A 114,296-nucleotide genomic window follows, 5' to 3' on the forward strand; every position below is an offset into this window, starting at 1 on the left:
TACATCGCGCGACGTCGACGGAGGGTGGGATGAGGACGCGTGTCGAACGCGTCGACCGGGCCAGGGGGTCAGGTCGTGAGAACCCGCACGGGGTGCCCGTCGAAGCCGGAATAAATACCGGGCTATCGACGACAGGGCCGATGATCACGGGGCAAACGGGCGACTGTCGAGGTCGAACGGCACGGTAACCGGATGCGTTTCCGGGCCTTTCCGCTGTTGCGGATTGGATGCTGATTTCGGGGGAGGGACTCACTAGAGTCGCGGCCGTCAGCAGTACCGACGCACCCCCACCATGTTCCGATTCCCCTGGTCTTCCGCAGCCGTCACGGCTGCTGCCGCTGCCCTCAGCGCCTGCGGCGGCGGGGGAGGCGGCGGCGATTCGCCGGCCACCCCTTCCGGCGCGCCGAGCCCGGCGCCGGGTCCCGCGCCGGCTCCCGCTCCCGCTCCCGCTCCAACCCCAGGCCCGGCCCCCGCACCGGACCCGGCACCCGCGCCGGCCCCTGCGCCGATCCCGGACCCGGCGCCCGCTCCGTCGACGCTGCCCGCCGCGAGCCTGGTCCTGCCGCTCCCGAACGACGCCCAGGCTTCGCGCTTCCTCGCGCAGGCCGGCTTCGCCGCGAGCGAGGCCGACATCGCCACGCTCAAGTCCGTCGGCTACAACGCCTGGCTGGACCTGCAGTTCCTCGCGCCGCGCACCGAGTCGCACTGGGACTGGCTCACGCGCAACGGCTACGCGACCGACGCGAAGAAGACCGCCAACTTCGACGGCTTCCCCAACAGCGTGTGGTGCAAGTTCATCACCTCGCCGGACCAGCTGCGGCAGCGCATGGTGCTGGCGCTGTCGGAGATCTTCGTCGTCTCCGCCGTGGGCGCGACGCTGCCGTGGCGGACGATGATGCTGGCCGCCTACGCGGACGTGCTGGAGGACAACGCCTTCGGCACCTTCCGCGGCTTGCTGGAGGCGGTGGCGCTGTCGCCGGCCATGGGCACCTTCCTGGCCATGCGCGGCAGCAAGAACGACGACGGCAAGGGCCGCCAGCCCGACGAGAACTTCGCCCGCGAGGTGATGCAGCTGTTCACCATCGGCCTGGTGCAGCTGAACCTGGACGGCTCCGTCCAGACCTCCGGCGGTCGTCCGATCGAGACTTACGACCAGACGACGGTGACGCAGCTCGCGCGCGCCTTCACCGGCTGGGACTTCGACACCGCGAATGCGGCGGGCGCCGATCCCTCCTTCATGCGACGGCCGATGGTGAACACCGCGGCCAACTTCTCCAGCGGCGCGAAGTCGGTGCTCGGCAGCACCATCTCAGCGGGCGTCGATGGTCCCGCCGCGTTGCGCCAGGCGCTGGACACGCTGGCGAACCACCCGAACGTCGGGCCCTTCTTCGGCCGGCAGTTGATCCAGCGCTTCGTCTGCTCGAACCCCAGCGCTGCCTATGTGCAGCGCGTGGCGCAGGCCTTCAACGACAACGGCCAAGGCGTCCGCGGGGACCTCAAGGCGGTGCTGCGCGCCGTGCTGATGGATCCGGAAGCGCGCCTGATCGACGCCGGCGTGACGAGCTCCGGCAAGCTGCGCGAGCCCGTGCTGCGTTTCGTCCAGGTGGCGCGGTCTATCAAGCTGAGTTCGGCCGGCCAGTGGACCATCCCCGAGACCAGCGATCCCGAGACGCGTCTGGGTCAGAGCCCGTTCTTCAGCCCGTCGGTCTTCAACTTCTACCGGCCGGGCTACGTGCCGCCGAACTCGTCGATGACGGCGGGCGGCGTCACCGCGCCGGAGTTCCAGCTGCTCAATGAGGTGACCGTCACCGGCTACCTGAACTTCATGCAGACGCTGCTGACGACCGGGCAGGGCGACGCCAAGCCGGATCTGACGGACGACATGGCGCTGTCGACCGATGCGCGCGCGATGGTGGCGCGGCAGGCGCTGCTGCTCGGCGGCGGGAGCATTTCGGACGCGACCCAGCAGCGCATCGCCGCGGCGGTCACGACGATCGCCGCGAACACCGACGACGGGAAGATCAACCGCTCCCGTGCCGGTTGGATGCTGCTCCTCGCCTGCCCCGAATACCAGATCCAGAAATGACGACGTCGCCGCACGGCGACGTTCACCGGAGACTTTCCGTGGCCCATGTATCCAAGCTGTCCTCGCTGCATCGCCGCGAGTTCCTCAAGCGCGCTTCGGTCGCGTCCGCCGTAGGCGCCGCCGCGCCGTGGGCGCTGCAGCTCGCCGCCATCGGCGACGCCGCGGCCGCCACGACGGGCGGCGACTACAGGGCGCTGGTGTGCGTGTTCCTTTACGGCGGCAACGACCATGGCAACACGGTGATCCCGTACGACGCCGTCAGCCACCAGGCCTACACCGCCATCCGCCCGACGCTGGCGATCGGGCGCGACGCGCTCGCCGCGACCGCGCTGGCGCCGACGGTGGCGTTGCCGGACGGCCGGCAGATGGCCTTGGCGCCGGGGCTCTCGGCGGTCAAGCCGGTCTTCGACGCCGGCCGGCTCGCCGTGATGCTCAACATCGGCACGCTGACGGCGCCGATGACGCTGGCGCAGTTCAAGTCCGGCGCCGTGGCGGCGCCGCCCAAGCTGTTCTCCCACAACGACCAGTCCAGCCTCTGGCAGTCCTCCAACGTCGAAGGCGCGCGCACCGGCTGGGGCGGCCGCATGGCCGACCTCATGCTGTCGGGCAACGGCCGCGCGGGACTCACCTGCATCAACGTCTACGGCAACGCGATCTTCCAGGCCGGGGATGCCGCTTTCCAGTACCTGACCGGCCCCAGCGGCAAGAAGCCGATCACGGGCATCGGGAGCCAGGTGTTCGGCTCGACGTCCTGCGCCAAGCTGCTGCGCGCGCTGATCACCGAGGATCGGGCACACCCGATGGAATCGGAGCTCAACCGCGTGACCGCGCGCTCGATCGATCTGCAGACGACGCTGAGCACCGCGCTCGCCGGCGGAGCGACGCTGTCGACCGCCTTCGCGACGGACTCGCTGGCGCGCCAGCTCAAGATGGTGGCGAGCCTGATCGCGGCGCGCTCCGCGCTGGGCATGACGCGGCAGGTCTACTTCGTCGGCATGGGCGGCTTCGACCTGCACGACGGCCTGACGACGCGCCACCCGGCGCTGATGCAGCAGGTCGGCGGCGCGATGGCGAGCTTCGACGCGGCGCTGCGGGAACTGGGCATGGCCGACCAGGTCACGACCTTCACCGCCTCGGACTTCGGCCGCACGCTCAGCAGCAACGGCGACGGCACCGATCACGGTTGGGGATCGCATCACCTGGTGATGGGCGGGGCGGTCAAGGGCGGACGCTTCTACGGCAAGGCGCCGTCGGTCAGCGTGAACGGGCCGGACGACGTCGGCCAGGGCCGGCTGCTGCCGACGACGTCGGTGGACGAGCTCGCGTCGACGCTGGCGTTGTGGATGGGCGTGCCGCCTTCCGAGCTGCGGACGGTGCTGCCCAACATCGGCAACTTCGCCGGCACGGACCTCGGCTTCATGGCGTGACGCACCATCGTGGATCGCGCATGGTCCCGATGGATACGGGTTTCTCCGCGTCCGACGGACTCCCGGAATATCGACGCGGAACCCGACATCGCCGCTGCCCCCAACCCTAGGGGGCACCGTACGTCATGTTCTGCTACGCAAGACCCTGACGTTCTCCTAACATCTCCACGACGCCCCCACGCACAGAGACCGACAACAAGACCGAGCGCAAGTCGAGGGGCGCGATCCACGCATGGCCGACCAGGGAGGCTGAGATGGACGGATTGTTGGGGAGGACCCCCGAGCTGGGGCGGTTGATGTCCTATCGGGGGCCGGAACGCCGGCGGGGATCGCCGGACCGATGGTGGCGCCATGCGCTGGAGGAGATCGACCTCGGGGTCTGTCTCGTCGCCGGCGAAGGGCAGCTGCTGTATGCCAACAGCACCGCGAGACGGCAGCTCGACGAGACGTCGCCGCTGCAGATCATCGACGGTCAGCTGATCGCGTCGCAGCGCAACGATCAATTGCGATTGGAAGGCGCGCTCGCCGACGTGCAGCGCGGGCTGCGGCATCTCATCTGCCTGGGGCGCGGGCCAGGGCGGCTGTCGATGTCGGTGCTGCCGCTGCAGGACGGGCAGGGACGGCCGACGCAGGCGATGGTGGTGCTCGGCAAACGCAACCTGTGCGGGGAGCTGCCGATGCTCGCCTTCGCGCGGGAACATCAACTGACCGCCGCGGAGCTGCAGGTTCTCCAATCGCTCTGCTCGGGGCTGCAGCCGCAGGAGATCGCGCATCGCCACGGGGTGGCCATCTCGACCGTGCGCACGCAGATCGCGAGCGTGCGGGCAAAGACGGCGACGGAAAGCATCCGCGACCTCGTGTCGATGGTGGCGCAGTTGCCGCCGATGCAAGGCGTGCTGCGGGTGATGGAGCGGGCCTGAATAGGCTGCTCGCCTGCTGACGCCGAGGCGTTGGCCGCGAGGTCAAGGGGCCCCGGCGGCAAGCGCCGAAACCCCTCGACCTCCCGTCCCCAACCAGTTCCGTACTTCCTCGGTTTTGCTACCGAGGACTCCGGGGGTGGTCAGGCTCGCTTCGGCTCCAAGGTCTTCTTGTAGAGCGTCGAACCCTCCAGATCCTTGAGCGTGACCGTCATCGCGCGCGTCTTGGCGTCGATATCCACCTGGCCGAAGAACTGCGTGTCGGGCGCGGGAGCAGCATTGGCAATGCCTGGCCCCTTCTGATACGCGACCTGCATGCCGAAGGTGCCGTCGGCCTTGTTGGGACCGAAACCGCCCGCGTGCAACGGGCCGGAGACGAATTCCCAAAAGGGCAGGAAGTCGGTGTGCTTCGCCTTGGCGGGATCGAAGAAGTGCGCGGCGGTGTAGTGCACGTCGGCGGTGAGCCAGACGATGTTGTGCAACTGATGGCGCTTGATCTCGCTGAGGAGCCGGGCGATTTCCAGTTCCCGGCCGCGCGGCGCGCCGTCGTCGCCGTTGGCGATCGCTTCCCATTTGTCGCGACCCTCGGCGTCCTTGCCGTCGTTGACGTGCAGGCCGATCGGCATGTCGGCGGCGATGACCTTCCAGACCGCCTTCGAGCGCTTCAATCCCTCGAGCAGCCACGCGATCTGCGGACGGCCCATGAAGGCGCTGTCGGCGTTCTCCTCGGTCTGGAGGTTGGCGCTGTTGGGGCCGCGGTAGCTGCGCATGTCGACGACGAAGACGTCGAGCAGCGGCCCCTGCGGCAGATGGCGGTAGATGCGCTCGCCCTCGACGTCGCCGAAGCGGCGCATCGGCGCGTATTCCTGGAAGGCCTTGGTGGCGCGGGCGACGAGCAGCGGGATGTTCTTCTCGGTGTAGCGGGCGTCGCCGGAGAGGTCCTTGCTGTCGGAGTAGTTGTTGGTGACCTCGTGGTCGTCCCACTGCCAGATCTGCGGCACGTCGGCCGACATGCGGCGCACGTTGGCGTCCATCAGGTTGTAGCGGTAGCGGCCGCGGTACTCGTCGAGCGTCTCGGCGACCTTGCTGGTCTGCTCGGTGACGACGTTGCGCCAGAGCGATCCGTCGGGGAGCTTGATCTCGGCGGGGATGGGGCTGTCGGCGTAGATGGTGTCGCCGCTGTGCAGGAAGAAGTCGGGGTTGATGCGGCGGATCTGCTCATAGATCTTCATGCCGCCCCATTGCTCGTTGATGCCCCAGCCCTGGCCGCAGGTGTCCCCGCTCCAGGCGAAGCGGACGTCGCGCACGCCCTTGGCGCCGAAGGCGGCGGGCAGGCGCAGATGTCCGGCAACGGGCTCGGAGAGTACGCGCTCGTTGTGCAGGTCCTGCAGGACGACGCGATAGAAGATCTCCTGGCCGGCGGGCAGGCCGCGCAGGTCGATGCGGCCGGTGAAGTCGGAGTCTTCGAGCAGATGCGGTCCGCGCACGCGCTGCAGGTTGGCGAAGCTGGCGGTGGTGGACCACTCGAGCCAGAGGCGGCTCGGGCGATCGCCGCGGGTCCAGACGATGGCGCCGTCGGCGATCGGATCGCCGGACTGGATGCCGTGCGGCATCTGCGGCCGCATCGCGTCGCGCGTGATGACGGCGGGGGCCTGCGCATGCGCGCCGGGCAGCGTCAGCAGCGAGGCGCCTCCAAGAACGGTGCTGGCGTGGAGGAAGCGGCGGCGGTCCATGCGGGTCTCCCGGAGAGATCAAAAGGGCGAAGCCCGCGATGCTGCCGGGAGGGTGTGACGGGGAGGTGACTGGCCGGCGTCAGCCGACAGTTGTCACTGCCCCTTCGGCGGCTCCCACAGCTCGACCTTGTTGCCTTCCGGGTCGATGACCCAGCCGAACTTGCCGTACTCCGAGTCGTCGGATTTCTCGAGGACGTTGCAGCCCTCGTCGCGCAGCGCCTTCAGCAGCGACGCGAGATCCGCCACTCTGTAATTGATCATGAAAGGCGCCTTGTTCGGCCCGAAGCCGTCGCCGCCCTCGGCCGCGCCTATGGACCAGATCGTCGAGCCGCCCGTGGGCTGGCCCGCATCGTCCGTCCAGGTGAACGCCGCGCCACCCCACGCCTGGACGTCGACGCCGAGGTGCGTCTTGTACCAATCCCGCAGGACCGCCGGGTCCTTGGCGTTGAAGAAGATGCCGCCGATGCCAGTGACTCGTTTCATGTGGGAACTCCCGACAGGTTGATCGATCTCAAAGACATCGACGGTCGTCTCACCGACGATGCACCGCTCCGCGCTTGAGCGTCAGCAGACACAGCAGCGCGATCAGGGTGAACAGGGCGCCGCTCCAGATCTCGTAGGGCAGACCGAGCAGCGTGTACGCGGACGCTTCACTGCAATTGGCCGTGACCATGAAGACGCTCGGGATCCGATCTTCCAGCTTGAACATCGTCAGCACGCGGTCCGCGAAGGTCATGTCGCAGCTGGCCAGCTTGGAGGCGACCTCGTGCTGGTAACCCGCGGCGAACAGGCCCGCCACGCCCAGCGCGCCCGACAGCAGCAGCGTCAGCACGCGCACGGCGCCCACGCGATGCAGCACCCAGCCCAGGAGGCTCACCCCCGCGATCAGCAGGAAGATGCCGCGCTGCATCACGCACCACGGGCACGGCTTGACGTTGAACTGGTACTGCGCGACCAAGGCCGCCGCCACGGCGGCGAGCGACACCAGCGCGCTGAAGGCCAGCACGCGCGAGGCGGTCAGGGCCCGCATCAGTCGGCGATCTCGGCGATCAGCTCGATCTCGACGCAGGCGCCGAGCGGGATCTGCGCCACGCCGAAGGCGCTGCGGGCATGCGCCCCCTTCTCGGGACCGAAGACCTCGCCGATCAGCTCGGACGCGCCGTTGGTCACCAGGTGCTGCTCAGTGAACGCGCCGGTGCTGTTGACCAGGCTCATCAGCTTGACGATGCGCTTGACCTTGTTCAGGTCGCCGACCGCCGCGTGCAGCGTGCCCAGCAGGTCGATCGCGATCGCGCGCGCGGCCTGCTGGCCGGTCGCCGTGTCGGTGTCCTTGCCCAGCTGGCCTACCCAGGGCTTGCCGTCCTTCTTCGCGATATGACCGGACAGGAACACGAGGTTGCCGGTGCGGACGAACGGCACGTAGGCCGCGGCAGGCGCCGCCACCGGAGGCAGTTCGATGCCGAGTTGGGTCAGGCGGTCGTAGATGGAAGTGCTCATGAGGATCTGCGCGGAAGTGGAAAAAATCGCCGGGAATCCTACACCCCGGCATGGCGCTGGACACTCGTCCCGCTCGCGGCCCTGCTTGGCATGGGGCTGGTCCACGTCCTCCCGGCATTGCCCGGTGCCACCGCCTGGCGGGCCTGGGCCGCGATCGCCGTGATGCTGGTGTTGGCGATGGCGTTGCCGTTGCCATTGCCGTTCGCACGCCAGGCGCGGACCCATTGGCTGGCGTGGGCGATGCTGGCGGCCATCGCCGGGTCCGGGCTCACCGCCTCGCGCGCCGGCGCGCGCATGGCCGAGGTGCCTGCCGTCGACGTCGAGGGCCAGGTCATGACACTCACCGGCCGCGTCGGCAGTCTCCCTCAGCGCACCGACGGCATAGGCGGCGCCGCGGGCTGGCGCTTCATCCTCGATGTCGATCCGGCCGTGGTCGGCGACGGTGCGCCGCCGCGCGTGCTGCTGTCCTGCTATCAGATGCCGGTCCCGCCGCGCGCCGGCGAGCGGTGGCGCCTCGACGTCAAGCTGCGTCGCCCGCATGGCCTGATGAACCCGCACGGGTTCGACCAGGCGCTGTGGATGCTCGACCAGGACCTGCCCGCCGCCGGCAGTTGCCGCAGCAAGGGACAGGAGCGATTGGAGGGCAGCGGCTTCAGCGTCGACGCCTTGCGGCAGACGATGCGCGACGCGATCGACCGCCAGTTGAGCGAGCGGCGCGACCGTCGCGGCGCCGGGGTGCTCGCCGCGCTGAGCCTCGGCGATCAAGGCGCGGTGAATTGGGTGTTTGCAATTAGCTCCTACGCTGGTCTCCCCTCTGAAGCGTCCAACTTCTCACACGTCATTTGCAAACGCTTCTACGCTGCCCAGCGTTTCGAGACCATAGATTTTTGCAATCAGCTTCTACGCTCCAGTGAGCGACTCGGCGTTGCGTCCAATGGGCTCTGACCTTGACCACGCAGGGCAAAAGTGCACTGCAGAGTGACCGCAAAATCGCTTGGCAAGAAACGCGGCGTTTGGTCCAATGTTTGAATACTTAAGGTAGCAAACTCATGTTGGTCACTCTCATTGAATTCGAGCGAAACAGCGGTGCTTACTCCGATGCAGGTTTGCAAGCATGGGACGCTGTAGCTCTTACCGTTAGCGAAGCGTTGTTTGCGGTGCGCTTTCAGTCGATGAAGGAAGGCTCGCAAGTTCGTACGCTTTTAGTCAGCCCTCCTGCTTTCACTGAAACCCTGCGAAAGATTCTTCCGGGAAGAGTCCTGCGCCTTGACCTGCTGAACTTGGGAGTAGACGGGCAGCGGAGCATGCACACTGTTCAGGAGCTATGGCTGCCTTTTGCCTTTGAACGAAGGGCAGGCCTCTTGATGCGAATCCAGGGCTTGACCACTCTGGTCGACGAGTCGCTTCGGCCGATTCCTGAAGGGGAGGGCCGCACGCTCGTCTGGTCCACCTCGTCGAGAGACCGCGTGCATGAACCGAGCTGCAGCCAGCAACATGAACGTGCTTTGAGCAGCTCGTGGTGAGCACTCGTGCGTGCTCACTGAGACATACGGCAGTTGCAAGGCGAAGGCGGTTGGAGCCGGACCATTTTCAGGAGGAGTGACGCCATGAGCGAAGAGCGCTTGGTATTTCGCAGCATCACGGTGGAGCCAGCGTTCAATGTGGAGTTGCGCGCACAAGCCCAAGCGGCCGGGGTCACCAACGGTCAGATGTTTCGGCGCATCCTCCATGCTGGGTTCGAGCGCGTGTACAGCGAAGGTGCCTTCACTCCGCCGGGGTTTCCGGCGGGGGTGCGGCCGCTCTCCAAGAGCGTCCTCATCCTCGACGAAGTGGACAACCAGCTCAGGGCTTGGGCGTTTGAGACGCACTGTCCTAAGAGTGACGTCCTTCGGTACGTCCTATGGAGAGGGTTGGAGTCTGTCCGCCGCTCGGCGCCAACCATCCTCACGCGCGTCGAGAGGTTTCACGACACGTACCGCGGTCCCACCGCTGACCCCGTGATGGCGCTAGATTTGGTCGGACCAGTTATCGTCGACGGGCGGTCGTCTCCCGTGCTCAAAGCTCCTGCCTGGGCTCGAGCCGCACTGGAGCCGACACTCGACCATTTGAAGGGGCAGGGCGTTTCGCACCTGGAGGTGTTCCCCTTCCACCGGCCTGGCGAGCGAGACTACTGGCTCGCGTTCGCTTTCGTCGCAAGCGAGCGCCATACGTTGGGCACCTCCGACCTTCGGCACCAGACCCTGCAACGGCAGCTCACCGGCTTAGCCAGCCAGCTCGCGGAGTTCGACGCGAAATCCAGCAGCGAGTCGAAGCGCTTGATGCGGTTGTTCGACTGAACCTAGGGGCTTTATCCGGCGTCTAAGGCGCCTCGCAAGGTTAAGACAGGACATTGCAGTTGCCGCCCAGCTCTAGTGAGCTTCTTCCATAAACCAATTCTTAAACGCACGCCGGATTGCGCGCACCTCTTGATGGCCTCCAAGTTCCGACAGGCACTCTGGCGGGATGTCTGCCTTCGCGGGGGAAAACACGCCAAGAGCTGGATGAGCCGTTGGCAACATCCCGGTGACGGCTGCTCTTAGTTGCGGGCGACCCGCAGCGCCGAACCCAAGCGCTAGAAGTAGGACGCGGCGCTCAGCGTCACCCCGCAGCGACTCTGCATATGTCGATGCAACTTCCGCGTCTAGACGCGCACCGACCATCCTTGCGAGTCGAACCGCCACGAAAGCGTCGAGTTCAAGCAGATGTCGAAGCTCAATCGCTGCAGCTAGTTCAGGCTCGATGTGGTCGGCGAGGATTCCAAGCGCGGCAGCTACCTCAGGACGGCAAAGCTCTGCCTCAGGAGCGATACAGATTTCGATGAGAAGCTTTCTGTGCCTTGTCGACCCGTTCTTGACGATGAGCTTGAACAACTTCAGACGCACGTCGGCGTCTCTGCAAAACTGAGCCCAGAAGAAGAGGTCCTCAACGTCGTCGTTGTCCAGGTCGTTTAACGCGGCAAGCGCCTTAGCCGCCAATCTGGCTATAGGTAGGTGCTGATGGTCATCTCCACTCGCCCAGTGGTCTTCCGTCCAAGTATCGCCGAGCTGCTTCTTGAGAACGGCTTTGAACTCGCGAGCATCCTCACCCGCAATTCGCGCCACTGCCTCCTTGACGTACCAACTCCGGTCGTCGGTCATGCGCATAAGCTCTTGCAGCCGTTGCGGGTGACGATTGAGGCATAAGGACTCTAGGGCAGCGGCCCTTACCTTGCCGTATCCGTGGAGTGTCGCCGACTGAAGTTCCGATACTGGGACGAAGGTCCTGGCCACAAGAACTGCTTGGGCAGCACAAGTGCCTCCCTCGCAGGTCTTCAAGAGCCGTCGCACATGATTGATTGGGTCGCGCTGGCAACGCACCATGGCCTGTACAAGCGCCAGTAATGCGGCCTCCGTGGTTGGAGAAAGCCCTGCCAAGAATCCCGCAAAGGTGTCGTTACTGACCTCCGGAAGCGGTGTGCCGTTGAGAACGCTGGCCAGCATTAAACGGTGCGGATTTGCGACCGCGTCGAGCGCCGTAACGAACGCAATCAATGAAAATTGTTCGTCCCAATGGCTGTTACCTCGGATTTCCGAGAGTAAGTCGAGCACGCCGGACCACGCTCCAACAGCCGCTAAGCGGGACACGGCTCTTGCTAGGAGTCCGCCGCCATCGACTTCGCGGCCGCATGCTATCGCCTTGCATCGCACCCCTGGAGCCGTTTCCCGGTTAAGCACTCGCGAAATCAAAGGTTCCGCGAAGTCGTTGGACCAGAGTTGGGGGACTACTTCCCAAAAATCCCCTTCGTGCGGAGTTCCAGCCATCCTGTCCCAAAGATGGGCAACTTCACTAGGGTCAGCCGCCGCACCGCCGCGGGCACTAACAGCGGCGGCCTTCACCAGCCAGGGCTCCATGCCTTGCAGCGATGGGTCTAACGAGAGCACCCGCCAGCCAAGTCGTTCCCTGCTTTTCTCTACGAACCTCTCAATTACACCGGATGCGACCTGAGCGCTCTCCCACCAGTTTGGAGGGCCTTCACCATGCTCAGAGCCGTAGTAGTTGTCCTCAATCGCGATGGCTTGGTCTTCATCGACGGAGAAGTCGATGAGCTGATACGCGTGCAGTGCCTGCTCTGCGACTGCTTTGAGACCATTCAAATCACGAGCAGCGTGCTCAAGAATGAGGTCAAAGTGAGTGGAGCGGTGACCACTTACAACGAGGTCAGTCAGGGCTTCAAGAAATGCTGGCGTTTGGTCTCCAGCGATGCGCTCGAGCAGTTCGAAGAAGTTGTCCTGCGGCTCGTAGTGCGTGACAGGCAAGATGCCAATGATGAAGCTCGCACAAAGGGCTGGCGTTCTCGGGTCAGAAGAGGCTGCACTGAGCCACTCATCCGTGGGTACAAACGGGTCGAACGTGTCGGCGCCAAACACGTGATAGACACCGCCATCCGTCAAGAATCGTGCAACCTCGGACGGAGCAAATCCCGGCATCCCAGACCGTTCCAGCTCGCCAAGATGGTCCTGAAAGGTGGGTCCGCCTTCCAAGCAGCGAGCTACCAACCATTCGTTCATGGCATCGGCGTGAGTCCTCTCGAAGACCACTAGCTTGTCGATGTCTTGAGGCAATGCCGCTGACAGCTTTGCAAGCATCTCGGGTGCGTTTTCTCGTCGACCATGCACGAACAAGTCGTACATCCCTTGCGACAGCGTCCGCAGCACCGCCTGAGCCGGCACCGGGTCGGCCGCCACCAGACTTTCCAGCGCAGCTTCGACTCTAGGGTGCCCGTAGCTTACTGAGTCGTCGCTTGCCTTGAGGCTCGTTCCCGCTGCGAAGAAGCTCACTAGCTCATCCAGCTTGATGTGCGTCAAGCCAGGGGCAAGTTGCGATATTCGGGTGTGAACACGCCGAAGAAAATCTCTGCGCGCGTGATTGCAGACAGCCAGAACTCCCCAAAGGACGGTCGCAGCCACGGAAGCGTCTCGCTTTGAGACCTGCTCACGAATGTTGTCTTGAACAGCGTCAAGGTGAGCTGTCGTTGCTGCGTGCTCGATGAGCCGGGGCCAGTCTTGTCGGTCATCCGGGAACTCAAGTCCAATGAGGTTGCTGAAAAACTGGTCAATCTCATACGGTGATTGCAGCTGCTTCAAGACACTTCCACGCATGTCGGCTACCAAGGCTTGGAAGTCCTTCGGAACAGTCTTCATGCGATTCCTGTACATCGCATACCGGTCTCGCGGTTCGTAGTGGCTGCTCTCTAGCGGCGTAATCCAGCGCTTGTGCTTTTCGCCGAGCGCGGCAGTTTGATAGATATCGCTTCGGGTGGTGACAATGAAGTAGCAATCCGGACCAGCATTTTGAAAGTTGCTGGTAAGCTCGTTTTTCCACGAGGTGCTGTGAGGCTCGAAGCGGCTCTTCCCCCAAGGGTCATCCAAATAGAACGCAACCGGTCGACGCGAATGCTCTCTGATGTCGTTCGGCGTGAACACGTTTTTTACTTCAATGCCCGGCTTGCATGTACGCAGGTGGGCTAGCAGCGCTCTTGCTGCAGACGTCTTGCCTGTGCCGGACTCACCTTTGATGATGATGGCGTGGTTGCGCTCTAGTCTGTCGACCATGGTCGACCAGTTCTGCGGTTTTACGTATTCGGCCTCTTCGCGTGACGCGCTGAGGTAGCCGCCAAAGCGTTGGATGACTTCTTCAAGGTCGGACCTGCGCCAAGTGTGGTCCGCGCTTGGACGCATTCGAGCGATGGCGTCGTGATGGAGGGATGTAAGGCACTCGACGCAGCGAGACAACGGCACGTGGCAGTCGCTTGTGAGGTGACTCTTAATCTTCCAACTCAAGTACTCGTAGGTGCAATTTCCAACGATTGCTAACCTGGAGCTCAAATCGTCGGGCACTGACCCATCAGGCGAATCTAAAAAAGCGGGCAGGGCACCATCTTCTGGCCAGACACCGATAGCGGTAACCTCCAGCTCTCTCAGCTTGTTCACGACGGCGTTGTTGGTGATGAGCAGGTATCTGGAGCCGGGGTCTGCGGATAGCTGCTCGCGGGCAGACTGTCTGTTGGCGCTGCCATGCTTCACGAGAGCACGAAAGCGGGCTAGGTCCCACGGCTCACCGCTCGTGAACTTCACCTGAACTCGAAGCCTGTACGAGGAGGTCTGAGCCGCCGTACCGGCTTTGGGAGGCGCCTCGTCATCCCTGAGCTCAGCCTCCAGGTCCTCTTGACTTGCAGGTTCCAGCTCGATGCGTTCAGTTCGCTGGTTGACGACCAGTAGGTCGAGGGCCACCCACACGGATACAAGCGCTTGGTAGACAAGACCCTCAAGACCGTGGCTTCCGCCGCTCGCTTCGCTCATGCATTTCCTGGTGGTTCGTTTGCGACGCGTTGAGGCGGTCGCTGGTGTTCGGCTGTTGGTGGAATTGTCGCGCTTAGCCAGTCGAAGCTCTTTGCGACGAACGTGCTGGACGCCAGCCATCCGGACGCTAGCGGACCGCATCTTTGCGACTACACGTCGCTCAAAGACCGCTGCAGCCGCGCATAGCTGCAACGGTGGAAGTGAATTTCCCGTTCGCTGTGAATGCTGGGGGTGAAGCTACCGGAGGCGGCCGAGCCGCAACTGCCTAACGATGAGGCAGCGCGACGGTCACCGTTCGAAATCAACGCCTTGCGAGGAGACGCCTCGCTCCTCCAACAGGGTTGTCCACAGAAACTGGGGATGAACACGCCTGTTGAGCCCGCTCGGCCAGTCGTGAATCCGTGCGCTGCTCGCGCAAACTTCTCAAACCGCGCGAGAAGTTGTGAGAAGCCCGCGGCATCCTGCCGTCAGCACGCCTGGAAACGGTATTGGCACCAGGCGTGCGGGTCGAGAAGCTAGCGTCGTGGCCTGCTGTAACCCGTTGAAATTTGACCCTTCGCAAGTTCCCGTCGGTGCTTCCCGGTACCGTGAAAGGGAAGGGCTGTCGCGCTGACCCGTGCCGCGGCGACAGTCAAACGGTTGCTGCGGGTTTACGTACGTGCTGCAGCGGCCATCCCCGAACCACAGTTGCGTCCTCCCTGCCCGACGCGAACTTGCTATGAACTCAAGCCCGAGTTGCTCCGGCACGCGCCAGCTATTCCCGTTGCCTACCCCTTTCGCGATGTCTGCGGCGACGGCCGCAGGCATTCCCATTGCGGACATCTTCGGCATCGCTGAAGGCCCAGGCGGCGATGGGCAGTCGCAGCGGGCGCTGGAAATAGCGCGGCACTGCTTGAGCGGTTGGCTGCGAAATGCGCACCTTGGAGAGTTGGAGCTCTCCCCGAGCGATGAGGCGTTTGTGCGGGTGGAGGCGCGTCGCCGTCAGGTCTTCCGCGAATTGGCCGGAGTCTTGGCTCAGGTCGAGACCATGCAGGCTCGCAAGAAGGGTCTCTGAGCGCGGGCACTCGTGATGGGCAACGACTGGCCAGCTAGCCGCGTCCGTTCACCGCGAGTGGCGGCAAGGCTCGCCTTCACCTTCTTCTTCAACCTCGGCCCAGAGATGGTGCGACCTCCGGAAATGGCGCCATCGGCGGCGTTCTGGTGAGGTGAACGCTGCGTGCTCCCCAGGGACGGCCGTCAGGGTGCATGACCGATAGCGTGCGGCCCATCAGCGGCGCCGGTCCGGGCTGCAGCATTCATGGAGAAGAAATGCATCCCCTGTTCCCCATCCGGCCCTGGAAGTCTGGTCGGTGAGCCGCGTGCCCAGCTTGCCGGAGCCGCATGAACCCCAGACGAAACAACCCACTCAGGCCGCTGACCCGGTCTCCCTGACGGCTCCCTTCCGAGTCACCGCGTTCCTGGCCATTTGGATTGCATCTGTCATCTCCAACATCGGCACGGCCATGCAAGGAGTGGGCGCTACTTGGCTCATGTTCGCCGCTGATTCGCGACCCGTGATGGTTGCTGCCCTGCAGGCAGCCTCCACCTTGCCTATGTTCATCTTTGGCCTTCCTGCAGGCGTCTTTGCCGACATCGTCGACCGCCGGAAGCTGCTGCTGTGGTCGAGCGCCTGGATGGTGCTGGTGTCCGTTGCCATGTGCGCGGCCGCCTACCTGGGCCAGTTGTCGCCAGAGGGTCTCATCGCCGGCACCTTCGCCCTCGGCGTTGGCGCGGCCATGACCGCTCCTGCTTTCCAGGCGGTCGTTCCCGATTTGGTGCCGAGCAATCTGTTGACGCCGGCTGTCACGCTCAACGGCATTGGCAACAACGTTGCCCGCACGTTGGGACCAGCGCTTGGAGGAGTGGTCGTGGGCGTCGCTGGCGCTGCCGCAACCTTCGGCATCAACGCGTTGAGCACGCTCGTAGTGCTTGCGGCACTTTGGAGCTGGCGGCAGACATCAAGGTCGTCACGCCTGCCTCCTGAGCACTTCCTGTCAGCTCTGCGGGCCAGCGTTCGATACGTTGGCTCCGCGCGCGGGATTCGCGTAGTGCTTCTGCGAGCTACGCTCTTCTTCGCCTTCGCCAGCGCGTTCAATGCTCTGCTGCCGCTGGTAGTCAACAAGCAGCTTGGGCTCGGCGCCGACGGGTTCGGACTGCTGCTGGGGGCTGTGGGCGTTGGGTCGGTCGGCGGCGCGCTGCTGCTGTCCAAGTTGCGTGCACGCTTGGGCATCGAGCGGTTGACTGCAGGAGGAACAGCTCTCGCAGGGGTGACGACCATCGGGTTGGCGCTCTCGAGCAACGCATGGCTTGCCACCGTGGCCGCTGCGCTCTTCGGCGCCGGCTGGATTGCCAACCTGACGCTACTCAACGTTGGCGTGCAGAACACGGTCGCCGGATGGGTGAGGGCGCGCATGCTGGCCATGTACGTGATGACGTTCATGGGCGTGTCAGCCGCAGGCTCGCTGCTTTGGGGCTACCTCGCGCAGACCTGGTCTTTGCAAGCCTCCCTCCTGTGCGCCGGCGTTCTTCAGCTGGTCAGCCTCGCCGTCGTGTGGCGATTGCCGTTCGTGGACTCGGCGACGCTGGACCTGCGGCCGGCTCCTTTCGTGGACGAGCAGCTTGTCTTGGACCCAGAGCACGACCTGGAGCCGGTCCTCGTGACCGTTGAGTACCGAGTGGTCGAAGAGAACGCTGAACAGTTCTCGTACGCCCTCTGGGGATTGGAGGAAGCCAGGCGTAGGGCTGGTGCCATGACCTGGCGGCACTGGCGAGACCAGTCTGACCGTTCCATCCATCGGGAATCGTTCGCTGTTGAGAGCTGGACGGACTACTTGCGACTGACGCCGCGCACTACGTTCGTCGACCAGCAGTTGGAAGCCGCGGTTCAAGCCCTGGTCATGCCTGGGACAACGCCGCATGTCCGCTTGTTCCGAGGCGCTGGTCGATATCGAGGTGCGGCGCCGGCGCAGCCAACGCAACTTTAATCGCGTTGACGACTTCCACCGAGTAGTTGCCGCCACTCGCATGGTTCTCACGCGCAGAACTCTGAGTTCACTGGCGGTGCGTCCCTTGCGTGTCCGGCTGTCTAGAGTGGTCGCTTTCGACAGAGGACCTTATGACATCTTCGCTCCCCGCGAGCGCTATCTCTGCGCAAGAGTTTTCCGTGGCCAAGGCTGCAACTGAGGCGTCGCCATTGGCTGTACTTCAGAAGGTCTTGTCCAATCCGACCGACCTTGAGTTCGTAAAGCAATTCACCACGGACGACTTCGTCTACGTCTCGTTGAACTACGGCAAACCGGAGGTGAAAGAAGCTCTGCCTTGGGCGGGCACCTCCAAGGGGACGGAAGGTCTGGTTCAGACTTTCATTGATGTCCAACGCTTCTGGACCGTCGACGACTTCCAAGTTCAGGACTGCTTCGAGAACGAGGATGGCGCTGCAATTTTCGGCAGCTTCACGTACACCTCGAACACCTTGAAGAAGACCGTGATGTCGCCCCTCGCCGTATTGGCACGCGTGAAGTACGGCAAGCTCTCGTACGTTCAGTTCATGGAGGACACGTTCGCTACGGTGCGCTCGTTCCGCGAGAGCGGTGAATACCTCATCAAGGCAAACCCAGACGGCGGGACGACCAACGTTTGAGAGTTTGAAGAAGCTGCTTGCTCGCTGCCTCGGTGTTTGGTTCTCAGGCGCAGAACTCAGTTTTCGGTGCCGAGGCGGCTCAAGCAGACCTGGCCAATCTTGGGTCACCGTCTAACTGAAGAGGTAGGTATGGCGTTTGCGAACGTGTGGAGCAAGCTGGCGACGGTCTTCTACGTCCTATGGGGCGTGTTGCATATCCAAGCCGCTTATCTGGTGTACCAACTTGGCACGACGGTGACGCCGTCGATGACACAGGGGCGGCTCTTTCAAGGCGCGTGGAATCTGTTCTTCTTCGCGATTTCAGCGATTGCTGTCGCCATCATGCTGAACAAGCGGAACTCCAAGTTGGGCTACTTCGCCAACCTGGCAATAGTCAGCGTGACCGACGTGGGGTTCATCATGTTCGTTCTGCTGCCAGGCTATCTGCCGCTTTGGCCGGGCCTGCAGGGGCCTCTGTACTGGGTCTTGGGGCTGCTGTTCTCGACGATAGCGCTCCGGAAAGAGCCGGCGCGTTGACCGCGTCGGGCGCACCTTTCACCCACCATGCAGCGAGAGGCATTCATGAGACATCTTGGGAACGGTGAATGGCTGAACCCGCCTCGGGGGCTGAGCGGCGCCCCGGTTGTGCGAGAGCCGGCCAGCTTTCGCCTTTAGGTTGGGGCCAGCCGGAAGGTCCGAGTTGTCTGAATGGCCAACTGGGTGGCCAGGCGCTCTTCGAGTTCCTTGGTGCGTCGGCTGACCCCCGACTTGACGATGCCCATGCGACTGGCGGCAGCTACAAAGCCGCTGGCTTTGACGACCATGGCAAAGGTCTGCACGTCCGCCAACTTGTCATGGTGACGCGAGCCCGCCCTCATGGCGCGTCTCAGAAGCTTTGCCGAATGCCCACACCGAAGTTCGTGGCGCTCGCATCGACGAGTCGACCCGGGCCGGGGAGGGTGCTAGTGACTGTGCTGTCGTGCATAACCACTGCGTAGAGGTCCGTGCGTTTGGAGATGAAGTGGTCGTAGCCGGCCGAGTACACCTCCCGCTTCTTGTTGCCACCAAAAACCGTGGCAGCGACTGGGGCCACGGTGTCGTCCGTCTTGCGTTTGGCGTAGGCAACCAGGAAGGAGCCACGGCCCATGGGAACCGACGCGCTCAGTTCCCAAATCTTGTACTTCACGGCCACCGACGTGACCTCGGTGCCATCGTTCTGGATGACACCGGCGTGTGCGAAGACCTTCACCGCCTTGAGGTCGTAGGAGGCGGCGAGCTGCCAAGCCTTGGTGTTGTTGGGCGAAGTGCCGTCAGCGAACGTCAGGGGATTCTTCTTCACCGACTGCCAAATCGCCGACGCCTTCCACGGACCCTCTTCGTAATACACGCCGGCGCTCGAATTGCGGCCGCCTTGCCCTTCGGCCGCCGAGACGCTTGCGGTGAACGAAATTCCATCCCAAGTCGGGCTGTCGTAGCCCACCTGGTTGGTCCAGCCCGAGCCACCCGTCAACGGGCCGCCGATGAAGGTCACCACGTTCAAAGGCGAGAACGCGGTCGAGGAGAGGAACGCGTTGTTTCCCAGTGAGGCAGAGAACATCGGCGTCGAGAAGTTGCCCAGGCGGATGCGTCCAAGCTGCTTGTCCGCAATATTGACCGAAGCTTCGCGTGACCAGAACGGGTCGGCGGCGACGGCGCCCACAGCGTCGCTGCGCCCAACTTGACCACCGTCGACGCGCAGGAAGCTGGAGAGCTCGAAGCCCGCCGAGAGGCCGTCGCCGAGTTCTTCCGTTCCGCGCACGCCCCAGCGGCTTGTAGTCATGCCCCCGCTCTCGAGGCGCTTCACCGGTGTGTGGGTCGCATTCACGCCGCTAGGTGCGCCTGAGAACCGAGCGACGTAGACGTCGACGAGCCCGTAGAGCGTTACGCGTGTTTGAGCTGATGCTGTCGACGCAAGGGCGGCGAGTGCGAGGAGGCTGATTGATTTCATGGGCTTCTTGGAAGTTGTTTGGTCATGCCCGACGCGTTTTGGCTGGACCCACTCGGGCGTGGCGGTCAGGTTTGAGGCGAGGGGGCCTTGCAGGCGAAGCGCGCCGCTTCAGGTTGTGGCCGTGCCCAGCGCCCGGCCTCGTAAGCGGCCCGCAGATTGGTCTGGCGTCATTCCCAGATAGCGTGGCGAGGTTAGGGTGGCCGTGGTCCGTAAAAATCCTGCGAACGGAACACTGCGTGCACCGCCGGTGAACGGTATGCGGACTACTCGACGCTGATGTCTGCCCTGTTGATGCGGTCTGCGGTGGAGCGCTTGTTCGTCGCCACGGAAAGACGGTGGCTTTCGCGACGTCCTGCACCAGCGCGGTCTGCGAGTGAATGCCTTTTTGGGTCAGCTGGTTGTTTTCTGAGACAGCTTTCAGGGACGCGAACTCGGGCTACTTGGCGGTGGCGAAGAAGGCCGAACCAGCCAAGAAGGCGACGCCCGCCAAAAAAAACAGCGCCAGCGAAGAAAATGTGGTCGCCAAGAAGGCTGCCCCAGTCAAAAAGGCCGCGCTAGCGCGCTTAGCGTAGGCGCTGCCTTCCGTTCCACGGCCCGCACGGGGCTCTCAGCTCTCTTCAGGCAACTGCTGCACGGCGCTGGCGAACAGGAGTTCGCGCCCCGCATGCATCCCCTCGGCCAGCTGAATGGCGAACCGCTCGGCGTCTCGCCGCCTCACATCCTCTTCGATTGCCGCAAGCTCACTGGTCGACGCTCCCAAGGCCTGTAGCCCGGTCTTGCCGAGGTAGATGGCGGACTCGAACGTTTCCCGCACCTGGTTGTCTACGTTGAGCTTTACCAGTTCCATGCTGTGGGCCCGGTTGACCGCTCGCACGACAACCTTGGCAAGGGGGAAGTGCTGCGCGATGTGCTGCACTGCCAGTGTGGCTGCAGCTGCGTCATCAACGCAGACGGCGATGAGCTTCATGCTCTCAGCTCCGGCGGCGCGCAGGACGTCCAGCCTTGAGCCATCGCCGAAGTAGATTTTGTGGCCGTACTTAGACGCGGCCTCGATGGCGGTGACGTTGCTGTCAATCATCGTGAGGTCCAAGCCCCTGGACCTCAACACCTGCGAGACCACCTGGCCGAAGCGGCCGTAGCCGATGATGAGCGCGCTTCCGCTCGCCTCGGAGAAGTCCTCCGGGTACTGACTGGCCTCCTTTGGCTTGACCGCCCACTGGGCTGCCGAGAAGACCGCCGGCGTCGCCACCAGCGAGAACGTGACGATGGCGGTCAAGAGGTTGGCTTGTTCGGCTGTCATCACCTGCGAGGCCGCGGCAGCAGTGAACAGCACGAAGGCGAACTCCCCGCCTTGCGAGAGGACGGCGCCCATGCGAAGCGCGTCGCGATGGTCAGAGCCAGTGAAGCGCGCCAGCCCCCAAATCAACACCGTCTTCACGAGCATGACGAGAACCACTGCAGCGGCGATGACGGCCAGGTTGTCCGAGACCAATGGCAGGTCGATGCCCATGCCGACGGCGATGAAGAACAACCCAAGCAGCAGGCCGCGAAACGGCTGAATGTCAGCTTCCAGCTCGTGGCGGAAGTTGGACTCGGCCAGCAGGACTCCTGCGAGGAACGCGCCCATGGCCATGGACATGCCCACCCACTGCATGACCGCGGCTGCTCCGAGCACGACCAGCAGCGCAGACGCGGTCATAATTTCGGTGGAACCCGTCGCAGCGAGGACCTTGAAGGCGGGGTTCAGAAGGTACAAGCCCACAAGAACAATGGCGCCGACCGCCGCCAGCATCCAGGCGATGTCCATCCACCCGTTTTCAGTCGCCCCACCAGTTCCGGCTGGCGCCAAGAGTGCGACCAAGGCGATAAGCGGAACAATCGCCAAGTCCTGCAGGAGCAGCACCGCGAACGCACGCTGTCCGTAGGGCGATGCGAGTTCATTTCTCTCGGCCATCAGAGGCGCCGCGAAGGCGGTCGATGACAGCGCCAGCCCGGCTCCTGCAATGACAGCGGCCTTCCAGCCAAGCCCGAACAGCAGGGCAATCGCTGCAATCGCTGCCGCGCACAGAAGCACCTGCGCCAGGCCCAGCCCAACAATGTCCTTGCGCATGGCCCACAGTCTGCTGGGCTTGAGTTCTAGCCCGATGATGAACAGGAGAAGCACCACACCCAGCTCGGCCAGCGTGAGGACGGACTTGGCCTCGCTGATGAGGCCGAGGCCAAAGGGACCAATCACCACGCCGGCAGCCAGATAGCCGATGACGGCGCCGAGTTTGAGCTTTCGGAAGAGTGGCACTGCCACGCAAGCGGCTCCGAGGAAAACCAAGGGCTGCAGGAGGGAGAAGCCGTGTGCGCTGTCTGCGGTCATTGACGGTCCGTGAAGCCAATGGCTTGGTGGGTGCCGTCGCAGAACGGCTTCTTCGACGAGCCGCCGCAGCGGCAGAGGAACGCATTGCCGACGCGCGTCACGGTGCGTCCGGTGCCGGCGCAGATTTCCAAGGCCCCTGAGGCTCGAAGGGGGCCGTTCGAGAGCGGTGTGATGGTCAGCGCACCATTGCGGAGGCTCAGTGCTTCGAATTCGAGGGTTGCAGGTTCGCCGGTTGCCTTGAAGCCAGCTTCGTGGTGGCTGCCGTCGCAGTAAGGCTTGTTCCTGGAGGCTCCGCATCTGCACAGCGTTGCGCGCGTGCTGCTGGTGTCTCCGTTCACATTCAGTTCGGCGTGGAATGCGTAGGGGCCGTTCTCGCGAATCCGGACCACGTTCACCAACGGAGCCGCCTCTTGCGGACCGCCGTCGTGCCGCTCGTACTGAATGGCACCCGAGGGACAGCTTTCGGCGATTGCTGCGACGGTCTCCGCCGGAGCCGCGTCAGGGTGGACCCAAGGGCCCTCGGCGTTCGGGACCCACACGTCCGGCCTGCCCAAGACGCAATTTCGGGAGTGGATGCATCTGTCGGGCACGATGCTGATGGTCACATCTTTACCCGCGTAGCTCTCTACTTCGACCGCCATGCTGCTCACTCCAGTTCTAGCTCCAACACGCTGTTGGATGAACTCACGATGGTGATGCGCCAAGCCATCCCGTTTCACTGAAGAAATGAACTCACTGTTCTCCCGTCGTGGACATGCAGCCCAAGCTCACTGTTCCTTCAAGTCCCTGACGAAGTCGTTGAACTCGAACGATGAACGCAGGAGGTCGCCGGCGACCTTGCGCAACAAGTCGACGTCGCTGTCTGGCAGGGAGAAGGACGTCGGCAAGGCCATGAGCCTGGAGCGGAGCAGGGGGTCTTGCACTCCCTCAAAGCTGACGACCACCGGATAGAGCCTTATCCGCTGCGGGCCGCCCTCATCAGCTTGACCCTGGAGCGCCAGTTCCCGTGTCTGCTTCCACCTTCCAAGCAAGTCCTTCATAAGCTCGACCGCTTCAAACGAATTCCTGTCGATGGGAACGTTGACGGACTTCAGCAACTGGGCAAGCGCGGTTGGACCGTCTTCTGATTTGTCCCAGTCCAGTTGGGGGTCGGAACGGGAGTTCACGATGATGAGCAGCGTGCGCTTGAGCTTTTCGATACCCAAGGTCTTGCGGAACTCCGGGCTGAGCTCAGCCGCGCGAAACCTCTCGAGCACGGGCCGCAGCCCAAGGTTGTCTGCCACGCCGCCGTCCACGAGGTGCAAGTACGGTCGCTCGGCGCTGTCCTGAAAGCTACGCATCTCCAGGTAGCGCTGATGAAGTCTTCCAGAGGCGGCGCGCCGTCCCTTGTCGGTCGAGTGCACCCACGCCGGGTACTCGTACGAGCACGTGCCACCGTAGTTGTTGAAGGTAACCGGGGACAGAACCACCGGTACGGCTGACGACGCGGCGGCCGCGCGCGAGAGCTTCACCCCCGCGAGGTCCGAACAGATGATGTCGAAGTCGTTCTGCGCGAAGGCGAGCCTGGCTCCTGTCGATATGTCGGTGCTGCCCGCAACCACGAGCGGACCTTGCTGCTTCGCGAGGTCTCCGAACGTGGCTCCCTCGAACAGGATTTCGTCGTAGTACTCGGCCGCTAGTTCGGAGCGTCCGACACCGGTCGACCAAAGCTTCCCCCAGTTGGCGGGATTGAGGGTCCGCTTGATGATTTCTGCCTGAACGTCGCGCTTGAGGAAACGTTGCTCATACTCGGTGAACAGGCGCTCACCATAGAGGCCGTAGCCCAGTGCGGTGAAGCTGCCACCGGACACGCCTGAGATGAAGCCAACTTCGTCCAGCAAGCGAACGGGCTTGCCTCTGGCCTCAACCTGTTGACGGCGCAGCTCCTCAAGCACGCCGAAGGCGAACGCCGCAGCGCGCGTCCCGCCGCCGGAGAAGGTGACGATGACCTCGGTGTCGTCAAGCGTCTTGTTCTTGATGCGGGTGCTATCCCGGTATCCCGCGCTCTGGTCGACCGTCTGCAGCCTTGGGTTCACCGGGCGGCTTGCGCAGCCAGCCAGGCTGGTCGCAACTGCAAGCAAGCCCAACCGAAAGGCCATGCGCCCATCGGCGCCCCTCATCGCTTAGGCGGTGCCTGAACGAGCCGGCCCGTTCGGTAGTCCGTCATGGCAACCTCCAACTCGGATTCGGTGTTCATCACGAAGGGGCCCGTCCTTGCGACGGGCTTGCCGAGAGGCTTTCCCGCAATCAAGAGGAACGAGGCACCCGTCCCGGTCTCGGCTGCAACGCTGCCGACGCGCGACAGCTGCGCCGTCGACTTGCGGGGCACCGTGACCTGGGCACCATTGGCTTCTGTGGTCAGCACGCCGTCGTACACGTAGACGAAGCAGTCGTGCCCCTCCGGCACCTGTATTTCGTGCCTGGCGCCCGCGGTCATGCGGACGTCAAGGTACAGGGGCTGCGTATCGCGCTCAGGCGCTGGACCGGTGGCGCCTTCAAACGCCCCGGCAATCACGCGTACGGTCAGACCGTCGAGCTTGACCTCGGGTATCGAGTCCGACTTCAACTCGATGTACTCAGGCGGGCGCATCTTCTGCGCGCTGGGCAGGTTCAGCCAAAGCTGAAATCCCCACATCAAGCCGTCCTGCTGCGCAGGCATCTCCGAATGGATGACGCCGCTCCCGGCCGTCATCCACTGGACGTCTCCGCCTGTAATGACGCCTTGGCCGCCTGTGCTGTCGCGGTGTTGCATCTGGCCGGACAGCATGTAGGTCACTGTCTCGAAGCCGCGATGGGGGTGCGGCGGAAATCCTGCGATGTACGCCGACGGGTCGCTGGAATGGATTTCGTCCAGAAGAAGGAAAGGTCCAACCTCCGGCAGTCCGTGCATGCCGACGGCCCTGCGCAGTCGCACGCCTGCGCCGTCGCTGGCTTGCTCGCTGGGCACAACGGCCACCACATACCGTTTGCTTTGATGTCGCATCATGTCGGTTCCCTGACGGTCGTTCGAACAGCTGACGTCGCGGTGCTCAATGACCGTAGATGCCTTCGTCCGTCATCGCTTTGACGACGGCGGCGTCCTTTAGCAGCGCCTCGTGGTGACGCACAACGTTCGGGAACTCAGCCAGACCTTCCGCCAGGAAGTTCTTCGCCCAGCGGACCATCGGGACAGAGTACGCATCGACGTAGCTGCGCTTCCCGCCCACGAAGAAGTCGCGGCCCTCCAGGTGCTGGTCGAGGATGGCGAGCTTCTTCTTGACCAGCAGAAGGCCGGCAGCCTTCACCTTGCTGAGCGCTTCGTCAGAGGTATCTGTCGTGTACCTCTGTGCGAAGAACACGGGGAAGAACGCCGGATGCAGGTCTCCGGTCAAGAACGCAGCCCAGCGCGCCAGGTCGGCCTCGCGCTCGGGGCTCTCACGAGCGTCGAGCTCGACTGCAGGGTACTTGCCAGCCAGGTACTTCAGAATCGCAGAGCACTGTGTGAGCGGCGAGCCGGTTCCGAGGTCGAGCGCGGGCACGGCGCCTGCGGGATTCACCCTCAGGAAGTCCGGGTCAGACGGGCTGACCTTGACGGCCTTGTAATCCGCAGAAATCCACTCGAGGACGATGTGGACCGACAGTGAGCAAGCACCGGGAGAGTAGTAAAGCGTGTACATGTTCGAAGCCCCAAATATGCGCACCTGCGGCGAGGGCAGGTTGGAGCTGCGAGGGTAGAAGCCGCAGGTGGGCCTCGTTTCCGCGGGCGAGAACTCAGAGTTCAGCCGGCGGCAACTTGGCCTATGCAGAAGCCGAGCCGAACACCTCTCGGTCCCAGTACGGCTGCGGGGTGCATTTGGCCGCGAGGTAGTCGGCGAACGCCTTTACCTTTGCCGGGACGAGCTTGCGTGATGGATAGACCACGTTCAACGCTGCGGGCACCTTCTCGTAGGGAAGCATCACCGGCACGAGGTCGCCTGCCGCCACCAGCTTATGGATGATGAACGTCGGAAGCACGGTAATGCCCGCACCCGCCACGGCTGCCTCGCACAAGGCGTCCCCCGTGTTCATGCGAAGGCGCGAATGCACGGTGACGCTTTGCTCCTTCTTTGTTCGAGGGTCTACGAACCGCCAGAACTTTTGCTCGTCGACGATTGAGTATTGGATTCCTCGATGGTGGGCGAGCTCCGAGGGCTGCTTCGGTGCGCCAAACCGGGCAATGTAGGCCGGGCTGGCGCATGCCACCCGTCGTACCGTGCCCAGGGAGCGAGCCGACAAGCTCGAGTCGGGTAGCTCGCCGATGCGGACCGCCATGTCGAAGCCCTCGGACACCAGGTCGACCACGTCGTCGCTCAAGGACAACTCGATAGACAGCCTTGAGTGCTGCTCAAGGAAGCCGCACACCATGGGCACCAGGTGAAGCCGGCCGAAAGAGGAGGGCGCGAGGATTCGAAGGCTGCCAACTGGCTCCGAGGCGCCATGAGACGCCAGGCCCTCCGCCTCTTCTAGTGCCGCCAAGAGTGCCGTCGCCTTCTCGAAGAAGATGCGGCCCGTGTCGGTGAGGCTGAGGCTTCTCGTGGACCGGTTCACCAGGTGCACGCCCAGCCGTTCCTCGAGCTCCTGAACCCGGCGGCTCACGGCGGACTTGACGACGCCCAGCCGCCTGGCAGCGGACGCAAAGCTGCGGCCTTGAACGACTGCCACAAAGGTCCTGAGGTCCTCGAAACGGTCCTGCATCGTCAGTTACTCCTCGTCAAAAGTTCATTGTCCGGCACGGTCACACCGGCTTTTCGCTACGACGTTCATCCCACGAGAACAGTGAGTTCTGCCCCTGGGAGAACCGCCTGTGGTTGCCTGCATAGCATGCGCGCCAGCCGCGACTGCGCCTCGACGACTGCCGAGGCTGTCGCCATCGACCTCTGTACTTCAAGGAACCTGAATGAAAGTCAAACTGCTTGCCGCAATCGCTGTTCTGGCGTGTGCTGCTTCGCCCTTCGCGTCTGCGGACGAACCCGTCTGGGACGGCAACAAGGTCGTTCTGAAGGCTGAAAAGCTCGGCGACGGGGTGTATGCGATGGTGCCGACCGGTGCCGCCGAACTCTCGCCGAAGGGCGTCCCACTGGCCACGACCAGCGGCATCATCGTTGGCAACCGCGCCTCGCTGGTGGTCGACACCATGCTCAACAAGCGCTTGGCTAACATGGTGCTCGACCAGGTCAAGCAGGTCACGAAGGGCGTGCCGACGTACGCGTTGAACACAAGCTACCACGGTGACCATTCCTTCGGAAACATGTACTTCCCGAAGTCGACGGTCATCATCCAGCACGAAGAAGCCAAGAAGTATGTGTCCCACAACTTCGAGGCTGACACCAAGTTCATGATTGGCGCCTTCGGCAAGGGCCGCGGCATCGAGGAAATTAAGCCTCGGACGGGAGACGTGCTGATTCCGAAGGGCGGCATGATGCAGCTGGACCTTGGTGGGCGCACCGTCGAGATTCGCGACTTTGGATTTGCACAAACTGGTGGTGACCTTTGGGTGTGGGTCCCTGATGCGAAGGTGATGTTCGCCGGCAATCCGGTCGTCACGGAAAAGCCTGGTGTTCCTTGGCTCCTCGACGGTCACGTCCAAGACACGCTGGACTCCCTGACCAAGGTGCGCGACTTCTTGCCCGCCGACGCTGTCATCGTGCCGGGCCACGGCCGTGCGATGCCGAGGTCTGGAATCGATTGGCACATCGCATACCTGACCGCTCTGCGGGATGAGGTCAAGGCCGCCATCGCCAAGGGGGCAACCCTTGAGCAGACGGTCAGCCAGGTGACGCTGCCGAACTTCCAGGGCTACGCAATCTACGGTTGGATTCACAACCAGGTGAACGTGCCTGCGGCATACAAGGAATTCAAGAAGTAAGACGATGACTGCAGGCCTCAGGGCCTGCAGCTGCCTTCGCCTGCACATGTCTCGAATATCTATGGCCGCAGGCCGGCGAGCTTCAGGGGCAAGGCGAACACCGCGATGCCAGGACGATGTGGTTTTTCTCGTCGAACACAGCGAGAAGTCGGCGCTCCGAACGATTGAATATGTCGGGTTGCCATCGACTCGATGGCTACGTGTTTGAACTCGTCGTTTCGCGGTTTGAAGCATCACTAGACACCCTAGCACTCAAGACCGTCAGTGCAAATAGACAGGTAGTGCGAGTTAGTGGAACAGCTTGGAGACGAAGGTCGTCGCCGCATTGCGCGTGGGCGATTGACTGCGCGCGTTCATCCGTTTGATTCGCCTATGTACGCCCGCTGGTGCTGACAGGTGAACAGGTGAGTTGTCTTTACTCGGTGCCGCGACTAAGCGGCACCTCCTAGTATTTTTTCCTTGTTGCAAATAGGAGAACAGATTGAAATCATCCGTAGGTATCGGCAAGCCGCTGAAGTATCTGGCGGCCTTGGTCGGGCTGGCTGCAGCGAGCATGTGCGCTGCTGCGCCGGTGGAAGACAGCAAGGCCGCTGACACGCTCATCATGAACGCCAAGGTGACCACCTTGGACTCTGAGCAGCCGTCGGCAGAAGCAGTGGCAATCAAGGGCGGGAAAATTCTTGCGGTGGGCACGACCGAGCAGGTCATGCATAACCACCGTGGTTCGGCCACGAAGGTCATCGACGCCGGTCAGCGTCGTCTGATTCCTGGCCTGAACGACTCGCACTCGCACTACCTTCGAGGTGGCAACACCTTCACCGGCGAGCTTCGCTGGGACGGTGTGCCGAGCCTGGCGATTGCCCTGGACATGGTGAAGCAGCAGGCCGCGGTCACGCCCAAGGGCCAGTGGGTTCGCGTTGTCGGTGGCTTCACGCCGTGGCAGTTCAAGGAGCAGAGGCTGCCGACTCCGCAGGAGTTGGACGCGGTCGCACCGGACACGCCGGTTTTCATCCAGTACTTCTACAGCGAAATTGTCATCAACAAGGCGGGCCTCAAGGCGCTGAACATCACCAAGGACACACAGTTCCCTGATGGAAGCGAAACCCTGAAGGACGCCAGCGGCAATCCCAACGGGGTGTTCCGGGCGACGCCAAGTCCGAACATCCTGTACGGGCTGCTCGCGAAGCTGCCGCCGTTTGACGCCGCCACAGCCGCACAGTCGACGCAGTACTTTTTCCACCAGCTGGCGCGCTTCGGTCTGACCAGCGTCATCGACGCCGGCGGCGGCGGGTTCAATTTCCCTGACGACTACCAGGTGTCCATGCAGGTCATGCGCGCCAAGAAGCTGCCGCTGCGCGTCTCTTTCTACTTGTTCACTCAGCACCCGGGCAAGGAGCTTGAGGACTACCAGAACTGGATGAAAGACAACACTGCTGGCCACAACTTCGATGAGGTCCGGGAACACGGGTTCGAACTCGAAGGTGGCGGTGAGTGGGTCCTCTGGAAGGCGGGTGACTTCGAGAACTTCCGTTCGGCCAGGCCGACCCAGGATGCCGACATGGAAGAGAAGATGGAGCCCATCGTCCGTCTCTTCATCAGCAAGCGCTGGCCCTTCCGAATCCACGCTACATACGACGAGTCGGTGACTCGCCTGCTGAACGTCATCGAGAAGGTGAACAAGGACACGCCGCTGAACGGCCTGCGCTGGGCGATTGACCATGCGGAGACGGTGAAGGCTCCCAACATGGACCGCATCAAGGCTCTGGGCGGGGGTGTTGCGATTCAGGACCGCATGTTCTTCCTGGGTGATGACTTCGTTGAGCGCTACGGTGCCAAGGCTGCGGAGAACGCACCCCCGGTGCGCCAACTGCTTGCCAAGGGTATCCCCGTCGGCATGGGCACGGATGGAACGCGTTCGTCCTTCAATCCGTGGCTGGGTCTTTACTTCCTGACCACGGGCAAGGTTGGCTCGGACCGCACGGTCCTTGGGCCGGACAACCGTGTGTCGCGCGAAGAGGCCTTGAAGCTCTACTCTTGGGGTAGCGCTTGGTTCTCCCAGGAGGAGGACGTGAAGGGTCGCATCAAGGTCGGGCAGTTTGCAGACATGGCATTGCTCTCGGCCGACTACATGACGGTGCCTGACAAGGACATCAAGTCCATCGAGTCCGTGCTGACCATCGTGGATGGGAAGCCGGTCTGGGGCGCGGGCAGCTTCGCAGGCCTGGCACCGGCAGCTCCGGCCCTTGTGCCCAGCTGGTCGCCCAACAAGAAGTTCGGCAGCTTCTACACGGGCAAGTGAGCTCACGGCTCTAGGGGTGTCCACCTCGGAGGGGGTCTACTTTCTGGTCATTCTTGACTCGGAAGGGACCCTCATCACTATTTGTCGGAATCCTTCCGGTCGGGCCATGACTTTGCGCTATTGAACGCCCAAGCCAGAGCGCCGATGGTCGTGCTGGCGAAGATGCCGGCAACCCAGTTCTCCTTGATATACGCGCAGAACACCGACGCTGCAATTGCAGCTAGCACGACCACGGCAGCCACCGTGAGCGCAGTGGCCTCCATCGCGAGGCCCGTGCGACCAAGTCCGAGGGTTCTGCGCTAGCTGGCACGCTTGGGCATGGAGGAACGCAGGGGGCTGGCAAAGGACTGAGATGCGGTAGACGCCGCGGTCTGGCAGCGAGCCACGGCTCCGGTCCCCACCACTGAGCTTCGGGACGCGCCGACCCTTGCAAGAAGCTTGAATGCCCCTACCTCAGCGTGAGCACGGACTTCTGGACTGCGCATCCCGCAATGCCGCACGAAGTTGCTGCGCGTCGCCGGGCTTGATGAGCGTCCGGTCGAACAGCGTCGGCTCGTACGCGATAGCGTCACCTACTCTGGGATGGCCAGTCACGGCCACCATCCAGATGGCAGCACCGAACCGATGCCGCACGTGCGCCGCCATGGCCATGGCGCTTCCGTGCCGCAGGTACGGCTCGATGATGAGGACGTCTGGCATTTGGGCGTCAATGCGAGCAAGGGCGGCCTCTGCGCTCGTTATGTACTCAGCGCGCCAGCCTTCAAGGGTGAGCCAAGCCACCAACGCCTCACCAGCGTCGGGAAAATCGTCGACCACAAGGGCGTTCCAGACCCGTTCAGACATGGCGCCAGATTTTCTTCAAGCCGCCAAGGGCTGAGGAATTCGGGTTGCTACGAGGCTGTGTGGGCGAAGTCGAAGCGGCTTTGCTGCATGTTTGCTTCCAGCCTGAAGCGGCCAACCTCCCCCGTTGCGGCTTCACCGCCTTGTCCCCCGATATTCAGCGTAGGGCCTGCAACAGTGCTTCAAGGCTGTACGGCTTCGCAATCACCGGCAAGCCTTCTCTCCGTGCTCCCGCCGCCACCTCACTGTGCCCAGTCACCAGCACGGAGCGCACGCCAGGTAGCTGCCTTCGAATCTGCCGCACCAGCTCCACGCCATGTATCCCGTGAGGCATCACGATGTCTGAGATGACGACGTCCGGCCTGAGACCCTGGGCAAGCAGGTCCAGAGCATCAACGCTGCTGCGAGCGGATTGAACGACGAAGCCACCGGCCTCGAGCAGTTGCTCAGAGGCTTCGCGAACATCGTCGTTGTCCTCAACAAGCAGAATCACTTGCCCGGGCTGAACCGGAGCTGCGGCAACATCGTGCATCTCCGCGTCCGGGGCAGCGCGCTCTATCGTGCGCAGCGGCAGGATGAGCCGAATGACCGAGCCGACACCGGCCGTGCTTTCGACTTCCACCATGCCTCCGCAGCTTGTGACGAAGGCGTGGACTTGCGCTAGCCCCAGCCCCGTCCCCTTCCCAGACTCTTTGGTGGAGAAGAACGGCTCGAAGATGTGCGGACGAATTTCAGGACGTATGCCGGTGCCGTGGTCGGTCACGGAGATTGCCAACCCTCGTCCTAACGCGCGGTCTACCCGTGCGGCGTGGATTACGATTTCACCGCCAGAGGGCATCGCGTCCCGTGCGTTCGTGACCAGATTTGTCAGCGCTACTTCGAATTCAAGAACGTCTAAGGCGACGCTCGGAAGGTCAGAGTCAACTTGAAGACGCAGCGTGTGGGTTGAGGCGAGCAGCAGTCTCACAGTATCCGCCACTGTCGCTATGGTCGGAGCAATATCCAAAGTCTGAGCGGTGAACTGCCGACGCCCAGACAAGACCGTCAGCTGCCTGGTAAGGGCTTCGGCCTTGCGCACATTGCGCCGTATGACCTCAGCGTCCCCGTCGCCGACTGGGCCGACTCGCCGTTGCAAGATGGAGAGTCTTCCGGTGATGACCTGAAGGATGTTGTTCAAGTCATGGGCTAGCGTCGCGCCGATTTGACCGACCGCTTTGAGCTTCTCGGCCCGAGCCAATTCAGCCTCGGCGCGTTCCCGCCGGTGCATCTCCGCCTGAAGGTGTTCCGTCCTTCCTTCAAGAACCTTGACCGCGTCGGCCAGTCGCTTTTGCAGTCGTCGGAAATGCTGAGCCATGAGCAATAGCAGGACGATGGATGCGACCACGCCTTCCACTCGAATCGTGTACCAGGCGACGGTGTACCTTGCTCCTCCGTACGTGCTCACCCACACTCCCGCAGCCTCTGCGGTCATCACGAAGATGAGCCACACGAAGATGGAGCGCCGGAACAGGCCGCGCTGGAAAATGAGGAATACCGCTGCGAAGGCGACGGCCGCGGCAGCGTAGGAGCCGTACGTGGTGAAAGCTTGGAAGAACTCTCGGTTCCCCTGTACAGACATTGCGGCTGCATCGGTGAGCTGCGAGGCGATGAGCGCGACAACGGCGGTCCCGACGGCTGCAAGCACGGGCAAGCGGCTTGAGCCACGAGGCAAGCTGCCTTCGTGAGCGCTTGCCGGACGCTCGCAGAAGGCGGCCCAAGCTATGAAAGCGGCGAAGCCCGCTCGCCAAGTGACGAAGAGCCAGCTCGCTGCATGAGGCGAACCCAAGACTGGGTCCTTATCGAGGACAGCTCCCGGGAACACCAGGACATGCGCGATGGCCATGAGGCCGCTAAAGAGGTACGCCGCGGCGATGGCCGAGTGGGCCCGCGTCTGAGACGGTGAGGAGATGAGGAGCCAGAACGTGGCCAGATTTGTGCCGGCGACCGCGGCGCCGTACATGCCTGAGATATGCGGCAGTTGGACCAGCGGTACCGCAGCGAAGGGCACGAGCGCCGCCACAAGCACGAGCGACGCCAGGGAAAGGGCCAGCGCAATGCGTTGTTGCTTCCTGCTTGCAACGACTTCGACGACCTCTCCGAACCCCATCCGTCCTCCCGTATGGTCTGGCGCCGGATTGTCGCCTGTCAAGGTTGGACGCCGGTAATCCGTCTCGCAGGGCAGGGGGCGGCCGCTGAGCTTCCCCTAGACTGGGTTGCTCGATGGGAGGCATGCGATGCAACTCAGCTGCGGCGTCGTGCTGCTGGACGAAAACAACCGGATGTTCCTCGTGCGAGCGACGGGAACAGAGCGTTGGGACATCCCCAAGGGGTTGCCTGACCCTGGTGAGGTTCCGCTGGAAGCGGCTCTGCGGGAGGCCAAGGAAGAGGCCGGCATCGACGCGTCGCAGTGGCCGCTGGTCGACCTGGGCGAGCAAGACTACCTGACTGGCAAGCATCTGCACCTCTTCGCTGGTCGGATTGAGTCCTCGCTGCTCGACCCCGCCAAGTGCCGCTGCACGAGCTTCTTCGAGCATCATCGAACCAAGGAACTGCTGCCGGAGGCCGATGCCTTTGCGTGGGTCGAGTGGGACGCTTGGCCTGAACGCGTGGGAAAGGGGTTACGCAAGACGCTACAGCGACTTGGTGAACGTCTTCTCGCCCTCTGAAGCCTTGGAGGGCATCGCCTCGCCTCCACGAGTTGGTCGCTTGAAGGGCTGTGTAGGTGAAAGCGAGCATCGGTTCCATGTCGGGTTTCAGTGCCAATTTTCGTTTCTTACTTGTGGCGAACGCCGGAAGGAAATGAATGACGCAAGACGGGAACTCCGCTCCTGCAGCGGCGAGTGCGCCGCTGTTCCAACTTGACCTTGGAGCAAACGGAGGGCTGCTAGCGCCCACCACTGTCGACGAGCTCGGTCAGTGGCTGGCCAAGGAGCAGCAGTACTGGATATGGCTGCATCAGGGGGGGACCGGCAGTCATGCGCAACCGCTTTATGAGGCGGTCAATTGCCTGAACCAAGCGCTCAGTGACACGACTCAAGCGAGGAACTATTGGGAGGGCAACCGAGACCACGCGCTTCAGCAGCTCCGAAACGCGCAGTCTCAGATTAACGCCGCGTTTGTTGAACGCCGCCTCCCGTACAGCGGGTCTAGGCTGGGAAAGCGGGTAGGGCTCGCTCGTCAGGAGTACGGTGACCTCGGTGCCAGCTTCTTCCTTGCGGCGATGCTCGGCCCGGTCGATAGCGGTCATCAGTTCCAAGCGCTGACACTCGGTTCGTGGCGAGGTCTCTTAGCGGGGCTGAGCGAGCGGTTCGCGTCGTCGCGAGGAAAGTCCGACGCACGGGTTGAAGCTGCAGGGCTTGCCTTCGACGTCGTCGTCCAGAAGGCTGAGACAGTCATCGGTGAGAAGACGCTCACGTACGACGCGTTGCATCGCGACTACCAGGAGCTGGCCACCAACATCAGCAGTGCGGCCACTTCGCAAGCCGAAACCTTCAAAGGCGACCAAGAGCAGCGCGTAAGGACCTTCGAGGAGATGGCCAACGGCCATCGCGAGGCGATGCGCGAACTCGAGGAGAAGTTCAACGAGAAGATGGCGTTGCGCGCGCCGGCGGACTACTGGCGTAAGAAGCAGGTCGGGCACCGTATCGGAGCAACCCTCACCGGCATCTTGTCGTTCGCTGGTATCGGAAGCGCAGCGGGGTGGCTGGGCGTTCAGGTCCATGACCTGCTAAACACGGCGCAAGCGGGGAAGATGCCAGATACCTGGCGCATCGCGTTGCTGGCTACGCTGGGCGTGTTCTCGGTTTGGGCGTTGAGACTTCTAGTCCGCATGTTCCTCAGCCATCTCCATCTGCTCGGTGACGCCGCGGAACGAGTGGTCATGGTGCAGACCTACCTCTCGCTTATGGAAGGCGACAAGCTTAGCGACAAGGATGACCGGCGACTCATCTTGCAAGCCCTCTTCCGACCGGCAAGCGACGGCATCGTCAAAGATGAGGGGATACCGCTTTCGCTCGCTGAGCTGCTAACGAAGACTAGCAAGTAGCCAGCAAATGTTTCGGTAATGCCACTCTTTGCGGCAAATGCAAAGGCGGCGGCGCGGAGTAGAGAGTCGTACGACACGAGCAACCGGATACATTCGAGAAAAATAGTTCGCGACATGAAGCTGCACGCTCATGACGGGAGGGAGAGAACATGTACATCGAACAAGTCACGCTGAACAACTTCCGGTGCTTCGGCCCCCAAGGGGCAGCGTTATCGCTGGACGCTGCCCTCACTGCATTCGTGGGCGCAAATGGCAGCGGGAAGACCGCCGTCATGCAGGGCCTCCAACGGCTCTTCGGCATGACGAGTGAGCAGCGAAGACTTAGGCGGCGCGACTTTCATGTGCCAGCGAACGAAAAAGCTGTGCCGTTGCAGCGCGAGCTAAGCCTTGAGGCCATCTTGGTGTTCCCCGAACTGGACACCGGCACGGAGACGACGGCCGTGCCGGAGTTCTTCCAGCAGATGGCCGCTGATGACAAGGGCAAGCTAAAGGTGCGGCTGCGATTGGAGGCCACCTGGGTCGATGACGGCACCGTTGAAGGCGCCATCGAAGAAACCTACTTCGCGGTTCGGTCCCTGGGCGAGTACACGGCTGCAGATTGCGTCAACTTGAAGGGTGCGGACCGCTCGCGCATCCAATTGCTCTACATCCCTGCGACGCGCGATGGCGCATCGCAGGTGTCGGCGCTGCTGAAAGGGCGACTGTGGAAGGCCATCCAGTGGTCGGCGAAGGTAAAGACGGCCCTGGACGGCGCCGGCAAGACGCTGAACACCGTCTTTAGGGAAGAGCCGGCGGTGCTTCGCATTGAGGAGAAAGTGAAACAGCGCTGGCAGGCGCTTCATGACGCAGGCACGGATGCAGTTCCGGTGTTCCGTCCGGTGGATACACGCTGGCAAGAGTTCATTGGTCAGGTGGATGTCACCTTTCAGCCTGGTGATGACGGGCGCGACCGTGACATCAACGAACTCAGCGATGGGCAGAAGTCGCTGTTCCATCTGGCACTGACGGCCGCGACCCTGGACGCGGAGGCCGAGGCTGCGAGGGGAGATGCCGAACATGGCTTTGTCCCCGGCAGCGTTGCCATTCCGGCGCTGACGCTCATCGCGCTGGAGGAGCCTGAAAACACCCTCGCGCCTTTTTACCTGTCGCGCATCATTGCCCAGGTCGAGGAACTGGTCGGCGCATCCCAGGCGCAGGCGGTCGTCTCGAGCCACTCCGCGAGCATCTTGTCGCGCGTCAAGCCAGAGGCGGTTCGCCATTTCCGTCTTACGGAAGACAGGACGGCTCGCATCCGCGCCGTGGAGATGCCGGCGGACCAAGAAGAGGCATCCAAGTACCTGCGCGAGGCTGTGCGCAGTTATCCGGAGCTCTACTTCGCAAGGTTCGTCGTGCTAGGCGAGGGGGCCACAGAAGAGGTGGTTATCCCGCGGCTGTCGAAGGCCATGGGCGTCGAAATTGACCGCTCCTTCGTCGCCGTCGTTCCGCTGGGAGGGCGCCACGTGAATCACATGTGGAAGCTGCTCAATACACTGGATATCCCACACGCCACGCTCTTGGACCTGGATTGGGGCCGACAGGGTGGCGGGTGGGGACGAGTCAAGACAGCCATTACGCAGCTGATTGCTAATGGCACCCCTCCTACGGAGTTCTTCAAGGAAGTCGCAGTTGACGACCCACAAGCGGAACGCAATCTCGATAGGTTCGACAAGATGGTGGACAAGGGAGACATCGAGGTGTGGCTGGCGTTTCTGCAAGAACGCGGCGTGTTCTTCTCTGCTCCCCTGGACCTCGACTACTCGATGCTCCAAGCCTACTTCCCTGCGTACACCGTGCTGGAGGCTGAGATGGCTGGCCCTAGAGCTGGAACAAACGCTCGGGATGCAGTGCTGGGGGAGGGCGGAAATCACGCCGCGTATCCGGCAGACCAGGACGTCGCGCTTCTTTGGTACAGGTATCTCTTCCTTGGTCGAGGAAAGCCGAGCACCCATGTTCGCGCGCTGAGCAGGCTCTCAGATGAGCAGTTGAGGGCCTCTGCCCCGCAGTTCCTGAAGGACCTCATCGAAGTTGTGCGCAAGAGCCTCTGAGGTAGTCCCGATGGAATTTTATCGGAGAGTTGCGCCGGAGGACTGGAATCCGAGGGGCATCCCCGGTCTGGAGCCAGCGGCATGGACCGCGTTGCGCAGTACCGGAAACACGTCGGTCGTAGCGGGTCCAGGGGCCGGCAAGACCGAGTTCCTGGCTCAGCGGGCGGTGTATCTGCTTGAGACAAGCATCTGCCGGCCGCCGCATCGCATCCTTGCCATCTCGTTTAAGACAGACGCGGCCGCCAATCTCGCCAAGCGCGTACAGGAGCGGTGCCCGCCAGAGCTGGCCGGTCGCTTCTCATCCGTCACGTTCGATGCGTTGACGAAGAGCTTGGTCGACCGCTTCGCCAATGCCCTTCCTTCGGTTTGGCGGCCGACGAGGCCGTACGACATCCTGTTCCCAGACAAGGACTACCTGAAGGAGTTCCAACGCGGGGCAAGGGCAGTGGCTCGCGAGGAATGGCGCAACGAGATTGGCGGGCTGGACCTATTCAGGTTTGAAGCGGATGTCCTGGGGAACAGCAAGTTGCCGCTGGTCGCAGCGAAGCCCACGAACGCTCGCGAGCTGCTCTTGAACTACTGGTGGGCCATGTCGCTGAAGTATGCGAAGCCGTCGAAGCTCACCTTCTCGAGCCTGAACAGACTGGCCGAGCTGCTGTTGAGGAGCTCTCCCAACATCCTGGCAGCGCTGCGGTCGACGTACTCGTTCGTCTTCGTGGACGAGTTCCAAGACACGACGTTCGCTCAGTACGACTTCCTCAAGTCGGCCTTCATGGGCAGCTCTGCAAGCGTGACGGTGGTCGGCGACCACAAACAACGCATCATGCTGTGGGCCGGTGCTCGTTCGGATGCCTTCGAGCAGTTCGAGGCGGACTTTGGCGCACAGCGCGTGCCGCTGTTGTTCAACTTCCGCTCTTCGCCGGAACTGGTGCGCGTGCAGCACGTCGTTGCCACGGCGCTCGACGCTGGCGCCATTCCCACGCAATCCCAAGCCGCCGCAGAGTTGGCCAAAGACGTGGTGCAGGTTTGGTCGAGCTCCCATCGTCAAGGGGAGGCTGAGTACTTGGCGACGTGGGTCGCCATGGACCTGGCCGCCCGCAAGAAGCGGCCGCGTGACTACGCGCTGCTGGTTCGCCAGAAGGCTGAGGTCTTCGAGCGGGAGTTGCAGCCTGCGTTCGCCGCTGCCGGCCTGGCACTGCGCAATGAGAGCAAGGTGGTTGGCAAGGTTTCCATCCAGGACTTGCTGGTGGATGACATCGCCCAGGTCGTGCTGGCCCTCCTGCGTCTTGGCACTAAGGTGAAGGCGCCGGCGGCGTGGCAGTTGGCCTCATCGGCCGTGGAATTTCTCGCCGGTGTCGACTCGGCGGACACCCTCGGCACTCGCAGCGCCGAGGCTGCGCTGGAGGAGTTCTTGGCCGAGCTGCGAGCTCTCATGGATGCCGAGGAGCCTTCTGAGGCAGCTGCTGCTGCCGTGGTCGACAAGGTCTACGCATTCATGGACATGGAGCGCATCGTTCGCTCTCACGTTCGCTATCAGCGCAACGATATGGCCGAACTCATTCGGGAGGGGCTGACCATCCACCTGGCCGAGTGCGCTCATGCCGGTGGAAGTTGGGTCGACTGCCTGGACCTATATGAGGGAGCAGACCAGATTCCGCTTTTGACCGTGCACAAGAGCAAAGGACTCGAGTACGACACGATTGCCTTTATCGGGCTGGACGACAAGTCCTGGTGGAGCCACACACCTGGCAATCCCGAGGGGCTGGCAACCTTCTTCGTCGCGCTGTCTCGCGCCAAGCAGCGTGCCGTGTTCCTCTTCTGCAATGAGCGAGGTGCCCGGCAGAAGGTCGCCGACCTCTACCAACTCCTCACCGACGCCGGCGTCGTCGAGACAGTTGTTTGCTGACCGTGGAGTGCTGCGTCTCGTTCAGAAGGGCGTGTCGTCGTCCATGTCGTCGAAGCCACGGGACGGTACGGGGCGACCCTTGCCACCGTTCTCGTTGGGCGCGGGAGCGGCTCGCTCGCCGCGGCTCGCACCTTCCAAGCCAGCGCTGACCAACGCCTCCTCCAGAGCTTTCTCCACAGCGTCAATGCGCTGCTTGCAGACCTTGTAGGCGTCGACCGACTCGTTGACGATGTCCAACAAGTCGTCGATGTTGGGCTCCTCCTGGTTGCGCAGCGTCTCCGCATGGCGCTGAAGGACTTCGTAGGCATCGCGGAAAGTCTTTTCTTCCATCTTCTCTTCGGCGTCAGGCGCCGCCTTCCTGGGTTGTTTGATTGACGGTCTCGACGACTGCGCGCACCGTGCCGTCATGCAGGTCAACCTGTATGGCCGCACCAGGTTGGACTGTCTCTACGGAAGTCACTGCCTCGCCGCCTGAGGAGCGTACGACGGCGAAGCCGCGGCGCAAGGTTTTTTGGGGCCCCTGACCAGCAATCTCCCGGAAGAGGGCCTGGGACCGCTCTGCTGCGATGTCGACGCCTCTTGTGGAACGTTCGGCGGTCTCGCGCATGAGACGCTCTGCAGCTTGCCCTTGAGTGCGGGTGCTGGATGCAGCTTGCTCTAGAACGGCCGGTAGCAACGCGTCTACCTGGCGGCGGACATGTCCAATCTTGCCGGCAACGCCCGCGGTCTCCCGGATGGCGAGCTCGGTCTCTCGACGTGCGGTGCGAGCGGTCATCGCAGCTTGTTCGAGAACCGTGGGGAGGAGCGCATCCACCCTCCGGCGGACGTGTACAAGCCGCCCGACAGCCCCAGAAGTCTCGCGGATGGCGAGTTCGGTTTCCCGGCGTGCCGTGCGAGCGGTCAGCCGACTACGCTCTAGAACAAGTGGCAACAGGCCTTCGCTTCGTTCCTTCGCGAGGAGGACGGACGCTCGTGCTCTCGTGTCGATGTCGACCATGACAGCTGGAACAGCCTGGTGCGCGACCTGAACGAGCTGGCGGGCGTCCGACCGAACCGCAACGACGTTCTCCCTAACGGCACTGCGCGCATCGCGGAGCGTCGCTGCTGACGCGTGGCGGAGTGCCTCGAAGGCGGACTTGCTGTCAGCACGTGCCTGAGCAACCAAGGCCTTGGCGGCTTGCTCGACATCACGGCGCAGATGCAGAACGTCCGCGCCGGTCAGGGCGGCAGCGCGCCGGGTGAGGTTGAGGATGCGCTCGTTGAACGCGCGTGCCTCGCGAACTCGGGACCGCATTACTTCTTCGATGCCCAAAATGACCTTGGACGGGGTGTCGAACTTGCGGTGGGCGACTTCATCCAGCGAGGTGTCGTCGCGCTCGTGGCCAATGCCCGTGAGAACGGGCACTGGGCATTCGCAGATGCATCGCGCCAAAGCGTAGTCGTTGAGCCAGGCGAGGTCGCTGACGCTGCCGCCGCCTCTAAGGATGACAACGGCGTCCGGGAGCTCTGCGCCGGACCACGTGCGCAGGCCTACCCGAAGTGCCTCGGCAATCTCCGCGGCGGCACCTTCGCCTTGAAAACGGCTGTGGATGTAGCTGAACTCGCACGCTCCGTGTGCCTGAAGACGCTGCGCCTCCTTGGCGAAGTCTCCCAACCCTGCGGCGCGCTCAGGCGCGATGACTAGGACTGCCTTGAAATCCCAGGGGCTCGCGAGCGAGCGATTGCGGTCGAACAGCAGTTCTCTTTTCAGGCGCTCGCGGATGTCGCGGCGTCGAGCCTCAAGGTCGCCTAGTGTGTACGCCGGGTCGATGCCATCCACTTCCAGGCTGAACCCGTACTGCGACTTGAAGACAGGCTTGGCACGCAACAACACCTTGATGCCGGCTTCGAGGTCGGCACCGGTCACGCGTCTGAACTCCGAGAGCAGGGCTTCGGCCGACCGGGACCAGATTACCGCGCGTGCCTGCGCCAGAACATCGCCCGTGGACTGGTTTCGCTCGGACAACTCGAGGTAGACGTGGCCGACCTTGGTCGAACTGACTTTTAGGACCTCAGCCGTGGTCCAGACACCTTCACCGAAGGCCTTCGAAATCAAGTTCGCGACCCCGCCCAGGAGTCGCGACAGTGGGATGCCCTTGTTCGGCACGTCCACCTCACGCGACTCGGACTCCAGCGCAACCTGTGAGTGCGCAGGACTCGACTTCGGAGCCGCCGGCAGCCAAGCTGAGAACGGCGCTAAGTCCAACTCCGATGGTACGTACCACTTGCGAAGCTCAGAGTCCCAGCGTGCGCCGAGAGCCTTTACTTGAGCTCGTTCTTCGTACTTGCTGTTGAGGTAGGTGCGCTCACTCATGAGCAGCGATGGCTTTGCACGGGCAAAAGGTTGAAAGCGACGGGCGACGTTGTCGAGAGTAAGCAACAGAGTCGCTGGGGTCAAACGATGCGAGGAACGCTGTCAGGGAAGTCGCAGCCGCTTGTAGCCCAGGGACTGCGGCAGGTCCAAATCTGCAAAGTGTTCAAAGTAGGTCTTGCCGTCGTAGCCGGCAGGCTGGAAACCGGTGGCGTCGAGCCACGTCCTGACGCGCGCAATGGCAGACATGAACGCCGGCATCACATCAACGTAGACCCGGTCATCGGGGTACCGAGCTCTACGTCCTTCGCTCGCCATCTCATCGAACAGCAGCTCGGCGTCCCAAAGTGCTTTCATAGCGGTAGGGTTGCTGATTCGCGGCGCGCCGAGGCGGGCATAGAAGTCATGCAGCGGGTAGTAGAACCGCACGGTATGTCCAGCCTCTCCGGGCGTCGTGCTAGCAAGGAGGAACTCGGTCCCTGAAAGCAGGTGCATTCCATCATTCAAGCCGAGCCTGGCGTTCCAGCTTTGAAACAGCGAATGGTCTCGATGATGGAGCGCGTTGCGCAGCACGATGAGCAACGAGGTGTCCCCGTGGGCAAAGAATTCGAACCCTGGCAGGTCCTTGGTTACGTCATACAGCGAATGGAATTTTTCCAACTTCGCTTCCATGGCTCGGTCCATGTTGTTGACGGCCTCTTCCCTGTCCACTTGAAAGAGGTTGTCGAAGCGAAGCTTGCCCTCAACGTAGAGGCGCATGGCATTTGATAGGCCTTCCCAGGCAAATTGAACGGGTGTCATTGGTCGAAATCTTAGTGGGGAAGTCCCGTGCAGGGACGCCTCTGGTCCCCGTTAACGCATCTTGCCCGGGCCAGCGCCGGCACGCTTGACTTGACTACACCCGCCGCTTTTGCTTACGATTCTGCTGCGGCTCAACGGGCCGTGGGTGAGTTGCTCCCGTCAGTGCACACACCGGACAAGCATGTCCGGCACGGCAAAACCAGCAGCAGTATTCCGACCTTCCTCGACTTGGTATTGAGTCCCGGAAAGCCGAACAACGTGTGCCGTTCTTCGATGCGCTTTCCATGACGGAGCTCAATCCATGTCTACACCCACCTCGGGTTCGTCGGCCAGCCCGGCCGCATCTTCCTCCTCCACCTCTGGCTCGGCATCGCCCCTGAGCGATGAAGCGCGCGCCGGCACGCTCTGGACCTTCCTCCAGTCGCAGGCCCCCCGTTTCACGTTTGACGAAGCGCTGGAAGTCGTGCAATCGCTGCACGTTGACCCACGCGAGGACCACAAAACGCTGGCCAAGCGTCTGCGCAAGGCGCTGCAGGCACGCGGCATTGCCCTCAAACACGTCAACTCCTTGCACGCCGCGGCCCAGCTGACCGGCAGCACTAGCTGGCACACCGACAGCGAACCGCCGGTTCCCCGCCTGCAGTTCTACGTCTTCGACGGCGGCTATCAACTGCGCCATTCGGAGTTCGCCACCTGGAGCGAGCTGGCAGATGCGCTGCGTGACTGGGCCGACAAGCTGCGCGCCCGGGGCCAGTTGCCTCTCGGCGTGCTGACCATGAACTTCACCGGCCGCTCGCTCAACTTCTCGGTGCCCGTGCCCAAGGAAGGCGATGCCGCCGGCCGCAACGAGATGTGGCCCCTGGGCGGCGTTACGCCGATGCTGGAGGACGACATTGACTGGCTGGCCGATGCGCCGGCCGCGTTGGAGAAGCTGCGCCGTCATCTCGAAGAGACAGGCAAGGCCGTGCTGGATGGCTACGCAGCCCTCAAGCTCTGCGCCAACGCGTATCCCATCCCCGGTGACATCAACGCGGTCACCGCATCTGACGTCGTGAACTCCGAACTGGTGCTGGTGTTCGAGCCCGACGAGGACGACCCGCACAGCGGCTATGAAATCGCGCGCGGTGACGAGCTGACCTGCTGGCATCAACTGGAGCTGTCCCTGCGCGAGGACGGCACGAACCGCAAGCCCGACCAGGTCGACATCTACGTTCCCCGTGAGGGTGTGGGCGCCTGGCTGGTCAACGGCAAGCGCTACGTCTGGGCGGTCGAAACCCTCAAGCCAAACGGCTTCGTGCCCGGCCGCGTCCACCGCCAAATCGGCCCCCATGACTGCGAACGTCTGCTGCGCCGCTACAAGTTGGCCAAGCGCATCCACAGCGGCGGCTTCCGCCATCACGACTTCACCAAGCGCGTCGACTACTTGAGTGGCCCACCCGATACGTGGCGCGTCGACCTGCACCGCGTGCTGCACATGCTGGCAAAGGCCGACCTCACCTGGGACAGCTACATCGAGAAGTTCGGCGTCGAGCCGCGCGCCATGGAGAAGAACCTGCCGGTCGGCTTCGTGATGCAGATGCTGGAGGACCTGAAGGTCGACAACCCCAACCAGGCATTCGCCTGGCCAACGCTGGCCGAGATGGAGCTGGTCACTGACGACAAGCTCCTGTACAGCCTGCTGCCGCGCGTGGACGCCGTCCGCTACGCCAAGCCGAAGGACCTCGACCCCGAAACGACTACCGCCGTCACTGAGGCCATCGACCAGTTCGCCAGTGGCCTGAACTTGCAGAAGATGATTTCTGCCGGTGCGATGTCGATGGAGAACGAGCTGCCGTACCTCGTGTACGCCAGCGATGCGCAGGAACTCCGTGCGAGCGCAGACGCGCTCGGCCTGAAGATGTACGTGGCGGTGTCCCCGCATCTCATCCCGATGAACGGCCTGATGCCGGAGGTCCCTGGCGTGAAGACCTGGCCCTGGGCCTTCGGCCACGCGCTCATCGTGCGCTTCGAGCGCCAGGGAGATGCGCAATGACGCCCGCCGCCGAAAACCTGCGCATCCTGCTGGAGCGCCGCAATATCGACGGCTTCCTGGAAGCCTTCGAGAGCTACCGCCAGCAGCACACGGTGGAGCCCGTCGTCACCGCGCTGATGCAACGCGTCTTCCCGTCCCTGCTGCGCCAGGCGTTCCTGGAAGACCAGCTGCAGCCGGCCACGCTGGTGCGCCTCTACCGCATGGTGCGTTCCAGCCGTCTGGTGCTGGTCGAGGACGACCTGCTCGCAGGTATCAACCTGCGCATCAACGAGGCGATGCGCCAGGCTGAACCCGAGACGGCAACGCCGGTGCTGCCGCTGATGACGGGTGAGGACATCAAGGCCAAGGAAGTGCGCTGGTCTCCGCCTGGCGCAACCGACGGTCGCCGCGTGCCCGCCACCGAGATGAGGCGCGTGGCCATCGTCAGCGCCTTCTCGTTTGGCATGTGGTCTGCGGTGGACGCTTTCGACTTCCGCCGCAACGCCTGCGCGAGCCAGCAGGAGCGCGAGTTCCTGCGTGCCGTCCGCCAGTTCTTCCCGTCGCTGCAGGCCTACCCCAACATGCCGCTGAAGAACTTCATCGACATCGACAAGTTGGAGGCAACCGTCCCTGCGCGCGTCCGCAACTACGCCTGGGCCGCACAAGTCGATGTCCTCCTGTGCACAGCCGATGAAGACCCTGTGGCCGGCATCGAGCTGGACTCGGTTCACCACGACACCGAAGAAGCGGCGGAGCGCGACGAGCTGAAGAACCTGCTGTTCAAGCTCGCGGGTTTGCCGCTGGTCCGCATCCGCGCCGACGATGAGAAGGCCGTGCGTGCCGAGGACTTCTACGACCTGATGATGGCCGAGGCGAAGACGCTAGATGCCCTTCGACCGCGCCGGATGCGGCCACGCAGAACGCACGACTTCCTGGTGCCGGCCGAGTCGGCCACTCACACTGCGCCTGCTCGCGCTGTTCGGGGGTGAGCATGGACGAGTACATCGACGCGCCATTTGAAGCTGGCGACGCCGCCCTGCGGCCAGCCCGCCGTCGTGCCCAGGAACGCCCCCACCCCGGCGAGCCACTCTGGGTCGAGAAGCCGGAGGTCAAGGAGGTGCAAGAGATGGAGACCGGCCGGCACCTGCCGGTCTCTGCAGTCATCGGCACCGACTACGAGCGGCTGATTCAGCTGCGCATGACCGTCCGAAGCCAAATGCGCAAGGACGACCCGCTGTACCGATGCTCGCTGTGCAACGTGGCCGCGTACATCTGCCGCACCAAAGAGAACTTCAGGTTCTTCTTCAAGCATCAGCATGAAGATGGCAGCTGTCCGGCGCAGACGCGCGGCGCGCTCAGCCAGGATGAAATCAACGCGCGCAAGTACAACGGCGCCAAGGAGAGCAAGCTCCACCGCCGGATGAAGGACTGGGTCTGTCAGTGCCTGGCGGCCGACGGCCGCTTCGACGACATCGCTCAGGAACCGACCTGGAAGGGTCCGCTGACGGGCGAGCGCCGCCGGCCCGACGTCCGCGCGGTCTACAACGGCCTGCCCATCGCTTTTGAAATCCAGCTCTCGACCACGCACCTGGACGTCATCGCTGCACGGCGCGACTTTTATCAGCAGGAAGGCGGTCTTCTGGTCTGGCTGTTTGCCGAGTTCGACACTGAGCATCGGCGCATGACCGATGACGACGTGTTCTACAACAACAACCTGAACGCCTTCGTCGTGACCACGAAGACCGTCGAGTCCTCCCTGGAAGCCAGCGAGTTCAGGCTCGAATGCATCTGGGCGGCGCCAACCAAGGGTGGCGGCCATTCAGGCCTACACCGGCGCGTCGTGCCGTTCCACGAACTGACCCTCGACCCCACCGCTCAGCACGCGTACTACTTCGACTACGCCGGCGCGAAGCGCCAGCTCGAGGCCGATGTGGAAGCGGAGAAGCAGAAGCTGCGCGACGACTTCGAGGCTTGGATGGGCATCACCGGGTACCAGGGCAAGGACTCGTCCAGGGACTGGAACGAGTTCCGCCGCCGGTTTGCCCGCTTCGGCATTCACCTGCACCAGTACGACAACTACATCGACCGCGAAGTGCTGACGGACCTGTATTCAGCGAAGCACAACCGCCCTTGGGGACAGGGCCAGAAGCTCCTGGTTGAGGTTGCGCATCGCGTGGCCAACACCGAGAAAAACCATCTGAAGTGGTTCATGCACGCGGTGCGCCGCTACGGCCGCGAGGAGTCCATGAAGGCCGAAGGGAAGGAAGGGCACTGGCACAAGCGGTACCTGGAGCTCCGTGCCCAGTACGACGTGGACCCAACGCCGTTCGAGCCGAAGCGTGATGCGCAGGCCATGGTGGAGCTGCTGTTTCCGGAGCTGGTGCCGCTGCCCTAGCTCAGCTGCTGCGAATCTTGATGGTTTGCAGCGAGCGGAACAGCAACTGCCCCTCCCGGCGGTCAATCACGAACTTATCAGTGGAGTAGTCGGCATACATCTGCGCCACGTCTGGGTGGCCAAAGACCGCGGGGTCAAGCGGATGCTTTGCAAACGGGTTGTGGAAGACCGTCAAGCCATCCAACAGCGTCTCCGATGTGTCGGGTTTCGTCTCGACGACGTGATGCGGCAGATGGCTATTGGGGTTGTAGCGCACCGATTGGACAACCACCCGTTCGTTGGTAGCTAGTGGTGACATCGTCCTTACCTTGCCCCAGGTGGCGCAAGGGTTCCAGACAACGGCGCTGACTTCCGAGAACGCCGGACCCTGGAACATTCCCAGCTCAATCGGCGCGCCGTTGTCCTTTTTGACTGACGCTAGATGCTCGCCCTCGAGGGTGTCTTTCTCACCGGCGATGAACGCCTCTTCGTCGACGTAGTAGTTGTACAGAAGCGCCTCCATCGGTCGCGTGCTCAGCGCGAAAAATGCAGGACTGTCGAAGGCGGCTACGGCCAGCACGAAAGGCTTGTCTCGGACATGGGCGAGCGCGGAGTAGCCGTCCCGATACTTCTTCACCTTGGAGTGGAAACTGTTGGCGAGCCGCACCATCGCTCGTCGGTTGAGCTCGTTGAGGTCCCCAAGTAAGGCGATTGCCTCGTCGGTCTGGCCAGGCCCGAGCGGTTTTCCCCCAACTGGTTGCGCAGTAACCGCCTCGATGCAGAAGTCATGCGGGCTTGTCACGACGAAGTCCGGACGCGCATGGCGGTAGTCCACATCGAGCCGGAACTCCTTCAGCACCGCGTGGAGATACAGCTCCCAGAACGAAGAGTTGAAGGTCGTCTGGAACTCGTGAACAAACTTACCGTCACGGTCTTCAAATCCCGCACACCATTGCTGGAGAAGTTCCAGGTCGCCCGATGTCGCGCCGGCCTCGACGCGTCTGTAGATTTCGCAGAGCTGCTGCTCTGGAACTTTGCGCTCGAAGAGGTTCATTGTTCTCCCTGCTGTTCATGCGATACACCGTCTAGCGCAACCAAACGGTGCGCCTGCGCGATGGATGGGGGCGGCACGCGGCACCGCTCCCTCAGAGCACTAACGGGTCACAGCTCGGCCGCAACACGCTCGAAGAACCAGAGCGGCACCTCATGTTGCAGGGAGCCGTGCTTTTCAAGCAGCTTGACCTGCAGCTGCGGTGACGCAACATCGGCGAAGTCGAACACGTACCCATAGACCATGTCGTCGTGGCCCTCAATGGCGATGGGTTCGACATCCACCAGCTCTTCAGCTTCTTCCTGCGAAATGCCCAGTTCCTCGGCCAAGGCCTCGGCCAGCGGCACCTTCGCCGGCTCGTCTTCGCTGTCGCCGTCCCAGTTGTAGTCGAGTTGGGCCGTCTCCAGCCGGAACTCGGGCTCAGTGATGGCCACGCGACTCACCCGTTCGATGAAGAGCGAGCAGCGCACGGCAATCTTGTGCCCGGAGTACGGGCGCTCGATGTCTGGGCTCATCGCGATGTGACCTTCAATCTCCAGCTCAAAAACCTCGCCAGGCGGTGGCAACTCCGCCAGCGTCAGGTCCAGGGGCAGATAGATTTCAGCGACGCCGTCGTTGTTCGTGGCGTCCATCGCACTGCTGGTCTGGCCATGGTTGTAGGCGCGGTCATCGACAAGGTCACACAGCACGTCGGCCAGTGCGTCGTCGTGACGGTGCAAGGCCATCCCGGGCAGCTCAGCCTTGAACGCACCGCGAACCAGGTCAACGAGCGCTACGACCGAATGGGGTAGCGCCAGCTCTAAGGCGCGGTCCGCGAGCAGCGCCTCGTCGAGCACGGCATGCGCCGCGGCGTCGAGATGCTCGCTTTCCGCGCCCTCGGCAACCGCGGCCTGGTGCGCAGCGAGGGTGTTGTAGCCCAGCGCAGCGACAAGCTGCGACGCGTGACCATGCCTCAAGGGGTGGGAAGTGGTCTCGCTAGCCTTGCGAACGGCGTAGGCGAGAGAAGAGATACCAACTGGCATGCAAGCCTCCGGATGGGTTTCAGCACGGGGCACACCAGCGATTACTTGCCCCGCGCCCAGCGGAGATGCATGGGTTGGCGTGGAGAGGATGGGAACGGAAACCTGTCTGTTTGGAGCGGCTGGCTGCTCAGGCGGACGCCTTCACCAGAATTATTCCAGGGCCAGACCCGCGAAGCAAATCCGCGTCAGTGCAGACTAGAAGGGGCTGCGACCGGCCGGCGACCGATGCAAAACAACCCGTCGTGGTCCTTGGCTACGCGTCGTTATTGGCGCACGGACGGGAGTCGGCAACGGCCGGGTCCGGCAAGGCTAAGAATGAGAGCCTCCCTCGCCCAAACTGGCTCTGCGGCCTATGCTTCGCTCCCTTGGACGCTGTTCGAGGTTCCCTCATGGCCGTTTGGCAATTCGACGTGCAGCTCTTTCAGGTTTCGCTCGATGTCCCTCTTCCTTCTGGAACCAGGGGCGAAGCGTGGCGCTTACTGCCTGCTCGATTTGGTGCCAACGTCGCGCTCGTTGACGGTTGGATAGCCTTCGGTGACGAGGCGGGGAATCGGGTCGACCTGGTGGAGCTAGAGCACGACGAGTGCGAACTTCATGCGCGCTTTGATGCTCGCTCAAGCGACCTAGAAGATTTCGTTGCTAGGGTCTGCGAGCTCGCAATCCAGCTTGGCTGTCAGTTCTACTGCGATGAGCTGTCCGAAACCATCGCACCGGTGCCTGCGGCGTTGAAACATGCGCTTCAGCGCTCGGTCGCGTGGCGCTACGCCTTGGACCCTGGCTCGTTCCTCAGTGGCCTGTGATGAGCGAGCTGATGACGTTTGTGAACGACTCAGTCAGCGCTGGGGGTATCGAGGGCAGGGATGACCTTCGAAAGTTTGGCTGACGGGAACGCGCGTCGCACGGCGCTGTTCGCGCTGTTCAACGCTTCCTCCGCTGACGACGCACTACGGATGAACTGAAGTTCGAGGATGCCGGTGATTCCTGCTCCGACCAATGTATCGGAACAGCCGGTCTGTTCGAGGCGTGCCATCACAGCTTCTACGAGCACCTCGTGGTCATCCAGGAGATAGCGCAGCGTGAACTCGAACAGATGCTGGGTTGCTCCGTCCGAATGTGGAGACACCATAGCTCGGACCAGCTCATCGCTACCTGAGCCCTTAGGGTCAGCGCGCAGTTCTCCTTCACCCTTTGATGTCATCTCAATGCTCCAACTCTCCAGCCGCCAGCTCGTCATGAGACGGTGGCTGTTGAGCAGCCTCCTCGGTGCTTCCGTGTGCATCTAAAGCTCGCACCCGCTCCAGCAAGGCCCGGCGTGCCGGGTCGGCATTGATGAGCCTGCGCGCCTGGGAGATGGCGACGCGGTGTTCTGGCCGCCGGCGCGACCAGTCCGCCAGCAGTGCGCCGTGGCGCTCCGGGAAAACTGACCACCAGTTCACGATGGTCTGCGGGTCGTTCAGGTCGAGGAGCATCTCGCGGCCTCCGAAGTCGGATGCCTGAATATACTGTATGCGCATACAGTATTTCAACATGTTGGTCCGAGCCCTCTGTTTACGCCGCCTTGGGCGCAAGCGCTCCGCAGATGAGCTGCGCGCCGCCACGCCTCTATCTGGCCGCCTGCAGATGAACGCGAGCCACTATGCGGGACGAGATGGGCGGGGCAGCCACGTATGGCCTTCTGTTGCCGTTGTCTGGTGGGGTGGAGCCGCTGGTACAACTCTTCAGCGCGCAGCTAGTCCGCATCGAGCCTCGGAGAGTACTTATCGCTGGCGAGGAAGACTTCTGGAACCGTAAGCGCCAGTCGAGCTATCGGCAGGTGCTGTGGGCCTGGCCTACGCCGCCCGAGGTGCCTGAGGCTGCTCCGGAGAAGGGCGTTAGCAGCCCTGAAGTCAGACGCCTCCTGGATGCCCTCGACGCCATGGCGTGAGAGTCCCGGGACCAAACCGGGGTCTCGTCGCTAACGCCTTTAAGCCTTAGCCGCAGCGCGGCGTCGCTTTGCTTCCTTCTTGTACCGACGTTCAACGCGGTCGGCGAACTCCCCGAAGGTCAAGCCCAAGCCAACAGCGATTCGGTAGAGGACCGAAATGGTCGGCTGCTTCTTGCCGACTTCAAGCAAGGAGATGTACGGGCGACCGAGCTCGGTCTGGCCGGCCAAATCCTCCTGCGAGAACCCGAGCTCCTCCCGGCGGACTTTGATTTCCACCGCCAAAGCGTCAATAAGTTCCGGATTCGCACTCGCCCGCATCGTGGGCGCGAGTCTTGGGTATCCGTACACTAAAGACACGTGCCTATAGGTAGCAAAATTGATGCGTCTTCGCACGCGGCTCCAGAGCTTCCAGCAGGCACGGACTGCTCGAAAACTCTAGACCTAGGAATGCGAATGACCTCGTACCGGCCGCTCCTCGCTTGTGGCGTCTTTGCTCTCATCTCGCTCGTCGGCTGTGCCAGCAGGGCTCCAACTGCCCCGAGCCAGACGGCAGCGGTCACCGCGCAGACCTCCTTCGCGGACCTGCAGGGCATCTTCTTGGCGAAGTATCCGAAGGCTTCCCGCCTGGTCTCCGCGGACGGCTATCTGCCCAGGACTGCCCAGGAGTTCGAAGATGTCGCCGGCGCGAACGCGGTCGCGACGGACGACTTCATGCGGTGGTGCGAGCTGAAGGGAGGGGTGGCCTACCGCGAGGTCGCCCGTACCAGCGTCCCCGTCGAAGTTCGGGACCTCGCGAAGGCCGGTGAAGCCATCTTCCAGGTCCAGGCGCAGGTCTACCAATCGCAGGTCGATGTTCCGGCCTGTGTCATCGCTGTCCGCACTCACATTTTGTACAGCGCTCGCGCGTTCAATACGCCAGGCGGGCGAGTCTTCCGAGCAATCGCGTGGATGTCACCGGACGACTTGGCGACCTTTGGTCCTCGAGCACAGGCCACCATCGCCGAACGGCATCGAGGGGACTTCGAGAAGCGGCAGCAGGAGAGCGCGGCGGAGGAGGCCTCGCAGAAGCGGGCCGCAGCACAGCGTTCGGCGTTCCTTGAGCGTTCGCCCAAGGGTACTCAGGTGGCTTGCGATGCTCGACAGCGCAGCGGACAAAGTGTCAACGAGCTGACTTTCAACTGCAACGGGCTCTACGTTTTCTTCAACGACCTGCCAAAGAACGGCTGGCGCATCAACTCCCAGTCCTCGACGCCCGAAGCTGATTCGATTGGCATCATGGGTAATCGGGTCACGCTTCTGGTGGAGAAGCTGCGCTAGTACGACCTGCCCATCGAGAGTCAGCAACGAGGTGGGTACCGGGCCGATGCCCGGCTTGGCTTCAGCACGCATCGACCACAGCAGGCCCACGGATGTAGTGGCTCCGTTGTGAACGTAGTCAGGCCTGTGGATGCGGATGGGTGTGGGTCGGTGATAGAAGCGCAGGTCCGCCAGCGGATAGGGTGTGCAAGCGTCCTAGGTGTTAGGCGGTCGCGCTTCTTCCTCAACCCACCTACGTCACCGATGAACTTCCTCCAATTCGTCATCTCGGAGCTGATTACGACGGCTGGCGTCCTTCTAGTCGCTGGATTTCTGGCCAAGGAGCTGCTCTCACGAAGCCTCCAACGTCAGGCAGATGAGTTCAAGCAGAGCTTGCAAGACGCCAGCAAGGCCCAAGAACTTTCGCTTCAGTTCCAGCTTGGAAGACAAAGCGAGGAGTTCAAACAGCAGCTTCAGGTCGACGCAAAGACGCGGGAGCTAATGCTCAAGGCGCAAATCGACTTCCGAGAGCGCCAACTTGGCGAGCTCTACGGTCCAATCTACGCCTTGATTTGCCGATGGAACACGCTCTGGGAGCTGGAGAAATCCGGTCGACTGACCGACATTGAGTCCGAGACGCTGACGCTGTACGTGGCCTCCAACGACAGCATCGTCAATCTACTCCTGACCAAATCGCACCTCGTGGATGGAGAGCGAATCCCTGACTCCTCGACCAAATTCCTGACTCACGTAGCAATCTGGCATGCCTACATGAAGACGAAGCACAAGGGAGTTCCGTTCTCCGATGAGGAGCTTCCCCAGGCGTACTACCCGCAGGAGTTCTCTGATGAGATTGTCGCGACCACAGTGCGTCTAAAGCGCGAGCTGTATGAGCTTCATCGCCGCTACGGGGTCTTGGCTCAGAGCGTTCAGGCCGAGGATGTGGCCTGAAAGGGGCTGTGGGGTTGGCTTAAGCCATTGCCTGGCCTACGACGCAAGCCGGCTTCGTTGTCGCATCATGGGGCGCGCGGTCGAGAAGCTTCCTTCTTTGCGCGCTCAGCCAGCTCGAGGGCCCGCGCTCTCCTGCTGCCTGAGGCGCACGGACGCTTGTCGATGCGCCACTTGTCTATTCCTTTGAATTGGCCTGCATCCATCTGGACTATGGCGCGTGCGATGTTGTCGCGAAACCGCTTCAGGGGTGCCTGAGAGTCGTGAGCCTTTGCCTCAATCGCCGGTTGGACGTCGACGTCCTTCGATACCACAGACATGCCGTCAGTTTACGAACGCGGTATGAAACTCGCCGCAGTAGCTGTGCCGAGACATGTCGACGTCTGGAGGGACAACGATTCGAGTAAAGGCACGCGGGCCCAACGGACCTTGAGCCAGCGCCCGGCGAATCAGCTTTGCTTGATGAGAAGGTCGTCCTCAGTCTTGCCGGCTTCTAGAGCAGCCACGAACCAGCCTGGCCGCTTGCCAACGCCAGTCCAGGTTTGACCTTCTGCGCTTTGGTACTTGGGTAGGCCCGGGCCCTTCTTGCGGCCGCCGGCGGCACGTTTGACGGAAGCGCGCTTCGGCTTACTGTTCACTGCTACGCCAGAAGATTTGCTGATAAGAAGCTCGTCCGGGGTCTTGCCGGCCGCCAGAGCAGCCTTGAACCAGTCTGGCCGCTTTCCGAGTCCACTCCAGGTGCGGCCTTGACCGTCGCCAAATTTGGCCGACGCGTTAGAGCGGGTCCGATATGCCTTGCCTGTGGCAGGGGTTGCTCTACCCGTAGAAGGCACGTCGTCAAAGAGCTGTGCCGGTGTCAGCCGGTAGTGCTTAATCGCCTCCTTGATGCGGGCGATGACTCCAACAGCTTCTTTCTCGCGAACTGCTTGCGCTTGCGCTTCGAGCTTCGCAATTTGTGCTTGCAACTGCTCCAACGACTTGGCCATTTGGGGGCTCCTATGAGGCAAGGGAGGTCTTTGAACAGGCGGATTAAAGCATCCATTTACCCAAAAGAGTAAATTTCGCCCACCGTTTACCGAATGACCAAAGTGGCGGTGCGCTGACGAATGAACGTGCTGGCGGGCTCTGAAACTCACCTTCAGAAACAAGTCGGCCCTCAGTTCGCATGGAGCTGAGGGCCGACGAACAGGCAAGCGAGGAGCTTGACCAGACCATCTAGGGCAGCGCTTAGCGCGCTGGTGCTTAGGCCTGGTTTGCCTTGCTATCCACAAGCTGCTTCTGACGAAGCACGATGATTTGGATGACTGCGGGGATAGTCACGCGGTAAGCGGGGCTCGCCAGGTCAAAGGCAGTCCAAAGGCCGGTGATGACCCAGCCAACAGGGCCGACCAGGATGGCTGCTGTGCGGTTCATCATCCCCGCGGCGGCGAATCCGAGGCCTCTTCCGATGAGCGCCTTCAGAACTGCGTTGACCACGATGACCAGAATCTGGAAGGACTTGAAGCCGCCAGCCCTGAATACCGCGATGAAAGCCGCAATCGCTGCATCTTTGGTCAAAGACTGATAGTTCACTACACCGGCCTCTTGGGCCATCTCACGAACTTCCTCATCCGTCATCTTCTCGACCGAGTCCTGGATGATTTTCATCATCAGGTTCTGCTCGATGAGCTCAACATCGGAATCGCCGTTGTAGTTGACCTTCAGCTTGTCGCAAACATCGGTCAGAACTTCCTTGTAGAGGACCCCTTTGCCGCCGCGCAAGATGGTGGCGAAGGTGTTGGCGCCGTAGCTCTGTACTTCAGCCGCCACAAGCTCCCAGTACTTGGCGTGGTCAGGGTGGTGACGCTTGTACTCGACGGCGCCAGTCAATTCTTCCGTCAGCCGGGTGCTGCCGTCTTTGTCGTGGGTGAGCGTGGTGACCAATCCATCCAGGTCTTCCGAGCTGATTTTGGACAGGAACTCGAGGTCGGTGTCAAAGCGGTATGCCATGGTTTCTCTCCTGATGTGCGGATTAAGAGTTCTTCGAAGCTGCCTGAGCGCGTCGTTCGACGTACTTGGCGTATGCGATAGCGAGGATTGCCGTAGCTGCACCAGCTAGGTAGGCACTGAACACAGCTGCGAACGGGTCAATCGGTGAACGAACCATGTTTGTGTCACTCACTGGAAGGCGTCTGACCGTGTGCTTGGTCTCGACGATGGTTGGTTGCGAATGCGGTGGTCAGGAGCAAGGCGGCGAAGCGTTCTGCCGGCTGCATCTGGGTGATGGGAAGGAGTGATGAGCTCGTGAACACGCGACGCCTCGCATCGGTGTTCCTGGTCGAGAGTTCGGCTCCCATCTCGTTCTTCGACTCGTTGATGGTCTCCTCCGAGACTTGGTCTTCGATGCCAAGCGCGCGGGCTAGCTGAGCAGCCAGTAGAGCTTGGTCCTGCGTGGTGTCTGGAGCTGCGTGGGAGAACTTGATTTGCAACTCACCGACTCGAGCGTTTGAACTCCTCATCAGGCTGCCGTAGTGGACGACCACCTGAGCTAGGCGCGTCCAATCATCGGGACGCATCAAAAGGAAGGCTGGGGGTACCCCGAGAGCCTCAGCAACGCGACAAATCTGCTTGAGCTTCGGGTTGGCCTCCCCATCGCCACCGAGCATCTGCCCGGTGAGGGTCGCCCGGCTGACGCCGGAGGCTTCCACGAGGGAGCCTTGTGTGATGGAGGAGGGGTACCCGTTCTCGGGAATGCCGCCAACGCTCATCGCGTTGCGGACGTTCCGGACAAGCGCGTCCTGGGTCTCGGACAGTTCCATACGTTTTGGCTGCTGTATTGTCATCAGCGAGTTGTTGCGACGGAATGGACTCTATGGGTCAGGTCGTGAGGCCTGAGGGAGGCTGTCCAGCTAGCCGGACAGCCCTCCCGCACTCAGGGGGAATCGCGTGAAGGAATGCGCACAGTCCGCGGGGCGCAAGGCGGCGTTCGATTCTGTGCTTGCGAGGAGGGGCTCGCTCAGTCCTCGACGGTTCCGCGCACGTAGTAGATGGAATCGAGCATCGCCACGCGGAAGTCCCAGAGCCTGGCGGCCTCGGGCTTGGCTGGCCTGGCGGAGAACCACCATGGGCTGTTCCGGATAGGAACCACAATCCGCTGCCAGTAGTTCTCCAGGTTCAACCTCGTCCACGGCACATCAAGCGCGGCGCACAAGCCCTTGACGTTCTGCGAGTTGACGGCAACAAACTGGTCGGGGCGCTTCATGGCCAGCAGACGACTGGCGACGGGATATCCACCCTTGTGAGCCTTGCCTTCGAAAGCGGCGTTGAAGGTCTCAACGAAGGCGGCATATTGCTCGTCCGTGACGTCGCCAACCGAGGGGATGTGGTCCAAGGCATTTGAGAGCAGCTCAGGACTCTCATTGACGAGGTTCTGGAAGTCGCCGTGGCCGGACATGTTGCCAAACCATGCCCAGTTGATGTCCCCCTGCTTGCGTTCAACCCGCCCCAGCGTCGCAGCGATGCACCGCCGGTCATGACGCTCCATAGCGGAGAAATGCTTGTGCTCGGCGAAGAGCTCACTTGCCCGCTGCAGCAGCCGCATCCGGGCGCCGTTGTCTAGTCGCTCCTGCTCCTTGACGCGTTTGGAGAACTCTCGCCAGTCGAGGTCCAGGGGCGAGGGCTCGCTCGAATCCTTGGCCGGAGGGCTAAGTCGATGGAAGGTCTTCAGCTCCTCCCGCGCACGGCGCTTGGCGGCGTACTGACGTTCATAACCGAATAGGAAGGCTCGCTCGTCGATGGGTTCTCCGGCCTTCCAGCTCTGGTCGATGAATCCCCTTAGGTCGCGCAGAACGCTCGCTGAGCTGTCTCCCTCGAGGAGGATGCTGGCTTCAACGTTCGACTCGAAGGCTCCGCGGGTCATGTTGTGGCTGCCGACGATGGCTGCGAAGCCTCCTTCGCGCTCGAAGAGGTAGACCTTCGGATGGAAGAGCTTGGGCTCGTCTGGGGCAATGACCCTCGATTGCGGGAACTGCGCAAATTCGCGGAGTACGGCAGGGTCTGTGATGTACATGTGCGTGCCGATGATGGCGCGCTCGACCTTCCCGCACTTCAAGACGCATTCGGTGACGGCGTTCTTGGTAGCCCAAGCCACGGCAATCGAAACGCGGTCAGCCTGCTGCACAAGGCGGAGCGCCTCCTTTGCAGCTTCCTTGTCCGTGAGGACTCTTGTCTGCATTTATCCCTCCCAGGATTTGTTGTGCGTCAATAGTATTTCGAGCCTCGAACTCTGGGGAGGCGGGCGCTGCGATGAAGGCGAGAGCAGTGACTTCCTCCATACGGAAGCGCCGCTAGGGTGCGAGGAGCGCCGGATTGAGCGACCTGGCACGTAGGCGGATAGCTCAGGGAAGGAAGACCCGAATCGCAAGAGGCGGGCTGAATTGGTTCTCGACTCTTCTTCAACTTGCGCAACAGTGCTTCGGGGTCTCAGCCGCAGTGGGCACTTGGTTGTCTTCGGCGGGCGCTCGCCGTTCTGAGATGCCTGCCGCGCATGCCGACCATAGCCGCGAACCTGGCGCTGCGCCTTCTCATACATCTCTCTTCTCTACTTCTGGGGAGTGCCCAGTAGGCTAAGTCCCGCGTTTGTCCAAGCGCGACAGAGACTTGCATGGCGATGGCCCTTGGGTCGACGGGAGCCACAAACTAATGACTGGGGAGTCGTTGACTAAGGATTGGGGAGCTTTGGTCTAAGGCGCGGGGAGCCGCGGTCTAACCGGCCAAGCCGCGCCATGTCCGTAGCGCGAGGCGCGTGGGAGGGGGCGAAGTTGGGGCAAGCGAGCGCCGAGCCGCAATAAGCGGCGGTGGCTACACAGCTCACCAGGAACTTTCTGATGAGCTATGCGAATTCAAATTGATGGGAGTAGGGTGTTCACGGACCCGGGTTACGGCTTCACCACAACCTACGGCGAAGAGCTGCTGGACCGCTTTGAGCGCCACGGCTACGAACTGCACCTCTGGCGGGGGACCTGCCCAAACAACGTCTTCCTAGCAGATGCCCACGGAGGAAACGAGCTGGCCGTCAGTGGCAAAGACGTTCCACGAGGCTGGGCTGAAGCGTGTCCGGCAACCCTCATGGACTTTCTTCCGATTTCTCGCCGCAAGAAAATCCCGTTCATGGCCTCGGGGTCGTTCGGCCGCGACGGCGCACCCCGCGCGTTGCAGGAGACGTATGTCTTCTGCCCCGAGCGAGCCGTGCATAGCCGTACTCTGTGGGCGCAACGGCTAGCCGAGGTTCAGCAGTCTCGAGATATCGTGGAGGACAGATGTAGAAGGCGCGAACTGCTGGCGGGCCTAGGGGGGAGGGCGCTGGCGCTTCTGAAATCCATGAAGAGGCGGCATCAACAGCGCATCTATCCGTTCGAGGAGTTGTCTGCCGAGATTGAACTGCTCAGAGCTCGTGAGGCCGTCATCCCTGAGGTGAGCGGACGCCACTTCCAGTATCGACTCAACCGAGCGTTCGACGGATTTGAGTTCTGGCGCGCGCAGTCGATAACGTTTGACGTCGTGAACTGATTGTTGACCCCTCGTTCCGGCGAGGGGTCATCTTTTCGCCAGCTACGGTTTGGCGCGCATGATGACTAGCGGTCGTGCACCGACCTCCAGGCAGCCGTGAACGAAGGCGCTAAGCAGCCAGAAGAGCTGTTCAACGTATTTCGGCGCGGTGCCCTTTGGGATGCGTTTCAAACCGCTTTTGAGGCGTTCAATCTCGTAGCCAGGGATGAGCACTGCGACCTCATGAATCGTTCGAGGGTCAGCCATCAGCTCGCCGAGCGATTTGACCGGGTCCAGCGGGTTGCCCCCAGCATCCTCTTCCACTCGTCGGACCCGCGGGATGACCGACTGCTTCGGCAGCGTGCAATTGCCAGCCCAACGAGCTGTCTCGTCGGGTGAACCTCTTGTCGGACGAGCTCATCCGAATGAAGGCGAGGTTCTTCTGGGCCTGACCAACCGCTTCTTGCAGCGCAGAAGCGCTGAGGCTTCCGGGTGAGTCCGGTGCCTTGCCTGATGTCATCTTGGCGTGGAGCCAGCGCGTGCGACGTTCCGCAACTGAGATTTCCAGGTAGTCGAAGATTTCCTTGCGGTCATCGCCGCAGATGAGTGCAGAGGCCGCCTTGGCGATGTCGCCCGAGTCCTCAATCCGCCGAAAGCTGGACTCCTGGGGGTAGGCAGCAAAGCCTGCAGGTTCATCTCCCTTCTCGGAGGTTACGCCGTCCAGGTCTTTGGTCGATGTCAGGAACGAGATGAGCTGGTCTACAGCCACCTGAACATCGCCCGAAGCGTAGGCACCGTCCGCCGAGTACAGCGCGGTCGCCCCTGTGAAGGAAACTCGCATTGCATGCAGTCGGTTGACGAAGTCCAGGAAGGGCTCGCTCGCGCCGGTCTTGTCGACAAACTCGCCTAGACGAGCGCCAGTAGGTGAGCGGACTTGGCAAGAGTCTGAGCTCACCTCCAACCGGAGAGTCAGAGCCGGACTCGTGGGAATCTTTCCCTCGAATGTTCTTGTGCCTGTTGGCCCGAGCGCGGTCGGCGACACGGTCGAGGGCAGCAAGTCGATAGGAACATCGAACGCGTCCAGCAATTGCTCTTCAGTCTGCACGGCGTCCGCATCTGTTCCTGCCTTCCAGGTGAACTCTTCGCCGTAGCCCTCTTCTCTGAGCACCGCATAGTCCAGCTGAAAGGACACGGGCGTAAGCTTGGCCATGTCGGTCCGCTTGGCCATCTGCGCAAGGAGCTGGTTGCTTAGCTTCGTTGCCTTTGCCTCCACCTGCAGCGCGGCGACGCAGTTAGCAAACCATTGGATGAGCTTCGCCTCGGGTACCCGCGAGGAGCCAACACGCACCGTGTGCTTTTGCGGCATGACGTACACCGCCGAGCCGAGACCTCTGGTCAGAGGCTGCCGTGTTCGCATAGTTCCCGGTACGGTCTGGTGGAGACCAAGACTGGAAATCGCAGCAGACACATCGTGGGCCTCCACCGTCTTTCGACGCATGCCAGTAGTTGCACCAGAGATGAGCCGCATCGACAGCTCCTCGATGCGAGTCGTATCTGCGGTGCTGGCCGTGGGAACGAACGGGTTGAGGAAGTGCGCGTCTTCGAGCGCGGATACATCGGCGAGTGGGGTGAGTTCTAAGGACATGCCATCCTTGCTCGCGAAGAGATATCCGTCCTTTAGCGTGCCCGTCTGGTCCGGAATGAACCCTTCCAACACAACCGCATGAGGATAGGAAACGTCCTGCAGCAACGAGCCGGCGGCCACCGTTGAGCGCGTGACTGCAGGTTGGACGTAAATGGAGATGAACACTGTGACGGTCTGTCCCGATGAGGCTAGAGCGGTCGCGAGCCGACCCACCTCTAGGAAGCCGTCTGCGGCCAACCGCTTGTGGATGCCCAGTGCATCTGCAAGTTGGGGTTGCATTCGTTCGAGGTCCCGACCAGCAGCTCGAAGGACCTGTTCTACTTCAGCCGCGCCCAGTCGCTGTTGGAGACGGTGGAAGGTGCCGCTGCGGCTGAACTTGAGCCGCGGCACGACGCTGTTGGTCCACTGCTGAATCGCCTCGGCCGGCAGAGTCTGCACATAAGGCGGCTGCGCCACCACGGGCGCGGCACTAGCCGCTGACGCGGCCTTTGTCTTAGTGCTTGCGGTCTTTGGAGTCTTGAGGGCGGGAGTCTTCTTCGTAGCCACTAGTTCGCTTCCATGTCCAACGGCTGCTCTGGTCCAAGTCTGGACCCCGGCCGGGCAGAGGCACGGCTGCTCGCCGCGGGTTCCGCATCAGGGCGAGCTGTTCCAGACGTCCAATGTCGAAGTTATAGGGTGCCGTCCAGCAAGTCGAGCATCAAGCAGATGTGATGCTCTAGCTGCAAAACCTTGTTGGTCCCCAGCCCGGGGAAGTGGCTCGCAGCGACGTGATTGGTGTACTCGTCCAGCGCGAAGTTCGTGCCGAACTCTTTGGGGCGAGCCTTGGCGGCCCTCACGAGCTTGCGAGCAGCCTGCAAGAACTTGTCTTCCGTGCTTCCGACATCCTTATCGGTGTCGTCGGACACGAAGTGCTCAATCCATACGTCGGTAGATTTGTGTTTGTAGATGGCGTGAATAGCCACGGCGGCAGGCTGGCCGCCACCTGGCGTGAATGCTGAGCCGATGGACGCGTAGTCGCCAAAGCCTGCCCAGCTCGAGCTGAAGGTCTTGTGTCGGTCCGTGAAGAGCTCGGCGCCGTCGTAGTCGGAATTGCGGTCCAACTTGTTGAAGTAGTCGCGGATGTCGACACGTTTGTTAGAGGGCAGGAGCTTCTGCTGAGCCGTCGTCATCTTCTCGTTCAAAACGATGTGGAACTTGACGTCCGCATGGGCCGCAAGCGTCTTGAGTTCAGCGTCAGCAAGCGACGGGCTTGAGTAGGCCAGTGCGACCTCTCGGTTCTCAAAGCGCTTGAGGAACGAAAAAACATGGGCAAGCGTCGTGGTCGAGACGCATCGGAACGTTGGCACGATGGAGTCGTGCTCATCGACCACCTCAATGATTTCCTTGAGCCAAGCCTTCGCCTCGTCCTTCGGCTTCAGCTCATGCTTGTCTGGATTGAGGATGACAGCCAGCGCTTGGCCAGCCTTACCGAATTCCTTGATGCACCTAGCAAGGTCTGTGCTCTTGCGCTTGACCGGCTCGATGACCGGCAACAAGGCGTCCAGCGACCGATGGTCCTCCAGCATCGCGCGCAGAGCAAGAAATTCGGAACGACGTCCGTAGACGAAAGGAAAGTACATGGAGCCTCCCATCGCGTATTCGTTACGCGATTTAATATTTAGGAGGCAAATGTAATTGGACTAAACGGACGCGGCAAGCGCTGCTAACAGACGTTGGCGCTGTGGTCGAGACAATGGTGTCTCATAGGCCAAGACTCGCAGGCTCTGAGGCAGGGAAGACACGAAATCCACCGTCTCTGCGTCAGTCGTGCGTGCGCGCATTGAGGAAACAAGCACCTTGTGAGCTTGCTCGCTCGTTAGACCGCAGAAGAGCTGCTCGTAGTGCTGGGAGAGAAGCCCATTGGGCATCGCCGGTTGCGGACCGATGTGCTTGTGCACGGCGTCCATGTACTCCTGACGACGCAGCATGCGGAAAACTACCGCGGTCTCAATCCGAGAGACGTCGCGAACCGACTTGCGTATTTCGCGCAGGCTACCCTTTTCGGTAAGGCAGAGGATGCCAACGCGGTCGTCTACCAGAGACGCATAGCGTTGAGCGAGGTCCGGATGCGTCACAACGTAGACGCTGTCGAAGGCTCGAAGGTACGCAGGGGTCTGGGTGCTCAGGCGCCGGTGGCTGTCGTATTCGGTCTTGACCTCGTACGCCGTGGAAGTGCCGTTGAAAATCGCCACGTCAATGATGGAGCCCGCCACGCCGAGCTCGATGCTCATGCTGGAAGTGCGCGGACTGTGCCGACCGAACACTATGCGGTTAGCGATGGCCGCCTTGTAGACGTACTCGCAACGGAAGCTTTGACTCAGCTCAGCAAGCGACGCATCGAAGAGGTCCGCCACGACGGCTTTGCGACTTGCCGGCCGCACACCGAGCCCCGAGAGCTGCTTCACGACACGCGCTGCCGTCCCCCGGCGTGCGATGTCATCAAGCACGGGCCGGGAGAAGATGCGGGCAATCAGGCGGGAGCGTTCGGTTTCGGTCATGGAAGTGGGCGGTGGTCGCTCAATCTCCTGTGTAGGAACGACCGCTTAAACGCGCCGACCTGGCGGCGCAGCCGCGGAGTGTAGCTTTTCGAGCGTGCTCAGAGCCGGAGCTGCTTATCTTTGCGGCACCGTCCTGCGGCTTCGCTCACGACGCGAACTCGGCTGACGAAATTTGGAGACCCCTCAGGTCAAGGCGTTTGCACAAACCTCACGCTGCTCAGGAAGTCATGAACCATGAGGCATGCCAGAGCGAGTAAAGCCGCGAACAAGCACCAGAGAGCGAGCAACGTCAAGGAAAGCGCAGTTCGATTGCTCGCAAAAACGCGATGCAGCTGGCTCGACACAGTCAAGAACGCGAGCAGCACCAACGCTGCGATACCAAGGGAAAGTAGCGCAAACACTATCGTGCCCACGAGATTTGCCACGTTCAGTTTTCCGTCAATGGCGATGAGCGTGGTGGTCACGGATGCGACCGAAATTCCGACAACGGACAGGAGGTCCGCGCATATGGCTAAGCGCTCCTTCGCATTGCCGAACTTTAGAGTTTCATAAATTGTGCGCATATTTCGAGTGAGGGGCCGAGGGCGCTGGTTCTCTGCGAGACGAGCGATACCAATCATTTTAGGTCCGCTCGGACGCCTCGGTAGTGCGTGCAATTGGCAAATTCGATTGAGACAAGGGAAGACCCTTGGATTTAGATGTCGGAATTTTCCTCGGAATTTCGGCGTGACGAGCGCGCCTGCTTCAACGTGACGACTAGCCAACGCTTTCGTCTAAGAACCTGGTCAAACTAGCGAAGTTCAGGGGTGCAAGTGCACGCATTAAGGTAAAAATCGCTGGTATGACAGCAATCGACAAACAACTAGGTGGAGGAAGTGCCAACGAAACGGGGACGTCTCCTTGGCTCCTAGTGTTCAGCGAAAAGTACTTCAAGTTGCTTGCGACCACGTGGGCTGCCGCAGTCGTGATGGCAACGCTCTTCGCGGTCAACTACCACTTCGGATTTGTGAGAGGCTTCGGCTTCCCAGAGGTGGCGTTTTCAATGGACTGGCAGAACATAGCGCTGCTGGCTCATCGTTCGTTGCTCTCTGTGTGGGGCAACTACATCTTTCCACTCATAGACGAGCCCGCTTTCATCGGCTTATGCGCCTTCGTCGGGTTCCTGGCAGTGGTCTTGTTCTTCTTGAATAACCTGAAGACTCCCAAGACTGGGCTGTCGCCGCGGCAGCATTGGTGGAAGGATTTCTTGACCAAAAAGTGGGTCATTCGGCCCCTCGTAGTGGTCTGGAGCGCGATGACCGCGGTGGTTCTCTTCCGCGCAATTCTGTTGACGCTCGCTCTCTTCCTGGTGTTGCCCTTGGTCGCCTACAAGAGCGGCAAACTTGATGCAGCGAAGTTCTTGAGTAGCCGGCCCCGCTGCGATGCGGCCCTCCAAAAGGGCGATGACCCCTGCTCGACGCTCATCTTGAAGACGGTTGATGCGGCGGGGAAGGATGCTGTGGTCACCTTACGGGGTCGCGTCGTTGTCGGCAACGAGAAATGGATTGGGTTGGTGACCGATACGGAGTCCGTGGCGCTACCGATGACGATGGTTCGGTATGGCATCGCGGTGGAACCTGCATCGGTAGGCCGTAAGCCGTAGGCTCATCAGCGGCCAAGGGAAATCGAGCGCTGGTCCGGAAGATTATTACGACAGATAGGCTGTAGCAGCGCGAGGTGAGGCCATAGGGGCCTGCACCTTCGGGTGCTCCAGTGAGTTGTCAACGTCAGAGCTTTAGGAGGCTTGGAGAAAGAATGATTGAAGGCGTTGATATCGACGAAGTGGAGTTCAATGACATGGGCATTGGTGTCTGGGCGCTCAAGCCCGGCGCCAGGCTGCGCATGTCGAGGCTTGCAAAGACGGTGGTGCTGGCCGGCCCGAATGGCGCAGGCAAGACGCGCATCTTCAACATGTTGGTGAGCCTTGGTCAGAAGATTCAGCCCGCAGATGCCGTTAAAGGCAGTCTTGCCTATCTTCTGCAAGCTGAACATGAGCTTGAGAGTCGAGTCCTTGAAGTGTCTCGCCAGAGGGCGAAGTATCCACCGCAAGCGCTCAGCTTGGTGGAAGCGGAGCGTCAGCATCGCGATGCGTTCAACAAGGTGGCCGACATCCAACGCGGGATTCGACACGCGACGGTGCTCCAGCGGTCAAGTGGAGAGGTACCGAGTTTCGTAAGGTTCGTCCCCAAGGTTACCTCCTTGCTCGACCCGGGAGGCTTCACCCTGAGCGACATTGCCGGACGGGCCCAGCGGCTCTCGAACAGTTCCGAAACGGCGGAAGCGCTTGCTCCGTCTTACGCCTTCAGCGTGCTTCGGCAGGCAAACGATGCGGAACTAAAGCGACGCCGGGATGGTGGGGGTGGTTCGTCTGATGCTGAGCTTCGTGCGCAGGCCTTGATAGATATTCTTGGCCGCCTTCTCGGTGCTGAAACGGCCGTGACGGTCGAAAACGACATGCTCTTGATTGGTGGATTTGCGCCCTCGCAAGGTTCTCTGTCGGCGGGTCAGCAGGTCTTGTTCCAGTATGGCTGCATGCTGCACGCCCAACAGGAATACTTGCAAGACAACATCGTGCTGATGGACGAGCCGGAAAATCACTTGCACCCGGCCGTGCTGGTGCAGGTCATGACCACTCTCGCGTCCATCTTGAGGCACGGTCAGTTGTGGGTTGCGACGCATTCGGTGCCCCTCATCGCTCATCTGATGTCGCAGGACGACGACTGTCTTTGGTTTGTGAATGATGGGACTGTGACGCGTGCCGGCCGAAATCCTGAGGTGGTGCTGGAAAGCCTACTTGGAGGGCCTGAAGGGACGAGGAGTCTCCAAGAGCTCATGCAGCTTCCAAGTGCTTATGCGGCGACGCGATTTCTGGGAGAGTGTCTGGTTGCGCCTGGAACCGTAGGGCCAAACATCAAAGACCCACAGATGCTGCAAATTCGGGAAGTTCTGCGGCCGCTGGCTGAAGCAGCTGCGCAGAGCGGGCGTCCCCTCCGAGTACTTGACTTCGGGGCAGGCAAGGGCAGGTTGTTGGCTTCGCTTCGGGAGACCTATCCCGACGCCTCCCGATTGTTCGACTACATCGCGCTAGACGACAGCGCTAGGGACCGGCCCGAATGTGTCCATCAGATTGAACTGACTTACGGTAAGCAATCAGCAGCCGATGTCTCGGGCAGATGGTTTGAGAACATCTCGAGTCTCCGAGCTGGTTTGGATGAGGGGAGTTTTGATGTCATCGTGCTCTGCAACGTGCTCCACGAGGTTCATCCCGACCAATGGCTCGGCGACTTCTCAGTCTTCGCAAGCTTGCTGCGTACCAATGGCGCGTTGCTGGTGGTTGAAGACTATGCGTTGCCGACCGGGGAGCTTGCGCATGAGTTCGGTTTCTTGCTGCTCGACCAGCTCGAGTTGAAGCATCTGTTCCAAGTATCGGAGGCCGATAGGGACCGACACCTCTTCTTGCGCGCTACGCCTGACAAACCGCCCCACAAGGACCGCTTGGTGGTGCATCTGATTGGCAGGGAACTTTTGCAGCGAGCATCGCGCGACAGCCAGGCTGCGGCTATCGGTGAGCTCAAGAAGCGAATGATGAGCGAGGTCCGAAGGCTCGTGCAAAGCAACTCGGACAAAAGCGTAGTCGGGAGAGACTACGCGAGAGCTGCCCAACTGCTTGTGAACGCGGAGCTCTGGCTTGAGGCGCGCGGCCGTACGGCTCAGTAGGCTGCACAGCAAGTGAGAGCAAAGGTCCGATGGAGCATTTGAACTTTGAAGAATGACGCAATTGTTGGGAAGGCAACATCAGAAGTGGAAAAGCCTTCGTCCAGGCTGCTTGTGCGACTTGCAGCTGCGGCAGATGCGCGCGGCCAAGTGCCGCCCGACGTACGCTCGTTTTTAGATGACCTGAAAGCCGCGAAGGGATACACCGGAGAGCGCCTGGATGTTCTGCCGAGAATCGGTGAACTGCTGTACGCGCTCAAGCTCTCAGGCTTCGACATCGTTCCTTCAGGTCGCAGCGATGACGCGCCAACGAAAAGGACCATCCGTGTGGAATGGGACAAACGGATGGTGGCGTACGTCCCCTCAGACCCTTTTGAGCGGCGGAACGACCTCATCGGGTTGTGCTACTTTGAACCAAGTAGTGGACTCACCCCACAGGTCGTGCCTGACGTGTTTGACCTTCAAGACTTCGCCAGGCAGCGAGGTGTTCCTGAGGGCCACGTGGTTCTTCGGAGGCACAGTGGAAATTGGTACCTGCGCATTCAGGATTTTGGGACGGCACTCACGCTCATCCGCGGTCACGCTGAAAAACTGGATGAGCGACATGCTGCTCCAGTTGCTCGCGGTTCTCGAGCTTCTCAAGGGGCTCCAGCACCCATGGAGCCTCGGAGGTACGAAGAAGTGCGGAGCGCATCGACGTCTCGCACCCTTCGTGACTACCTTGAAGAATTCTCTGGCCATACTTCGCGGGCTGGTGTGGAAGCGGGAGAACGGTACGTGGAGCATGGCCTCATCGTGGCCGCGCTGGAAACTGCAGTCCACGCCACAGGTGCGGTGAAAAGCTCTACGGCCGTTGACCTCGCCTGTCTGCGGAAGGACGAGATTTTGCTCTTTGAGGTGAAGACGTCGTCTACCACCACGAATGTCTACACCGCGGTGGGCCAGCTTCAACTTCATGGACAAAGCATCTCCTCAGAGTTCAACCTCAAGATTCGTCGCCTGATGGTTCTGCCTGAGTTGCCTCGTGCTGACTTCATCCGGAACATGCCCGCCCTAGGAATCGAGCTGGTCACGTTCGAGAGGGTGGACGGTCGCTACAAGTTCGCAGGCTTCATTGGCTAAGCAGTTTGGTTGCATCCGAGGACTTGAAGACTGGCGAAACAAGCATGGTGCCAACGAAGTGCGCGGCGCGGCAGCCTGAGATGCAAGGCATCGAACCATGGATTGCACGACATGTGCGGCAGGTCGCGGGCACCAGGCTCTATTCAAGGGAAGTCGGCGCCATCGAGAGACTCATCAGACAAGCGAGGAGAGAAGCTGATGGCAGAAATCGAAATTTGGCGAGGGGACATCGTCCTTGTTGACCTGAGCGGAGCGCTCGGCGGCGAGAAGAAGAACGATGCAAGCATTGGGGCTAGACCTTGTGTCGTCGTTCAGAACGACGGCGGGAACAGAGCATCTCCGCTCACCATAGTCGCTCCACTCAACGACGCGAAGCAGTACAAAGGCTATCCAACGCAGGTTCAGGTGACTCCTCAGGATGGCGTGCAGAAGGATTGCATCGTGGACTGCGGGCACCTAAGAAACATCGACCGCGACGCGCGGATTCAGAAATGGCTCGGGCGTCTATCGGCTGCAGCGATGACGCGTGTGAACGAAGCGCTTAAAGCGAGCCTTGGGTTGTGACTCAAAGCAGACCACGCTTCGTCCTTTAAGTGATGCATGCTTAGCTCAGCCAACCGCGTCGTTGGGTTGGGTGGCAAGCGGTCGGAGTTTCGTCACCCAATCAATGCGAAGTCCCCTTTCCGGAACTAGGCGTTGAGGGAAGTGTGCTCGTCACCGGATAGCCTGCGCAGAATCTGACGGACAGCGTGTTGAGGTGGCTTCGAACCAAGAGGTCGGTTTTTTCCCCCGAGGTGGCGGTGACGACGCACGCGGCGAAGCAGCCCACGCTCAGCGGAACGTAGAGTCGTAGCGTCCATTTGGAAGAGACCTCGGCTCGAGGCGCATGCTCATCTTTGCGCTCAGCAATGCGGTCTTGAACAATGATGGAGCCGCCCGTCGCCATCAGAGCAAGCGTCAGGAACGCTCCCGTCAGCACAATCAGACTTGCCACATCCTGGCATGGTGTGCCTACCCACGGTTCGCCATAGCTGAACCACAGCAGGGATAGCGTGACCGATGAGAAGCACAAGATGTGCGCCAGGAATCCGAGAACTGGTGCAAACAACCAGCTGTCGAGGTCAGGGGATATGTCGGCGCCTTGAAGGAGCACTGCGGTTGTGGTCAGGAAGCCGGCGGAGGCCAAGATGAATGGATGAACCTTCCAGGCGTGGGTCCAGAGGTCATAGACAGCACTCTTCGCGGCGGGCACGCCAGCCATTGAGAGGCCAATGAGGAGGCCTGAAACCAGCAGGCCGGGGACGCCATGGTGCACGGCTTCGTGAGCTAGTCTCTGGAGGGCGATGACAACGGGGTGGTTCCAGAAGCCTGATTCAGCGGACATGGATAAAGAGCCTTGCTACACGGTGCCATCTGGGAGGAAAAGATGGGACGCAAGCAGCCGAGGCAATTACTGAAAGACGATGGGCTGGCATTTTTGTTAGCGCTACAGGTGCTCGCGCTCTACTCCACCTTGCTTGTCGTGATGTTTGGCTCGCAGGCGGATGCTGTGTTGCTGTGGCTGTGGCTAATCTGCCTCATGGCACCCGGGGCGGTCGTGTTCGGAGTTGGACTCTTAAGCTTCGTGCTAAGTCGCCGACGGTCGGCAAGCCTGAGGCGCTAAGTCTTGAACCTGCTTGACGCCTTGAAGGACTAGAAACGACCCATCGGAACCCCTAGCCTCGCTGCTTGTTCAGTACGTCAAGAATCGACTGCCAGCGGCCTGACTTCTGCCAGCGGTGATACGCGATAGAGACGCTCGTGTGCGGGATTCCTTCTGCGTACCTTGTCTCGGTCCAGGATGTACCCGCGGTGAGCTTGGCCAAGATGCCGTCAACGATGAGCCGCTGGTCGTGCACGTTGCCGGTCTTGCCGTCATGGCTTCCTCCACGGGAGAACAGCGGGGCAATCTCAGACCATTCTGCGTCGGAGAGCGCAGACGTTCGGTTGCTGTGGAGCTTGATGGAATCGTCCTTGGCCCGTAGCGGTTTCAGTCCGCTGGCCACAACTTCCATGGCCTCATGGAACTTGATGACCCTAGCATGTTCGTTAGCGAACTCAAACGGCTCCTCGCGCGGTTCTAGCGAAACGACAGCCAGTTGCGTGACATAGAAATTTCGAGCGTGCGCGACTCCGTGCACCACCATGTGCGACCAGGCCTTCGGAAGCTGCAACCCCAAGCGGCCGTGAGTGGCGCTGGCGTAGATGCTGTTCCACATCTCCCGTGCCGATGGAAATGAGTACGCCCAGGACAGTGGTTCGACAATCGTTGCCTTGTTGCTGGTATCGGCGCTGTACCGGTACGACGCGACCATGGCCACCACGCCAAAGCCGCCCGCCTGCGACGCGTCACCCGAGTACGTCACCACCGACTCGAGCGACTTACCGCTAAATGCGAGGTCGAACACGGGGTCGTGCGGCCGCAGCATCGCGCGCATGAGCACCAAGGCCGGCACGACAACGCGCATCCCGTTATGTATGAAAGCCCAGGCGTCGTGAGCCGTGTCGCCGTTGAGGTCCATCGACAGTGCGCACGCGTACTCTAGGAATGATGCCGGTCGCCACTGCTCGAACTCGCTCTCAACTCGCATGCGGTCTCGCTTGTTATCGGGCAAGCCTTGGAACGTGAGGTTGTCTACGTCGATGCCTACCCTCATGCGGCTCGTGCCCGTGCCGTAGGCAACAAAGCGGCCATCTACTCGCTTGATGCCCATAACAAGCTCGGCGCCGGCATTGCTTGAACGCTTGTAGCGATTCCTCATGCGTTTGACCTCTCAGCCGCTTGGGACAGCATCAAGTGGGTGTGGCCGGTTGACCGCCTGCACCGACGGTGCCGCGGACGCTGGTGCGACGTCGACGTTGACGCCTACCGGATTTGCGTAGCGAGGACTCCGTCGCCTTGAAGGCGGTGAGTACCGCGGCGGTCGCAGGGAATCTGGACCGGTCGTGCCGATAAGCCGACCATTGGCCCAATGAGCTCATCATCTCGGTGACCGTGGTGAGCCTGCCTTCGCGCGCAGCAGCCTCGATGAGGCCCGACACGAGGCTCGCGACCTGAGCGTCCAGTGCGGCGTAGTCCCGAGTCCTCTTGCCGCCTGGCTGGTACGAGAACGTGCGGGGCTGGTCAGTCGAGTGCGCGAGGAAGGTGCGCAAGAGCACGTGCTTGAGCGGGCTGAACGGGCCAGAGCTGCGGGGCCGAACCATGAGAGCAGGCCATGAGTGACTCGGACGACCAAGTCGGCACCCGAGTTGGTCCAGCAACTCATGACCATACAGGGCGCCGAGGTCCTTGGAGACCTGGGCGCTTGCCACCGTCCCCCACTTGGCCACGAACCCTGTGGCGTGGGCAACCAACTGGTAGACATGCTGCCAGTCGTCATGCCAGTCCCGAGCCTTGTTCATCACGGATGCGCTGAGCACCGCTACGGGCTGCAGGACAGTTCGTGGAAGTGGCGCCTGCATGGGTGCTCCCGATTGATATTGGGGGATGTCTCCCTCGTACGCGCGGGCCGACTGAGCCAGGGCGACGTCGCTCTCGTGAAGCGCCGTGCCATGTTTGTGGCAGACGTAGACGGCAGGTAAGGAATGAGACCGATGCCAGTAGCTCTCGCCGAACCGCTTGATGTCCACCGCGACGCACCTGGGGCAGTAGCGGAGTGCGTTCACACCCTGTGTGGCGGCCTGGACGAGAGCAGCGGAACACCTCGCGTCATCTCCCGTGTCCGCAAGCGCTCGCCGTTCCTGCTCGCGCGCCAACGCTGGTGGTGCATGCGAAGTAGCGTAGGGGAAGATGGTGTGCTCCCAAAGCAGCTTGTCCGCAGAGACATGCATCGCGCTGGCCAATCGAGGGATGTCGACCGGAAGGAAGAACGAAAGATTGGACATGTTCCGCCCGAAGACCTCTCTCAGCAGCCGCTTCTGCGGGAGCGCGCAGCGGATGATTGCGCGCATGACCACGCTCCCGGCTAGCTCGTCGGGGTAGGGCTTAGGCATCGTCATTCGACAGGGACGAGGGTCTCGATATCACGGACCATGTTGAGCTTGATGAGCTCATCCAGAATGGATGCCGTGGACTTGGATTGCGCCGAAACCTTCGCCGCATTCACGACCGCGTTGCGGTAGTCCAGCGGTCGCTCCTCCAAATTCAACGCACTAACCGCGGCTTCGAGCTTGTCGACCTTGTTGGGACTTTTGGCCTTCGCTTTGCGGAGCGGCGCGGTCTCGTTCTTCGCCAACTGGACAATCGCTTCGAGCATGTCTTTGGCCGTGCCTTCCGCCGCGACTTCTTCAGCCGCTGCCTCCGCGTCCTTCTCGTTCAAGCCCAAGACGCGTGCGGCACCCTCGAGGCGAGCGCGGAAGTCGGGGTTTCCGGGACGTGTGGATGCTGCAGCGTTGCGCTTGTCGCGCGAGAGGTACCGATTCATCATCCGCTCGACGTAGTCGGCGATGTCGAACGGCGCCAAGTCCGGAAACTTCGCCATTTGCTTGGGGGACCGGGAGGCCAGCGCGCCCACCATCTCATGTACGAAATGCATGTCCTTTTTGTAGACATCAAGCAGCAGCGCTTCTGACAGGGTCTCCGTCTGGTCAAGCATCGCGCGGACCTGAGCGATGACGAAGAGCTTCAACGCGAGGTCGATGATGCCTTGGCTGCAGTCGTAAATCGTGTCGTAGAGCTGCGGAGTCAGTGCCACCGGATTCTTGACCCACTGATAGGTCCAGAGCCGGTCGATGAAGTCATGCCATTCGCCAGGCTCGTCGATGAGCTTACCGTCCTCTTCCTTAGACTCCCACTTCGGAAGTGGAGACCAGTCCCCCAGCCCCGGGCCGATAGAGCGCCTGGCTTGTCGGAGGTCCAGCTTCATGATTCGGGACGCTTTGTTGGTGCCTACGTAGAGCTGCGGAATTTTTCCCACGTTGCAGAGCGAAACCAGGTCCGTCATCATCACCTGCTCATCGCCGCCCTTATTTGTGATGTTCTGAATTTCGTCTACGACCAGCAGTCCGAGGTAGTGCTCGTTCATCAATCGGCTCGCGATGTGCAGCAGCGTCTTTCCACTGTGGCGGCCCTTGGCAACGTACTTTTCGTAGTAGTCAGCATCGGGGATTAGCGAGTCGAGCTGAGTGATGATTTGGACGGCTAAAGCTTTGAAGCTCGCCCCATCCCGCTCCATCTCGATGTGCAGATAGGTCACCTGGAAGAAGTGAGCCCTAGGGTGGTAGATGACCTGTGGATAGCGCGCCATCACCCGCCGAATGGTGGTGCTCTTTCCCATGCCTGGGATGGCCAGAAGAGCTTCTGAGCTCCCCATCACTACGGTGTGATGGGTCTGGCGAAATGTGATGCCCTCTCGCTGCAGCTTGTAGATTTCCTGGAAGATTGCCGCGTGTCCACGCGACTGTGGCTTGCGGCCGACTAGGCCTGCTCGGAGTCGCGCATCCAACGTCGTGGCGAGATAGATGTGTGAAGTCATGGGAAACATGACGTTCATCAGGCCGAGCAGCTCCTGGATTCGCTCAAAGTTTTTCCACTCGCGCTGCTCGGAGTCGAATTCGGGATAGAGCTCCAGTGACTCAAAGATTTCGTCTTCGTCCAGTGCGACGGGTAGAGCCTCGATTAGCGGATTTCCCTGAAAGCGCTTGATGCGCTGAGGCTTGTAGTTCGCGACCTCCACGTGGGGCGGGAGCAAGCTCAGGTCCATCTCGATGGGCATTTGTTGCTCCTTATGAGTTTTGACGGCGCTTGGCGGCCATGCGTTCCCGCAACGTCATTGGGCGCTGTGGAGCTGGCGAAGGCGTGGAGGGATGTTGCGGTGGGTCGCCATCTCCGTCGTCCTCGGGCTGGGTATGCTCGTACGCAGCCTTCGCGCCTTCGACCTCGAAATCCAGCAGGTCGGGCACGTCTTCGTACTGGGGCGAATCGCCATTTGCGTTAGCCACCGCCGACGCTTGTGCGGCGGGGCGTTCAGTATCAGATGGCGACGGATTGAGAGCAGGCGCAGGGGCTGGAGGGGTAGCGGACAGAAGGGTGTCAACCGCTGGGGGCGAACCGGCGGGTGCCGTGGCGCTCGCGTTCGGACCCCTCGGCTCGGCGCTGGGTTGCACTCTGACCCCGCTAATGGGAAAAGCCCCGACGGGAGCGCTCTCCTGGGGAGGCTCCACGACTTGAGACTGGGCTCTGTCGCCCGGTGTCCGGCCCGGGTGGAAAGCACCTGCGGTTTGTATCCGTTCTTCGCGCAGGTCTTCGGCACGAGCACCGGGAACATCCTTTCGACGGCTGGAATAGGACTCATCTTGCGTTTGCTCCCGCATTTCTTTTAGGGCGCGTTCGTTAATCGGGCCCACATGCTTGGCGAACTCGTGCCTAGCCTCGCTTTTCTCGTCTTTGGCGGGGGCAGTTATTTTGTCCACCGCTTGAAAGCTCCGGTGCACTTCGGCATAGGACATCCCTTTGAATTTGACGCTATCGCCAGCGAGCTGTAGCGGCAGTCGTTCGCCGCTTCCGTCGGGAGCATCGACGAATATTTCATCGACAAGTCGATAATCGTAGGAGAAGTTGAAGGGCTTACGCTCGATGCGTCCTTCAACCAGCCACCCACGTCGTTCCGCTTCGGCGGATTGGTAGAACATGCGTTTAAAGGTGAGCCCGTCTTTGTGTATGGTGGTGCTTTCGCGTGGAAGTAGCTCAGCTCGTACTTTGTCGAAGTCGATGATATCGAGGAGTCCCATGCGCTTTCGAACTCCGTGTCGGAATAGTTCCCGAGGCGAAGGCGGGACCTCATCTTCAATTTGTTGAAAGTTGAGCGGATATTCGACCTGCATTGTCCGGTTGTAAGTAATAATTGCTTTTACAATGATGGACTCAAATTCATTGATGTTTAATGCCGCGTTCTTGTCGTATTTGGCGCGTCTGCGCGCTCTATTGGCACTGTCTGGGGAATAGGCGATGGTGACTGGGGCAATGATTTGATGTAGCAATGCGAAGCCACATTCGACCAGAGGTTTCATATCAGGCCGCAATCCAGGAACGTTTGTTATCATTGCTCTAAGAGAGCGAGTGATTCGACGTGCCTGTTTGTGGACAAGCTCACCTTGGTCGGCTACAAAAGATTCCGGCAGGATTCCATGGGCAGGCCAATCCAAAGGGTCGTACTTAATTCCAAGACGTCTGCAAAGCTTTTCCTTGTCCTCGCCGATGCTCAGGATTGCAAGCATAGCGGGTGTGTATGAGGCGTTTTCAAATCCAACATACCAGCCAACAATCATTCGACTATCACGGTCAATGATGAGATACAGCGTCGGCTTTCCGACGATGTGGGCTCGATTCCGAAGCGAAACAAGTACAACGTCCGCGATAGTTGCGTCAAACTCGTAGATGTGACCAACGCCATGCGTCCTTAATTGAATTGAGCCGGACGTGGCGCGATGCTGTGTTGAAAACACTTTGTCGCCTTTTCGGCGACGAATAATTGTCTCTAGAGGATAATTTCTATGGAGAAATCGATAGAACTGGTTGTAGCTAGGTGCCTCGACTCCTGGCTTTAGATGCACTTCCCCATTTCCGTCAACGTACGTGTAATGTTTTTGTTTGAGTTGTTCATGTGCATCCTTCAATGTGACGGTAGCGTTGAGTTTCAAGAATACGTTCTCAAGCACATCACGCATCGCTTCATCATCGGACAGCGTGCGCTGGAACGGTCGTAGTCCGTTCGCCGTTTTACGACCTCGAAGTGCAGTGCCTGTCTTATCCCGGTGTGCGCAGTTCTGATAACGGCCGCGTAGTGCATCCTGTGTTTGGCCGCCACGCCAATAATCTCGAAGGTCCCGAAGAAGCGTCTTGGCTGAGCCCGTGACGAGGGGAGGCAGTTCGATATCAGGTATATTGGCAAGTTCGATTAGCTCCAACCTTGCCGCCGCTTGCAACTTTGCTTCAGCGCTGAGTTCCGATTCACGCGTCTTCAGCAACTTGTTTCGCAGCGATGGATAAAAAATATCGGGGACCAAATCGACTAGCGGACCAATGCGCTTCCAAGCGCTGTCGACGTGCAATGACTCCGCGGTTGTTAACTGGATACGCGTTATGCCCCTCGGCGGACCGTGAGAGTTAGGTGTGAAGGGGCGAAATCCTTCGGGAAGCTTTGAATATTTAAGGCAGTAGGGCAAAGCCTTTTCCGCAGCATCGCCTACCAGGATTAGCCATGCATCGTCGGCGTCGATGTCAAAAAATAACAGTCGATGCGTTGTTTCATCTTGAAGGCGGACAAGAAGCTGATTTCTATGGAATGGAATATCACTCATCGGTGCACGGCGGATTCTTGTTTGTAGGCGAAGGTGCGAGGATGCGGAACGTGCTCATTGGTAAGCGCTCCGGAAATGCGTTGTTGAGGTCCATATACAAAATTCTTTCATTTAGCAGCATTCGTGCGACCCTAAGTCCCGTTCCCTTATCAATACCATTTCTGCGGTCGAACTCCTCGCAATAATCTGAGAGGGATTGCTCAGGGGTGTGAGCGCGAAGTTCTTGAGTCATTCGAAGCTTGTATTCTTCGAAATAGTCGTCGTATGCAATGATTGCGTTCTCGCTCTTCTGTGCCCGTCGTATCCATCCGAGGTTCTTAACTTTTTGTGCTGGCAGTAATTCCTTAACTACCAAGTGAAGCGGAATTCCCAGTTGAGCCAAGCTTTCTCTCATGACCTCCAGCAACTCGACTACACGAGGTGATTCGAGTTCGTGCGCGACTTTGACTTCGTAAGCCTCGATACGTTCGCCTTCGTCCGTGGACCTGTCCACAAGGAAGTCCACTGTCATCACGTAAGGAACATATGTGCCTTTGTAGAATTGGTGTTTCACTCCTAGGGAGTTGGCGACTTCCTGCGTCAGTTCCCGGTCAAGTGGAAATTGTTCTCGCACATCAGTAACGCTCACGGCACGCTCCAGAATATAGAAAAGAGATTGCTCTCCGTCGGATAGAAGTTGGTGATTTCTCCCGAACCTTTCACTATATGGTTCGTGCGTGGTGCCGTCGTAATAGCCTTCTGTTGTGTACAGCCAGGGAAGGTATGTCGCCAATCTTCCTTTTCCGCGGCCCATTTTTTGATATTCCAGAATGTCTTCTTCGGACATTCTTTGTTTGCCTCTAGACATTCGCTATTCGCCTTTTTTGAATGAACTTTGGCCGACACCTGCGGACATGGCCATGGCGCACGCAGTGGTCGTGCGTGGGTTCCACTATCGAGGTGACAGTTTGAAAATGCATCAAATTTCGGAAAGGCCACGCGTTACAGTAAGTATTCTGAAATTAACTACATGTAGAGGTTTTGTGCGTCGCTCGCGCAAATGCGTTCTTAAGCGACAAGTCTGCTGTTTTGAAATACGCTTTCAGCGACTTCACTCATGAGAGAGTCGCGATGGCCAAGCAGACGCAGGACCTTGAGTTCGTCACCAAGAATGAGCTTGCTTCTATGCTTAAGGTGACAGCGCGGACGGTTAGCAACTACGTCCGCAAAGGGGCAATTCCTCCCCCCGTAAAGGTGGGGCGAAGGGCGCTGTGGCGTCGAGTGACCGTTGCGCAGATGTTCGAAACGCTAGAAAGCGCTACTGCGTTTCAGAACCAGGCAAACTTCTTGGGCCGAGAGATTGCGTTGGCGAAGGAGGCGGCGGCTAGGAGCGTAGAAGGGTTTGCAAACGTCCAAGAGTCGACGGAAAAGTCGGCGTAGAGGGATTTGCAAAAGTGGAACCGGAGAAGAGGCGTTTGCAACAACGTAGAAGCTGATTGCAAACGGCCAGAATGCCGCCGACTGGGGGCTGTACCGCGACGCCGGCGTGTCGCATCTGCTGAGCGTGAGCGGCCTGCACGTGACGATGTTCGCCTGGCTCGCCGGCGCCGCGGCGGGCTGGGTCTGGCGGCGCAGCGCGCGGTTGTGCCTGTGGCTGCCGGCGCCGCGCGCGGCGATGTGGATCGGCGTCGTCGCGGCCGGGCTCTACGCGCTGTTCTCCGGCTGGGGCGTGCCGTCGCAGCGCACGGTCGGGCTGCTCGCGATCCTCGCGCTGCTGCGTCAGACCGGCGCGCGCTGGCCGTGGCCGATGAGCCTGTGCGCGGCCGCCGCCGGCGTGTGCGCCGCCGACCCGTGGGCGCTGACGCAGGCCGGCTTCTGGTTGTCGTTCTGCGCCGTCGCGCTGCTGATGGCCGCGGACCATCGTGCCGATCCCGGCTGGCGCGGCGCGCTGCGCAACGCCTGGCACACGCAGTGGGTGGTGACGCTCGGCCTGGCGCCGCTGACGCTGCTGCTGTTCCAGCAACTGTCCATCGTGGGCCTGGTGGCGAACGCCTTCGCCATCCCGCTGGTCTCGTACGTGATCACGCCGCTGGCGATGCTGGGCGCGGTGTGTCCGCCGTTGTGGACGCTAGGCGCGTGGTGCGTCGCGCTGATGAACGCCCTGCTGGAGGCGCTGCGCGTCCTGCCGCTGGCGGTCTGGCATCTGCCGTGGCCGACCGCGTGGGCGCAGGCGGTGGGACTGGTCGGCGGTGCCGCGCTCGCGATGCCGTGGCCGTGGCGCCTGCGACTCGGCGGGCTCGCGCTGTGCGTGCCGATGTTCTGGCCGGTGATCGAGCGCCCCGCGCCGGGTCACCTGGAACTCTGGGTGCCCGACGTCGGCCAGGGCGGCGCCACGATCCTGCGCACGCAGGGGCACACGATGGTCTTCGACGCCGGCCCGTCGTGGGGGCCGGGTTCCGATGCCGGGCAACGCGTGCTGCTGCCGCTGCTGTACGGGCTCGGCGAGCGACGACTGGATGTGCTGATGATCAGCCACGCGGACCAGGACCATGTGGGCGGCGCCGCCAGCCTGCTCGCGGCGATGCCGGTCGAGCGGAGGCTGGGCGCGGTGCCGGGCGGGGAGGGCTGCCGGCGCGGGCAGCGGTGGACCTGGGACGGCGTGCGCTTCGAGGTGCTGTGGCCGATCGTGGAAGGAGAGGCGGGCGGAGCGGGCGGGGCAGGCAGCACGGGCGAGGTGAGCCAGAAACGCAAGGAAGCCAGGCGCAATGCGGGTTCCTGCGTGCTGCGCGTCGAAGCCGCCGGCCGACGCGTGCTGCTGACCGGCGACATCGAGGCGGCGCAGGAGGCGCGCCTGGTGCGGGAGGACGGCGAGGAGGGCTTGCGGTCCGAAGTCCTCGTCGTGCCGCATCACGGCAGCCGGACTTCGTCGACGGTCGCATTCGTGCGGGCGGTCGAGCCGCGCGTGGCCGCGGTGCAGTCGGGATATCTCAACCGCTTCGGCCATCCGAAGCCGGACATCGTGGCGCGTTACCTCGCCGCCGACGTGCTGCTGCTCAACACGGTCGACTGCGGCGCGTGGCGCTGGCGCAGCGACCGCCGGTCGCCGCCGATCGACGGATGCGAGCGGGCGACGCGACGGCGCTACTGGTTGCGCCTGCCGCCGGGCGTTCTGCCCGTGCGCCCGATGCCAGCATCCCTGCCGAAGCTTCCCGACGCCCCCGCCAGCACCGCGGATCCGGACCCGGATCCTGACCCCGAGGAGACCGTCCCGCGCAGCCTTGCGCCGTGAAGGCGGCGCCCGCTGCCCCCTTCACCGGGGCTGTGCATGCCGCCGGACTGGTGCTAGCTTTCGCAGGCGACGCCAGAGCCGGCGCCGACGGGAGGATCACATGGGAATGCTGTCCGACTTGAAGGTAGGAGTGCGACTCGGTCTGGGCTTCGCGCTGCTGTTGCTGCTGATGCTCGCCATGGGCGCGTTCTCGGCGAGCCGCGTGGCGCAGGTCGAGGCCAAGGTCGACGACCTGGCCACCAACTGGCTGCCGAGCACGCGCGTGCTGGGCGCCATCAGCGATTCGATGAACCAGATGCGGCGGGCGGAACTGCAGATGCTCGTCGGCGGCGACGCCAAGGCGGTCGCGGACGAGGCGGCGCGGCTGACCGAGCAATGGCGCGTGCTGCCCGGGCTGCTGTCGACTTACGAGAAGCTCGTCGCCAGCGACAAGGAGCGGCAGGTCTTCGAGGACCTCGGTCGGCAGATCCAGACCTATCGGTCCGTGCAGGAGCGCTACGTGGCGGCGCTCGGTGGCGGTCAACGGGACGAGGCCGTCGCCCTGCTGCGCGGCGATTCACGCACCGCCTTCCGCGGCGCGACCCAGCGCCAGGCGGAACTGGTGAAGATCAATGCCGAGGGCGCCGATGTCGCGCACGAGCAGGCGCGCGCCGACTACCGCGTCGTGCTGACCGCGATCTGGACGCTGGTCGCGGCCGCCATGGCCCTGGGGGCGCTGGTCGGCTGGCTGCTGACGCGCTCGCTGACGCAGCCGCTGCGCGCGGCGTCGGAGACCGCGGACCGGATCGCCGGCGGCGACCTGCGCGACATCGACACGGCCTCGCGCCGCGATGAACTGGGCGATCTGCTGCGGGCGCTCGGCAAGATGCGCGACGCGCTGCATGCGTCGATGTCGACGGTGCGCTCCAGCGCCGACCAGATCGCGGAGGCCAGCCGCGAGGTCGCCACCGGCAGCTTCGACCTATCGAGCCGCACCGAGCAGACGGCGTCCAACCTGCAGGAGACCTCGGCGGCGATGCACCAGCTGACCGATGCCGCCCGCCAGAGCGCCAGCAGCGCCGACGAGGCCAGCCGCATCGCGCAGGACGCGGCCGGCGTGGCCAGCCGCGGCGGGGACATGGTCGGCCGCGTCGTCTCGACGATGGCGGGCATCCAGCAGTCGTCGCGGCGCATCGCCGACATCATCGGCGTGATCGACGGCATCGCCTTCCAGACCAACATCCTCGCCCTCAATGCCGCGGTCGAGGCGGCCCGCGCGGGCGAGCAGGGCCGCGGTTTCGCCGTGGTCGCGTCCGAGGTGCGCGGCCTGGCGCAGCGCAGCGCCCAGGCGGCGCGCGAGATCAAGACGCTGATCGCGGATTCGGTCGAGCAGGTCGAGACGGGCTCGCGCGCCGTCGGCGACGCGGGCACGACCATGACGCAGGTGGTCGACGCGGTGAAGCAGGTCAGCCAGCTGATCCGCGAGATCGCCGCGGCCACCGGCGGGCAGACGCTGAGCCTGTCGGAGGTCAACACGGCGGTCACGCAGCTCGACAGCATGACGCAGCAGAACGCCGCGCTGGTCGAGGAATCCGCCGCCGCGGCCGAGGCGTTGAAGGAGCAGGCCGCGCGCTTGACCCAGGTGGTGGCGAAGTTCCGTTTGACGGGTTGAAGATCAGCGGGCCAGCCGCAGCCGCCAGAGGTCGTAGCGCTCGCTGCCCGCCTTCACGGCGCCGGCGAAGTGGCCGTTCAATCGACTGGCGGTGAACAGCAGGTCCCCGCCCGTCGTGATCGTGGGCGTGTCGGGCCAGAACACGCCGTCGTCCGCGGCGATCAGTGTCATCGCTCGCGAGGCCGGGTCGTAGCGCACGATGCCGTTGCGGGTGACGTCGGTGATGTAGAGCCGACCTTGCGCGTCCGTCACGATGCCGTCGGTGTTGCCGCCGACATCGCCCAGCGTCCGCACCGCCGCCGCCACGCGGGCGCTGTCCGCCTTCGTGTCGCGCAGCGCGGCCGTGTCGATCGCGAACGCCTTCGTGCCGGTCGTGACCGTCCAGTACAGCGTGCGCGCGTCCGGCGACAGGGCGATGCCGTTGATGCCCAGCACCAGCGGATTGCCCGGCCAGACCTCCTCGTCGTGCGACACGACCTTCGCGCCGGCTTCGGGCATCACGGACGGATGCTGGCTCAGCACGCGGCGAACGCGCGCCGAATCGAAGTCCGCCACGATGATCGCCGCCTGGTTGCGCGGCGCGCTGCGCAGGCCGCTGTCGGAGAGATACGCGACGCGGCGGCCCTCGTCGACCGCGATGTCGTTGAGGAAGCTGCCCTTGCGATCGGCGACGCCGTCCAGCGCGATGCGCTTCACCACGCGGCCCGTGGCCAGCGCGTAGACGACGATCTTCTGACCGCCCGCCGGCGCTTCGGCCTCGCCGGCGACGAAGCCCATGTCCAGGGCCCAGAGCCAGCCGTTGCGGCGGTCGATGTGGAAGCCCAGCACGTTGCGCAGATGAAGCGCCGGCGCGGCGTTCGTCGCATTGCCCGTCTCCGAGGGGAAGGCGGCGAGCCGTGCGGGGCCGCCGTCGACGGATGTGTCCAGCAGGCTCAAGGTGGCGGGCGTGTCCGCAGAGATCAGCCGCGGCGTGCTGACGAAGGCGCGATCCTTGGCGTCGAAGTGGATCCCCGCGATGGGCGCGTTCACGGAGTTGCGGAAGGCCGCGGCAGGCGCGCCCTGCGAAGCGGGACCCGCCTCCCAGGTCACGCCGCTGTAGCTGCGCCAGCGCTCCAGTGCGGCGGTGTCGGCGCTCCAGGCGGAGGTCAGCGCGGCGGAAGCGGCGAACGCGGTCAGCGCGGTCAGCGCGTGCCGGGCAAGGCGGAAGGTGGGGCGGGAGCGGTTCATCGGAGTCCTCGTGGCGCCCGCGGTGCGGGCAGAAATCGATGAAGCAACTCTATTGATGCTCAAACAGGAGATAAATTACCCTGGAGCCAATTCATTGATTCCTGGGAAGACAAGATGAGCCGTCGATTCGACTACCTGGGCGATGTGGAAGCGTTCCTGGCGGTCGTGGAGCAGGGATCGTTCACGGCCGCCGCCACGGCGCTGTCGACGACGGCGTCGGTGCTCAGCCGCGCGGTCGTCCGGCTGGAGACGCGACTCGGTCAGCAACTGATGCGTCGCACGACGCGTCGCATCGGGCTGACAGAAGAGGGGCGTCGCTACCTGGAGCAGGCGCGTCACGCCTTCGGGCTGCTGGGTGACGCGGAAGCGCAGGCGCAGTCCCAAGGCGCCGCGCTCAGCGGCCGGGTGCGCATCAGCGCGCCCACCACCTACGGCCACCATCGGCTGCCCCCACTGCTCCTGCCCTTCATCGAACGCCATCCCGGCGTGCGGCTCGAGCTCAACATCACCAACCGCAACGTCGACCTGGTCGCCGAGGGCTTCGACATGGCGATCCGGCTCGGGCATCTGCCCGACAGCGGACTGGTCGCACGCAAGCTGGAGGACGCGCGCTTGCGGCTGGTCGCCGCGCCGGACTATCTCCGGCGATCGGGCGAGCCGCGGAGCCTGCAAGACCTGACCCTGCATCGCTGCCTGCCGTTCGTGATGCCGCGCACCGGACGGCTGGGGCCGTGGTCGTTCCTGGTGGCAGGCGAGGAGGTGGAGTGGCAGCCGACCTCGACGATCGAGGTCTCGGACGACGTGCTCGGCGCGGTCTCGCTCGCGGAGCAGGGCATCGGCGTCTGCCAGACCTATGACTTCATCGTGCGCGAGCGGCTCGACAGCGGAAGACTGGCGGAGGTGTTGCCCGAACTGGGCGGGCGGACGCGGCCGTTCTCGCTGGTCTACGCGCCGCACCGCCACCAGTCGGCGGCGGCGCGGGCGTTGATCGAGGCGCTCACGCCGTGAACACCAGCGCGATCTGCTCCGGCTCGCGCATCGCGCGGGCCTTCGCCGAGGCCGCGACCTTGGGACCACCTTCGGTCGCCTTCAGGTGGTCGACCAGGAATCGCGCCGTCTCGGGCGAGCGGCTCATCTCCGCCGCGACGACGGCTTCCAGCTCCGACGGACGCACGTCCATCGCGGCGCACAGCTTCAGCAGGCGCGCCTCGGCTTCGAGGTAGTGCCGCTCCACCGTCAGCTTGCGCGAGAACAGCCCGATCACCTGACCGACGCGCAGCAGGTGCACGTCGAGCAGCGCGACGTCCTCGGACGCCGACCAGCCGCGCACGATCGCCGACGCCGTCTTCGGTCCGACGCCCGGCAGTTCCATCAACCAGTTGCGCAGGTCCTGGCCGGCCTCGAAGTCCGGCGCCGAGAGCAGCGCCGGCATCACCGCCGCGAGGTGCTTCGCCTTCGGCGCCGCGAAGCGGAATCCCAGCGCCTTGCCGTCGACGTCCAGCGGCTCGCTCAGCCACGCAGTGAGTGTGAGCTCGCAGACGCCAGGCTGCACGAAGGCGCCGCGCTCGCGGATGCGCGCGAACGCGGCGAGCCCGACGGCGGCCGGGATGCCCGGTCCGCCCAGCAGCGACGCGCCGACCTCCTCGGCCAGCGAGCGGCCCGACGCCGCGGGCGGTGCCGCTTCCAGGCGATGGGCCAGCGCCTGCTGCGTCCAATAGGCCGGAGTGGGGAATTCCTCGACGGCGCCCCAGCGCACGCCGGTCAGCAGGAGGTGATGGGGATCGGGAAGTTCTCTTTGGAGGGAGCCGTGGCGGGAGACGAGGGCAACGATCTGGGTCATGGGAGAAGAGGAACGCCGCCTCTCTGGGCGGCTGGATAGGTGGTGTTCAGCCATTGGGTGAACGCGGCGCGTTCGACCGGGTCCATGGCATGGACACGCTCTTGAAGGCGTTCGAGACGCCGCTTGTGGGTCTGGCGCTCGCGGAAGGTGGCTCCGCGATGCCGGCTGTCGTGAAGCATCTCAGGCGGTTCGAAGTTGAACCACAGCGTCTCCGTGCGCACATCGGTGTGGGTCTTCGCGCGGAAGTCCACCGTCCGCCACCCCCGCAGGAGGGCGTCGTACGAGGGATGCGCGTAACCCGACACGATCACCCGGCATGGCAGCGCCGCGAGCAGCGCCAGCAGCGCCTCGTGGTCCGCCGCGCCGTATTCATGCCGGTAGATGCGCGTCTGCCGACGCGTCTCGGGGTGGTAGGGCGGGTCCACGTAGACCAGCTCATCCCCCTCGAACGTGTGCCGCGCGAGGAAGTCCTCGGCACGGCCGTGCACCAGCTCGACCCCGGGCAGTGCCAGGTCTTGCCAGTGCGCGATGACCCGCTCGTCGGCGTCGATGGCGATCGAACGCGCCGCCGGCAGCTTGTGGCGCAGGACCGCGCCGCCACCCACGTGCGTCTCGATGTACACCCGGTGCGGAGGCATCAGGTTGATGACGTGCTGGTACGTCTTGCCCTTGCCGCCTGGATACTTCATGCGACGGATCATCGTCAGAAGTGACGATGATGTCAAGGCGCGGGAGGCGTTCCAACGATGGCGCGCAAGCCGGCGGAGCCGGTGCCCCTCTCCGCTCAATCTCCTCCTCGCCGCTCGGAATTCGCTCCGAGGGGCACCGGCTCCGCCGGCTTCGAGTCACCGAGGTGTGCGGATCGAGGCGTGCCGTGTTCAGAGCGCCGTCAGCCAGTCGCAGCGCAGGCGGCCCGACCGGTGCAGCCGGCGTCGGCCGCCGGTGTAGGCCATCGGCAGCAGCCAGGCCACCAGACACAACGGCAGTGCGATCCACGCCTGGATCAATAACGCGCCCGGAACACCCATGAAGCCCAGCATCCAGATCGTCAGCACGACGTTCCAGACCGCCAGCTCCACCGGATGGCGGGCGCTGTGCATCACCATCCAGCGCTTCACCTGGCTGAGCTGCGTGAGAGTCATGGCGGGCTCCTGGACGACACGATTGATTCAATGGAAGTGTAAGTTTGGAGTCAGGGTTTCCCCATCCCACGGTCGTGGAGCCCGAGTGGAACTGCGGGTTATCCCGCCATGCGGCATGGGGACCGGGTGCCGACCGGCACGGGTCCGGGAATGCCGGCTCGTGTATGGTTCGCCCCTTCTCAGAAGGTGGACAGGAGTCCCGCGAATGAAACGACTGATGTGGGCTGCGCTGGCGTTCTACGCCGCAGCCGGCGCCCAGGCGCACGAAGGCATGTGGATGCCGCAGCAGCTGCCGCTGGTGGCCAAGGACATGAAGGCCCTGGGCCTGAAGTTCGATCCGGCGCGGCTGTCGCAGCCGCTGGGGTACCCGATGGGCGCGGTGGTGAGCCTGGGCGGCTGCACGGCCTCCTTCGTGTCCCCGCAGGGCCTGGTGGTGACCAACCACCACTGCGCCTTCGGCAGCATCCAGTACAACTCGACGCCGCAGAAGGACCTGTTGAAGAACGGCTTCCTGGCCGCGTCGCTGGCCGATGAACTGCCGGCCGCGCCGGGCAGCCGCATCCTGGTCACGGTTGCGCTGACCGACGTCACCGACCAGGTGATCGACAGGAAGACCGCCGCGCTGCAGGGCAAGGCCCGCATCGACGCGATCGAGGCCAACGAGAAGTCGCTGGTCGCCGCGTGCGAGAAGGACACCGGCCACCGCTGCTCGGTGGGCGCGTTCTACGGCGGCCTGATGTACCAGCTGACCAAGCAGCTCGAGATCCGCGACGTCCGCCTGGTCCACGCGCCGGCCGAAGGCGTCGGCCTGTTCGGCGGCGACACCGACAACTGGATGTGGCCGCGCCACACCGGCGATTACAGCTTCTACCGCGCCTACGTCGGCCCGGACGGCAAGCCGGCGGACTTCAGCAAGGACAACAAGCCCTTCCAGCCGCAGCAGTTCCTGAAGATGGCGAGCTCGCCGCTGAGCGAGAACGACTTCGTCGCCGTGGCCGGTTATCCGGGCCGCACGAACCGTCACCGCCTGCCGTCGGAAGTCGACTTCGCGTTCTCGTGGGACTTCCCGCACCGCGTCAAGGCGATGGGCGAGCAGCTGGACCTGATCAAGGAGGCGACCACCGGCCGCCGCGATGCCGAGATCAAGCTGGCCAACACCGTCGCCGGCGTCAACAACTACTACAAGAACTACCAGGGCCAGATGGCCAGCTACGCGGGCAGCGACATCCTCGCGCGCAAGCAGGCGGCCTTCGACCAGATGAAGGCCTGGGTGAACGCCGACGCCAAGCGCCGCGACGCCTACGGCCCGTCGCTGATGGCGGTGGAGCGCCTGATCGCCGAGCGCCAGGCGATCGTGCGCCGCGAGTTCCTGCTGAGCTACGCGACGCCCGCGCTCGTCAAGAGCGCGAGCGACCTGTACGAGCAGGCGCTGCAGCGCAAGAAGCCCGATGCGGAGCGCAAGACCGGCTACCAGGACCGCGACCAGCTGCGCCGCAAGCAGGCCGTGGAGACGCTGGACCGCCGCTTCGACGAGGTCACCGAGAAGAAGGTGGTCAGCCACTTCCTGACGCAATACCTGGCCCTGCCGGCCGACCAGCTGAACGCCGCGTTCCTGAACGCGCTCGGCGTGCGCGGTGGCATGGATGCCGCGGCCGTGACCGCGCGCGTCGATGCGCTGTACGCGGGCACGAAGCTGACGGACAAGGCCGAGCGCACGGCGTGGCTGTCGCGGGATGCCGCGGCCTTCGAAGGCAGCACCGACACGCTGGTCAAGGCCGCCGTGGCGCTGCACGCCGACGAGGAAGCGCGCGAGAACCGCGACAAGGAACTGGCCGGCAAGACCCAGCAGGCCTACGCCGCGACCATGCAGGCCGAGATCGACTTCAAGGCCAGCCGCGGCCAGCCGGTCTATCCGGACGCGAACAGCACGCTGCGCGTGGCCTTCGGTCAGGTGAAGGGCCGTTCGCCGGGCGTGGACGGCACGACCTGGACCGCGTTCACGACGCTGCGCGGCGTGGTGGCCAAGCACACCGGCACGGGCGAGTTCAACGCGCCCGCCGAGCAGCTCGCCGCGATCAAGGCGCGCCAGTTCGACAAGTACGGCGTGAAGGCGCTGGACTCGGTGCCGGTGAACTTCCTGGCGACGCTGGACACGACGGGCGGCAACTCGGGCTCGCCGGTGCTGAACGGCAACGGCGAACTGGTCGGCCTGCTGTTCGACGGCACGCTGGACGCGGTGATCTCCGACTGGGACTTCAACGACAACATGAACCGCAGCATCTGCCTGGATGCGCGCTACATGCTGTGGCAGATGAAGGTCGTCGACAAGGCGGACCGCCTGCTGAAGGAAATGAACGCGCTGTGAGGGCGCGTTCCCCCGGATCGCTCGGCTGAGCGATCCGGGCGATGGATCCAACGAACGCCCCGCCTTGCGCGGGGCGTTGTCGTTGGGGCTTGCTGGTGGAGCAGGCGCAGCCCGGGTGATGTCACCCAGTGATGAGGGGCCACTAGCAAAGAGGTCGCAGGATCAGCATGAAACTGCTTGCCGACGACTCATTTGAGCTAGCAGGCGTGCATGGCTGGCCGTTGGAGGCAATGGTCTCAGTCGCAGTGCGAACGGAGACTGTCGCACCTTTTCCAACCGGCGAACCCCCATGACCCAGTCCCCCGTTTCGAGCGTAGCCCACGGTGTTCCGTCGACGCTCAACGATGTCCGTTCCTCGACGACAGCACGGCAGAGCGCCGAACTGCTGAAACGACGCGTGGAGGATGAATCCCCGCTTGACGTGTCCGCCCAGGAACCGGCGGTCGAGGCGGTTCCTGCGGCCGATGAAGCGCAGTCCGTCGCGGCGACGATGCCGGCCGCGGCGGAGGTCGCGACCAGCATTGAGGCGTCAGGAACGCCTGCGCATCAGGACGACGAGACGCAACGCCTCGGCTGGGCGCTTCTCGGCGTGAGCGGACTGGGACTGGCCGGCTTGGCCGCGGGAGGCGGCGGCTCTGCATCCAGCATCGTGACGCCCGTTGGGGGCACCGCTCCCACTCCCGTGATGATTTCGCCCCCAGTGGTGACGGCCCCGCCTCCGGTGGTGACCGAACCTCCGGTGGCGGTCGAGCCTCCGCTGGTGGCTCCGCCTCCCGCGGTGGTCGAACCTCCGGTGGTGGCCCAGCCTCCCGCGGTGGTCGAACCTCCGGTGGTGGCTCCGCCTCCCGCGGTGGTCGAACCTCCGGTGGTGGCTCCGCCTCCCGCAGTGGTCGAACCTCCGGTGGTGGCCCAGCCTCCCGTGGAGACTGTTCCCGCAGCTCCCACCGATGGTGCCGTGAAGGACACGGAAGTGGCCGCACCGACCATCCGCACCAGCACCGGCAGGCGCGCGATCAACGACGGCGCTTCGGTGACGGTCGGCAACATCGAGGCTGGCGCCAACTGGGACTACAGCCTGGACGGCGGCGCGACCTGGACTCCGGGTTCGGCCCTGTCCATCGCCGGCAGCGCGCTGTCCGAAGGCACGCATCGCGTGACAGTCCGGCAGACCGACGCCTCCGGGAACCAGGCGTCGGCGACCGCTGAGGTGGTGAAGGACACCCAGGTCGGTCTCCCCACCGTTGCGACGAGAAACGGCACGGGCTTCGTCAATCGCGGCGAGTATCTGACGCTGGGCAACATCGAGGAAGGCGCCAGTGTGGCCTTCAGCTTGAACGGCGGTACGACCTGGATCGAACGTTCAGTCATCGGCACGCATACCTGGGCCGAGGGCACGAATCACCTGACCGTCCGGCAGATCGACCCCGCAGGAAACCAGGCGACGACGACCGCCGAGCTGGAGGTGATCGCCTCCATCAGCTCGCCTTCCGTCCGCACCAGTACCGGCAAGAGAGTGATCAACGAAAGCGGCTCGGTGATGGTCGGCAACATCCAGACGGGTGCCAGGTGGGACTACAGCCTGGACGATGGGAGGTCGTGGACGCCGGGATCCGGTTCATCCATCGCCAGCAGCGCGCTGTCCGAAGGCCTGAATCAAGTGATCGTCCGCAAGACGGACGGTGCGGGCAACCCGTCGACGATGAGCATCGGCGTGGTGAAGGACACCGTCGCCCTCGCGCCGACATTGACGCTGGCAAGCGATACCGGTGAGGGCGGTGACCGCCTGACCAACGACGGCAGCCTCAGTGTCGGCGGCATCGAGCCGCTTGCGACCTGGGAGTACAGCATTGACGGCGGCGGCTGGCTGGTGGGCGGTCCTGCGGGCATCGCGGATCCCGGATTCACTGACGGTGCCCACAACGTCCGAGCCCGGCAGACGGATGCGGTCGGCAATTCGAGTCAGGAAACCGAACTGAACTTCAGCATCGACAAATCGGCGCCAGACAGGCCTGGCCTCTTCCTGAACGCGGACTCGGGCGTCGTCGGCGACCGGATCGTCCGGAGCGCAAGCCTCCGGGTACTCGGCACGGAGATCGGCGGTACCACGCACGTGTCGGTGGATGGCGCGCTGCAAGGGACGACACCGAACGACGCCGACACCACCCTCATCGACATGGACGGCCAATTGTCCGAGGGCGCCAGGTCCATCGGCGTGCAGCAGGTGGATGCTGCAGGCAACGCGTCGGACTGGACTTTCATCAACGTCACGATTGACAGGACGGCGCCCGACGCCGCATTCACCGGCCTGTCCGGCTCGGGGCTGGCCATCACCAGTGACGAAGGAGGCGAGGTCTTCCTGGTGCGTGACACGCTGTCGCCCGCCGACGACCTGGCGGACATCGACACGCTGGACGCGTCAAGCTGGCGGCGCTTCGCCAGCGCGGGCCCGGGCAACGAGACGTCGCTCGCGGACCTGTCCGGCCTGCGCGCGGGGACCTATGACGTCTACGCGAGAGACGGCGCGGGCAATGCGACGCAGATCGCCTCGCCGCTCTCCGGAACTGGCACTGGCCCGCTCAAGGCGGCGATCGGCAGCGCCGGGTCGGACGTCATCAGTCTCCCGGATGGCGGCGGCGTGATGGTGGGCAACGGCGGCGCCGACCGGTTCGTGTTCGAGGCGGGCCAGACTGGCACGTTCGTGTTCACGGACATCGACGACGAGATCATCCGCGGCGAGGCGGACATGGACATCATTGACCTGACCGCAGTGCTCAAGAATTACACCGCCCCGTCCAGCGGAGATGACGCTGCGAACGACCTGTTCCTCACGCGGGTCGACGAAGCCGGCAAGTCGACGATCTTCGTCGATGTGGACGGCAACGGAGATTTCCAGAACGCCGAGCTGGTGCTGGTGCTCACCGGTCCGGCCGCCCAGCAATTCGTCCAGTTGGCGACGCCAGGCGAAGTCCTGATGGGCTGACCGCTTCAGACCGGAAGGGTGCCGGGCAGCAGGATGTCGCGGCCGACGCCGCGCAACTCGCGATGCCCGCAGAACGCCATCGTGAGATCCAGCTCACGATGGATGATTTCCAAGGCCCGGCTCACGCCGGGTTTTCCCATGGCGCCCAGCCCATACAGGAACGCGCGGCCGATGTAGGTGCCGCGTGCCCCCAGGGCCCAGGCCTTGAGCACGTCCTGGCCCGAGCGGATACCGCCGTCCAGATGCACCTCGATGCGGTCGCCGACCGCGTCGACGATGCGGGGCAGCGCGCGGATGCTGGACTCCGCGCCGTCGAGCTGCCGTCCGCCGTGGTTGCTGACGATGAGCGCGTCCGCGCCGGTGGCCGCGGCGAGTTTCGCGTCCTCCTCGTCGAGGATGCCCTTGAGGATCAGCTTGCCGCCCCAGCGCTCGCGGATCCACTGCACGTCGCTCCAGCTCAACTGCGGATCGAACTGCTTGGCGGTCCATTCGGACAGCGAGCTCATGTCGCCCACGCCTTTCACGTGGCCGACGATGTTGCCGAACTGCCGGCGCGGCGTGCCCAGCATGCCCAGGCACCAGCGCGGCTTGGTCGCCATGTTGATGAGGTTGGGCAGCGTGAGCTTGGGCGGCGCGGACAGGCCGTTCTTCAGGTCCTTGTGGCGCTGGCCCAGGATCTGCAGGTCCAGCGTCAGCACCAGCGCCTCGCACTTCGCGGCCTTGGCGCGGTCGATCAGGCTGTGGATGAAGCCCTTGTCCTTCATCACGTAGAGCTGGAACCAGAACGGCGCGGTCGTGTTCGCGGCGATGTCCTCGATCGAGCAGATGCTCATCGTCGACAGCGTGAACGGCACGCCGAAGGCTTCTGCGGCCTGTGCGCCGAGGATCTCGCCGTCCGCGTGCTGCATGCCGGTCATGCCGGTCGGGGCGATCGCCACGGGCATGGCGACCGGACGGCCGATCATCGTGGCCGCCGTGCTGCGACCTTCCACGTTCACGGCCACGCGCTGGCGCAGCTTGATCGACTGGAAGTCAGATTCGTTGGCACGGTAGGTGCTCTCGGTCCAGGAGCCGGAGTCCGCGTAGTCGTAGAACATGCGCGGGACGCGGCGCTGCGCGAGCACGCGCAGGTCTTCGATGCAGGTGATGACGCTCATGCGCCGGATGCTAGGCGAGCGGCGCGGACCTCGGCCGGAAAGTTTCGCGGGCCCGGCCGGAGGATCCTTCCGATCGCCTCAGGGAGTTCCCCGAGGCGGACGTGCTCAGTCGCTCAGAGTCTCGCAATGCCGGACGAGCCAGCGCGCGAAAGCGCGGGCCGCGTCGCCGTCGGCGTGTCGCACGAGTCCGTAGGGCATCGCCGCCGGCACCGCGAGATCGAACAGGCGCTTGAGCGCACCGCCGCGCAGGTAGGTGGCCGCCAGGCTCGGCCGCCCGAGCACGATGCCCTGGCCGCAGGCCGCGGCCTCCAGCGTCAGCCCCAGGTCGACGAAGCGCGTGCCTTGCGCGGGCTCGGGCCAGTCGAGGCCGGCGGCGCGCAGCCACGGCTGCCAGGGCTGCAGCGGCGTGCGCAAGAGCGGCGCCGAGGCCAGGTCTGCCGGCGCATGGATGGCCGGCAGCCGCGCGAGCAGCGACGGCGCGGCCATCGGCGTGACGACGTCGTCGAGCAGCACCTCGCCGCCCGCCGGGATGGTGCCGGCGAAGATCTCGACGTCTGCCGGCGGTGCGGGCTGGTCCAGATACGGCGTCGACAGCAGCAGTTCGAGCTCGACGTCCGGATGCTCGGTCTCGAAGCCGGGCAGGGCGGGCACCAGGACCTGACGCGCGAAGGTGGGCGGGCTGGTGATGCTGAGCCGGACGACGCGCTGCTGGTCGCGCCGATGCAGCGGCACGGCGGCCAGCAGCGACAACGCGGTCCGGACCTGCGCAAGGTATTCCTTGCCGGCGGCGGTGAGGCGTAGCGGATGGCGCGTCAGCAGCGGCTGGCCGAGTCGCTCTTCCAAGGTCGCGATGCGTTTGCCGATGGCGCTCGCGCTGACGTGGAGGACCTCGGCGGCGCGCTCCAGGCTGCCGAGCCGCGCGACGGCCTCAAAGGCCAGCAGGCCGTCGATCGAAGGCAGGCGCAAGGCGTCGTCGATGGGCTCGCCTGGGGCGTGGCGCGAGGAATCGCTCATGGGCGCGACTGTAGCGTCCAACGCCCACCGGCCCCTCAGATCGTCAGGGAGGTTGAACGGCGTGCGACGAGGTGCCTCAGAGCGCAGCTACAGTGGCGCGATGTCCGAAGTTCCCGAGAGAAGCCTGACCGTCGCTGCCGATGAGGCTGCGGTCGATGACGCCACCGTGCGCGTGTTGGAGCAGGCGTCTCTCTGGCGTCGTCTGCCGTGGATGGTGGGCGGCGCGCTGAGCCTGGTGCTGGGCGTGATCGGCATCTTCCTGCCGCTGCTGCCGACGACACCGTTCGTGCTGCTGGCCGCGTTCTGTTTCGCGCGCGGGTCTGCGCGCTGCGAGGCCTGGCTGGTCGGCCATCCGCGCTTCGGGCCGATGATCGTCCAGTGGCGCGCCAACCGTGCGGTACCGCTCCGGGCCAAGCAGATGGCCTGGGGAATGATGGCGGTCAGCTCGATCATTTCCGCCTTCGTCATGCCGGTCGTGCCGTGGCTACCCGCCGTCTGCTGCCTGGCTGTCGGTATCTGGCTTTGGCGTCTGCCCACGGCTTGATCGGGTGGAACAACGATCGTTGTACAGCGCGCATTGCGCCTCAACTGAACAGGCTGAGGTTCTCCGGCTTCGGCCTAGCGGGCGAGTCCTCCTTCGGCGCAGACGCGGCGCGTCCGCGCGTCTTCGGCTCGATGTCGCCGGGCCGGCTGAGCTTGCCGACCCGCACGCCGAGCAGCCGCAGCCGCTGGCTCAGGTCCACGCGCTTGAGGCACAGCCCCGCCGCGTGACGGATGGCGGCCGCGTCCTGCACCGGCGCGTCCAGGGTCAGGTCTCGCGTCACCGTGCGGAAGCCTTCGAAGCGCAGCTTGATGCCGATCGTGCGCCCCAGGTAGCCCTTGCGTTGCAGGTCCGACGCGAGCTGCTCGCACAGCGCGGTGAAGATCCGCGACAGCTCCGGCCGGTCGCGCTTGGCATGCAGGTCGCGTTCGAAGGTCGTCTCGCGGCTGATGGACACCGGCTCGCTGTAGGTCACCACCGGTCGCTCGTCGAGGCCCCAGGCCGCCTGGTGCAGCCAGGCGCTGTAGCCCTCGCCGAAATGCTGCCGGAGCAGTTCCGGTGCCGCGGCCGCGAGCTCGCCGATCGTGTGGATCTCCAGGCTCTCCAGCTTCGCGCCGGCCTTCGGCCCGATGCCGTTGATGCGGCGCACCGGCAGCGGCCAGATCTTCGTCGGCAGGTCCTCCATCATGATCAGCGTCAGGCCGTCGGGCTTGTCGAGCTCCGACGCGATCTTGGACAGCAGCTTGTTCGGCGTCACGCCGATCGAGCAGGTCAGCCCGGTCGCGCGCTGCACCGAGTTCTTGATCTCCCGCGCGATCGCCCGCACGCCGCCCAGCGGGTCGTGGCCGACCGCCTCGCGCGCGCCCGGCACGTCGGTGAGGTCGATGTAGATCTCGTCGATGCCGCGGTCCTCAATCACCGGCGCGATCTCGCGCACCGCCGCCTTGAACAGCCGTGAGAAGTGGCGGTAGGAATCGAAGTCCGCCGGCAGCAGGATCGCCTGCGGCGCGCGCAGCGCCGCCTTCATCAGGCCCATCGCGGAGAACACGCCCAGGTCGCGCGCCGCGTAGGTCGACGTCGTCACGACGCCGCGCCCGGTGTAGTCGGCCAGCTTGAAGAACTCGCGCGTGCCGTCAGGCCGCTCCTGCGGCGTGTGGGCGCGCCGGCCGCCGACCACCACCGGCTGGCCCTTGAGCTCCGGATAACGCAGCAGCTCCACGGACGCGTAGAACGCGTCCATGTCCAGATGGGCGATCAGGCGATCGGGCAGCGCTGGCGTCGGCTCGGCCATGCGAGGGATTGTGAGCGCCGGCGCTGACAGTCGCTGTCAGCAGGGCCGGCGGCGGTCAGTGTCCGCAGCTCGTCGACCCGCAGGCCGAGACGGCTTCCTCGGCCTTGGCCGGTGCCTTGATGGGATCACGGCATTCGCCGGTCTTCGGATCGAAGCCGCGTTGTTCCATCGTGTAGACCAGGGCCGCGTCCATCATCTCGGCGTGACCGGGGAACCACTGCGACAGCTCGGTGCGCACGATGGCCAGCGGCTCGCGGTCGCCCAGGTCCTCGGCGTAGCGCACCACCTCGCGCATCACGTTCAGCACCATCGCGTGCTGGCTGCTGTGGCAGTTCTCCGGCTCGAAGCCGGTCGCCGCCATCCAGCGCTCCTCCATCGCGAAGTGCTCCTCCGTGTGGGCGAGCAGCGCCTTGAACGCCGGCAGCGCATCCTCGCCGCGATCGAGCGTGTCGGCGTAGCGGTTCAGCAGGTCGACGAATTCCTCGTGCGTGTGGTCGAGCTCGGGCTGATTCAGCACGAGCTCGTCGGTCCAGGCCAGCGCGCTCATGGTCAGGCCTTCACGTCGTTGCCGGCGGGGATCACGCCCAGACGCGCGCGGTGGCGGGCCACCTGCGCGCGGACCTGGGCCGGCGCCGTGCCGCCGAGGATGTTGCGCGCGTTCAGCGAGCCCGTCAGCGACAGCACCTCGTAGACGTCCTCGCCGATGCGCGGATCGAATTGCCGCAGCGCCTCCAGCGGCAGCGCCGACAGGTCGATGCCCTGCGCCTGCGCCGTCTTCACCGCGTGCGCGACGATCTCGTGCGCGTCGCGGAAGGCCAGGCCCTGCTTGACCAGGTAGTCCGCCAGGTCGGTCGCCGTCGCGTAACCCTTGAGCGCGGCGCGCTCCATCGCGTCGGCCTTGACCGTCAGGCCGGCCATCATCTCCGCGAAGATGCGCAAGGTGTCGCTCAGCGTGTCGACGGTGTCGAACAGCGGCTCCTTGTCTTCCTGGTTGTCCTTGTTGTAGGCCAGCGGCTGGCCCTTCATCAGCGTGATCAGGCCCATCAGGTGGCCGACCACGCGGCCGCTCTTGCCGCGCGCCAGCTCGGGCACGTCCGGGTTCTTCTTCTGCGGCATGATGCTCGACCCGGTGCAGAAGCGGTCCGGCAGCGCGATGAAGCCGAAGGCCTGGCTCATCCACAGGATCAGTTCTTCCGACAGGCGCGAGATGTGCACCATGACCAGCGCGGCCGCGGCGCTGAATTCGATCGCGAAGTCGCGGTCGCTGACGGCGTCCAGGCTGTTCTGCGCGACGCCTTCCATGCCCAGCGTGCGCGCGACGCGTTCGCGGTCCAGCGGGTAGCTGGTGCCGGCCAGCGCGGCGGCGCCCAGCGGCAGGCGGTTCACGCGCCTGCGGGCGTCGACGAGGCGCTCCACGTCGCGGGCGAACATCTCGACGTAGGCCAGCAGGTGATGACCGAAGGCCACCGGCTGCGCGACCTGCAGATGCGTGAAGCCCGGCAGGATGATGTCGGCGTGGCGCTCGGCCTGGTCGACCAGCACGCGCTGCAGCTCGGTGAGCAGTCCCGCCAGCGTGTCCATCTCGCCGCGCAGCCACAGACGCACGTCGGTGGCGACCTGGTCGTTGCGGCTGCGGCCGGTGTGCAGGCGCTTGCCGGCCAGGCCGACCAGCTCGGTCAGGCGGGCCTCGATGTTCAGGTGCACGTCCTCCAGGTCCAGCTTCCATTCGAAGCGGCCCGAGGTGATCTCCTCGCGGATCTGCGCCATGCCCTTGCGGATCGCGGCCAGATCCTCCGCGCCGATGATCCCCTGCGCGGCCAGCATGTCCGCGTGGGCCAGCGAGCCCTGGATGTCGGCGGCCCACAGGCGCTTGTCGAAATCGACGCTGGCGGTGTAGCGCTTGACCAGCTCGCTCACGGGCTCGGAGAAGAGGGCGGACCAGGCCTGCGTCTTGTTGGCGAGCTGGTTGTCGGCGACCTGGGGGGCGACCTGAGGGGCGACCGGGGAGGTGGACGACGAGTCGGTCGAGGAGTCAGTGGGGGAGGAGGACATCGGCTTGCAAGGCGTTACGACTTCGCGGCGCCCCGGGCGTGTCCGCATAGGAAGCGGCCGGACGCCTGGGTGAGAATGAGCCGCCGATTCTAAAGGGGGCGCCACCGGGGCGCCCGAGGGGCTGCGGCCGGAGGGCAGACAGTGCGGGGATGGGAGGATCCGATGGCCACGAAGGCAACGAACGGACGATCGCCGGGGGAAGACCCGCCGCCGTCGGAAAGCCGGCCGATGCCGATGCAGCCCGCCTGGGAGGAAACCCGCCTGGACGCGCGGCCGGTCGGACCGTCGCGCCTGATCGACGCACAGCGGCGCTTCGACGTCTGCCACGTGGGCCTGGTGCTGCGCGCCGTGCTGGGCGTGCAGCTGGTGCTGTCGCTGGGGCTGGCGATGACCTCGCAGACGACGGCGCAGTGGGCCTGGTCCATGGGCGGCGCGTCGGTCGCGGCGCTGAGCGGCGTGCTGGCCTGGCTGCTGATCGTGTGCGCGTCGAAACGATGGCTGGCGCGACTGCCCGAATGGGCGCAATGGACACTGCCGATCGCGCTCGGTGCGCTGTGCGCGCACGGCGGGGCGCAGCTGCTGGAAGCGGTGGACATCGGCGTGCTCGGCGTCCTGCAGCGCACCGCGGCGGTGCTGGCCGGGGCGCTGGCGGCAGGCATGCTGCTGGGCTGGCTCAAGCTGCGCGAGCGCGCGCAGGCGCCCGCCGACGCGCTGGCGCGTTTGGTGGAATTGCAATCGCGCATCCGGCCGCACTTCCTCTTCAACACGCTGAACACCGCGATCGCGCTGGTGCGCGTCGATCCGAACCGCGCCGAGGAGGTGCTGGAGGATCTGGCCGAACTGTTCCGCGTGGCGCTCGCGGACGCCGGGCCCACGGCCGAAGGCGTGCGGCTGGACCAGGAGGTCGAACTGGCGCGGCGCTATCTGGCGATCGAGCAGCTGCGCTTCGGCGACCGGCTGCGCGTGCATTGGCAGCTCGATCCGCACGCCGCGGAAGCGCGCGTGCCGCCGCTGCTGCTGCAGCCGCTGGTGGAGAACGCCGTGCGCCATGGCGTCGAGCCCAACGACGGCGGCGGCGACGTGGACATCGTGACGCGCGCGCGCGGCAGCGAGATCGAGATCCGCGTGGTCAACACGGTCGGCCTGCCGACGCGCGGCAAGGGGCACGGACTGGCGCTGCGCAACGTGCGGCAGCGGTTGAGGCTGATGCACGACGTCGCGGCGCGCCTGGAAGCCGGACCCGGCCAGGGACGCTTCGTGGTGCGCATCGTGATGCCGCGGTGACGGAGGACGCAGGATGACGACAAGCGCTGACAAGGCTGACAAGGCTGACAGAGCAATCAGGGCCACCGGAGCGACCGGAGCCGCCAGAGCCATGGGACGGGAGGGAAGGACATGCTGACGCATCCGCCGCTGAAGGTCTTGATCGTCGACGACGAACCGCTGGCGCGGCTGCGTCTGCGCGGTCTGGTCGAGGCCAACGAGGACCCGCGCGCCGAGGTCGTGGCCGAGGCCGGCAGCGGCGACCAAGCCCTGGCCTGGCTCAAGGACCATGCCTGCGACCTGATCCTGCTGGACGTGCAGATGCCGGGCCTGGACGGGCTGGGACTGGCGCAGGCGCTGCGCGGGCGGCCCTTCGCGCCGGCCATCGTGTTCGTCACCGCGCATGTGCAGCACGCGCTGCTGGCCTTCGAGCTGGAAGCGCTGGACTACCTGACCAAGCCGGTGCGGCGCGAGCGGCTGCAGGCCAGTCTCTCGAGAGCCGTGCAGCGCATCGACGAGCGCGCCGCCGCCAAGGCGCGCGAGGAGCGCGACGTCAACGGGCAGGCCTCCATGCCGGGCGCCGAGGCGCCGGTCATCAACATCACCGAGCGCGGACGGCTGCTGCGCGTGCCGCTGGCCGAGGTGCTCTATTTCAAGGCCGAGCTCAAGTACCTGACGCTGCGCACGGCGACGCAGAGCCACGTCATGGACGGCTCGCTCAGCGATCTGGAGCAGCGTCTGGGCGACCGCTTCCTGCGCGTGCACCGCAACGCGCTGGTCGCACGCTCGGCCGTGCGCGAGCTCGAGCGCCACGTGCCGACCGACGGCCCTCCCGACGGCGACGGCGAGAACGGCGGCGAACTCGGCTGGGCGGTCCGGATCGCCCATGTCAACGAGTGGCTGGCCGTGTCGCGACGGCAGGTCGCGGCGGTGCGCGAGGCGCTGGCGGGGCAGCGCTGAAGCGCGACCCCATTCAATCGCAGACCCGTTGAAGCTGCGGTACCGAAGCAGGGCGCTTCAGTCCGCAGTTTGTATTGCCTCAGCCGGTATTGCGCAGGCCGGCCGCGATCCCGTTGATGGACAGGTGGATCCCGCGCTGGACGCGTTCCAGACGCGGATCCTCCGCGCGTTTCTCCGCCGGGATCGCGCGGTAGCGCCGCATCAGCTCGACCTGCAGATGGTTCAGCGGATCGATGTACGGGAAGCGGTGTTCGATCGAGCGGGCCAGCGCCGGATTGGCCGCGAGGCGGCCGCTCTCGCCGGTGATCAGCGCGATGGCTTCCTCGGTGCGGGCGAACTCGGCCTCGATCGCGCCGAAGATCCGCTTGGCCAGGCGCTTGTCCTCGACGAGTTCCAGGTAGCGGCGCGCGATGTCCAGGTCGGCCTTGGCCAGCACCATGTCCAGGTTGGACAGCAGGGTCTTGAAGAAGGGCCACTGCTTGTGCATGCGCTTGAGCAGCGCCAGCTTCTCGTCTCGGCCCGCCTTGTCCTCCCCCTTGCCCTTGCCGAGGAAGTCCTGGATGCCCGAGCCGAAGCCGCACCAGCCCGGCAGCGTGATGCGCGACTGGCCCCAGCTGAAGCCCCACGGGATCGCCCGCAGGTCCTCGATGGCGCGCGTCGCCTTGCGCGAGGCGGGACGCGAGCCGATGTTGAGCTCGGCGATCTCGCGGATCGGCGTCGTGGCGAAGAAGAAGTCGGCGAAGCCCGGCGTGTCGTAGACCAGCCCGCGGTAGGCCGCGAAGCTCGCGTCCGACAGCGCCTGCGCCGCGGTCATGAAGGCCTGCGGCGCCTGCTTGGTCGGATGCAGCAGCGTGGCCTCGAGCGTCGCGGCGACCAGCGTCTCCAGGTTGCGCCGGCCGATCTCCGGATTGGCGTACTTGGAGTTGATGACCTCGCCCTGCTCGGTGAGCCGGATCTGGCCGTTCACCGTGCCGGGGGGCTGCGCCAGGATGGCCTGGTAGCTCGGACCGCCGCCGCGGCCCACCGTGCCGCCGCGGCCGTGGAACAGGCGCAGCGTCAGTGGTCCCTGCTGGCGCAGCTCGTCGAAGAGCTTCACCAGCGCGATCTCGGCGCGGTACAGCTCCCAGCTGCTGGTGAACACGCCGCCGTCCTTGTTGGAGTCGGAGTAGCCCAGCATGATGTCCTGCTCGCCGCCGGAGCGGCGCACCAGCGCGGCCATGCCGGGCAGCTCGTAGAAGCCCTGCATGATGCCGGGCGCGTTGCGCAGGTCGGCGATGGTCTCGAACAGCGGCACCACGATCAGGTCGCTGATCGCGTCGCCGTCGAGGGTGCCGCGCAGCAGGCCGACTTCCTTGAGCAGCAGCTGGACCTCGAGCAGGTCGCTGACGTCCTCGGTGTGGGAAATGATGTAGTGGCGCAGCGCTTCGCGCCCGAAGCGCTTCAGCGATTCGCGCGCGGTCTCGAAGATCGCGAGCTCGCCCAGCGCGCGCTCGCTGTATTCGGCGCCCAGCACGCGCAGCGGCCGCGTCTGGTTCAGCAGCTCGACCAGCAGCGCGCGGCGTTCCTGCTCGTCCAGGGCCGAGTAGTCGTCGCAGACGCGCGCGTTCTTCAGCAGCTCGACGATGGTGAGCTCATGCTGGTCGCTGCTCTGGCGCAGGTCCAGCGTCGCCAGGTGGAAGCCGAAGACCTGCACCGCGCGGATCAGCGGCTTGAGCCGCGGCGCGATCAGCGCGTGCGCATGGTGGTGCTCCAGCGACTCCTTGATGATGCGCAGGTCCGCCAGCAGGTCCTCGGGCGACAGGTACGGGTCCTGCGGCGCGACCGCGTGGCGCAGCGCCTCGGTGCCGGTCAGCGATTCGAGCGTTGCCGCCAGCCGCGCGTACATGCCGGTCAGCGCGCGGCGATAGGGCTCGTCCATCCGGTGCTCGTTCTGATCGGGGCTGCGCTCGGCCAGGGCCTGCATCGCCGGCGTGACGCCCGCCAGGCGCAGCGAGATCGACAGCTCCGCGCCCAGCTCATGCAGCTCGGTCAGGTAGTGGCGCAGCGCCAGCTCGCTCTGGCGGCGCAGCGCCAGACGCATCGTGTCGGCGGTGACGTTGGGATTGCCGTCGCGGTCGCCGCCTATCCACTGGCCCATGCGCAGGAAGGGCGGCACGTCCTCGCCCGGCAGCGCCTCTTCCAGCTCGGTATAGAGCTTGGGGATCTCGCGCAGGAAGGTCGCGTGGTAGTAGCTCAGCGCGTTCTCGATCTCGTCGGCCACGGTGAGCTTCGAGTAGCGCAGCATCCGCGTCTGCCACAGCTGCGTGACGCGGGCGCGGATCAGGAGCTCGTTCGCGGCCAGCTCGCGCTCGGTGTGCAGGCGGTCGCGCGCGCCGACCAGTTCGGCGACGGCGCGCTCGGCATCCAGGATGCTCTTGCGCTGCACCTCGGTCGGGTGGGCCGTCAGCACCGGGGACACGAAGCCGTGCGCCAGCGTCTTGGCCACTTCCGCGGGCCGCACGCCGGCGTCGAACAGCCGTTCCAGCGCGTAGCCGAGCGAACCCGGCTGCAGCGAACCCTCGCGCTCGTGGACCTCGCGGCGGCGGACGTGGTGGCGGTCCTCGGCGATGTTGGCCAGGTGCGAGAAGTAGCTGAAGGCGCGGATCACGCTCACCGTCTGCTCGCCCGACAGGCCCTTGAGCAGCTTGTCCATCTGCTTGCCGGCCTGCGCGTCCCGCTTCAGGCGGAAGGCCACCGACAGCTGCCGCACGCGCTCCACCAGTTCGTAGGCCTCGCGGCCTTCCTGCTCGCGGATCACCTCGCCGAGGATGCGGCCCAGCAGGCGGATGTCGTCCATCAGCGGCTGGTTCTTGTCCTTGATCGTCTTGATGGAGCGGGTGCCGGCGGACGCCTTGGCGGAGGGCTTCAGGGCCGTCTTCGTGGCCGGCTTTGCGGCCGGCTTTGCGGCCGGCTGGGGGGCAGGTGTTGCGGCCGGCTTGGCACGGGCCTTGGCGCGGGACTTCGAGGAGGCGGAGGTGGTACTGGCGGGCATGGCGGCGTCAGAGGTTCGTCAGGGACCAGGGGAGGGGGTGATGTAACGAAGTTACCTTCGGTTGACTTTAGCAGTTTCTTCGTGCGCGACTCGCGCGGTGCCGTGGCGCGGACGCAGCGATCTGCCGCGATTTGCTCCGGGATCGCACAAGCCACGCTTCGCGGCAAACGAGCTTCCCTCCATGGAGGGACGACAGGGGCATCCGCTCGGCTAGCATGCCGCCCCATGAACCAAGAATTCGTGATCGCCACCCGCGAGAGCCGCCTGGCCCTCTGGCAGGCGGAACATGTGCAGACGCTGCTGCAGGCGCGCGGCCTCGACGTGCGGCTGCTCGGGATGACCACGCGCGGCGACCAGATCCTGGACCGGACGCTGTCCAAGGTCGGGGGCAAGGGCCTGTTCGTGAAGGAGCTCGAGACGGCGCTCGAGGACGGCCGCGCGCAGCTCGCGGTGCATTCGCTGAAGGATGTGCCGATGGAGCTGCCGGAGGGTTTCGTGCTCGCGTCGGTGCTCGAACGCGAGGACCCGCGTGACGCGCTCGTGTCGCCGGCCTACGGCCACCTGGCGGCGCTGCCGCAGGGCGCGTGCGTGGGCACGTCCAGCCTGCGTCGCGTGACACAGCTGAAGAACCTGCGACCGGACCTGCGCATCGAGCCCTTGCGCGGCAACCTCGACACCCGGCTGCGCAAGCTCGACGAGGGCCAGTACGACGCGATCGTGCTCGCCGCCGCCGGACTGAAGCGCCTGGGCCTGGAAGGCCGCATCACGCAGCATTTCGAGGTCGACGAGATGCTCCCGTGCGCGGGGCAGGGCGCGCTGGGCATCGAGATCCGTGCGGGCCAGGCGCCATTGACGGCGCATCTGGAGGCGCTGGCGCACCGGCCGACGTGGCTGGCCACCGCGGCGGAGCGCGCGGTTTCGCGCGAGCTCGGCGGTAGTTGCTCGATGCCGCTGGCCGCGCACGCGGTCTGGGCGGCCGACGGCCGGTTGACGATCGCCGTCGCGCTGGGGCACCCGGACGCCCCGGAACGCCCGCTCCTGCGCGCGGGCGCCCTGGCGCCGGTCGCGGATCTCCAGGCCGCCGAAGCGCTGGGGATCGCCGCCGCCGCCTCGCTGCGCGAGCTCGGCGCCGCCGAGTACCTGAAGGACGTCTGATGCCGGGCGCCGCCGCCCCGGCCCGGCTGCTGCTGACCCGTCCGCAGGCCCAGGCCGACGATTGGGCCAGACGCATGGCCGCGTTGGGCGTGCCGACCGCCTCGCTGCCGCTGATCGAGATCGAACCGGTCGACGATCCGGCGCCCGTCGAGGCCGCCTGGTCGGGTCTGTCGTCCATGGACCTGGCGATGTTCGTCAGTCCCAACGCGGTCGAGCAGTTCTTCGACCGCCGTCCGGCTGGAATCCCTTGGTCGGAACGGACCTGGGCGGCGACCGTCGGACCGGGCAGTGCGCGTGCGCTGGTCGAGCGAGGCGTGCCGCCGTCGCGCCTCGTCCAGCCGCCGGCGGCGTCCGACAGCCTCGACTCTGAACACCTCTGGCCGGAGCTGGTCCGCGTCGCGGGCGCGGACTGGTCGGGCCGCCGTGCCCTGCTGGTGCGCGGCGACGGGGGGCGCGAATGGCTGGGCGACCGGTTGCGCGATGCGGGCGCCGAGGTGGCGGCGGTCAGCGTGTACCGACGGACCTGCCCCCGGCTGTCCGTGGAGACGGCCAGGCTGCTGCGCGAGGCCATGGCGGCGCCGGAGCGCCATGTCTGGCTCTTCAGCAGTTCGGAGGCGATCGGGCACCTGGAGGCCCTCGAAAAGGGGACGCGGGCGCAGACCGTCGAGGGAGGTCATGGCGACCTGTCTCCCCCCGGATGGCGACAGGTCCGGGCGCTGGCCACCCACGAGCGCATCGCGGCGCGTGCACAAGCCCTCGGCGTGGGGCATGTGGTTTTGGTGCGACCCGAAGCGGAGGCCGTCGCGGCCGGGTTCCGGATGCTGTCAGGGTCCACCCTAGAATCGTCGACGTGAGCGAGACCACCACCCCCGCGGCCGACCTTGCGTCGACCCACAAGCCCGCCCGGCAATCCGGCGCCACCTTGACCCAGGCCGTCGTGGCCGGCGTCGGCCTGGTGGCCCTGCTGGCCCTCGGCCTGGCCTGGCAGAGCCAGCAACGGCTCAAGCAGGTCGAGCAGGAACTCGTCCGGCGCCAGGACAGCAGCCAGAGCGAGGCCAACATCGCCCGCGATCAGGCGCGCCAGGCGCAGGACCTCAGCCGCGACACCGCGGCCAAGGTCGCGCTGCTGGACGCGCGCCTGTCCGAGGTCGCCGTGCAGCGCGAGCAGCTCGAGACGCTGATGCAGTCGATGAACCGATCGCGCGACGAGAACGTCGTCGGCGACATCGAGGCCTCGCTGCGGGTCGCGATGCAGCAGAGCACCATCACCGGCAGCGCCGAGCCGCTGGTGGCCGCGCTGCGCCAGGCCGACGAGCGGCTGGGCCGCTACAAGCAGCCGCGCCTGGAAGGCGTGCGCCGCGCGGTGACGCGCGACCTGGAACGCATCAAGGCGGTCAGCGTCGTCGACGTGTCGACGCTCACGATCAAGCTGGACGAGGTCGTTCGCCAGGTCGACGACCTGCCGCTGCTGGCCGTCGCCCAGCCCGGACAGGATCCGGCGGGAACGGGCGCCGCAGCCTCGGCGACAGCCACGCAACACCCGACCCCCGCACCCGCCGCCGTGAAGACCGCCGCGCCGCGCAAGCCCGCTTCCGGGGCTTCGGCGGGAGCCTTGCAGGCCGCCGAAGACGGCGAGCCCGGCTGGTGGAGCCGCCTCTGGGACCAGGCCGGCGATCGCTGGACGACGCTGTCCGGTGATGTCTGGCGCGAAGCCCGCGGTCTGCTGCGCGTGACGCGCATCGAGCACCCCGAGGCTGCGCTGATCGCGCCCGAGCAGTCCTTCTTCCTTCGCGAGAACCTCAAGCTGCGGCTGCTGAACGCGCGACTGGCCTTGCTCAGCCGCCAGTTCGACACCGCGCAGGTCGACCTGCGCGAGGCGCAGGCGATGCTGGACCGCTATTTCGACGCGCGTTCGCGCAAGCTGACCCAGACGACGGAGTTGCTGCGCCAGGTGCAGGGCCAGTCCCGTCAGGTGAGCGTGCCGCGCCCCGACGACACGCTGGCCGCGCTGAGCGCGGTCGCGCGTTGAGGAGATCACCATGCGCATGGTGATCTGGCTTTTGCTGCTGTTCGTCGCGGCCGTGGTCGCGGCGCTGATGCTGGGCAACAACGACGGTCTGGCGAGCTTCTACGTGCGCGGCTGGCGCATGGACCTGTCGCTCAACCTGTTCCTGCTGCTGCTGCTGGCGGGCTGCTTCGCGCTGATGACGCTGATGCAGACGCTGGACGCGCTGCTGACCTTGCCCAAGCGCGCACGCCTGTGGCGCATGGCCCAGCGCGAACGCAGCGCCCAGATCGCCTTGCGCGAAGCCTGGGCGGAATATTTCGGCGCCCGCTACAGCCGCGCGCAGAAGGCGGCGCAGCGCGCGCTCGTCATCCAGGCGCAGACGCCCGATCTGGCGCAGGACGGGGCCTTCATGGCCCTGGCCCATCTGGTGGCGGCCCAGAGCGCCCACAAGCTGCAGGACCGGCGCAACCGCGACGAGCACCTTCGCCAGGCCTTGCAGGTGGCGGCGACCTCCGCCGGTGCCCGCGTGCAGGAGGAGGGCGCGAGATTGCTGGCCGCCGAATGGTCGCTCGACGACCGCGACGCGCCGCGCGCACTGGGCTTGCTGAGCGAACTGACCCCGGGTGTCGCCCGCCGCACGCAGGCGCTGCGGCTCAAGCTGCAGGCCAGCCGACTCGCCCACGAGCCGCTCGAGGCGCTGCGCACCGCGCGTCTGCTGGCCAAGCACCAGGGCTTCTCGAAGTCGGCGGCGCAGGGCCTGCTGCGCTCGCTCGCCTGCGAGGCGCTGGACACCGCGCGCGACATCGATCAGCTGCGCGCGATCTGGCAGCAACTGGACGCGTCGGACCGGCGCGATGTGTTCGTGGCCTCGCGGGCCGCGACCTGCGCGGCGGCGCTCGGAGCGCCGGAGGACGGTCGGGGCTGGTTGCGCCCGTTCTGGGAATCGATCGCGGAGCAGGGCGCCGATGAGCGCCAGGCGCTGGCCGAAGCGCTCGTGCTGTGCATGCCGGGCCTGGGGCCGGAATGGCTGCAGCGGCTGGAAGGCGCCGTGCAGCGCTTCCCGCGGGACGGCACGATGGCTTTCGCGCTGGGCCATGCGCTGGCGGAACGCCAGCTGTGGGGCAAGGCGCGCCTGATGCTGGAACAGGCGGCCGAGGATCGCGCCCTGACCCTCACTGCCCGTCGTCGCAGTTGGCTGCGTCTGGCCGACATGGCGGACCAGGATGATGACGCGGAGCGCCGCACACGCTGCTACGAGGCCGCCGCGCGCCTGGGTTGAGCCGTGGCGTGCGCCGTCGGCGCCCCTCGATGGATTGATTTTTCTCCGAGATACTTGCAGACCACCAAAAACGCATGCTATAGTCGCAGTCTTTCAGCGGCTGTAGCTCAGTTGGATAGAGTACTTGGCTACGAACCAAGGGGTCGTGGGTTCGAATCCTGCCAGCCGCACCAGAAAAACTGTTGAATCTCCGGGTCACCGGAGATTCGGCGAGCAAAAGAAGAAGTAACAACAAAAACCTGGGATCGCTTCCACGACGGCGGTTCCTGATCAGTAAAAGTCGAGCGGCTGTAGCTCAGTTGGATAGAGTACTTGGCTACGAACCAAGGGGTCGTGGGTTCGAATCCTGCCAGCCGCACCAAATAGAAAGCCAGCGTTGAAAGACGCTGGCTTTTTTCTTTTCCGAATCTTTTTTTTGGAAGCCCAGTCGAAGCTGCTGATTCCACTCGGATCAGTTTGTCTGGCTGCGGCCCCGGATTATCTTGGGCGAATATCGTCCGTATCGAATAACTCCTGCTGGTGCTGGTTCGTGGTGACAGCAGGTCCGGGTCTGGCGGGCGTGCGGGAGAGTTTGGGCGCCGGCATCGGCCACGCCAGACCGTCCTGCATGAAGAAATTGCGCCGGGCCTGCTGGTGGGGGTGCAGCGGCGCTTCGGCCGCGGTCAGCACGGGGGCGGCGCAGGCGTCGCTGCCGTCGAAGACCCTCACCCAGTGCGCCAGCGGCTCCTGCCGGATCCGTGCGGCCACGGCCTCGCGCAGGACGGGCCATCGGGCGGGATCCTCTTGCGCCGCCGCCGGGAGACCGAGCCGGTCCATGAGCGTCTGCTGGAAGGGCGCCTCGATCGCGCCCAGCGACAGCCAGCGACCGTCCGCGCATTCGAAGCAGTCGTAGAAATGCGAGCGGTGGAGGAAGAGGTTGCGCGTCGGGTCGTCGTCCCAGCGGCCGCCGGCCCGCAGCGCCTGGATGAGCGTGCCCATGTAGCCGACGCCGTCGAGGATGGCGGCGTCCACGACCTGACCGCGCCCCGAGCGACGCGACTCCCACAACGCGCACATCAGCCCGAAGAGCATCGTCAGCGCGCCGCCGCCGATGTCGCCGAGCAAGGTGGCCGGAAGCGCGGGCAACTGGCCGGGGCGTGCCGCGTAGGGCATCAGGCCGCTCAGCGCGACGTAGTTGATGTCGTGCCCGGCACTTTGCGCCAACGGCCCCGTCTGGCCCCACCCGGTGAGCCGGGCGTAGACCAGCTTCGGGTGGGCCGCGAGCAGCGTGTCCGGGCCCAGGCCGAGTCTTTCCATCACGCCGGGACGGAAGCCTTCGATCAGTACGTCGGCGCCTGCGACGAGCTCGCGCACCCGCGTCAATCCGGCGGGGGATTTCAGATCCGCCTGCACGACGGTCTTGCCACGATTCAACGCCGCGCCGCCGCCGAGCCGGGTCTCCCCGCCCGGTCGTTCCACGACGATCACGTCCGCGCCGAAATCAGCCAGCACCAGGCCCGCGAACGGCGCCGGGCCGATGCCGGCGAACTCGATGATCTTCACGCCACTCAGCGGTCCGCTCGCATGCTCATCTCCCGGCTCGTCCATGGGCTGCTTCCTTGTGGGTGACTTGATCGGCGGACATCCGTCCCGCACGAGTCGTGTGCGCGGCTGTCGAACTGACGGCCCCATTTGCGGCACTGGACGCGACGTGCGACTCGAGAGGCCGATGGCACTGCGCCGGCCTGCGGACGCACACCGCATTCAACTCGTTCGGAGGATTCGAACACATGTATTTCAACAACTTCTGGGGCCCCAGCCGCTGCGACGCCTACGGCTTCCGGGAAATGCAGTCATTCGCGAGGCAACTCGGCAACTGGTTCAACAGCTTTCCGCGCATGAGCCAATGGATGGGCGATCGCTGGATGGACAGCAGCGCCAATCGCATGGGGTCGGGCTGGTCGGACTGGTGGGGCGAACCGCGGCAACAAGGCTACGGACGCCGCCACCGCAATCGCCATGAGTCGGGAGGCTGCTCGCACACGCCAGGTTCTTCCTCGGCTGCTCCCGCTGCCCCGGCGGCCCCGGCGGCCCCGGCTTCCGCCGGTGCTCCGGGTGCCGCCACCGCTCCGGCGCCAGCAGTTGCGCGCGCGCCTCTCCCCCCCGCGATCAATGCGCCGCGTGAGGGTGGATGGGATGAGTCCAAGGGCGGCTGGCTGATGGGGCAGAGCGGCGAACTGCAAGTCGATTTCAAGTATGCCGATCGCAACACCATGGTGCAGTACCGCACCACGGATGGCACGTGGACGAACCTGGGTGCCGGCAGGGACATGATGGGCAAGTCCGCCGTGATCACGGCGCCGCCGGGGTCTACGGTCAAGTTCCGCGTCAACAACGCAGGGGAGTATTTCTCCATCGGCACCACCCAGAACGTCGACGGCAAAGACCATGGGAAGGTCACCGCGACGGGGAATGGCTTCCGCCTGGGCGTCGACGACTGGAAGAACGACGACGGCGATTTCGACGACCTGATCCTCGACCTGTCGGATCCGAAAGCCAAGGGCTGATCCGACGGGTCGTCGGCAAGGGCCGACGCCTCCGGGCGCCGGCCCTTGCCGTTTTCGTCACAATGGCTGGATGAGCAAAGCCTTCACGAAGGAATCCGATGCCGGCGACGACGATGACGACGGCCCGTCGCTGCCCGCACTGCCGCAGGGCTCGCGCAACTACATGACACCGGCGGGTTACGCCCGTCTGCGCGCCGAGTTCATGCAGCTGCTGGACGCGGAGCGCCCCAAGATCGTCGAGATCGTGTCCTGGGCGGCGAAGAACGGCGACCGCTCGGAGAACGGCGACTACCTCTACGGCAAGAAACGCCTGCGCGAGATCGACCGCCGCCTTCGCTTCCTCACCCAGCGGCTGGACATCGCCGAGGTCGTCGATCCGAGCGCCCATCACGGCAGCGACCAGGTGTTCTTCGGCGCGACCGTGACCTACGCCAATGCCAAAGGCGAGGAGCGGACCATCACCATCAAGGGCATCGACGAGTCGGACAGCCTGGCGGGCGAGGTGAGCTGGGTGTCGCCGATCGCGCGCACGCTGCTCAAGGCGCGCGAGGGCGACGAGCTGCAGCTGGTGACGCCGGTCGGGGTGGAGGCGATCGAGGTCGTCGAAGTCCGCTACCCCAAACCCGCGGAACCCGCTGAACCCACGGAACCCGCGCCCCCCGACGCCTGATCAGGGCTTCACGCGCCAGGCGCGCATCACCGCGCTCGAGCGCTTGAGCGTGCGCAGCGCGTCGGCCAGGTGCAGCCGGTCGCGCACCGCCAGCAGCAGCGTCATTTCCGCCGTCTCGCGCTGCTGCGAGTCGTCGCTCATGGCGATGTGGGTGATGTCGGCCTCGGCGCTGCTGACCGCGGTGGCGATCTGCGCGAGCACACCCTTGCCGTTGCGCATCAGCACGCCGACCTCGGCCTCGAAGCTGCGGGAGAGTTCCTCGCCCCAGCCGACGGCGATCCAGTGCTCGCTGTCGCGCTGGAACAGGCGCCGTCCGACCGAGCATTCGGCGGTGTGCACCACCAGGCCTTCGCCGCGGCCCAGGTAGCCCTTGATGTCGTCGCCCGGGATCGGGCGGCAGCAGGTGGCCAGCCGGACCGACGCCCCTTCGCTGCCGTCGATCAAGACCTGACCCTGGGACGGGGCGTCGTCCGTGGCGAAGCGACCCATCGTCAGCAGCACCGCGTCGGGCCGCTGGCCCTGCTCGGACAGCGTGCGTGCCAGCTTCTTCGCCACGATCGTCGCGATCTTGCGCCCGAGTCCGATCTCGACGAGCAGCTCGTCGACCTGCCGGTTGCCCGCCCAGCGCGCCAGGTCCTGCCACAGCGCGGCGGCGATCTCGTCCTCGGGGTCGAGGCTGGGCAGCGCCAGGCCTTCCGCGCGCAACGCCTGCGCCAGCATCTTGTGGCCGAGTTCGCGAGACTCTTCCTGCTCCAGGTTCTTCAGGAAGTGACGGATCTTGGAGCGCGCCCGGCCGGTGCGCACGAAGCTCAGCCAGGCCGGATTCGGCCGCGCGCCGGCGGCGGTGACGACCTCGATCACGTCCCCGCTGCGAAGTTCGGTGCGCAGCGGCACGGGCTCGCCGTTGACCTTCGCGGCGACGCAGTGGTCGCCGACGTCCGAGTGGATCGCGTAGGCGAAGTCCACCGGCGTCGCGCCCTTGGGCAGCGCCATGATCTTGGACTTCGGCGTGAAGACGTACACCGCGTCGGGGAACAGGTCGATCTTGACGTGCTCCAGGAACTCCGTCGCGTCGCGGGTCTCGTCCTGGATGTCCAGCAGCGACTGCAGCCAGCGCGATCCCAGCTGCTGCGCGCCCTTGGCGTCGCCCTTGCTCTTGTACAGCCAGTGCGCGGCCACGCCCTTCTCGGCGACCATGTGCATGGCCTCGGTGCGCATCTGGAATTCCACCGGCGTGCCCAGCGGGCTCACCAGCGTCGTGTGCAGCGACTGGTAGCCGTTGGGCTTGGGGATGGCGACGTAGTCCTTGAAGCGTCCCGGCTGCGGCTTGTAGAGCTGGTGCAGCACGCCCAGCGACCAGTAGCACTGGGGCAGGTCCTGCACGATGACGCGGAAGCCGAAGATGTCGCTGACCTGGGCGAAGCTCAGGTGCTTCTCTCTCATCTTCTTGTAGATGCTGAACAGCGTCTTCTCGCGGCCCTGGATCTCGACGCGCAGGTTGGCCTCGGAGAAGGCCTTCTGCACGTCGCGCTCGATGCGCGACACCAGGTCGCGCCGATGGCCGCGGGCCTTCGTGACGGCCTTGGCCAGCGCGCCGTGGCGCCACGGGTGGATGTACTGGAACGACAGTTCCTGCAGCTCGCGGTAGATCTCGTTGAGGCCGAGCCGGTGCGCGATCGGGGCGTAGATGTCCAGCGTCTCGCGGGCGATGCGCCGGCGCTTGTCGAACGCCATGTGCTGCATCGTGCGCATGTTGTGCAGGCGGTCGGCCAGCTTGATCAGGATGACGCGGACATCGCGCGCCATCGCCAGCAGCATCTTGCGGAAACTCTCCGCCTGCGATTCCTCGCGGGTCGAGAACTGCAGCTTGTCCAGCTTGGTGAGGCCGTCGACCAGTTCCGCGGTCGGCGCCTCGAAGCGTTCGATCAGTTCGGTCTTGGTGACGCCGCAATCCTCCATCGCGTCGTGCATCAGCGCCGCCATGATGGCCTGCGCGTCCAGGCGCCAGTCCGCGCACAGGCCGGCGACGGCGATCGGGTGGGTGATGTAGGGCTCTCCGCTGGCCCGGAACTGACCCAGATGGGCCTCGTCGGCGAACTTGTAGGCTTCGCGGATGCGCTTGACGTCGGCCTTGGGCAGATAGTGCAGGCGATCGACGAGCGCGTCGAACGAGGACGCCTCGGCGGCCGTGTCCGGCGCGGCCTTGGGGCCAGCGAGCCCGGTCAGGCCTGGAATGTGAGCGGTTGCGAAGGAGCGGAGACCCATCGGTGCAATTTAACCGATGGCGAGAGGGGTTTCCGGCGAGTGGGCTTGCGGGCTGGACCCTCCTTCAGGCCCTGCTTTAAGGGTTTATCCCTATCAAGAAAATGCGAAAGGTGCGGATCGAGGCCTAAAGTCCGGAGATCGCCCGCCGATAAACCGTACATGCCCTGGAAGGGCGTTGGCCCGGGATGTGTCCCGGCCCCGGCATCCGCTGGCCGAAATGTGCGGACACCTCGCGGGAGGCTCGCCATGATTGCTGCCCTGAACAACACGACGAATTTGAACGGACCCGGTGCCACGACCGGGCAGTCGGCACGCGTGCGCGAAGCCGGCGTCTCTGACACCTCGACCTCGGCTTCAACGGCGCCGCAGGCCGAGGCGTCCGCCGTGGTGAGCCTGTCACCGCAGGCAGCGAGCCTGGCGGCCTCCGACACCCAGGCGCAGACGGCGTCGGCACAGACCCCGACGGTGGCACAACCGACCCAGTCCCAGTCCCAGCCTCAAGCTCAAGCTTCAGCCCCGGCGCCAGCGCCAACCCCTGCGCCGGCTCCGGCGCCTGCCGCGCCGACGACCGTGACGGCTCAGAGCACGTCCTTCCAGCCCTCGAACGCCCGGGCCGCCGTGGTGTCCAAGGACGAGAAGTTTCCGGAGCCGATCAGCCTGGTGCCCAACCTGGTCTATGCCGAGGCCGATTCCGACCAGAACGGCGTCATTTCGCCGTCGGAGCGCCGGTCTTACGACGTCCTGCATCCCACGCTGGGCCAGCGCCCGGCCGACACGCCGCCCAAGCGGGTCGTCGATGCCGAGTTGCGCGAATACGCCTCGATCGCCAAGAACCAGTTCTGAGCGCTTCGTCTCTCGCCCGATAGGGGGATCCGGGACGGACTCCCCCTTCCGAGGGCCCCCCTCAGTTGGGTATGCATCGCGCGTTCGAGCGCGCAAAGTTGACTCCATCGCGGCCCACATGAGCGGCCTGTCGTTGAAGGAGTCAGCCATGCACTTCGCCGAAGTCGAGACCGGGGATTACCGCATCTACGCCGGCGCCATCGAGCGCCCCCGCCAGTTCGGCTACGTGGCGGCGGTCGTCGTGGTGCGCACGGGGCTGAGCGAGGCGATGAACAAGCGCGAGGCCTTCCGGGACGAGAACCTGGCAGGTGGCTACGGCTGGGCGACGCCGGCGGAGGCGCTGCGCTTCGCCATCAACGCCGGCAAGGAAGCCGTGATGTGCCGGATCGGGATGTACGCGTGATCGCGACCCTCATGGACGAGGCCGGCATGCTCGACGACCTGTTCGAAGGCGACCTGTTCGAAGGCGACCTGTTCGAGGATTTCCTCGCCACGCTGCCCCGGGTCTCCGCAGTTCGCCCATCACGCCCACCGCGCGCCGGTGCGGTTGCCAGACCCAGCGCCGTGACTCAAGCGGCTCATCCCGTGCTTCGTCGCGTAGTCGCACCCCAGCGCTTGGATCGTCGCGGACAGGCCGTTATCGTGCGGCCATGTCGACCCCGGTCCTCCCTGTCAGCCCGATCGAGCCCCCGCATCCGGCCTGGCATGGTTTCGTCTCCTACCTGACGCCGCAGCGCGTCCTGCTGGCGCTGGCGCTGGCCACCGTCTTCGCGCTGGCGCTGCAACCGATCTTCATCACGCCGTTCCCCGTCCTGCTGGGGCGGACGATGTTCGTGGGCATGCTCGCGCTGCTGGCCTTCTCCGCGGCGGGGCAGTGGCCGCGCCGTCTGCCGCGCTGGTGGGCGCGCTGGCTGTTCCAGGTCGTCGTGGTCGCGGCGGCGGTGCCGCTGGCCACGCTGGCGGTCTACATGGTCGCCGTCGGCGGCGACTTCTCCAGCTTCGTCGAATCCGAATCGCGGATGCTGGGCTTCCTCTGGATCGCGGGATCGGGTCTGGTGGTCGGGCCCTTGCTGGCGATGGGGGCGCTGTACAGGCAGCGCGACGCGGAGGCCCGCAGCCAGGCCCTGAGCTTCGAACTCGAACGCAGCGAACTCGGGCGCCAGGCACTGGACGCCCGGCTGCGGCTGCTGCAGGCGCAGGTCGAGCCGCATTTCCTGTTCAACACGCTGGCCAACGTCCGCGCCCTGGTCGAGACCGGGTCCCCGCAGGCCGCCCCGGTGCTGCGGAGCCTGATCGCCTACCTGCGCGCGGCGATGCCGCGGCTGCAGGGCGATGCCACGACGCTGTCGGACGAGGTTTCCCTGGTGCGCGCCTACCTCGAGCTGATGCACCTGCGGATGCCGGACCGGCTGGAGTACGTCGTCGACCTGTCGCCGGAACTCGACGGGCTGCGCTTTCCGCCCATGGCCTTGCTGACGCTGGTCGAGAACGCCGTGCGCCACGGCATCGACCCGAGCGAGGAGGGCGGCCGCATCGAGGTCGGCGGCGCGCTGCGCGACGGTCAGGTCCGGCTGTGGGTCAGCGACACCGGCGTCGGCATGACGCAGAGCATGGGCAGCGGCACCGGGCTGCGCAACCTGCGCGAGCGGCTGACGCTGTTCTACGGCCTCGGCGCGACGCTGGCGCTGACCGAGAATCAGCCGCACGGCCTGTGCGCCGAAGTGCGCTTCACTCCGCAATGACATGAGCTTTTCCGCGCCGACCGCCCCCACGGCCCTGATCGCCGACGACGAACCGCTGCTGCGCGACAGCCTGCAACGCAGCCTCGCGCTGCTTTGGCCGGAACTGCGCGTCGTCGCGCAGGC

At 64.1% G+C, this 114,296-nt stretch carries 95 protein-coding genes, 2 tRNA genes and 1 pseudogene (1 of these 98 running past the window's edge); 48 read left to right on the plus strand and 50 right to left on the minus strand.

Going from position 1 to position 114,296, the window contains the following annotated elements:
- Positions 1–292 precede the first annotated feature (292 nt).
- The 3 genes from ABE85_RS01850 to ABE85_RS01860 all read left to right on the plus strand — a co-directional run bounded on the left by ABE85_RS01850 (position 293) and on the right by ABE85_RS01860 (position 4,433).
- Complete coding sequence (locus ABE85_RS01850) at positions 293–2,086, plus strand: DUF1800 family protein (protein ID WP_157521843.1); 1,794 nt, start codon at positions 293–295, stop codon at positions 2,084–2,086.
- Between the two features lie 38 nt (positions 2,087–2,124).
- A complete protein-coding gene (locus ABE85_RS01855; RefSeq protein WP_067269574.1) occupies positions 2,125–3,513 on the plus strand; it encodes a DUF1501 domain-containing protein in 1,389 nt (462 codons plus the stop codon).
- A gap of 254 nt (positions 3,514–3,767) precedes the next feature.
- On the plus strand, positions 3,768–4,433 hold the full coding sequence (locus ABE85_RS01860; RefSeq protein WP_082938226.1) for a helix-turn-helix transcriptional regulator: 666 nt from the start codon (positions 3,768–3,770) through the stop codon (positions 4,431–4,433).
- A gap of 140 nt (positions 4,434–4,573) precedes the next feature.
- Here ABE85_RS01860 and ABE85_RS01865 read toward each other — a convergent pair whose 3' ends face one another.
- From ABE85_RS01865 to ABE85_RS01880, 4 genes are all read right to left on the minus strand, one after another.
- Positions 4,574–6,163 carry an alkaline phosphatase gene (locus ABE85_RS01865; RefSeq protein WP_067269578.1) on the minus strand — a complete coding sequence of 530 codons (1,590 nt, stop codon included), beginning with the start codon at positions 6,161–6,163 and terminating at the stop codon, positions 4,574–4,576.
- Positions 6,164–6,256: 93 nt separating this feature from the next.
- The gene (locus ABE85_RS01870; RefSeq protein ID WP_067269580.1) at positions 6,257–6,646 is read right to left on the minus strand and encodes a VOC family protein; all 390 of its coding nucleotides are present in this window, start codon (positions 6,644–6,646) and stop codon (positions 6,257–6,259) included.
- A gap of 49 nt (positions 6,647–6,695) precedes the next feature.
- Positions 6,696–7,193 carry a disulfide bond formation protein B gene (locus tag ABE85_RS01875; protein ID WP_067269582.1) on the minus strand — a complete coding sequence of 166 codons (498 nt, stop codon included), beginning with the start codon at positions 7,191–7,193 and terminating at the stop codon, positions 6,696–6,698.
- Entirely contained in the window at positions 7,193–7,660 is a 468-nt protein-coding gene (locus ABE85_RS01880) for a RidA family protein (RefSeq protein ID WP_067269583.1), read from the minus strand. The genes ABE85_RS01875 and ABE85_RS01880 overlap by 1 nt, the downstream gene beginning before the upstream one ends.
- Positions 7,661–7,750: 90 nt before the next feature.
- On the opposite strand from ABE85_RS01880, the gene ABE85_RS01885 reads away from it, so the two are divergent.
- From ABE85_RS01885 to ABE85_RS01890, 3 genes are all read left to right on the plus strand, one after another.
- The gene (locus ABE85_RS01885; RefSeq protein ID WP_067269584.1) at positions 7,751–8,605 is read left to right on the plus strand and encodes a ComEC/Rec2 family competence protein; all 855 of its coding nucleotides are present in this window, start codon (positions 7,751–7,753) and stop codon (positions 8,603–8,605) included.
- 104 nt (positions 8,606–8,709) lie between these two features.
- Positions 8,710–9,183 (plus strand): hypothetical protein, encoded by a 474-nt coding sequence (locus ABE85_RS27280; protein ID WP_157521845.1) that lies wholly within the window; start codon positions 8,710–8,712, stop codon positions 9,181–9,183.
- Between the two features lie 84 nt (positions 9,184–9,267).
- Positions 9,268–9,996, plus strand: a complete 729-nt coding sequence (locus ABE85_RS01890) for a hypothetical protein (protein WP_067269586.1) — start codon at positions 9,268–9,270, stop codon at positions 9,994–9,996.
- 72 nt (positions 9,997–10,068) lie between these two features.
- Here ABE85_RS01890 and ABE85_RS01895 read toward each other — a convergent pair whose 3' ends face one another.
- Complete coding sequence (locus ABE85_RS01895; protein WP_067269588.1) at positions 10,069–14,037, minus strand: hypothetical protein; 3,969 nt, start codon at positions 14,035–14,037, stop codon at positions 10,069–10,071.
- Positions 14,038–14,755: 718 nt separating this feature from the next.
- Here ABE85_RS01895 and ABE85_RS01900 point away from each other — a divergent pair.
- The 4 genes from ABE85_RS01900 (at position 14,756) to ABE85_RS01915 (ending at position 18,232) form a co-directional block, all read left to right on the plus strand.
- Positions 14,756–15,091 carry a hypothetical protein gene (locus tag ABE85_RS01900; protein ID WP_067269592.1) on the plus strand — a complete coding sequence of 112 codons (336 nt, stop codon included), beginning with the start codon at positions 14,756–14,758 and terminating at the stop codon, positions 15,089–15,091.
- A 295-nt stretch (positions 15,092–15,386) separates the two neighbouring features.
- Positions 15,387–17,060 carry an MFS transporter gene (locus tag ABE85_RS01905; RefSeq protein ID WP_197507171.1) on the plus strand — a complete coding sequence of 558 codons (1,674 nt, stop codon included), beginning with the start codon at positions 15,387–15,389 and terminating at the stop codon, positions 17,058–17,060.
- A gap of 179 nt (positions 17,061–17,239) precedes the next feature.
- A complete protein-coding gene (locus ABE85_RS01910) occupies positions 17,240–17,716 on the plus strand; it encodes a nuclear transport factor 2 family protein (RefSeq protein ID WP_197507173.1) in 477 nt (158 codons plus the stop codon).
- A gap of 129 nt (positions 17,717–17,845) precedes the next feature.
- Positions 17,846–18,232 (plus strand): hypothetical protein, encoded by a 387-nt coding sequence (locus ABE85_RS01915; protein WP_067269593.1) that lies wholly within the window; start codon positions 17,846–17,848, stop codon positions 18,230–18,232.
- 134 nt (positions 18,233–18,366) lie between these two features.
- Here ABE85_RS01915 and ABE85_RS01920 read toward each other — a convergent pair whose 3' ends face one another.
- From ABE85_RS01920 to ABE85_RS01955, 8 genes are all read right to left on the minus strand, one after another.
- Complete coding sequence (locus tag ABE85_RS01920) at positions 18,367–18,534, minus strand: LysR family transcriptional regulator (RefSeq protein WP_197507174.1); 168 nt, start codon at positions 18,532–18,534, stop codon at positions 18,367–18,369.
- Positions 18,535–18,581: 47 nt separating this feature from the next.
- Positions 18,582–19,682, minus strand: a complete 1,101-nt coding sequence (locus tag ABE85_RS01925) for a porin (RefSeq protein WP_067269595.1) — start codon at positions 19,680–19,682, stop codon at positions 18,582–18,584.
- A 607-nt stretch (positions 19,683–20,289) separates the two neighbouring features.
- Positions 20,290–22,050 (minus strand): monovalent cation:proton antiporter-2 (CPA2) family protein, encoded by a 1,761-nt coding sequence (locus ABE85_RS01930; protein ID WP_067269596.1) that lies wholly within the window; start codon positions 22,048–22,050, stop codon positions 20,290–20,292.
- Entirely contained in the window at positions 22,047–22,691 is a 645-nt protein-coding gene (locus ABE85_RS01935; protein ID WP_067269597.1) for a CDGSH iron-sulfur domain-containing protein, read from the minus strand. Before ABE85_RS01935 ends, ABE85_RS01930 begins: the two co-directional genes overlap by 4 nt.
- 126 nt (positions 22,692–22,817) lie before the next feature.
- A complete protein-coding gene (locus ABE85_RS01940) occupies positions 22,818–24,188 on the minus strand; it encodes a patatin-like phospholipase family protein (RefSeq protein WP_067281634.1) in 1,371 nt (456 codons plus the stop codon).
- Between the two features lie 17 nt (positions 24,189–24,205).
- On the minus strand, positions 24,206–25,075 hold the full coding sequence (locus tag ABE85_RS01945) for a pirin family protein (RefSeq protein WP_067269598.1): 870 nt from the start codon (positions 25,073–25,075) through the stop codon (positions 24,206–24,208).
- 43 nt (positions 25,076–25,118) lie between these two features.
- The gene (locus tag ABE85_RS01950; protein ID WP_067269599.1) at positions 25,119–25,745 is read right to left on the minus strand and encodes a glutathione S-transferase family protein; all 627 of its coding nucleotides are present in this window, start codon (positions 25,743–25,745) and stop codon (positions 25,119–25,121) included.
- 121 nt (positions 25,746–25,866) lie between these two features.
- Positions 25,867–26,802 carry a LysR family transcriptional regulator gene (locus ABE85_RS01955; protein WP_067269605.1) on the minus strand — a complete coding sequence of 312 codons (936 nt, stop codon included), beginning with the start codon at positions 26,800–26,802 and terminating at the stop codon, positions 25,867–25,869.
- A 202-nt stretch (positions 26,803–27,004) separates the two neighbouring features.
- Between ABE85_RS01955 and ABE85_RS01960 the strand changes: the two genes are divergently transcribed.
- Positions 27,005–27,973: an MBL fold metallo-hydrolase gene (locus tag ABE85_RS01960; RefSeq protein ID WP_067269607.1), complete on the plus strand. Its 969-nt coding sequence runs from the start codon at positions 27,005–27,007 to the stop codon at positions 27,971–27,973.
- 481 nt (positions 27,974–28,454) lie between these two features.
- Positions 28,455–30,272, plus strand: a complete 1,818-nt coding sequence (locus ABE85_RS01965) for an amidohydrolase (protein WP_067269609.1) — start codon at positions 28,455–28,457, stop codon at positions 30,270–30,272.
- Between the two features lie 453 nt (positions 30,273–30,725).
- On the opposite strand, the gene ABE85_RS01975 is transcribed toward ABE85_RS01965, so the two are convergent.
- On the minus strand, positions 30,726–31,115 hold the full coding sequence (locus ABE85_RS01975; protein ID WP_067269613.1) for a response regulator: 390 nt from the start codon (positions 31,113–31,115) through the stop codon (positions 30,726–30,728).
- Between the two features lie 154 nt (positions 31,116–31,269).
- Positions 31,270–33,258 (minus strand): ATP-binding protein, encoded by a 1,989-nt coding sequence (locus ABE85_RS01980; protein WP_067269614.1) that lies wholly within the window; start codon positions 33,256–33,258, stop codon positions 31,270–31,272.
- Between the two features lie 127 nt (positions 33,259–33,385).
- Here ABE85_RS01980 and ABE85_RS01985 point away from each other — a divergent pair, with 127 nt between their 5' ends.
- From ABE85_RS01985 to ABE85_RS02000, 4 genes are all read left to right on the plus strand, one after another.
- Positions 33,386–33,817 carry an NUDIX hydrolase gene (locus ABE85_RS01985; RefSeq protein WP_067269616.1) on the plus strand — a complete coding sequence of 144 codons (432 nt, stop codon included), beginning with the start codon at positions 33,386–33,388 and terminating at the stop codon, positions 33,815–33,817.
- 137 nt (positions 33,818–33,954) lie between these two features.
- Entirely contained in the window at positions 33,955–35,196 is a 1,242-nt protein-coding gene (locus tag ABE85_RS01990) for a DUF6161 domain-containing protein (protein ID WP_067269618.1), read from the plus strand.
- A gap of 149 nt (positions 35,197–35,345) precedes the next feature.
- Positions 35,346–37,280: an ATP-dependent endonuclease gene (locus ABE85_RS01995; RefSeq protein WP_067269620.1), complete on the plus strand. Its 1,935-nt coding sequence runs from the start codon at positions 35,346–35,348 to the stop codon at positions 37,278–37,280.
- A 10-nt stretch (positions 37,281–37,290) separates the two neighbouring features.
- Positions 37,291–39,186, plus strand: coding sequence for a UvrD-helicase domain-containing protein (locus tag ABE85_RS02000; protein WP_067269622.1), 1,896 nt, complete (start codon positions 37,291–37,293; stop codon positions 39,184–39,186).
- A 21-nt stretch (positions 39,187–39,207) separates the two neighbouring features.
- Here ABE85_RS02000 and xseB read toward each other — a convergent pair whose 3' ends face one another.
- The 4 genes and pseudogenes from xseB to ABE85_RS02015 form a co-directional block, all read right to left on the minus strand.
- Positions 39,208–39,516: an exodeoxyribonuclease VII small subunit gene (gene xseB / locus ABE85_RS26725; RefSeq protein ID WP_082938228.1), complete on the minus strand. Its 309-nt coding sequence runs from the start codon at positions 39,514–39,516 to the stop codon at positions 39,208–39,210.
- A 13-nt stretch (positions 39,517–39,529) separates the two neighbouring features.
- Positions 39,530–41,338: an exodeoxyribonuclease VII large subunit gene (gene xseA, locus ABE85_RS02010; RefSeq protein WP_067269624.1), complete on the minus strand. Its 1,809-nt coding sequence runs from the start codon at positions 41,336–41,338 to the stop codon at positions 39,530–39,532.
- A 72-nt stretch (positions 41,339–41,410) separates the two neighbouring features.
- A pseudogene (locus ABE85_RS28840) lies at positions 41,411–41,539 on the minus strand (DUF5710 domain-containing protein); the annotation flags it as partial.
- A 102-nt stretch (positions 41,540–41,641) separates the two neighbouring features.
- Positions 41,642–42,337, minus strand: coding sequence for a hypothetical protein (locus ABE85_RS02015; RefSeq protein ID WP_067269625.1), 696 nt, complete (start codon positions 42,335–42,337; stop codon positions 41,642–41,644).
- Between the two features lie 301 nt (positions 42,338–42,638).
- On the opposite strand from ABE85_RS02015, the gene ABE85_RS02020 reads away from it, so the two are divergent.
- From ABE85_RS02020 to ABE85_RS02030, 3 genes are read left to right on the plus strand one after another with little or no spacing between them, the layout of a single operon-like run.
- Entirely contained in the window at positions 42,639–44,369 is a 1,731-nt protein-coding gene (locus ABE85_RS02020) for a hypothetical protein (RefSeq protein WP_157521847.1), read from the plus strand.
- Positions 44,366–45,337, plus strand: a complete 972-nt coding sequence (locus tag ABE85_RS02025) for a DUF2726 domain-containing protein (protein WP_067269626.1) — start codon at positions 44,366–44,368, stop codon at positions 45,335–45,337. The genes ABE85_RS02020 and ABE85_RS02025 overlap by 4 nt, the downstream gene beginning before the upstream one ends.
- 2 nt (positions 45,338–45,339) lie before the next feature.
- On the plus strand, positions 45,340–46,743 hold the full coding sequence (locus ABE85_RS02030) for a DUF6035 family protein (protein WP_157521849.1): 1,404 nt from the start codon (positions 45,340–45,342) through the stop codon (positions 46,741–46,743).
- A 1-nt stretch (position 46,744) separates the two neighbouring features.
- Here the strand turns inward: ABE85_RS02030 and ABE85_RS02035 are convergent, their stop codons facing one another.
- Positions 46,745–47,776, minus strand: a complete 1,032-nt coding sequence (locus tag ABE85_RS02035) for a hypothetical protein (protein WP_067269630.1) — start codon at positions 47,774–47,776, stop codon at positions 46,745–46,747.
- Between the two features lie 107 nt (positions 47,777–47,883).
- On the minus strand, positions 47,884–48,795 hold the full coding sequence (locus ABE85_RS02040) for a hypothetical protein (protein WP_067269632.1): 912 nt from the start codon (positions 48,793–48,795) through the stop codon (positions 47,884–47,886).
- A 389-nt stretch (positions 48,796–49,184) separates the two neighbouring features.
- Between ABE85_RS02040 and ABE85_RS02045 the strand changes: the two genes are divergently transcribed.
- On the plus strand, positions 49,185–49,595 hold the full coding sequence (locus ABE85_RS02045; protein WP_067269636.1) for a hypothetical protein: 411 nt from the start codon (positions 49,185–49,187) through the stop codon (positions 49,593–49,595).
- Between the two features lie 29 nt (positions 49,596–49,624).
- On the opposite strand, the gene ABE85_RS02050 is transcribed toward ABE85_RS02045, so the two are convergent.
- The 3 genes from ABE85_RS02050 to ABE85_RS02065 all read right to left on the minus strand — a co-directional run bounded on the left by ABE85_RS02050 (position 49,625) and on the right by ABE85_RS02065 (position 50,995).
- Positions 49,625–49,993 carry a hypothetical protein gene (locus ABE85_RS02050; RefSeq protein WP_082938231.1) on the minus strand — a complete coding sequence of 123 codons (369 nt, stop codon included), beginning with the start codon at positions 49,991–49,993 and terminating at the stop codon, positions 49,625–49,627.
- A 1-nt stretch (position 49,994) separates the two neighbouring features.
- A complete protein-coding gene (locus ABE85_RS02055) occupies positions 49,995–50,264 on the minus strand; it encodes a hypothetical protein (protein WP_157521851.1) in 270 nt (89 codons plus the stop codon).
- A 494-nt stretch (positions 50,265–50,758) separates the two neighbouring features.
- Complete coding sequence (locus ABE85_RS02065; protein WP_231993207.1) at positions 50,759–50,995, minus strand: helix-turn-helix domain-containing protein; 237 nt, start codon at positions 50,993–50,995, stop codon at positions 50,759–50,761.
- A 177-nt stretch (positions 50,996–51,172) separates the two neighbouring features.
- On the opposite strand from ABE85_RS02065, the gene ABE85_RS02070 reads away from it, so the two are divergent.
- Positions 51,173–52,036 (plus strand): hypothetical protein, encoded by an 864-nt coding sequence (locus ABE85_RS02070; RefSeq protein WP_067269645.1) that lies wholly within the window; start codon positions 51,173–51,175, stop codon positions 52,034–52,036.
- Positions 52,037–52,279: 243 nt separating this feature from the next.
- Complete coding sequence (locus ABE85_RS02075) at positions 52,280–52,966, plus strand: hypothetical protein (protein WP_067269646.1); 687 nt, start codon at positions 52,280–52,282, stop codon at positions 52,964–52,966.
- Positions 52,967–53,412: 446 nt separating this feature from the next.
- Here ABE85_RS02075 and ABE85_RS28200 read toward each other — a convergent pair whose 3' ends face one another.
- The 4 genes from ABE85_RS28200 to ABE85_RS02090 all read right to left on the minus strand — a co-directional run bounded on the left by ABE85_RS28200 (position 53,413) and on the right by ABE85_RS02090 (position 57,176).
- Positions 53,413–53,949, minus strand: a complete 537-nt coding sequence (locus ABE85_RS28200) for an H-NS family nucleoid-associated regulatory protein (protein WP_082938232.1) — start codon at positions 53,947–53,949, stop codon at positions 53,413–53,415.
- A 256-nt stretch (positions 53,950–54,205) separates the two neighbouring features.
- Positions 54,206–54,952 carry a DUF3944 domain-containing protein gene (locus ABE85_RS02080; protein WP_067269647.1) on the minus strand — a complete coding sequence of 249 codons (747 nt, stop codon included), beginning with the start codon at positions 54,950–54,952 and terminating at the stop codon, positions 54,206–54,208.
- 164 nt (positions 54,953–55,116) lie between these two features.
- Positions 55,117–55,761, minus strand: coding sequence for a helix-turn-helix domain-containing protein (locus ABE85_RS02085; RefSeq protein ID WP_067269648.1), 645 nt, complete (start codon positions 55,759–55,761; stop codon positions 55,117–55,119).
- A 197-nt stretch (positions 55,762–55,958) separates the two neighbouring features.
- Positions 55,959–57,176: a phospholipase D family protein gene (locus ABE85_RS02090; protein WP_067269649.1), complete on the minus strand. Its 1,218-nt coding sequence runs from the start codon at positions 57,174–57,176 to the stop codon at positions 55,959–55,961.
- A gap of 686 nt (positions 57,177–57,862) precedes the next feature.
- On the opposite strand from ABE85_RS02090, the gene ABE85_RS02095 reads away from it, so the two are divergent.
- Positions 57,863–58,510 (plus strand): hypothetical protein, encoded by a 648-nt coding sequence (locus ABE85_RS02095; RefSeq protein WP_157521853.1) that lies wholly within the window; start codon positions 57,863–57,865, stop codon positions 58,508–58,510.
- A 238-nt stretch (positions 58,511–58,748) separates the two neighbouring features.
- Here ABE85_RS02095 and ABE85_RS02100 read toward each other — a convergent pair whose 3' ends face one another.
- The 4 genes from ABE85_RS02100 to ABE85_RS02115 form a co-directional block, all read right to left on the minus strand.
- A complete protein-coding gene (locus tag ABE85_RS02100) occupies positions 58,749–60,572 on the minus strand; it encodes a hypothetical protein (RefSeq protein ID WP_157521855.1) in 1,824 nt (607 codons plus the stop codon).
- A 230-nt stretch (positions 60,573–60,802) separates the two neighbouring features.
- Positions 60,803–61,753, minus strand: a complete 951-nt coding sequence (locus ABE85_RS02105; RefSeq protein WP_067281640.1) for a sce7725 family protein — start codon at positions 61,751–61,753, stop codon at positions 60,803–60,805.
- 60 nt (positions 61,754–61,813) lie between these two features.
- Positions 61,814–62,671, minus strand: a complete 858-nt coding sequence (locus ABE85_RS02110; protein ID WP_067269652.1) for a sce7726 family protein — start codon at positions 62,669–62,671, stop codon at positions 61,814–61,816.
- A 188-nt stretch (positions 62,672–62,859) separates the two neighbouring features.
- Entirely contained in the window at positions 62,860–63,135 is a 276-nt protein-coding gene (locus ABE85_RS02115; RefSeq protein ID WP_157521857.1) for a hypothetical protein, read from the minus strand.
- A 377-nt stretch (positions 63,136–63,512) separates the two neighbouring features.
- Here ABE85_RS02115 and ABE85_RS02120 point away from each other — a divergent pair, with 377 nt between their 5' ends.
- The 4 genes from ABE85_RS02120 (at position 63,513) to ABE85_RS02145 (ending at position 68,110) form a co-directional block, all read left to right on the plus strand.
- The gene (locus ABE85_RS02120) at positions 63,513–64,313 is read left to right on the plus strand and encodes a hypothetical protein (RefSeq protein ID WP_157521859.1); all 801 of its coding nucleotides are present in this window, start codon (positions 63,513–63,515) and stop codon (positions 64,311–64,313) included.
- 152 nt (positions 64,314–64,465) lie between these two features.
- A complete protein-coding gene (locus tag ABE85_RS02125) occupies positions 64,466–66,427 on the plus strand; it encodes a methyltransferase domain-containing protein (RefSeq protein ID WP_067269655.1) in 1,962 nt (653 codons plus the stop codon).
- A gap of 45 nt (positions 66,428–66,472) precedes the next feature.
- Positions 66,473–67,546 (plus strand): hypothetical protein, encoded by a 1,074-nt coding sequence (locus tag ABE85_RS27290; RefSeq protein ID WP_157521861.1) that lies wholly within the window; start codon positions 66,473–66,475, stop codon positions 67,544–67,546.
- Positions 67,547–67,744: 198 nt separating this feature from the next.
- Positions 67,745–68,110, plus strand: coding sequence for a type II toxin-antitoxin system PemK/MazF family toxin (locus ABE85_RS02145; RefSeq protein WP_067269661.1), 366 nt, complete (start codon positions 67,745–67,747; stop codon positions 68,108–68,110).
- Between the two features lie 100 nt (positions 68,111–68,210).
- Here ABE85_RS02145 and ABE85_RS02150 read toward each other — a convergent pair whose 3' ends face one another.
- From ABE85_RS02150 to ABE85_RS26735, 6 genes are all read right to left on the minus strand, one after another.
- Positions 68,211–68,930, minus strand: coding sequence for a hypothetical protein (locus ABE85_RS02150; protein ID WP_067269663.1), 720 nt, complete (start codon positions 68,928–68,930; stop codon positions 68,211–68,213).
- Between the two features lie 331 nt (positions 68,931–69,261).
- Complete coding sequence (locus ABE85_RS02160) at positions 69,262–70,347, minus strand: transposase (protein ID WP_082938235.1); 1,086 nt, start codon at positions 70,345–70,347, stop codon at positions 69,262–69,264.
- Between the two features lie 31 nt (positions 70,348–70,378).
- Positions 70,379–71,584: a TnsD family Tn7-like transposition protein gene (locus ABE85_RS02165; protein WP_082938236.1), complete on the minus strand. Its 1,206-nt coding sequence runs from the start codon at positions 71,582–71,584 to the stop codon at positions 70,379–70,381.
- Entirely contained in the window at positions 71,581–73,299 is a 1,719-nt protein-coding gene (locus ABE85_RS02170) for an ATP-binding protein (RefSeq protein ID WP_067269670.1), read from the minus strand. The genes ABE85_RS02165 and ABE85_RS02170 overlap by 4 nt, the downstream gene beginning before the upstream one ends.
- 10 nt (positions 73,300–73,309) lie before the next feature.
- Positions 73,310–75,883 (minus strand): hypothetical protein, encoded by a 2,574-nt coding sequence (locus ABE85_RS27295; protein WP_157521862.1) that lies wholly within the window; start codon positions 75,881–75,883, stop codon positions 73,310–73,312.
- Entirely contained in the window at positions 75,876–76,709 is an 834-nt protein-coding gene (locus tag ABE85_RS26735; protein ID WP_197507176.1) for a TnsA endonuclease C-terminal domain-containing protein, read from the minus strand. Before ABE85_RS26735 ends, ABE85_RS27295 begins: the two co-directional genes overlap by 8 nt.
- A gap of 284 nt (positions 76,710–76,993) precedes the next feature.
- Between ABE85_RS26735 and ABE85_RS02180 the strand changes: the two genes are divergently transcribed.
- The 3 genes from ABE85_RS02180 to ABE85_RS28695 all read left to right on the plus strand — a co-directional run bounded on the left by ABE85_RS02180 (position 76,994) and on the right by ABE85_RS28695 (position 80,802).
- A complete protein-coding gene (locus tag ABE85_RS02180; protein WP_157521864.1) occupies positions 76,994–77,302 on the plus strand; it encodes an AlpA family transcriptional regulator in 309 nt (102 codons plus the stop codon).
- Positions 77,303–77,357: 55 nt separating this feature from the next.
- A complete protein-coding gene (locus ABE85_RS02185; protein WP_255362657.1) occupies positions 77,358–79,151 on the plus strand; it encodes a DNA internalization-related competence protein ComEC/Rec2 in 1,794 nt (597 codons plus the stop codon).
- A gap of 100 nt (positions 79,152–79,251) precedes the next feature.
- Positions 79,252–80,802, plus strand: coding sequence for a methyl-accepting chemotaxis protein (locus ABE85_RS28695; RefSeq protein WP_067269674.1), 1,551 nt, complete (start codon positions 79,252–79,254; stop codon positions 80,800–80,802).
- Positions 80,803–80,805: 3 nt separating this feature from the next.
- Here ABE85_RS28695 and ABE85_RS02195 read toward each other — a convergent pair whose 3' ends face one another.
- Entirely contained in the window at positions 80,806–82,029 is a 1,224-nt protein-coding gene (locus ABE85_RS02195) for an L-dopachrome tautomerase-related protein (protein ID WP_067269676.1), read from the minus strand.
- A gap of 114 nt (positions 82,030–82,143) precedes the next feature.
- On the opposite strand from ABE85_RS02195, the gene ABE85_RS02200 reads away from it, so the two are divergent.
- Complete coding sequence (locus tag ABE85_RS02200) at positions 82,144–83,037, plus strand: LysR family transcriptional regulator (protein ID WP_067269677.1); 894 nt, start codon at positions 82,144–82,146, stop codon at positions 83,035–83,037.
- Here ABE85_RS02200 and ABE85_RS02205 read toward each other — a convergent pair.
- From ABE85_RS02205 to ABE85_RS02215, 3 genes are all read right to left on the minus strand, one after another.
- Positions 83,027–83,869, minus strand: a complete 843-nt coding sequence (locus ABE85_RS02205; protein WP_067269678.1) for a hypothetical protein — start codon at positions 83,867–83,869, stop codon at positions 83,027–83,029. The genes ABE85_RS02200 and ABE85_RS02205 overlap by 11 nt on opposite strands.
- Positions 83,866–84,558, minus strand: coding sequence for a DNA methylase (locus ABE85_RS02210; protein WP_067269679.1), 693 nt, complete (start codon positions 84,556–84,558; stop codon positions 83,866–83,868). Before ABE85_RS02210 ends, ABE85_RS02205 begins: the two co-directional genes overlap by 4 nt.
- Before the next feature lie 189 nt (positions 84,559–84,747).
- Complete coding sequence (locus ABE85_RS02215) at positions 84,748–85,011, minus strand: hypothetical protein (RefSeq protein ID WP_067269687.1); 264 nt, start codon at positions 85,009–85,011, stop codon at positions 84,748–84,750.
- A gap of 205 nt (positions 85,012–85,216) precedes the next feature.
- On the opposite strand from ABE85_RS02215, the gene ABE85_RS02220 reads away from it, so the two are divergent.
- Together ABE85_RS02220 and ABE85_RS02225 are read left to right on the plus strand one after the other, a co-directional pair.
- The gene (locus tag ABE85_RS02220) at positions 85,217–87,376 is read left to right on the plus strand and encodes a S46 family peptidase (protein ID WP_067269690.1); all 2,160 of its coding nucleotides are present in this window, start codon (positions 85,217–85,219) and stop codon (positions 87,374–87,376) included.
- A gap of 289 nt (positions 87,377–87,665) precedes the next feature.
- The gene (locus ABE85_RS02225) at positions 87,666–90,356 is read left to right on the plus strand and encodes a hypothetical protein (RefSeq protein WP_157521868.1); all 2,691 of its coding nucleotides are present in this window, start codon (positions 87,666–87,668) and stop codon (positions 90,354–90,356) included.
- 5 nt (positions 90,357–90,361) lie between these two features.
- Here ABE85_RS02225 and ABE85_RS02230 read toward each other — a convergent pair whose 3' ends face one another.
- Positions 90,362–91,513: an alpha-hydroxy acid oxidase gene (locus ABE85_RS02230; RefSeq protein WP_067269694.1), complete on the minus strand. Its 1,152-nt coding sequence runs from the start codon at positions 91,511–91,513 to the stop codon at positions 90,362–90,364.
- A 105-nt stretch (positions 91,514–91,618) separates the two neighbouring features.
- On the minus strand, positions 91,619–92,527 hold the full coding sequence (locus tag ABE85_RS02235) for a LysR family transcriptional regulator (protein ID WP_067269696.1): 909 nt from the start codon (positions 92,525–92,527) through the stop codon (positions 91,619–91,621).
- Positions 92,528–92,627: 100 nt separating this feature from the next.
- On the opposite strand from ABE85_RS02235, the gene ABE85_RS02240 reads away from it, so the two are divergent.
- Positions 92,628–93,071 carry a YbaN family protein gene (locus ABE85_RS02240; protein ID WP_082938241.1) on the plus strand — a complete coding sequence of 148 codons (444 nt, stop codon included), beginning with the start codon at positions 92,628–92,630 and terminating at the stop codon, positions 93,069–93,071.
- Positions 93,072–93,111: 40 nt separating this feature from the next.
- On the opposite strand, the gene dinB is transcribed toward ABE85_RS02240, so the two are convergent.
- The 3 genes from dinB to argH are packed head-to-tail and all read right to left on the minus strand — an operon-like array spanning position 93,112 to position 96,411.
- Positions 93,112–94,359 carry a DNA polymerase IV gene (gene dinB, locus ABE85_RS02245; RefSeq protein WP_067269698.1) on the minus strand — a complete coding sequence of 416 codons (1,248 nt, stop codon included), beginning with the start codon at positions 94,357–94,359 and terminating at the stop codon, positions 93,112–93,114.
- A gap of 55 nt (positions 94,360–94,414) precedes the next feature.
- A complete protein-coding gene (locus ABE85_RS02250) occupies positions 94,415–94,906 on the minus strand; it encodes a hemerythrin domain-containing protein (protein WP_067269700.1) in 492 nt (163 codons plus the stop codon).
- Between the two features lie 2 nt (positions 94,907–94,908).
- The gene (gene argH, locus ABE85_RS02255) at positions 94,909–96,411 is read right to left on the minus strand and encodes an argininosuccinate lyase (RefSeq protein WP_082938242.1); all 1,503 of its coding nucleotides are present in this window, start codon (positions 96,409–96,411) and stop codon (positions 94,909–94,911) included.
- A gap of 162 nt (positions 96,412–96,573) precedes the next feature.
- Between argH and ABE85_RS02260 the strand changes: the two genes are divergently transcribed.
- A complete protein-coding gene (locus tag ABE85_RS02260; RefSeq protein WP_231993209.1) occupies positions 96,574–97,695 on the plus strand; it encodes a sensor histidine kinase in 1,122 nt (373 codons plus the stop codon).
- 111 nt (positions 97,696–97,806) lie between these two features.
- Entirely contained in the window at positions 97,807–98,634 is an 828-nt protein-coding gene (locus ABE85_RS02265; protein ID WP_067269702.1) for a LytTR family DNA-binding domain-containing protein, read from the plus strand.
- 79 nt (positions 98,635–98,713) lie between these two features.
- Here the strand turns inward: ABE85_RS02265 and ppc are convergent, their stop codons facing one another.
- On the minus strand, positions 98,714–101,470 hold the full coding sequence (gene ppc, locus ABE85_RS02270; RefSeq protein ID WP_067269704.1) for a phosphoenolpyruvate carboxylase: 2,757 nt from the start codon (positions 101,468–101,470) through the stop codon (positions 98,714–98,716).
- Positions 101,471–101,890: 420 nt separating this feature from the next.
- On the opposite strand from ppc, the gene hemC reads away from it, so the two are divergent.
- From hemC to ABE85_RS02305, 6 genes are all read left to right on the plus strand, one after another.
- Positions 101,891–102,820, plus strand: a complete 930-nt coding sequence (gene hemC, locus ABE85_RS02280) for a hydroxymethylbilane synthase (protein WP_067269707.1) — start codon at positions 101,891–101,893, stop codon at positions 102,818–102,820.
- Positions 102,820–103,674 carry a uroporphyrinogen-III synthase gene (locus tag ABE85_RS28215; protein ID WP_067269709.1) on the plus strand — a complete coding sequence of 285 codons (855 nt, stop codon included), beginning with the start codon at positions 102,820–102,822 and terminating at the stop codon, positions 103,672–103,674. The genes hemC and ABE85_RS28215 overlap by 1 nt, the downstream gene beginning before the upstream one ends.
- Positions 103,671–104,849 (plus strand): uroporphyrinogen-III C-methyltransferase, encoded by a 1,179-nt coding sequence (locus ABE85_RS02290; RefSeq protein WP_310732597.1) that lies wholly within the window; start codon positions 103,671–103,673, stop codon positions 104,847–104,849. Before ABE85_RS28215 ends, ABE85_RS02290 begins: the two co-directional genes overlap by 4 nt.
- A gap of 10 nt (positions 104,850–104,859) precedes the next feature.
- A complete protein-coding gene (locus ABE85_RS02295; protein ID WP_067269711.1) occupies positions 104,860–106,107 on the plus strand; it encodes a heme biosynthesis HemY N-terminal domain-containing protein in 1,248 nt (415 codons plus the stop codon).
- A 96-nt stretch (positions 106,108–106,203) separates the two neighbouring features.
- Positions 106,204–106,280, plus strand: a tRNA-Arg gene (locus tag ABE85_RS02300).
- Positions 106,281–106,391: 111 nt separating this feature from the next.
- Positions 106,392–106,468, plus strand: a tRNA-Arg gene (locus ABE85_RS02305).
- Between the two features lie 116 nt (positions 106,469–106,584).
- Here the strand turns inward: ABE85_RS02305 and ABE85_RS02310 are convergent.
- Complete coding sequence (locus tag ABE85_RS02310; RefSeq protein WP_067269713.1) at positions 106,585–107,694, minus strand: CaiB/BaiF CoA-transferase family protein; 1,110 nt, start codon at positions 107,692–107,694, stop codon at positions 106,585–106,587.
- A gap of 182 nt (positions 107,695–107,876) precedes the next feature.
- Between ABE85_RS02310 and ABE85_RS27300 the strand changes: the two genes are divergently transcribed.
- Together ABE85_RS27300 and greB are read left to right on the plus strand one after the other, a co-directional pair.
- On the plus strand, positions 107,877–108,653 hold the full coding sequence (locus ABE85_RS27300; protein ID WP_157521870.1) for a hypothetical protein: 777 nt from the start codon (positions 107,877–107,879) through the stop codon (positions 108,651–108,653).
- A 70-nt stretch (positions 108,654–108,723) separates the two neighbouring features.
- Positions 108,724–109,323 carry a transcription elongation factor GreB gene (greB, locus tag ABE85_RS02320; protein WP_067269719.1) on the plus strand — a complete coding sequence of 200 codons (600 nt, stop codon included), beginning with the start codon at positions 108,724–108,726 and terminating at the stop codon, positions 109,321–109,323.
- On the opposite strand, the gene ABE85_RS02325 is transcribed toward greB, so the two are convergent.
- Positions 109,324–111,588 (minus strand): bifunctional (p)ppGpp synthetase/guanosine-3',5'-bis(diphosphate) 3'-pyrophosphohydrolase, encoded by a 2,265-nt coding sequence (locus ABE85_RS02325; RefSeq protein WP_067269721.1) that lies wholly within the window; start codon positions 111,586–111,588, stop codon positions 109,324–109,326.
- 246 nt (positions 111,589–111,834) lie between these two features.
- Here ABE85_RS02325 and ABE85_RS26745 point away from each other — a divergent pair, with 246 nt between their 5' ends.
- The 4 genes from ABE85_RS26745 to ABE85_RS02345 form a co-directional block, all read left to right on the plus strand.
- Positions 111,835–112,431: a hypothetical protein gene (locus ABE85_RS26745; protein WP_082938245.1), complete on the plus strand. Its 597-nt coding sequence runs from the start codon at positions 111,835–111,837 to the stop codon at positions 112,429–112,431.
- Positions 112,432–112,579: 148 nt separating this feature from the next.
- Entirely contained in the window at positions 112,580–112,834 is a 255-nt protein-coding gene (locus ABE85_RS02335; RefSeq protein WP_082938959.1) for a hypothetical protein, read from the plus strand.
- Positions 112,835–113,081: 247 nt separating this feature from the next.
- Complete coding sequence (locus tag ABE85_RS02340) at positions 113,082–114,173, plus strand: sensor histidine kinase (protein WP_082938246.1); 1,092 nt, start codon at positions 113,082–113,084, stop codon at positions 114,171–114,173.
- A gap of 1 nt (position 114,174) precedes the next feature.
- Positions 114,175–114,296: the beginning of a LytTR family DNA-binding domain-containing protein gene (locus ABE85_RS02345; RefSeq protein ID WP_067269727.1), read on the plus strand. It continues 715 nt past the right edge of the window; only the first 122 of its 837 coding nucleotides appear in the window; its start codon is at positions 114,175–114,177; its stop codon lies off the right edge, out of view.

This window comes from Mitsuaria sp. 7 (genome assembly GCF_001653795.1).
Lineage (GTDB): Bacteria > Pseudomonadota > Gammaproteobacteria > Burkholderiales > Burkholderiaceae_C > Roseateles.

What these genes read in the sequence shown, in the direction of transcription:
- ABE85_RS01850 (WP_157521843.1), top strand. Translation starts at nt 293, where the DNA reads ATGTTCCGATTCCCCTGGTCTTCCGCAGCCGTCACGGCTGCTGCCGCT.
- ABE85_RS01860 (WP_082938226.1), top strand. Translation starts at nt 3,768, where the DNA reads ATGGACGGATTGTTGGGGAGGACCCCCGAGCTGGGGCGGTTGATGTCC.
- ABE85_RS01865 (WP_067269578.1), bottom strand. Translation starts at nt 6,163, where the DNA reads ATGGACCGCCGCCGCTTCCTCCACGCCAGCACCGTTCTTGGAGGCGCC.
- ABE85_RS01870 (WP_067269580.1), bottom strand. Translation starts at nt 6,646, where the DNA reads ATGAAACGAGTCACTGGCATCGGCGGCATCTTCTTCAACGCCAAGGAC.
- ABE85_RS01875 (WP_067269582.1), bottom strand. Translation starts at nt 7,193, where the DNA reads ATGCGGGCCCTGACCGCCTCGCGCGTGCTGGCCTTCAGCGCGCTGGTG.
- ABE85_RS01880 (WP_067269583.1), bottom strand. Translation starts at nt 7,660, where the DNA reads ATGAGCACTTCCATCTACGACCGCCTGACCCAACTCGGCATCGAACTG.
- ABE85_RS01885 (WP_067269584.1), top strand. Translation starts at nt 7,751, where the DNA reads ATGGGGCTGGTCCACGTCCTCCCGGCATTGCCCGGTGCCACCGCCTGG.
- ABE85_RS27280 (WP_157521845.1), top strand. Translation starts at nt 8,710, where the DNA reads ATGTTGGTCACTCTCATTGAATTCGAGCGAAACAGCGGTGCTTACTCC.
- ABE85_RS01890 (WP_067269586.1), top strand. Translation starts at nt 9,268, where the DNA reads ATGAGCGAAGAGCGCTTGGTATTTCGCAGCATCACGGTGGAGCCAGCG.
- ABE85_RS01895 (WP_067269588.1), bottom strand. Translation starts at nt 14,037, where the DNA reads ATGAGCGAAGCGAGCGGCGGAAGCCACGGTCTTGAGGGTCTTGTCTAC.
- ABE85_RS01900 (WP_067269592.1), top strand. Translation starts at nt 14,756, where the DNA reads ATGAACTCAAGCCCGAGTTGCTCCGGCACGCGCCAGCTATTCCCGTTG.
- ABE85_RS01915 (WP_067269593.1), top strand. Translation starts at nt 17,846, where the DNA reads ATGGCGTTTGCGAACGTGTGGAGCAAGCTGGCGACGGTCTTCTACGTC.
- ABE85_RS01925 (WP_067269595.1), bottom strand. Translation starts at nt 19,682, where the DNA reads ATGAAATCAATCAGCCTCCTCGCACTCGCCGCCCTTGCGTCGACAGCA.
- ABE85_RS01930 (WP_067269596.1), bottom strand. Translation starts at nt 22,050, where the DNA reads ATGACCGCAGACAGCGCACACGGCTTCTCCCTCCTGCAGCCCTTGGTT.
- ABE85_RS01935 (WP_067269597.1), bottom strand. Translation starts at nt 22,691, where the DNA reads ATGGCGGTCGAAGTAGAGAGCTACGCGGGTAAAGATGTGACCATCAGC.
- ABE85_RS01940 (WP_067281634.1), bottom strand. Translation starts at nt 24,188, where the DNA reads ATGGCCTTTCGGTTGGGCTTGCTTGCAGTTGCGACCAGCCTGGCTGGC.
- ABE85_RS01945 (WP_067269598.1), bottom strand. Translation starts at nt 25,075, where the DNA reads ATGATGCGACATCAAAGCAAACGGTATGTGGTGGCCGTTGTGCCCAGC.
- ABE85_RS01950 (WP_067269599.1), bottom strand. Translation starts at nt 25,745, where the DNA reads ATGTACACGCTTTACTACTCTCCCGGTGCTTGCTCACTGTCGGTCCAC.
- ABE85_RS01955 (WP_067269605.1), bottom strand. Translation starts at nt 26,802, where the DNA reads ATGCAGGACCGTTTCGAGGACCTCAGGACCTTTGTGGCAGTCGTTCAA.
- ABE85_RS01960 (WP_067269607.1), top strand. Translation starts at nt 27,005, where the DNA reads ATGAAAGTCAAACTGCTTGCCGCAATCGCTGTTCTGGCGTGTGCTGCT.
- ABE85_RS01975 (WP_067269613.1), bottom strand. Translation starts at nt 31,115, where the DNA reads ATGTCTGAACGGGTCTGGAACGCCCTTGTGGTCGACGATTTTCCCGAC.
- ABE85_RS01980 (WP_067269614.1), bottom strand. Translation starts at nt 33,258, where the DNA reads ATGGGGTTCGGAGAGGTCGTCGAAGTCGTTGCAAGCAGGAAGCAACAA.
- ABE85_RS01985 (WP_067269616.1), top strand. Translation starts at nt 33,386, where the DNA reads ATGCAACTCAGCTGCGGCGTCGTGCTGCTGGACGAAAACAACCGGATG.
- ABE85_RS01990 (WP_067269618.1), top strand. Translation starts at nt 33,955, where the DNA reads ATGACGCAAGACGGGAACTCCGCTCCTGCAGCGGCGAGTGCGCCGCTG.
- ABE85_RS01995 (WP_067269620.1), top strand. Translation starts at nt 35,346, where the DNA reads ATGTACATCGAACAAGTCACGCTGAACAACTTCCGGTGCTTCGGCCCC.
- ABE85_RS02000 (WP_067269622.1), top strand. Translation starts at nt 37,291, where the DNA reads ATGGAATTTTATCGGAGAGTTGCGCCGGAGGACTGGAATCCGAGGGGC.
- xseB (WP_082938228.1), bottom strand. Translation starts at nt 39,516, where the DNA reads ATGGAAGAAAAGACTTTCCGCGATGCCTACGAAGTCCTTCAGCGCCAT.
- ABE85_RS02015 (WP_067269625.1), bottom strand. Translation starts at nt 42,337, where the DNA reads ATGACACCCGTTCAATTTGCCTGGGAAGGCCTATCAAATGCCATGCGC.
- ABE85_RS02020 (WP_157521847.1), top strand. Translation starts at nt 42,639, where the DNA reads ATGTCTACACCCACCTCGGGTTCGTCGGCCAGCCCGGCCGCATCTTCC.
- ABE85_RS02025 (WP_067269626.1), top strand. Translation starts at nt 44,366, where the DNA reads ATGACGCCCGCCGCCGAAAACCTGCGCATCCTGCTGGAGCGCCGCAAT.
- ABE85_RS02030 (WP_157521849.1), top strand. Translation starts at nt 45,340, where the DNA reads ATGGACGAGTACATCGACGCGCCATTTGAAGCTGGCGACGCCGCCCTG.
- ABE85_RS02035 (WP_067269630.1), bottom strand. Translation starts at nt 47,776, where the DNA reads ATGAACCTCTTCGAGCGCAAAGTTCCAGAGCAGCAGCTCTGCGAAATC.
- ABE85_RS02040 (WP_067269632.1), bottom strand. Translation starts at nt 48,795, where the DNA reads ATGCCAGTTGGTATCTCTTCTCTCGCCTACGCCGTTCGCAAGGCTAGC.
- ABE85_RS02045 (WP_067269636.1), top strand. Translation starts at nt 49,185, where the DNA reads ATGGCCGTTTGGCAATTCGACGTGCAGCTCTTTCAGGTTTCGCTCGAT.
- ABE85_RS02050 (WP_082938231.1), bottom strand. Translation starts at nt 49,993, where the DNA reads ATGACATCAAAGGGTGAAGGAGAACTGCGCGCTGACCCTAAGGGCTCA.
- ABE85_RS02055 (WP_157521851.1), bottom strand. Translation starts at nt 50,264, where the DNA reads ATGCTCCTCGACCTGAACGACCCGCAGACCATCGTGAACTGGTGGTCA.
- ABE85_RS02070 (WP_067269645.1), top strand. Translation starts at nt 51,173, where the DNA reads ATGACCTCGTACCGGCCGCTCCTCGCTTGTGGCGTCTTTGCTCTCATC.
- ABE85_RS02075 (WP_067269646.1), top strand. Translation starts at nt 52,280, where the DNA reads ATGAACTTCCTCCAATTCGTCATCTCGGAGCTGATTACGACGGCTGGC.
- ABE85_RS28200 (WP_082938232.1), bottom strand. Translation starts at nt 53,949, where the DNA reads ATGGCCAAGTCGTTGGAGCAGTTGCAAGCACAAATTGCGAAGCTCGAA.
- ABE85_RS02080 (WP_067269647.1), bottom strand. Translation starts at nt 54,952, where the DNA reads ATGGCATACCGCTTTGACACCGACCTCGAGTTCCTGTCCAAAATCAGC.
- ABE85_RS02085 (WP_067269648.1), bottom strand. Translation starts at nt 55,761, where the DNA reads ATGGAACTGTCCGAGACCCAGGACGCGCTTGTCCGGAACGTCCGCAAC.
- ABE85_RS02090 (WP_067269649.1), bottom strand. Translation starts at nt 57,176, where the DNA reads ATGCAGACAAGAGTCCTCACGGACAAGGAAGCTGCAAAGGAGGCGCTC.
- ABE85_RS02105 (WP_067281640.1), bottom strand. Translation starts at nt 61,753, where the DNA reads ATGTACTTTCCTTTCGTCTACGGACGTCGTTCCGAATTTCTTGCTCTG.
- ABE85_RS02110 (WP_067269652.1), bottom strand. Translation starts at nt 62,671, where the DNA reads ATGACCGAAACCGAACGCTCCCGCCTGATTGCCCGCATCTTCTCCCGG.
- ABE85_RS02120 (WP_157521859.1), top strand. Translation starts at nt 63,513, where the DNA reads ATGACAGCAATCGACAAACAACTAGGTGGAGGAAGTGCCAACGAAACG.
- ABE85_RS02125 (WP_067269655.1), top strand. Translation starts at nt 64,466, where the DNA reads ATGATTGAAGGCGTTGATATCGACGAAGTGGAGTTCAATGACATGGGC.
- ABE85_RS02145 (WP_067269661.1), top strand. Translation starts at nt 67,745, where the DNA reads ATGGCAGAAATCGAAATTTGGCGAGGGGACATCGTCCTTGTTGACCTG.
- ABE85_RS02150 (WP_067269663.1), bottom strand. Translation starts at nt 68,930, where the DNA reads ATGTCCGCTGAATCAGGCTTCTGGAACCACCCCGTTGTCATCGCCCTC.
- ABE85_RS02160 (WP_082938235.1), bottom strand. Translation starts at nt 70,347, where the DNA reads ATGAGGAATCGCTACAAGCGTTCAAGCAATGCCGGCGCCGAGCTTGTT.
- ABE85_RS02165 (WP_082938236.1), bottom strand. Translation starts at nt 71,584, where the DNA reads ATGACGATGCCTAAGCCCTACCCCGACGAGCTAGCCGGGAGCGTGGTC.
- ABE85_RS02170 (WP_067269670.1), bottom strand. Translation starts at nt 73,299, where the DNA reads ATGCCCATCGAGATGGACCTGAGCTTGCTCCCGCCCCACGTGGAGGTC.
- ABE85_RS27295 (WP_157521862.1), bottom strand. Translation starts at nt 75,883, where the DNA reads ATGAGTGATATTCCATTCCATAGAAATCAGCTTCTTGTCCGCCTTCAA.
- ABE85_RS26735 (WP_197507176.1), bottom strand. Translation starts at nt 76,709, where the DNA reads ATGTCCGAAGAAGACATTCTGGAATATCAAAAAATGGGCCGCGGAAAA.
- ABE85_RS02180 (WP_157521864.1), top strand. Translation starts at nt 76,994, where the DNA reads ATGGCCAAGCAGACGCAGGACCTTGAGTTCGTCACCAAGAATGAGCTT.
- ABE85_RS28695 (WP_067269674.1), top strand. Translation starts at nt 79,252, where the DNA reads ATGGGAATGCTGTCCGACTTGAAGGTAGGAGTGCGACTCGGTCTGGGC.
- ABE85_RS02195 (WP_067269676.1), bottom strand. Translation starts at nt 82,029, where the DNA reads ATGAACCGCTCCCGCCCCACCTTCCGCCTTGCCCGGCACGCGCTGACC.
- ABE85_RS02200 (WP_067269677.1), top strand. Translation starts at nt 82,144, where the DNA reads ATGAGCCGTCGATTCGACTACCTGGGCGATGTGGAAGCGTTCCTGGCG.
- ABE85_RS02205 (WP_067269678.1), bottom strand. Translation starts at nt 83,869, where the DNA reads ATGACCCAGATCGTTGCCCTCGTCTCCCGCCACGGCTCCCTCCAAAGA.
- ABE85_RS02210 (WP_067269679.1), bottom strand. Translation starts at nt 84,558, where the DNA reads ATGAAGTATCCAGGCGGCAAGGGCAAGACGTACCAGCACGTCATCAAC.
- ABE85_RS02215 (WP_067269687.1), bottom strand. Translation starts at nt 85,011, where the DNA reads ATGACTCTCACGCAGCTCAGCCAGGTGAAGCGCTGGATGGTGATGCAC.
- ABE85_RS02220 (WP_067269690.1), top strand. Translation starts at nt 85,217, where the DNA reads ATGAAACGACTGATGTGGGCTGCGCTGGCGTTCTACGCCGCAGCCGGC.
- ABE85_RS02225 (WP_157521868.1), top strand. Translation starts at nt 87,666, where the DNA reads ATGACCCAGTCCCCCGTTTCGAGCGTAGCCCACGGTGTTCCGTCGACG.
- ABE85_RS02230 (WP_067269694.1), bottom strand. Translation starts at nt 91,513, where the DNA reads ATGAGCGTCATCACCTGCATCGAAGACCTGCGCGTGCTCGCGCAGCGC.
- ABE85_RS02235 (WP_067269696.1), bottom strand. Translation starts at nt 92,527, where the DNA reads ATGAGCGATTCCTCGCGCCACGCCCCAGGCGAGCCCATCGACGACGCC.
- ABE85_RS02240 (WP_082938241.1), top strand. Translation starts at nt 92,628, where the DNA reads ATGTCCGAAGTTCCCGAGAGAAGCCTGACCGTCGCTGCCGATGAGGCT.
- dinB (WP_067269698.1), bottom strand. Translation starts at nt 94,359, where the DNA reads ATGGCCGAGCCGACGCCAGCGCTGCCCGATCGCCTGATCGCCCATCTG.
- ABE85_RS02250 (WP_067269700.1), bottom strand. Translation starts at nt 94,906, where the DNA reads ATGAGCGCGCTGGCCTGGACCGACGAGCTCGTGCTGAATCAGCCCGAG.
- argH (WP_082938242.1), bottom strand. Translation starts at nt 96,411, where the DNA reads ATGTCCTCCTCCCCCACTGACTCCTCGACCGACTCGTCGTCCACCTCC.
- ABE85_RS02260 (WP_231993209.1), top strand. Translation starts at nt 96,574, where the DNA reads ATGGCCACGAAGGCAACGAACGGACGATCGCCGGGGGAAGACCCGCCG.
- ABE85_RS02265 (WP_067269702.1), top strand. Translation starts at nt 97,807, where the DNA reads ATGCTGACGCATCCGCCGCTGAAGGTCTTGATCGTCGACGACGAACCG.
- ppc (WP_067269704.1), bottom strand. Translation starts at nt 101,470, where the DNA reads ATGGACGACATCCGCCTGCTGGGCCGCATCCTCGGCGAGGTGATCCGC.
- hemC (WP_067269707.1), top strand. Translation starts at nt 101,891, where the DNA reads ATGAACCAAGAATTCGTGATCGCCACCCGCGAGAGCCGCCTGGCCCTC.
- ABE85_RS28215 (WP_067269709.1), top strand. Translation starts at nt 102,820, where the DNA reads ATGCCGGGCGCCGCCGCCCCGGCCCGGCTGCTGCTGACCCGTCCGCAG.
- ABE85_RS02295 (WP_067269711.1), top strand. Translation starts at nt 104,860, where the DNA reads ATGCGCATGGTGATCTGGCTTTTGCTGCTGTTCGTCGCGGCCGTGGTC.
- ABE85_RS02310 (WP_067269713.1), bottom strand. Translation starts at nt 107,694, where the DNA reads ATGGACGAGCCGGGAGATGAGCATGCGAGCGGACCGCTGAGTGGCGTG.
- ABE85_RS27300 (WP_157521870.1), top strand. Translation starts at nt 107,877, where the DNA reads ATGTATTTCAACAACTTCTGGGGCCCCAGCCGCTGCGACGCCTACGGC.
- greB (WP_067269719.1), top strand. Translation starts at nt 108,724, where the DNA reads ATGAGCAAAGCCTTCACGAAGGAATCCGATGCCGGCGACGACGATGAC.
- ABE85_RS02325 (WP_067269721.1), bottom strand. Translation starts at nt 111,588, where the DNA reads ATGGGTCTCCGCTCCTTCGCAACCGCTCACATTCCAGGCCTGACCGGG.
- ABE85_RS26745 (WP_082938245.1), top strand. Translation starts at nt 111,835, where the DNA reads ATGATTGCTGCCCTGAACAACACGACGAATTTGAACGGACCCGGTGCC.
- ABE85_RS02335 (WP_082938959.1), top strand. Translation starts at nt 112,580, where the DNA reads ATGCACTTCGCCGAAGTCGAGACCGGGGATTACCGCATCTACGCCGGC.
- ABE85_RS02340 (WP_082938246.1), top strand. Translation starts at nt 113,082, where the DNA reads ATGTCGACCCCGGTCCTCCCTGTCAGCCCGATCGAGCCCCCGCATCCG.